This is a genomic window from Syntrophorhabdaceae bacterium, assembly GCA_036504895.1.
Lineage (GTDB): Bacteria > Desulfobacterota > Syntrophorhabdia > Syntrophorhabdales > Syntrophorhabdaceae > PNOM01.
This window is the reverse complement of sequence record DASXUJ010000044.1, coordinates 1-86,950: the sequence shown is the minus strand read 5'-3', so window position 1 is coordinate 86,950 and position 86,950 is coordinate 1. Positions and strand designations below refer to the sequence as shown.

Genomic DNA, 86,950 nt, shown 5'->3' with positions numbered 1-86,950 from the left:
ATCGTATATGGTCGACATATATACCTCCTTTTCCTCGAGATTAAGGGATAAAGGCCGGCTCGCGAACGTACCTCCAACCCTTTGCTTTCTTTAACCTGAGAATACCACAGGCAAAAATAACGGTCAATGGTTTGTGGGCTGAAAGAACTTGACTTCCCGGCCTGTTCCCGATAAAACATGGCAGGAAAAAGAGGGAAGGTGCCATATGAAAAAGATTTGCCTTATCGGCCTCGCGTTTCTGGGGGTTATTCTCTTCGCCGCCCCGGGCCGATGCGACGAGAAGCCGAATTCTACCGTGGGAGAAGTGAAAACCGCCGGTCCCGCCAAGGCCAGGAGAGCCAAGACGGAGGGTCGGAGGGGAGGTACCTTTGTCGGTGCGGTGGTGTGGGCGGACACCGGCACCAAATCGATCACCCTCAAGGGGAGGGGGAAAATCGTTACCTTTGATGCCTCGAATCCCACCTTCAGGGGCTATCGGAGCCTTGGGGACGTGAGGGAGGGGAGCTATTGTGCGGTCTCCTATACGTCTACAGGCTTAAGGATATCACGGGCCACGAGAGGAGAAGCCGCTCTCGAACCAGCTCCTGATATACCCACTGCCATGAAAACGGCAAAAAAGGATTCGAAAAAGCGAATTGCCCGAATTGCGCAGAAGGGCACGGGCTTTTATGACGTAGATGAAAATAAGGACGGTAAAGTAACCGCCGTCGAGATGAGCGTGGTCGTATCGGACCTCACTATGGACCGGTTCAAGAATTACGATAAAAATGGCGACGGCTGCCTCAGCGAGCCCGAATACAGGGCCGCTCTTCGAAATCGTTGATCCGGGGCAGGGTCTCCCGACAATATCAGGCGCGGGCGACTTTCCTCTTCTTGCGGACCTGGGCCGGTTTTTTTAAGGTCTTTTTATAAGGTTTCTCGATCGCATCCGCGTAGGCGAGAACGGCACGGACGTAATTGTCGCAGTGATTGTACGCATAAATTGCCTTCTTCATCTTCTCCGGATGACCGGAGGCCCAGCCATGTCCCGCGAGATATTTCGCAATGCTGGCCATTGCGTCGGTAAATTGGAAGAGATCTACCCTTCCGTCATTATTCCCGTCAGCCCCGAAAGAGAGATAGGAACTGGGGATAAACTGGCAGAGGCCGAAGGCGCCTGCCCATGAGCCTTTAATTGAGAGGGGATCGATCTTCTCCGACCTGCTCAGGACAAGGAGGCTGACCAGCTCCCTGTCCGCCCATTCGGACCTCCTGTTCTCAAACAATGATAAGGTGAGAAGACTGTTGAATACAGGGTAGGTCCCCACGTATCTGCCGAAGTTGGTCTCTACGCGATAGACGGCGATGAGCACCTCCGGTTCCACCTTATATCTGGCGCCGATATCGACGAGCAGAGATTTGTTGCTCTTCAGGACCGCCTTTCCCCGTTCCACCGAGTCCCGCGTCAGGAGCCCGAATTTCTTGTTGAAATAATCGAGTCCTTTCCCTTTCTTCTCAAGAATCTCCGGGTAGAGCGTAACCCGGGGGTCTGAAAAGAGAGGCGCCAGATCATCGGAACTAAAGCCTTTTTCTTTAAGGGATTGGCAGAGGGACCCCTTCCTGCTGCATATATCTTCCTCTGTATAGCAATAGGATGAGGACGACGCGCACAAAAGGATGGCAATGAATAAGAGAAAACCGGGCAGGGCTTTTTTCATTAAAGATATCGCTCCTTTGCTCATCGGGTCACCTGGCCGCCCGGGCAAGCTTTGTGGCAAAGATGCTTATGAGCCCGCCCATCATAAAATAGCCGGTGAACACTTCCAGTCCTGTGAGAAAAAGGGCCACAGGCGTGCGGGGTATGATATCCCCGAAGCCGAGGGTAGAAAAGGTTACCACGCTGAAATACATCATTGAGCCCAACTCGAAACGGAGCGTGGCAAGATGAAAATCATGAGGTCCGAGGATGAGGTAGGCGAGGCCGAAGAGAAAGATGATCATGCACGACCAGAACCCCCACCTGACGAAGGATCTCCCGCAATCGGCGAAAAGCCACCAGATTGCGCAGATTATCCTGCCTTTTCGTGTTTCCATCAGCTCTTCAAGAAAGTCCTGACCCTTCATGAAACTCGCGAACTTTTGGCTTCCGTAGCAGGCCACATGTGCCCCTTTGCACCGCATGGTGGTATCCAGAAGGATACTGTCCCGGTTTTTCCAGATCTTTCGGGGGCTGAATCGCGCCTTCTTCAGGACCTTCCAAAAAACGGCGTCGTCGAACTTGACGGCGGAGACATTGGCCCTCTCGAGGTTCACCGCCGTCAGGTTTGCCCCGTGAAGGTTTGCGTTCGTGAAATCGGCGCCGGTGCAGTCGGAAAAGGCAAGAAAGGCTTTTTCAAGATGGGCGTGAGAACAATTCGCTTTCCGGAGATTCGCGTCTTCGAGGGATGCGCCTTTCAAGTGGGCGCCCCTGATGTCGGCCCCCCGGAGACTCGCAAAGGGAAGGACCGCGTTCTCCATGCGTGCAAAGGCCATATGACATTTATAGAGATTTGCATTCGTAAGATCGGCATGATCGAGATTGGCGTGTGATAGGTTCGCATCTCTGAGAACTGCGGAGGAGAGATTTGCTCTTTCAAGGCGTGCTCCTGAGAAATTCGCTTTTGCGAGATTTGCGCGGGAGAAGTCGATTCCCCTGAGATCCCTCTTTTCCAGACCAGCCCCGTTCAGATCGATGGCTTCGTCCCTGTGGGTTTCTCGCCATCCGTTCCATTCTTTGACGCCCAGGTTCAGTAGGGCCAGGTGTTCTTCTCTCGCCACGCCCCCTCCTTGCTCCGTTGCATACCCTCTAAATATCTAGCCTCACTCGCGAAGGAAAAGCAATAACAAAAGTGGCCGACCAAGATCAATAGCGCCTCCCCATAATGGCGGTCCGCGGCCCACATTGTATATATTGAATATATTGATTTTTTGTGGTTCTTCTATTACAATGCTAAAAATAGAAGAATAAGGAGATGCCATGGAGATACGCACGACTGAAACAAATAACGCGATCATCCTTTCAGTACAGGGGAGGATGGATGCAGTCACCTCTCCCCAGTTCGACAAGGCCTTTTCGGAATTGGTGGCAAAGGGCAACCGTTCTTTTCTTCTCGACATGGACAGTCTCGAGTACATAAGCAGCGCGGGCTTGAGGAGTATTCTGGCCGCCGCCAAGCAGATAAAGGAAAAACAGGGGACCATACTCTTCGCCGCCTTGCATGGGCCCGTGGAAGAGGTGTTTAAGATATCGGGCTTTTACTCCATTTTTCAGGTTTTTGCGTCAAAGGAGGATGCCCTTGCCCATCTGTGATGGCATGCGGTTTCCGTTCACCGCCTCTCTTCCGGCAACGGCAGGCTAAGAATCCCTGATGAATGCATTATCTCATGCGGTGGTCGCCGCGAAACTGGAGAATCTCGAAGCCCTCATTTCCCACGTGGCCGAAAGCGCCCGGGATGCCGGATTTGACTCAAAACGCATCTCCGAACTGCAGATTGCCGCCGAAGAGGCCCTCGTGAATGTAATGAGCTATGCCTATGAATCTGAAGGGGGGGACGTGGATGTGGCGTGCGGCCCCACTGAACACGATCGATTCATGATCGAGATATCGGACAAAGGTGCTCCTTTCGACCCCCTTTCCGCAGTCGAGCCCGATACGTCGGCTGATGTGACGGAACGAAAAATCGGGGGGTTGGGCATCCTGCTCATCAGGAAGCTGATGGACGAGGTGCGCTACCGGCATGAAGACGGAAAAAACATTCTCACTCTTCTGATACGAAAGGGAAGGAACCCGGGGGATTAACCCGAGCCGCAGTAATTCTTTTTGACATGACAAGAAAAAGGGGATAATTGATGAGAACCGACCAAGAGAGATCGATCCTGGCAGTGCCGAACGACCTCGGGTATTTGCCCGCCATTCAGGCATACGCCGGTGAGATCGCAAAAAAACTGGGTTTCAGCCCTTCCGACACGGCTAAGATCATCCTTGCCCTGGAGGAAGCAGTGGTCAACGTGGTGGAGCATGCCTTCGAGGCAGGTGAAAAGGAATCTTACGAAGTCATTTTCGAGCCCGTAACCGCGGGGGTGAGGATCATCATAAAGGACAAGGGCATGCCCTTCGATCCCAGCATGGTGCCTGAATATGCAACCCCTGTCGACGTCGATCAGGTCCCCACGGGTCTCGGCTCCCACCTCATGAAGACAAGCGTCGATGAATTCGAGTTCCATAACCTCGGCCGTGAGGGTAAGGAAATCCACCTCATTAAGTTTCTGCCCTTCAAGAGCGTGGTCGATCTCCACGAGGCTTCCCAGCTCACGCGGTATGAACCCGAAAAAGAAAAGGTCGAAGAGAAGAAAGCCTATGAGCTGAGATCGATGCTTCTCTCCGAATCGCTCGAGGTCTCGAGACTCTTTTACCGGGCCTACGGGTACTCCTACGGAATCGAATCGATCTACTACCCCGACAGGTTTACCAGGCTTCACGAAGACGGCACCATCGCATCGGTGGTCACCGTTGCGGATGGAGAAGTGGTGGGACACGTTGCCCTCGTGAAGGAACACAGGGAGAGCATTATCGCCGAGGCGGCCATGGCCGTGGTGAGGCCTGATTTCCGCGGACAGGGATGCCAGAACGGCATGCTCAGCGCCCTGGTGGACAAAGCCCACGAGATCGGATTGGCGGCCATTTTCAGCAAGGCGGTGACGAACCACCCCTACGCCCAGAAAGCAGGGCAGAAGGCAGGGTTCAAAAGGTGTGCCCTTGTCCTCGGCCTTATTCCGGCGGACAGGTCATTCAAGGGTATCCACGCAGCCCTCTCCCAGAGGGAAACAGTCATTTACGGTTTTATGCCTCTCAAGAACCCCCAGGGTATCACGATTTATCCGCCCCCCCAGCACGCGGAATTTATCGAATACCTTTATCACAATCTCGGTCTCGACCGGACCATGGGTACAAGCCCCGCACCGGAAGCGGTGAATGCCGGCGCAGGAGACGGCACATCAAAAATAACCACCACGGTGGTCTCTACCTATAACAGGGCAATTATCACGATCGAGAGATATGGCGAGCATATCGCGGATGAAGTGAAGGTCATTCTGAAAGACCTCTGTCTCAAGAAGATAGACCAGATTACTTTCTATCTCCCCCTCGAAAATCCGGCCACCCCTTCGATGTGCGGCGAATTCGAGAAACTTGGCTTCTTTTTCGGCGGGGTCCTCCCCTTCTATGACCTTGGGGATGCCCTTATTCTTCAGTATCTCAATAATGTCTCCATAGACTACAGCAGGATTCAAGTCGCCTCCGAGGCCGCCGAAAAGATCGTGGCCTACATAAAAGCACGTGATCCTAATCAAAATGCCTGAATCTTAGGCTTTATCTTTTGCTGTCTTACGAGTAAAGAGCACATGAGGGCGATGGCGCAGACGAGCCCGCCCAGAATGTAAGCGTTTTGAAACCCCCCGAGGAGAAGGTCCGGGGGGACTTTACTCATCTCCATACCCGCTGCTTTCGGCGGCAGGGAAAGAGAAAAGACCGTTTCGAAAAGGGCAACCCCGAATACCATTCCAAGGTTCATGACCGTATTGAATACACCCGAGGCGCTGCCCTGCTTTCCCTCCAGGGCGAACATCATAACTTGCTTATTATTGGGCGAGAAAAAGAGGACATAGGAAAAGCCGAGCCATATGAGGAAGACGAAGGCCGGCACCAGACCGTGAAAGGGAAGGGTAAAGGCGAAGGTGAAGGCGCACAGAGATGCGGAAAGCATGGCGATGGTGCAAAGAATCCGGGGTGCGACCCTGTCCGCGAGCTTTCCCGCCGGAGAAGAGCAGAAGACATAAATGAGTGAATAGGTGAGGATCACAAGCCCCGTCTCCTTGGTATTCAACCCTTTCACGAACTCCAGGTAAAAGGGGAGAAGGAAGGCATTACCGGTGATCAGAATATAGGCCATAAAGGTGGCGACGATCGTAAGGGTGAAACGCATATTGGTGAAAAAATGCAGGTCGAGCAAGGGGTCCTTGCATGTTTTCTCCCTTTTTATAAAGAGGACGAAAAGAATGGCGGCCACAAGGAACGTAAGACCTACCTGGGGCGACGTCCATCCGAGCTTCCTGCCTACATTCAGCGCATAGAGCAAGGCAAGGAGGCCGAGAAAACTGAGGACCGCGCCGGGAATGTCGAAGCTCTTTCCCCCGGCCGCGCTGCCGGCTTCAGCCGGGTCCTCTTTTGGGATCATCTTCAGGGCCACGATTATGGCGAGAATGCCAACGGGCACATTGATATAGAATATCCAATGCCATGAGAGATAGGCGGTGATGATGCCGCCCAGGGGCGCGCCCGTGGCGACTCCGAGGGCCGAGCTTGTGGACGTGATGCCGAAGGCCCATCCCGTGATGTTCTGAGGAAGAAATTTCGAGATGATCGCATATCCGGAAGCGAGGAGCATTGCGCTTCCGATGGCCTGAACGCAGCGGAAGGCCACCAGTACATGAATGTTTTGGGAAAAACCGCAGAGCATGGAGCCGAAGACGAACAGGGAATAGCCCGCGATGAAAATCCTCTTGAGCCCGATCTTGTCGGCGAGCCGTCCGAAAAGGAGAAGGGTGCTCGTAATGATAAGCAGGTAGACCACTACGACCCTCGAGACATCGCCTGTTCCGATGTGGAAATTTTCCGCGATGGTGGGCAGCGAGATATTGACGATGTAATTATTGAGCCGCGACATGAATGAGCAGAAGGCAACGCTGATAACTATCCAGAGCTGGGTTGATCTGTCTGTGACGAACCGGTTTTCCATACGTTTTGCGCCTATAGGTTGTAGACTATCGGGGCCTCTTTTTCAACTGGTTTTTTTCTTATCCTTTATATTAGAGGTCCCATCTGGTATGATTTTTTTCATGATACGCCTCGGAATCGATCTCGGAGGGACGAAAATAGAGATCGTCGCACTCGGTCAGAAGGGAGAGGAAATTCTTCGAAGGCGTGTGCCTACTCCCACGGGAGATTACGGGGCCATCCTGAGGGTTATCGGAGGTCTCGTGCGTGACGCGGAAGAAGAGCTTGGTGAGACGGGGACCGTGGGAATAGGCACTCCCGGGTCTCTCTCCGGAAAAACGGGTCTTCTCAGGAACTCGAACTCCCAGTGCCTTAACGACCGCCCTCTCCTCGACGATCTTATCCGTCTCCTGAAGCGCCCCATCCGGATGAGCAACGATGCAAACTGTTTCGCCCTTTCCGAGGTGGCCCACGGAGCGGGTCAGGGCGCTCATGTGGTCTTCGGTGTCATTGTGGGCACCGGCACGGGAGCGGGCATAGTAGTCGGGGGCAGGGTCCTGGAAGGTTGTAACGCCATAGCGGGGGAGTGGGGTCATAATCCGCTGCCCTGGCCCGGGGCCGATGAGATCCCCGGTCAGCAATGCTATTGCGGGAAGAGGGGATGCATCGAGACGTACCTTTCCGGGCCCGGTATGGCGCGGGATCATTTTCCGGCCACCGGGAAACGAATGGAACCTGCCCTGATTGTAAAGGAAGCCGAAAAAGGGGACGGCCAATGCGAAGCAACCCTCGCGCGGTATGAGGACAGAATGGCCCGGTCTCTTGCCCAAGTAATAAACCTCCTCGACCCGGACACCATTGTTCTCGGGGGAGGGATGTCGAAGATCGCGAGGCTCTATAAGAACGTCCCTCTCCTCTGGGGCAAATACATATTTTCAGATGCGGTACAGACCCGGCTTCTGCCTCCAAAGTACGGGGATTCGAGCGGCGTTCGGGGGGCCGCCCTCCTCTGGGACGTCGACGCGTCTGAACAATGAGGAACCCGGGTCGCGGGGAAAGGCATCGCCAGACATCTGGTCTTTCAATTCATTGACACCCTACAATCAAAATGTTAGATTTGCCGAGGCCGGAAAAAGGGACATTTACTCTCGGTTCTTACCCTGACGAAGATGGTCGAGGAGGGCTTCTCATGAAAATGAAACTGTGGATTTATACGTGTATCGTGGTCAGTCTGATTTTCGTCTCCGGTTGCCAGAAAGGGGGAGACGACACGATAAAGGTCGGACTCATCGCGGAGCTTACCGGCGATATCCCCGCGGTCGGGGCATCCTGTAAGAACGCGGCGGAGATGGCCGTGAAAGAGATAAACGAGTCGGGCGGCATCGATGTGGGGGGAAAGAAATACAAGGTACAGCTTTTCGTGGAAGATAGCGCAAGCAAGCCTGACCAGGCGGCTTCGGCGGCCCAGAAGCTGATAACCCAACAGAACGTCCTTGCCATAATCGGACCCAATTCGACGAGCAACGCCCTGCCTGCCTCGGAAATCGCGGAGAGCTCGAAGGTCGTGCTCATCTCGCCGTGGTCCACAAATCCCAAGACCACCCTCGACGCAAAAGGGGGCGCCCCGAAGCAGTTTGTCTTCCGGGCCTGCTTCATCGATCCTTTTCAGGGCGGCGTGGTGGCGAAGTTCGCGCGAGAGAGCCTGAAGGCCAAAAAGGCGGCGGTCCTCTACGATGTTGCCTCCGATTACAATAAGGGTATTGCAGAGTTCTTCAAGAAGACCTTCGAGGAAAAGGGAGGCCAGGTGACGGCCTTCGAGACCTATACAACCAACGACAAGGACTTTTCCGCCCAGCTCACGAAAATAAAGAGCACCGGGCCCGATATCATCTTTCTCCCCAATTACTACAACGAGGTGCCCCTCCAGGTGCAGCAGGCCCACAGGCTTGGGATCAAGAGTATCTTTATTGGCAGCGATTCCTGGGGCAGCCAGGACTTGACGAAGCTTTGCGGCAAAGATTGCGACGGGTACTATTTCAGCACCCATTATTCGGCTGAGTCCGCGTCGCCCGCAGCGAAAAAATTTATTCAGGCCTATACGTCCGGATACGGCAATACGCCGGATGACGTGGCAGCCCTCACGTACGATTCCTTCGGGCTCTTCCGGCAGGCCCTTTCAGGATTGGCCAAACCCGATCGACAGTCACTCCGTGACGGTTTGACAAAGATCGCCGAATATAAAGGTGTCACGGGTGACATGCGCTTCCAGCCCGGTTCCGGAGACCCAGTCAAAGGGGCGGTGATCATGCAGATCAAGGATGGAAAATTTGCCTGGTTTACCGATGCCAAGCCATGATGGTGGGCGTGGGGGAGCATGAGACTACCCGGTTGCTCCGTGCCCCATCCCGGCTGATATGACCTACCTGCTCCAGCAGACCCTGAACGCCCTGCAGCTCGGCAGCATCTATGCCCTTATCGCCCTGGGCTACACCATGGTCTACGGTATACTGACCATGATCAACTTTGCCCACGGTGATTTCTTCATGGTGGGCGCTTTTGTCTGTTTTGTGGTGGTCACCTTTCTCGACCTGCCCTTTCTCCCGGCGCTGCTGCTCTCCATGGCTGGCGTCACGGTCCTGGGGGTTATGGTGGAGCGCGTGGCCTACAAGCCTCTGCGCCAGGCGCCAAGGGTCTCCGCCATTATCACCGCCCTCGGGGTAGGCATCTTCCTCGAGAATTTCACACTCGCCCTCAATCCCTATCCGAAGCATATCCCCCCGCTCATCGCCAATACGAGCTGGACCTTCGGAGGCATCACCATCTCGTCGCTCCAGTGCACCATCATCATCCTCTCCATCGTCCTCATGGTGCTTCTCGATTTCCTCGTACAGCGCACCAAGGTGGGCATGGCCATGCGCGCCATCTCGTGGGACAAGGCCGTGGTGCCCCTTATGGGGGTGCCGGTAAATTTCGTAATCTCCATTACCTTTGCCGTGGGCAGCGGGCTCGGAGGGGCAGCGGGCATGATGTACGGCATGGCCTATCCGGTGATCGACCCTTACATGGGCATCATGGTGGGATGGAAGGCCTTCATCTCGGCCGTGGTGGGTGGGATCGGCAATGTTCGGGGCGCCATGATAGGCGGCTATATCCTCGGCGTCCTCGAGATCATGGTGGCCGCTTTTCTTCCCTCCACCTACCGGGATTTTGTCGCTTTTTCCCTGCTCATAGTGCTGCTCATATTCAGGCCCTACGGGATTTTCGGGAAACCCCGGCCCCAGAAGGTATAGGGTCATGACTTTTCGCGGTTCAGGAGGTATATCCGGCATAATCCCGGCATGGGCGAGGACACACGCCCATTTGCCCCTTATTCTCCTGGCAGCAGGCTTCTGCCTCTCCTTTGCCATACCTCATTTCAATATTCTCGATCCCTATGTGCAGCTCATCCTCATGTATATGGGTGTCAATATTATCCTTACCCTGAGCCTCAATCTCGTGAACGGGTATATGGGTGAATTTTCCGTGGGACACGCGGGTTTTATGTGCACGGGGGCCTATATCTCCTCCATCCTCACGGTCAGGGTCTTCTCCGCGGGAAGCGGGCCGTGGACCTTTCCGGCGGCGATCATCGCGGGAGGGGCCGCTGCCGCCGTTCTGGGACTCATAGTCGCCATCCCTTCCTTCAGGACCAGGGGCGATTATCTTGCCATCGTCACCCTTGCCTTCAATATGATCGTGAAGTCGGCGCTGGAGAATATCAATGCCGTGGGAGGGGCCCGCGGATTTCTCGGGATGGAGAAGCTTACCGTGCTTCCCTGGGTCTTCTGCTGGACCGTTCTCAGCGTCTGGGTGATGCGGAATTTCATCTATTCAAACTTCGGAAGAGGGGTTCTCTCCATACGGGAAGACGAGGTGGCGAGCGAACTGATGAGCGTAAATACGCGGCAGGTGAAGCTCCTTGCCTTTGTAGTCTCTTCCTTCTTTGCGGGCATAGGGGGAGGTCTCTTCGCCCATCTCCTTCAGTTCATCAATCCCCGTATGTTCGATATTATCAAGTCGACCGAGATGCTGATCATGGTCTATCTGGGCGGCATCGGGTCAATTGCAGGCTCGATCCTCGGCGCGGTTGTCTATACCTTTCTCATTGAAGCGCTACGGCCCCTGGGCATCTGGCGCATGGTGATAATGCCGCTCCTCCTCGTCCTCCTCATGCTCTTCAGGCCGAGGGGCATCATGGGATTGAAGGAATTTTCGTGGTTCGTCCCGAAGGCAGACCGTATGATCGCGAAATCGAAGATCCCGGAAGGGAGGAAGTCCGGGAAATGACCATCCTCAAGGCAAGCCACCTCACCCATTATTTCGGGGGCCTCTGCGCGGTATCCGATTTCAACCTCGACCTCGAGCCCCATGAGCTGCTTGGAATTATAGGCCCCAACGGGGCGGGCAAAACGACCCTCTTCAATATTATCACCGGTGTCTACAGGCCCTCTCAGGGCAGTATGCTTTTTGGGGGAGAGGAGATCGCGGGCTTGGCCCCCCATCGCATTACCGCCATGGGCATCGCCCGGACCTTTCAGAATATCCGTCTCTTCAACGATCTTTCGGTACTCGAAAACATCACCATTGCCCAATACGGAACAACCCTCTACAACCCCTTTGAAGCCCTCTTTCACATGGGCAGATACCGGAAAGAAGAGGCGCGGATTCGCGGCCGTGCCCACGAACTACTCACCCTCTTCAAGCTCGACGGTCTTTCGGAGGAGCGGGCGAGAAATCTGCCCTATGGACTCCAGCGGCGCCTCGAGATCGTACGGGCCCTTGCCGCGGGACCGAAACTCCTTCTCCTCGATGAACCGGCGGCAGGCATGAACCCAAATGAAGTAGACGCACTTCTGGAGTTTATCCAGTGGATACGCAAGGAATTCTCCCTGACGATCATTCTCATCGAGCATCAGATGCGGTTGGTCATGTCCGTCTGCGAAAGGCTCAAAGTACTCGATTTCGGCACGACCATCGCCGAGGGGCTGCCGGCGGAGATCCAGGACAACCCGAGGGTCCTCACCGCTTACCTCGGTGAAAAGGTGCCGGTATGACCCAAAAGGTCCTCGAAGTGGTCAATCTCACCGTAGCTTACGATTCCATCAATGCAGTGAACGGCATCTCCTTCGAAGTGAACCAGGGCGAGATCGTCACCCTCATCGGGGCGAACGGGGCGGGAAAGACATCGACCCTCAAGGCCCTCTCCGGTCTCCTTCCGTGTGGCGGCGACATCCGGTACAACGGCCATAGTCTGAGGAAAGTGCCGCCCCACAAGATTGTGGAAATGGGTATTGCCCACGTGCCGGAGGGAAGGGGTATATTCGGAAATCTTACTGTGGTGGAGAACCTGAAACTCGCCACCTGGCAACGGAAGGACAAAGAGGAGGTAAAAAAGGATTTCAATCACGTCCTCGAGCTTTTCCCGATCCTGGGTAAGAGGAAAAACCAGCCCGGAGGAACTCTTTCCGGAGGTGAGCAACAGATGCTGGCCCTCGGCCGCGCCCTTATGAGCAGGGGCAGTCTTATGCTCCTGGACGAGCCGTCCATGGGCCTTGCCCCGGTCCTCGTGTTGGAGGTTTTCCGCATGCTCTCCCACATCAACAAAGAGGGCACTACCCTTCTTCTCGTGGAGCAAAACGCGAACATGGCCCTCCAGCTCGCCTCCCGGGCATATGTGCTGGAGACAGGCCGCATCACTCTGAGCGGAACGGGACGGGAGCTGATTGAAAATCCCCGGGTGAAAGAGGCTTATCTCGGGGCATAGAGGAGAGTGCGGCGGACCATCACCTGAAGTAGTGATAGATCAGGTCCAGACGGCCGCGCTTAATGAGGGCGAGTCCCGAATACTTCATGATCTCCCTGATTTTCTGCCTGTAATCGTCCCGGTAGCACTGGGTTTCACATTTCTTGCACATCGGCTTCGGGTCATGAGGGCATCTGAGCCTCATGGCAAGTCCGTATCTCATAAGCGTATTGCACTCGGGACAGAGAAGCACCGGTCTTTTGCCGGGCCTTTCCGTCATGATCCCTTTAAAAACGAAAGGAAATTTATCGGCATCGTGATGGGCGCGGCAGTAGAGGGCGACAAATTTCAGGAGTACTGCTATGTCGGCTTCTTCTCTGTCAGATATCTTCTTCATCCCTTTTCTCTCTACGATTATATCACAGGAGACGGGTAAAATCCTTGACATGAATCAAATCGTTGCCTTGCCTACCATTCTTCCCCTGCAGGATGTATAATATACGGGCATCCCGGAAAGGGACGAAGACGCCGCGATAAAGGTGAACTCTGCCATTCATGAAGATTATTGTGGATATAGATAATACACTCTGGGACTTTGCCCCGGTCCTCTATGACTACCTCAAAGAGACGGGTCCCGGGATCCCGCCCATCGAGAAGTGGGGCGCATGGAAATTCTGGGAAGGGGAGATGAGCTCGAGGACTTTCTATACAATTTTGAGAAGGTTGCATATGGACCAGGAAAAATTCGAGCCTTACGCGGACGCCTCCTGGTTTCTCAATTCCCTGAGGGAGAGGGGGTTCCATATTCTTATTGCCAGCCACAGGGAGAAGGATACCTATGAGCCCACCGCGCGCTGGCTCAGAAAATTTAATCTCTATTTCGACGAGCTCCATGTGCTGAGCGATAAGGCGAAACTCTTCGAGGGCGTTTTCGGAATCGTCGACGACAGTCCGATTACCCTTGCGAAAGCGGCCCGGGCAGGGATCGTCGCCACGGGTCTTCTTTTTCCATGGAACGAGGGCCTGGGATACGACCTCTTCCGAAGCCTCAGGGAAATACTTGAGTACATAGATTTAATGAGCAGCCGGAATTATAGGGAGCCATCCCGGGGTTCCGTTGACGTACAGGCGCCTTCGCGGTTCATTAATACGGTAGATCATAAAGAGGTTTCATCAAAGGATGGTGAGTAATGGTTGATTTGAAGAGCACGTTAAACAGTCCCATTGACGAAAGCCCCCGCCCCTTATACACGCGGAAGCAGATCGGCCACGGGATGACTCTTATCGTGGCTGCGGGACTGGCCTGCATAATTTACCTCATGAGCCAGAGAGGGGTTAAGAGTATATTCGTCTTCTATACGGTGGTGCTCGCCTGTCTCGCCCTCCTGTTTTCGAGCATGACCGTCACCGTGGCAGGGGGCGTATTGACCGTCAAGTTCGGGATGGGCCTGATCCGGAAGAGATTTATCCTCTCCGACATCGCATCGTGCAGGGTAGTGACAAACCCCTGGTACTATGGCTGGGGCATCCGCCGCATTCCGGGGGGCTGGTTTTTCGGCGTGGCAGGCAAATCTGCCCTGGAGCTGACCATGAGATCGGGAAAGCGGTTCAGGATCGGTAGCCCCGATCCTGAAGAATTGAAGAATGCCATCGAAGACGCAGATAAGGGATAAGAAGTCGGGCCTGCCGCACCTTTTCGATCTCACCATGGGGGGTCGGTGATGGTGGAAGGGTTTTGGCAATAGGAGGCGGCGCGACAGGCCCGGGTTAGGCATGATTACGGGTAATCGAATCCATCGCCTTTCCCTGGAGGTCACCTTATTGATTCGTGCTGATCCTCCACATTCTTCGCTATGACAAGGAGCGTAATGCCCCTTGTCATAGCGAAACGGCTTAGGGATGGGTCTTGATATAATCGAGACAGAATTTCATGGTCTCGTCGCCGGGAAGACCTTTCGCCTTCATGGCCTTTACATACTTCTCCTGAATGGGTTTCATCTTGGCGGCAGTTTTTGCCTCTTCTTCCTTCGAAGCCTTGATGAATTTCACGCCCTTCTGGATGGCGTATTCCTTTGCTTCTTTATCGAGCTGGTTCCAGAGCTTGCCCTGTTTCTCGATCCACTCTTCGTTAACTTTCTCGATGGTCGCCTGGTCTTCCCTGGACAGGGAGTTCCACTTGTTCTTGTTCATGACGACGTACATGGAGGTCATATAGGAGACGGCATAGTTCTCGAGGCTTGTCTTTACCACCTCTCCGAATCTCCACCCTTTAAGTGCCTCGATGGGCAGCAGGATGCCTTCGCAGAGGCCCTTCTGTAAGGCGTCATAGGTCTCCGTGATAGGCATCGTCACCGGGGCGCCTCCTACGGCGCTCACGATGTCGGCGTTCTCCGCATTTGCCTTGATTCTCAATCCCTTGATATCGTCAATCGAGTTGATGACTTTCTTGGTATGGAAGATGCCGGGGGCTGCGCCATGAAGGTACATGACCTTCACGTCGTCGAATTCCTTTGGTTTGAACTTCTGGTAGTACGCGTTTGCAAGCTTGGTCGCCTGGTAGCCGCTCGTATAGCCCAGGGGCTGCTGGAGCACTTCACTTAAGGGGAGCCTGCCCGGGGCATAAGCGAGAAGGGCCTGGCCCACATCGGCAATCCCTTTTACCGTGCTGTCGTAGGTTTGCATGGGGGGCGTAAGGGTGCCTCCTGCGAAATAGGTGAATTTAACCCTTCCGTTGGTCCTCTTCTCTATTTCCTTGCACCACTCGTCCGAAAGTTTGCTGATGGGATGGACAGGGGGAAAGAAGTTCGAGTACCGGAGTTTGACGACCTTTTCCTGTGCGTGAGCAGGGTATGAACCGAAGAGAAGCACTGCCATAATCATGCCTGAACAGAGCCACATGGTGCCAAAACGCTTCTTCATGGTGACCTCCATAATATAGTGTAGTGTCCTTATGCGGCCTTAAGGCCGCGGATGCGCGCAGTGCAATGGCGAGCCCCTCTTGCGGTATTTATGTCGCCCTTATACCTGCAATATACTCCTTCTTCAATTCCCTTTTCAAGATTTTGCCTGCGGGACTCTTAGGGAAATCCCTGCGAAACAGGTACTCCTTGGGCACCTTGAAAGGGGCCAGCCGTGTCTTTAGAAAGGACTTGATGTCGTCCGGGGCGGTCTCGTTTCCCGGTCGGGGTATGATGAAGGCAATAACCCGTTCTCCCCACTCTTTATCGGGAACTCCTATGACCGCACATTCCTGAACTTCGGGTCTCGCATAAAGGACCTCTTCCACTTCCCGGGGATAGACGTTCTCACCTCCGGTAATAATCAACTCCTTGAGGCGGTCCACGATATAGAGATAGCCCCCGTCATCGAAGCGGCCTATATCGCCGGTACGCAGCCATCCTCCTTCATGGAACGCGGCGGCGGTTCCTTCCGGATTATCGAGGTACCCCTTCATCACTACGGGTCCGCGGACGCAGATCTCGCCGTCTTCTCCGGCAGAAAGTTGGACGCCCGAAATATCCCTGACCGTGATCTCCACTCCGTGGACCGGATGCCCCACCGAGCCGACTACGTGCCTTTCGGGATAATAGTGATTGTAGGTGATGGGCATGGCCTCCGTCTGACCGTACGCCTCCGATATGGTAATCCCCGTCATCTCCTTCCAGCGTTTCACGATCTCCATCGCAATGGACGCGCCCGCCGAAAAACAATAACGCACTTTACCGAGCCTGGAAATTAGATTATCGATGGTCAGAAGCCTGGCGTAGACGGTGGGTACGGAATAGAACTTGGTCACCCTCCCCCTCTCCGTCAATTCAAGAATGCGGTCGAGGTCGAAAGAGGGCAACATTTCAAGACAACCGGCACTATATATGGTCGAATTCATCACGTGGATCTGTCCGAAGACATGATTAAAAGGCATGAAACAGAGTGCTTCGTCCTTTTCAGTGGAGCGCTCGAAAGATGCAATCGCCATGCTCGAATAGTCGATGCCCTCGTGGGTAAGCATGACGCCTTTAGGGGTACCCGTGGTGCCCCCCGTATAGAGAATGGCCGCGACCTCCTGCCTGTCCCGGTCAAGGGCCGTGAAATCTCCCCTGCCCATTTCACAAAGAGCGTGAAAATCGATATCTCCCCCGGGGCACACTATCCCTCCGATCGCGCCCGAATCCTTGAGAGGAGCCAGAACGGGGAGTCTCGCTCCCGTGGCGAGAACATAGCGCGGCTTCGCGTGGCTGACGAGGAGTCTCATTTCGTCATCACTCAGGAGCGCTGAAAGGGTGACGGCCACCGCACCGACCTTAAGGACGCCGAAATAGAAGGCGATCCACTCGGCGGAGTTGGGGGCACACAACCCCACATGATCTCCAGGTTTAACCCCGAGATTGATCAATCCCGTGGCGACCCGGTTAGCCATCCCGTTCAATTGTGTGTACTCGAGGGTGAGATCTGCCTCGCGGACGGCGGGTCTATGAGGAAAAAAATAGGCTGATGCTTCAAGGTTACGGGCAAGATTCATGGGTAGCCTCCCGAAAAGTTATGAACAGGACCGGAATCGAAAGATCCTATCGTCCACATTGGTCTAATATTAGACAGGCTAGATATTAGATGTCAAGGACTTTTTGGGTTGGCAAAGTATTGCAAAAAAGTCTCATATATACTAATTTAAAGAAAAAAGGGTAAACGACGATGCCTACGTTCAAGCCGATCAGACAACATCGAGTGTCCGCACGGGTAGCCGAGCAACTGAAAAAATCGATCATCGTGGCGGAACTAAAACCGGGAGACAAACTGCCTTCCGAGCGGGAGCTTGCGGAAGAGTTTCAGGTGAGCCGTGTGGCGATCCATGAGGCCTTGCGATCTCTCGAAGGATCGGGCTTTATCGTTACCCGACAGGGACCTGCAGGCGGCTCTTTTGTTACCGATCTTTCTTTCGAGCGGTCGGTGAATGCATTTCAGGACCTGTTCGTAGCGGAAAAAATATCGATAGAAGAAGTCCACCACGTGCGAAGTGTGGTCGAGGCGGAAATTGCCCGCCTTGCCGCCTCGCGGGTCACAGATGAGTACGCGAGGAGACTGAGGGACTCCCTGTCCGGGGAGGAGCTTACCGTAGAAAGCCTTGCAACCGATATAACCAGGAAAATGGCAGTCCATTTCATACTTGCCGAGATGTGCGGGAACCGCTTTCTCGAGGCCCTGGAAAGGACATTGATGGGTCTCATACGCATCGCGGTGGAGACGATGGACAGAGAGACGGGAGGGGATTTCGATCTTCTCAAGCTCCATCCGGAAGCGATGCACCGTCCGATTATAGATGCCGTGATTGCGGGAGACGGTGAGGCTGCGGCCGTCGCGGCAAAAGAGCATGCCTTCAAATATGGCGAGAACCTGAGGCAGGCGGAGAAGGCATTCAGGGAACGGCGTACGGGACAGGCTGAGCGCACGACCGCTACCGGGAAGCATTAGCCCGCGCCTTATCATTAGGGGTATGTGAGGCTCACGTCCACGGGGACATAAGAGACCCGTGCCGGTAATTTCCGATTGCCCCTTCCAAGCCGGTCATTGCGGCGCTTATCGTAAACTATTATTATAATAAATTCATTAGCAGGAGCGGCGGTTCCAATTTGGTGGACGGGACGGAATTGGGATATACTAAGGGTGCGTGACGCACACTAGCCGTTTGAGGAGAAAATGAATCATAATAAAGATTATTACGAAATCTTGGACATTGAAGAAAAGGCATCTGCCGAAAAAATTAAAGAAGCGTACAGAAAACTCGCCTTTCAATACCATCCCGATAAAAACCCCGATGATATCGGGTCAGTGGAGAGGATGAAGGAGATAAATGAAGCGTACGCGGTCCTCTCCGAACCGGAGAAGAGACAGGTCTACGACCGGGTGAGGAACGAGTACGGCTCCTCGTCCGCCCATGATCATTTCAGGCAATCTTATTCGGAGCAGGATATTTTCAGAGGCTCCGATATCGATCAGATTTTTGAAGAGATGGCAAAATCCTTTGGGTTCAGAGGCTTCGATGAAATATTTCGAAGCACCTATGGCCAGGGCTACAGGACCTTTGAATTCTGCAGACCCGGTATGTTTGGAAAATTTATAATCTTCGGTCCCGGCGGGAGCAGGGATGATGGGGCGTCCATCGGGCGCGGTGACCGGGGCGGAGGCGTTATCGGAAAAACAGCCGCCTATCTTCTCGGACGAGTGTTCGGCTCAGGTACGGAGACGGGAAAGGATGTCCATGATACCATTGCCCTCGGCGCTCTGGAGGCCCTTCACGGGGGAAAATTCAAGTATTCCGGCTCCCGACGGGGAAGGGAAGTCATCATTACGGTCCCTCCCGGGATAAGGGAAGGGCAGAGCATCCGGCTCCGGGGCCTCGGAGACCCGGGGAAACATGGAGGCCCTTCAGGAGACCTCTATCTGAAGGTGGAGATTAAAAAGCCTCTTCTCCAAAGGGTCAGGGAGTTTTTGAAAGTCTGATCACCAGCCGACCTTCCATATCCGAATAGGATAAAACGGAGATGGTCCGGAAATCGGTCGTTTTCTTCTTGACGCAGTGCAGTGGCCCATAAGGGAATCGCTGCCGGTTTCATAGGGTCTGAGAGAAAAGTCTTGACATCCCCCGAGCCTGTTGTCTAATATTAGGCCATATTAATTGTGTACGCGCAGCAATGAACGCGCAAATTCTTTATCGGGAGAATGCCACGATGAATCTTGCAACCAATCTGGAAAGATCGGCCTATTTTTTTCCTCGCCGGTCGGCAATACGCGAGGGCGGGCTGAATATGACCTATGCCCAACTGAACGAACGAGCGAGCAGGATCGGCAGTGCCCTTGTCGCGCTGGGTGTCAGAAAAGGAGAGCACGTGGGGATGTGCGCTCCTAACTCCGCCGATTGGATCGCCTTCTACTTCGGCGTGCTCAAAGCGGGGGCCGTGGCCGTGACCCTCGCACCTCTTTTGACCAGAGACGAGCTGGTCCTTCTCGCGGGACATGCGAAGCCGCGATTCTTCTTTACTACGGAAAACAGGCTCCAGGACCTGAAGCCGCTCATCGCTTCGGGCGTGGTGAAGACCACGATCTATCCGGGCGGTGAAATCGACATGGACCGGCTCCTCGCGATGGGTTCGGCAACATTCAAACCGGTCGACAGGGGCCGCAAAGATGTGGCGGCCATCCTTTACACGGGCGGCACCACGGGCAGCCCGAAAGGGGTAATGAGGTCCCACGAGAATATAGGGTTCTCTGCCCACAGCATCGCCTATCTCGAACGGTCCATTCAGACGGACCTGTCCATCTGTTTTATGCCTTTTAACCATGTATTCGGTCAGATGCATATCATGAATTCGACCATCTATAGCGCGGGGTGCCTCGAGATGCTCCCCTCCTTCGACCTCGACAGGATCCTGGAGTTGACCGAAAGTGGTGTGGTCACGAAATTTCTTTCCGTGCCCACGGTTTTCATTCGCCTTTTGAGTGTCCCGGACCTGAAGAAGAAGCTGGGAAAAGTGCGCTATTGCTTTTCCGGCGGCGCGTCTTTATCGCTCGAGACGGTGAAGCAGTGGAAGGAAAAAACGGGGATGACCATTCAGGAATCTTATGGACAGACTGAATGTATGCCCATCACCTTTAATCATTTCTATCCCGAGAAGCATGTGGTGGGCTCCGTGGGCGAGCCGGTCTTCGGTATGGAAGTGCAGATCAGGGACATCTCTACCGGAAAAGAGCTGCCTCAGGGCCGGGACGGCGAGATTTGCGTGAGGGGGCCCGCGGTGATGAGGGGATACCTCAACAATCCCGAGGGCACGAAGGCTGCGTTTTGGGGCCGCGATTGGCTCCGCACCGGGGATATCGGACATTTCGACGAGGCAGGCTTCGTCTATTTAGTGGACCGCCTGAAAGATATGATCATCACGGGCGGTGAGAACGTCTACTCCCGCGAAGTGGAGGATGCCCTTTACGCCATTCCCGAGATCCAGGAATGCGGGGTCATAGGCGTTCCCGATAAGGAGTGGGGAGAGCGCGTGGTGGCGTACATCACCCTTCGGCCGGGCAAAGAGATCAGCGCCGATGCATTGCGCGCCTCTCTCAAGGCGCGCCTCACCTCATTCAAGGTGCCGAAAGAATATATCGTGATCGACGATTTCCCGAAGCTCGGCGTGGGTAAAGTGCTGAAACGGGAGCTAAGGAGAATGTACACGGAAGGGGAGACAAAGGTAAGCTCGAAAATTCCTTGAAAATATCCTTTATTTGATTGAAAATTCCCCGTGGCCTGTGGATAATTAGGTGACGGGGAATTTTTTTGCGTCCATGGGAGGAGGATTATGAGACCCAGTGTGTATATGTCGAGCATAGTTCCGGCTGCGGCAAGGGAGATCCTGGAAGAGTCCTGCGACCTCGAATTCTATAAAGGAGACGGTCCTTCCACGGCGGATGAGATTCTCTCCCGCATCAACGATAAGGATGGCCTCCTCTGTCTCGTTTCGGACAGGGTCGGCAGGGAGATTATGGACGCGGGAAAGAGGCTTAAGGTGATCAGCACCGCGAGCGTGGGTTTCGAGCATATCGACGTGGCGGAGGCAACGAAAAGGGGCATTTATGTGGGGTACGCACCGGGCGTACTCACGGATGCTACTGCCGATCTCGCCTTTGCCCTGCTGCTCGCGTCGGCGCGGAGGATAGCGGAGGCGGACAGGTACGTGCGGGCCGGGGAGTGGAAGATTGCCTGGTCTCCTACTGCGTTCCTCGGTGCTTCGGTATGGGGCGTGACATTGGGACTCATAGGGTTCGGCAGGATTGGACAGGCGGTCGCCCGAAGGGCCCGCGGATTTGATATGAAGGTCCTCTATAATGATGAAGCCAGATTGCCGCCGGAGGAGGAAAGGGAGAGGGGCGTCGAATTCAGGCCCCTGGAAGAGCTTCTCGGCGAGTCCGATATTGTCTCCCTTCATGTGCCTTCGACGAGGGAGACCTTTCATCTCATGGATGAAACCCGGCTGAGCCTGATGAAAAAGGGCGCGATACTCATAAACACGGCGAGGGGACCCGTGGTCGATGAGGCGGCCCTCTTTTCTGCACTCAAGGCGGGGATTATCGGCGCCGCCGGCCTCGACGTATTCGAGAAAGAACCTATCGCCATGGATAACCCCCTTCTCGCGCTTGACAATGTAACCGTCGTACCCCACATCGGGAGCGCCACATCCGAGAGCCGGCGGCGAATGGCGGAGCTGGGGGCATTGAATATCCTTCAGGTGCTCAAGGGGGAGACTCCGGAGGCCTGGCTCAATCCGGAGGTGGTAAAGGTCAGGCCCCTTAATGAAGTGAAAATGATTTGATAGATTTATAGGTAGAGGTCTCGCTCCCCCTTTTCCAGCCGCCTGAGCCTCTCTTCGGTTTCTCTCTTGACCGCCGGATCGGGTATTGCGCTAAGCTGTTCCTCTATGGTCTTCTCTCCGATCCTTCTCAGCTCTTCCGTTCCGTAATCGATAAGGTATTCCTTAAAGGTCAGGATGGCGTTGGGTTGACACACATTCTGAATTTCGCCGCTCTTTGCGAGAGGCATAAACCGGTCCCCCGTGCGTCCCTTGCGGTAGCAGGCAGTACAAAAGCTCGGGATATACCCTGAGTTGCATATGCTTGCGAGCACCTGCTCCGGGGTCCGATGGTCTTCGACCTCGAATTGGCCGGGCGCCTTCTTTTCTATATCTTCGTGATAACCCCCCACGCCTGTGCACGAGCCCGCACTGATCTGTGAGATGCCGAGAGAAATCGCCTCGTCGCGCAAGGCAGGCCCTTCCCTGGTGGAAAGAAGCATTCCTGTGTAGGGGACCGCAAGCCGTATGACGGCGATAAGCCTCCTGAAATCATCATCCTTTACGAGATAAGGAAAGCTCCTGATATCGATGCCCGTAGCCGGGCGCAGGCGCGGCACCGAAATCGTGTGACATCCGACGCCGAAGCGCTCTTCCAGGTGGAGGGAGTGCAGAAGGAGGCCCAGGACCTCGAATTTGAAATCGTAGAGCCCGAAGAGGGCGCCCAGGCCCACGTCGTCTATGCCTGCTTCCATGGCACGGTCCATGGCGGTGGTATGCCAGTCATAATCTCGCTTGGGACCGGACGGATGCATCTCCTTATATGTCCCCCTGTGGTAGGTTTCCTGGAAGAGCACATAAGTGCCTATGCCCACCTCTTTGAGCTTACGGTATTCCTCTACCGTCGTGGCCGCGACGTTCACGTTTACGCGGCGGATGCTTCCCATTCTCTCTTTCACTTTATAGATCGTGCGGATTGCCTCCACCACGTACTCAATCGGACAATGCATCGGGTCCTCTCCCACCTCCAGGGCGAGCCGTTTATGGCCCATGGCTTCGAGAACCACGACCTCCTGCTCGATCTCCTCCATGGTGAGCTTGCGGTGCTCTATCTTGTTGTCCCTGCGATAGCCGCAGTAAAGGCAGTTATTGACGCAATAGCTGCTTATGTAGAGGGGCGCGAAAAGGACGACGCGCTTTCCGTAAATTCTCTCTTTCACTGCTTTTGCCGTACTGAAAAGGAGATGGACAAGCTCCGGCTCCGTGACCTGGAGGAGGATTGCCGTTTCATAGGGGGTAAGGCCCTTCGATTCCCCGGCTTTGGCGATGATCTCCCGGACTTTCCCCGGATCCGCACCCTGCGCCTCTTTCAGGAGACGCCGGATCTCCTCTTCCTGTATGAAATCGGCGGTCGACACTCCGGAAGCTTTCATGATATCCTCCTTTTTACTCACCGAATACTTCGCGGGCTTCCGGAAAGGGCATGAGTGCCCGCTTGAGTATTCCATGGACGTAGGCTATGAGCACACCGTAATTTACCACGGGAACACCGGATTCTTCACTTACCATGAGACGGTGGAGCATCTCTTTCCTGTTGATCATGCAGGCGCCGCAGTGGACGATCAGTTTATACTCCCCGATGTTTTCCGGAAGCTCGAGGCCGTTGACCCAATGGAATTCCAGGGCCCCGCCCACAATTTGCCTGAGCCACCGCGGTATCTTCACCGTCCCGATATCATCCTCCATGCGATGGTGGGTACACGCCTCCGCAATAAGCACTTTGTCTCCCGGGATGAGGTCTTCAATCGCCTTCGCCCCCTCGGCAAGTGCTTTCAGATCGCCCTTATACCGGGCAAAGAGGATGGAAAAAGAGGTCATCATCACGTCTTTCGGAGTATCTGCCGCCACCTTCAGAAAGGCCTGGGAGTCAGTGATCACGAGACGGGGTTTCTCTTTCAGGTTACCGAGGGCCGACTTCAGCTCCCGTTCCTTCACTACCACCGTGATTGCATCATTATCGAGAATATCCCGAATCGTCTGGACCTGGGGCAGGATAAGCCGGCCCTTGGGCGCTGCGAGATCGATGGGCACCACGAGGACTACCGTGTCGCCCGGAGCGATCAGATCTCCCAGAATTGTGGGTGAGACCCAATCCTTGGGAGCGGAGCGTATCATGGTCATCTTCAGCTCGTGAATCCCCTCTTTGGTGGCGGCGCTCACCGGCACCATGGGAAGATTGAAACGTTCCCTGAGTTCCTTCAGCGGGAGGTCCGGGTAGAGATCTTTCTTATTTACGGCAACGATTACCGGGACATGGCTCTCATGTGCCTTGGCGATAACCTCCTCTTCGAAGGCGCCTGCACCGTTGCCGGGATCGACGACGAGGATGAGCAGGTCCGTCTTGGCCAGCACGGAAAGGGCCTTCTGAATGCGTAAGGCCCCGAGGTCGCCCACGTCGTCTATGCCCGCCGTATCGATCAGGACTACGGGGCCGATAGGCAGGATCTCCATCGATTTATAGACGGGATCGGTGGTAGTCCCCGGTACATCGGAGACAATCGCGATGTTCTGGTTTGTGAGCGCGTTGATAAGGCTCGACTTCCCCACATTCCGCCTGCCGAAGATGGCGATATGGAGCCTGCTCCCGCGGGGAGTCTCATTGAGGGTCGTATCGTTCATCTCCATCCTTTTGTCACGGGATTTTTCATTCAGTCTCTCTTTTTACTTCCGTCTTCTTTATTGCGCCCGAGCTTTCTCTCGCCCGCTATTCCGGGACGAGTGAGTTCAGGAGTCGAGAAGATGGCATCTATCTCCTCTTCCTTAAAGAGGCCGCGTTCGAGGGCGATCTCCTTTACCGTCTTTCTCTCGGCCACCGCCCTGCCTGCGATCCGGCCTGCTTCATCGTAACCGATATAGGGTACCAATGCCGTCGCCAGGCAGGCGCTCTCCTCGAGCCATCTCCGGCAGTTTTCTTCGTTCGCGGTGATGCCTTCAATGCAGCGGGTACGGAGGATCACCGCACTGTTGATAAGGAGCCTGAGGGAAGAAAGGAGGTTGTAAGTGATAAGAGGCAGACAAGCGTTTAACTCAAGTTGTCCTGATGCCGCTGCCATGGTAATGCCCTGGTCGAAGCAGATAACCTGATAGGCCGCCTGGATCACCATTTCCGGAATCACGGGGTTGATCTTACCGGGCATAATCGAAGAGCCCGCCTGGAGACGAGGTAGACGGATCTCGGCGATACCGCCGAAAGGGCCGGAGGAGAGGAGCTTCAGGTCTCCCGCCACCTTTGCGAAATTGGCGGCCGCGGCCTTGAGAAGTCCCGAGACTTCGACAAAGACATCCGCATTCTGGGTGACGTCCACCATATTCTCCGCCCTGGCGATCCCAAGGCCCGTGATCTCCTGCAATTCTTCCGTGGCCGCATAGATAAAGTCCCGACGGGCATTAAGCCCGGTTCCGATCGCGGTCCCGCCCAGGTTTACCTGCCGGAGCCGCTCCTCCACCTTGAATAACCTCCACCGGTCCCGGGCAAAGGCCTCGGCAAAGGCCCCGAACTCCTGCCCCAGGGTGATGGGAACCGCATCCTGCATCTCCGTCCTGCCGAGCTTGAGGATATGGGCGAAGGCCGCCTCCTTCTCCTGAAGCGCGCCCTGGAGACGGGCGATCGCTTGGGCTAAGTCGAGCACCATGCCTATTGCCGCCACTTTGAGGGCCGTGGGATAGACGTCGTTGGTAGACTGGGAGAGATTTACGTGATTGAAGGGGTCGACGAGGCCGTAGTCGCCTTTTTTGCCGCCGAGAATCTCAATCGCACGATTTGCGAGCACTTCATTCATATTCATGTTGGTGGAAGTACCCGCGCCCCCTTGGAGCGCATCGGTGATGAACTGGTTGGATAACGACCCTTCGAGTATCTCCCGGCCCGCGCCCTCGATCGCATTCCCGATTTCCGGCGAAAAAAGACCGACCCGAACGTTCGCCCGGGCGCACGCCATTTTCACCTGCGCCATGGCACGTACCATCTCCGGCGGTACCCTGAGCCCGGAGATGGTGAAATTGGATGACGCACGAAGGGTATGAATCCCGTAATAGGCATCCGCCGGGACTTCCAAAGATCCCAAAAAATCATTCTCGGTCCTTGATTCCATCATTAGAGTTTATACTCCTCATCCCGTATTTTCAAGGCAGAAGGCCGTGCCGGAGGGCCCGGGGAAAAAGCAGGCATAGAGGTTATGGATAACCTGCAATTCTGTAATTGGTTATCGCAGCAAAATTATAAAAGGGAATAATCTAATAAATTCCTGAATTTATTACTGCTGTATACGGTTCGTTAGCGTAAACATTATTAACACCTTTATAGATCATTGATTTTAAATGATCTACATAAAACATCGTATACTTCCTTATCAGTACGCAAATCGCATAAAAACAGAGATTAAGCCGTAACTTATCGAAATAACAGTGAGTTAAGCTATGGCACAATCATTGCTATAGTAATGGGCATGACAGAGAGATTGAAAGAATTAAAATAAATAAAAGAGAAGGAGAAAAAGCCATGGAAAAGAAGATATTAGTTATCGACGATGAAGCCTCTTTAAGGAGAAGCGTCAGCATGGGTCTCATGCAGAAAGGGTATGACACCGAACCCTGCGAAAACGGCATGAAGGCTCTCCAGACACTCGAGACCTTCAAGAAGAATCAGATCCCTTTTGAATGCGCCATCGTGGATGTAAGGCTTCCCGACATCGACGGGCTCAAACTCCTGAAGGTCATGAAATTTAATTACCCCGAACTCCCCGTCATCGTCATCACCGGTTACGGCAGTGAAGGGACCCGCGATGAGGTAAAATATCAGAAGGCAGACGGCTATCTGGAGAAACCTTTTGACGTGGAAGACCTCACCCGGCTTCTGGAGGAAATATCTCCCGCGCGCAAGAAAGCTGCGGCCCCGGAAGAGGCCGTCCAGAAAGAGACTGCGCCCGCCGAGTCTGTTACCGACTATGTGCTCGTAACGCTCGACGCCTCGGCGAACCTGATGGATGCTTACCGGAGCCTCTATTTCAAGGAAAACGTCCTCTATTGCGATGCCATAAGGGGAGACTACGACCTTATTCTCCTGCTCCAGGCTGAATCACATGAAAAAATAGGGGAGATCGTGGAGAAAGAGATCAAGAAGATTGCCGGTGTCTCCGACGCGAGCCTGCTCACCGTCAAGGTCCCCGTGTTCGGCGAGAACGTCGTCTCCATAATGGGTTCCGTGGATCGGGCCCTCGGGAAAGACAAGGAGGAGGGTGCGGTCTATGCGGACCAGACTGCCAGAGTGCGCGCCTCGTCCTACGTCCTTTTCGAGATAGAAAAAGAGAAGCTCGAGACTATCTATCCTGTGCTCCATTTCGACGACCAGGTGGTCTACTGCGATTATACGGAAGGGAAGTACGACATCGTGGCCTTGATGAAAGGCACCAGCTTTATAGAGATCGAGAACACCATCCGCACCAAGTTCAAACCCCTTGACGGCGTGCTCAGGATCAAGGAATGGCCTATCATCACGCTCTTTGAAGTATAAGGAAAAAGATCAGCCGCGCTGCACCGACCCCGGGCAGGAAGAAGCAAGCCGGCCCGGGGTCGGCTCCATAGATCCCGCTTTCGATTTACTCAGGCGATTCCCCTGCTGACCTATCCTCGGCGCGGGGATCGGCAGCTTCCCTTCCTATTTTGCGATTACCATTGTGGCAAGGCAATTCCTATAGAAAACAATAAATAATATTAAGAGGTAAAAGGCAACTATTATCGGGCTTAAGCCTCGCCTGCATTGAAGTCCCCTGTTTCCACTCCGGCTTACGCGACGTGGCAGAAAAAAACCGATAAATACTGCCTTCTCTTTCTCTGTTACGCTTCCGCAATTTTTTATTTTTCACCTTGACACGATAAAAAACTATCGATATACTTTTATCGATAAGAAGATATCAATAAATAAATATCCATAGATTCAGGAGGAGGCACCAATGGCGGATATAGAAGGAAAAGAGGGGGACGTGATAAAAGCGATACCTGAGCCGACCCTGCGCAGGCTCCCTATTTATTACCAATATCTCAAGAGGATGCACGACGAAAGAAGGGCCGATTATATCTCCTGTACCCAGATAGGGAACGACCTCAATATTCTGCCCATACAGGTGAGAAAAGACCTGCAGGTCGCTGATGCGGTGGGAAAGCCTAAGCTGGGATACAGTGTTACCGAATTGATCGGGACTATAGAAGATTTTTTGGGATGGAACAATACGACTGATGCGTACCTCGTGGGGGTGGGGAATCTCGGTTCCGCCCTTCTCGGCTATCCCGGTTTCAGGGACTATGGTCTCAATATCATTGCGGCCTTTGACACCGATCCCGCGAAGATAGGCTCCGAGATCGGGGGAAAGAAGGTATTCGACGTGGTGAAACTGCCTGGCATGATCAGGCGGATGAGCATAAAGATCGGCATTCTCACCGTACCGGCAGCTTTTGCCCAGGAGCAGGCCGATGTGATGGTGAAGGCAGGAATTCACGCAATCTGGAATTTTTCTCCCGTAAAAGTCAGCGTACCGCCGGATGTCATTGTCCAGCATGAGAACCTGGCGTCCTCACTGGGCGTGCTGTCGAAGAAACTGGCGCTCGCAATAAAAGAGAAAGTGTGAGGGGTTATTAATGGAGACACTTCGAAAATTTGAAAGAGTACTTGAAATCGTCGATCAGAACGGGAGGAGCTCCGCCCGTCTCATCCCCATACTGCAGGCCGTCCAGGCGGAATACCGTTATCTGCCCGAAGAGGTCCTCACTTTCGTGGCGACTTCTTTGGGGATCTCGCCCGCGAGAGTCTATGGGGTTGCCACATTCTATTCCCTGTTTACACTCAAACCTAAGGGAAAATATCTGATCAGGGTCTGTGACGGCACGGCGTGTCATGTGAAGAGGTCGATGGACCTCCATGATGCCCTAAGCAAGAAGCTCAGTCTTACGGAGGGCGAGGATACGACCCCGGATATGCTCTTTACCCTTGAGACCGTCAATTGTCTTGGCGCCTGCGGTCTTGCACCGGCAATGGTGGTCAATGAGGAAGTCTATGGCCAGCTTACCCCCGAGCGGGCAACGGAGATCGTAAGCGACATCATCCTGAAGGAGGCGCAGAGTGGATCTGACTACCATGGTGCTTAACAAGATAAAAACCGAGTATTGCTCCCGTGAGGCTGCCGTATCCCATAGAATAATAGTCTGCGCAGGTACGGGGTGTCTGGTAAACGGCTCCCTCAGGGTCTATGAGGAATTTGCGAACCGTATCGAGGCACAGGGTCTTCATGCGATAGTGGAGCTGAAGGCGGAAGAGGACGGGGTGTTCGTATCGAAGAGCGGATGCCAGGGGTTCTGTCAGATAGGGCCCCTTGTGACCATACTCCCGGAAGGCATCCTTTACAAGAAGGTCAAGCCGGGGGATGTGAAAGAGATTATAGAAGGGACGATCAAAAAGGGGCAGTTGGTCCACCGTCTGCTCTATATGGAGCCTGCCACCAAGAAAGTATGTGAAGGCATGGACGACATGGCCTTCTATAAACACCAGAAAAGGTTCGTCCTCAAGAACTGCGGCGTCATCGATCCGGAGGATATCAACGAATATATTGCCGCGGGAGGCTATTTTGCCGCCGCAAAAGCATGCGCGGATATGACCGCCGAAGAAATATGCGACATGATGGTCGATGCCGGACTCCGGGGAAGGGGAGGGGGCGGTTTTCCCACGGGAAGGAAATGGCACGCAGCCCGCGTTGAGAAAAGCGATAAGAAATATGTGATCTGTAATGGTGACGAGGGAGACCCCGGCGCCTTTATGGACATGGGCATTATGGAAGGCAATCCCCACAGTGTGATCGAAGGGATGATCATCGCATCCAGGGCAATCGAGGCCGATGAAGGATATGTGTACGTGCGCGCCGAATATCCCCTCGCAGTGAAAAGGGTGCGAAAAGCCATCGCCGATGCCTATAAGCTTGGCGCCTTGGGAAAACACGTGCTCGGCTCGGCACACACCTTCAATCTTCAGGTCATGGAAGGGGCGGGGGCATTCGTGTGCGGCGAGGAAACGGCATTGATCGCGTCTATCGAGGGGAAAAGGGGTATGCCCCTACCCAAGCCACCCTTCCCTTCTCAAAGCGGCCTCTGGAAGAAGCCCACCGTCATAAATAATGTGGAAACCTTGTCTACCGTACCCCTTGTAGTCTCGGAAGGGGTGGAGACCTTCAGGAATTTAGGGACCACCGATTCCCCCGGCACCAAGACCTTTGCCGTGACAGGTCATGTGGTCAATACCGGCCTTATCGAAATGCCCCTGGGTTCCACGCTTCGGCAGATCGTCTATAACGTAGCCGGAGGCATTACCACGGATGAAGGCCTTGCCGCGACCGACGGTTTCAAGGCGGTCCAGATAGGCGGACCTTCCGGAGGATGTCTTACCGAGGAGCACCTGGACCTGCCTATAGATTTCTATTCCGTAAGGAAAGTGGGAGCCATGGTGGGGTCCGGCGGTCTCGTGGTAATGAACAGGCACACCTGCATGGTGAGTGTAGCCCGGTTCTTTATGCAGTTCACCCAGAGTGAATCCTGCGGCAAGTGCGTGCTCTGCCGGGAAGGGACGAAACAGATGCTCGCCCTCCTCGATGAGATCATGGAGGGGAAAGCCACGGAGGAGACCCTCGTCATCCTTGAAGACCTTGCGCTGGCAGTGCAAAAAGGGTCCTTATGCGGCCTCGGAAAAACGGCGCCTAACCCGGTCCTCTCCACCCTGCGCCAGTTCCGTGGTGAATATCTCGCCCATGTAAAAGAGAGGCGCTGCCCCGCCGGGAAGTGCAAAAGCCTTGTGAGGCTCCAAATAAACCCCGAAATCTGTAACGGCTGCACCCTGTGTGCGAGGAAGTGCCCCGCCGGCGCCATATCGGGTGAGAAATGGAAACCCCACCGGATAGATCCCGCGACCTGCACCAAGTGCAGGCTCTGCCTGCAAAGCTGCAAGCATCACGCGATTATAGAGGAGATGCCATGAACGATAACTTCGTCACTATAGATAAAAAGGAAATACCCATCGGTGTCGAGCAGAACCTCCTTGAGCTGATACGAAAGGCAGGTATCGACCTCCCCACCTTCTGCTATCATTCCGAGTTAAGCGTATACGGCGCGTGCCGCCTCTGCATGGTCCATGTGGACGGCTCGGGGCTCGTGCCCGCCTGTTCCACTCCTCCTGCCCCCGGTATGAAAGTGAGCACCAATACAGATGAGACGAGGAAGATGAGGCGGATCATCGTGGAGCTGTTGCTCGCAAACCATAGCCAGCACTGCCCCACCTGTCAGAAAAGCGCGACATGCCAGCTTCAGGCCCTTGCCAGGCGGCTCGGCATCACAAAAATAAGGTTCAAGAGCCAGGACAGGGGCCTCCCCGTGGACAGCTCCTCGCCTTCCCTCGTCCGGGACCCCAATAAATGCGTGCTCTGCGGCGACTGCGTCCGGGTCTGCGAAGAGGTCCAATCCGTGGGGGCCATCGATTTCTCCTTCAGGGGATCAAAGACTCTCGTGATTCCGTCCTTCGGCAAAGAGCTCGACAAGGTGGAGTGCGTCAATTGCGGCCAATGCGCCCGGATATGCCCTACAGGGGCCCTTACCGCCAAATCGGAAGTGGAAGAGGTCTGGAAGGCCCTCCACGATCCTGAAAAGATAGTGGTCGCCCAGGTAGCCCCCGCGGTGCGGGTTGCGATCGGCGAAATGTTCGGCCTCGAGCCGGGGGTGACCGCTACAGGCCAGATCGCGGCTGCCCTCCGCGCCATCGGCTTCGACCGTGTCTTCGATACCTGCTTTACGGCAGACCTTACGGTGATAGAAGAGAGCAACGAGTTCATTAAACGCGTTGAAACAGGGGAGAATATGCCGATATTCACTTCCTGCTGCCCCGCATGGGTGAAATTCGTGGAACAGTACTACCCGGAGTTCGTGAGCCATCTCTCCACATGCCGCTCGCCCCAGCAGATGTTCGGCTCCCTCGCCAAAGAGGTGCTTCCCCACTACCTTGGGAAGAAAAAGGAGGACCTCGTGGTGGTCTCCATCATGCCGTGCACTGCGAAAAAATTCGAGGCCAAACGGTCCGAGTTTACCCACGCGGGCACCCCCGATGTAGACCATGTGCTCACGACCCAGGAACTGGGCTGCATGATAGAGGAGGCGGGTCTGCACTTCAAGGACCTTGGCCCTGAATCATTCCATCTCCCCTTTGGCTTCAAGACCGGTGCAGGCGTAATCTTCGGAAATTCCGGCGGCGTATCGGAAGCGGTATTGAGGTACGTGACCGAGCGATTGACGGGCGAAAAGCGCGACACCTACGAGTTTGCGAGCGTGAGGGGGGAAGCCGGTATCCGCGAGGCCGCCCTCAAAGTGAACGGGAAGGAATTCAGCCTCGCGGTAGTGAGCGGGCTCAAAAACGCCCGGAAAGTACTTGAAGACATCAAGGCGGGGACGGTAAAATACGATCTTGTGGAAGTAATGGCGTGCCCGGGCGGGTGCGTGGGCGGCGCGGGACAGCCCGTATCCCAAAATGCGGGCGTCCGGCAGAAGAGAACGAAAGGCATCTATGAAAACGACCGCATGCTGGAACTCCACAAATCGCAGGAAAACCCCTACGTGATGGATATTTACGGCAATCTTCTCGGTGAAGTGGGCGGTCATACGGCACACAAGTTGCTCCATACAGGCTACAAGAATAGAAAAAGGATCTCTGACGAACATATGGCGCTCTCAGGGGTCCATGCGGACCAGGGACTCGATGTGAACGTCTGCTTCGGCACGGGCTGTTTTCTCAAGGGATCTCAAAGGCTTCTCCAGGAGATCATGGAATATATCAGGGTCAATAGTCTTGACAGTTCGGTGAAGGTGAGCGCATCCTTTTGTTTCGAGCGCTGTGACAAGGGGCCCACCGTCCGGATCGGCGATACGATTATTGAAGGCTGTACCATTGACAAGGCTGCCAGGGCTATCGAAGAGAACACGCGCCGGCAGCCGGGTGAGGCGTTCACTGAAGAAGAGACGGGAATACACCAGGGGAAGGTTTGATAAAAAAGTGCAATGTGGGGCGGCGTATCACCTGTCTCCCCACAAAAGGGGATAAAAATGTCGGATAAAGGGATTCAGCAGATAGTATTTACCCTTACCGCCAGGTGCAGGGACTGTTACCGCTGCCTCAGGAGCTGCCCTGTAAAAGCCATACGGATGGAAAAAGGGCAGGCTTACGTGGACGGAACGAGATGCATCGCGTGCGGCACGTGCATCAAGGAATGTCCGCAGCAGGCAAAGGCGTTTCGTTATGACATAGATGTGGCCCAGAGGTTTATCGAGGCCGGCCAATTTGTGGTCGCGAGCATCGCCCCTTCTTTTGCGGCCGTCTTTAACGGCTGGCAGAGGAGCCGGCTCCCCTCCGCGTTACGGGCTCTCGGTTTTCGCTACGTGGGTCAGACTTCCCAGGGGGCCTACCAGATATCGGTTCATGCAAAGCATATTGCGGAAGAGGGGAGTAATAAGACATACATCGGCACCGCCTGCCCGGCACTCGTAAACTATATCGAAAAATATCAGCCCGAGCTAACGGGGAGCCTCCTTCCCCTCGTTTCGCCCATGGTGGCCCATGCCCGCATGCTGAAGGAGAAACTGGGGCCGGAGGTCAAGGTGGTCTTTATCGGGCCCTGCGTGGCGAAGAAGTCGGAGCTTTTTCGTCCCGAGGCCGCGGGAGTGGTCGACTGCGTCCTCACCTTCCGGGAGATTGCGACCTGGATGGAGCAGAAGAATATCGATCTCTCCACGTGCGAAGAGAGCAACTTCGATGAAAGACCCGTCCGGTCCGCCCAGCTCTACCCCCTGCCGGGGGGCATGATAAAAACAGCGGGACTCGTCGATGACGGGCTCAATATGAAGCTCTTGAGGGTGGACGGCATAGGCGGTACGAGGGAGCTTTTGAAAGCTGTCCCCGAAGGCACGCCCTACGCGATCATAGAGCCCCTCTTTTGCAACCAGGGATGCATTAACGGCCCGGGCATCGATACGGAAAAGAACATTTTCGAGCGCAGAAAAGATATCATCGATTATGACCAGGAGATAGAAAACGTAAGCGCAACGCCGGACGAGGTGAGGGAGACCGCCTTTTTCGCCGCCTCCTTCCATGACCGGGCAGTCGCCGCCTCTCAGGTGGCTGAAGAGAAGATCCAGCAGGTGCTCGAACGGACAGGGAAATCGGACCCCCAGCAGCAACTCAACTGCGGGGCCTGCGGTTATGACAGCTGCCGGGAGAAGGCCGTTGCCGTGGTGCTCGGCATGGCTGAACCTGAAATGTGTATCCCTTACATGAGAAGGCTTGCGGAGAGGAGGACCGATCAGATCGTGACCACCACACCCAACGGCGTTCTCATGCTCGACGAAGACCTGAATATCCTGAGCATGAACCCTGCATTCAAAAAATTCTTTCTCTGCACCGATGCGGTACTGGGCCGGCACGTCTCGTACCTCATGGACCCGGCGCCATATGAAAAGCTTATATCCGGAGTGGTCGATTCTCTCGACATCGACGTCACCCACCGCCACTATAATCTCCATTGCAGGGAGCGCCTCTACATCCTCAAGGAGGAAAAGCAGATCGTGGGAATTTTCATTAATATCACAACCCAGCAGGAGCACGAGAAGAAGCTTAACGATATGCGCTCCCAGACCATCGAGCAGGCAAACGAGCTCCTGGAGCACCAGATAAGAATGGCCCAGAATATGGCACAGTTCATCGGGGAGAGCACGGCCCGCGGTGAAGAGCTGGTCAGAAAACTATTGGCATTGAGTGAAGGGGATGAGAGCAAGTCTCAGTGAACCGCGAAAATATATTGAAGTAATCAATGCCCAGAGCGCCAAAAAGGCAGGACGGATATGTGGCGATTACATCGTCATCGACCGGACGCCTGAAGCCACTACTGTGGTCGTGGCCGATGGAATAGGCACGGGGATCAAGGCCAGGGTGGCCGCGGTTATGTGCGCGTCACGCCTCATGGAGCTTATCCGTCTCGGCTTCACCCTGAGGGAGGCGTGCGGAAAGATCGTGGACACTATGCACGAGGCGAGGACCAAGGATATCCCATTCTCTGCCTTTAGCGTCTGCCGCATCCTGAACAGCGGCCATGCAACAATAATGTCCTATGAAATTCCGGCGCCGATTCTCATCAACAATTATCTCGCCGCCTATCAGCCGAAGCAGCGCTTCTTCTCCATGGGGCTTGAGATGATCGCTGAAGTAAACTGCATGCTCGATTATGGCGACGGCATCGTAATGATGAGCGACGGAGTGAGCCAGGCAGGGCTCGGGTTCCAGTACCGCATGGGATGGGGGACCCAAGGTGCATGCGATTTTATTAACGGATGCCTGGTCCGGAAAGTCGATCTGAAAGGTGTGGCCGCAGAGGTGCTCGGAAAGGTGAAGGAGATATCGGGCACCACTTACGGCGACGATACCACGTGCGTGCTTCTCGTCTGCCGGGAAGCTCACTCTCTTAACGTCCTCACGGGTCCGCCGGCCAATAAGGCGAAAGATAAGGAAGCGGTAAAGGAGTTCATGGAGATGAAAGGCACGAAGATCGTCTGCGGCTCGACCACCGCCGAAGTAGTGGGCCGAATCCTTAAGACACCGGTGAACGTACGAGAGGTGTCGAATGCCTTTCACAAGCCCCCTTCTTATGAGATCACGGGTATAGATTATGCGACTGAGGGGGCGGTCACCCTGAACCAGCTCTATAATATACTGGACGAAAAGGCGGACAGGCTCGATCGCGATTCGTCCGTCTCCACCCTCTACAGACTTTTCCATTCTGCCGATACGATCAATTTCATCATGGGAACGGCTACCAATCCGGGCCATGAGAATATAGTTTTCAGACAGATGGGCATGTTCCCGCGGGAGGTCATAATTCAGCTGCTCGCGGAAAAACTACGTAAAATGGGCAAGCTCGTCAATGTGGAATACGTGTAGGCGGAATTTTCCGGTCACATCTCACGTCCCCCTCTCTAATTCTTAGCCGGCGCCAAAGACCTCAACCTCAACCTCAACCTTGCAAAGCCGCGAGGGAGGTGACAAATTTCCCCCTCCCTAGGCAAGAGTAGCTTCACGACATCGTGGCATGGAAAGACTCAAAAGGGGAAATATGTCCGCAGAGCGGCATGAACTACTTTATCTTGAGACCGACTCTCCCTGGTGCTGTCGCGGGAGATGATTGCGCGAGACATAGAGTAAGGGCCGGGAAAGGTTTGGTGATAATTGAAACAACAAAAACGGGGAATCCGGTTTCCCGAATTCCCCGTGTCGATCTTTCCTGTATGATTTAGTTGACGCCCCTGGCCTTGTACTTCGTGTGGAGCAGATGGTGTGATTTCTCGCCCAAGGGCTCTTTCAGATAATCTTCGTATACCCGCTTCACTGACGGGTTCTCGTGCGATTTCCTTCTGGGAAGGGATTTATCCTCGGCATAGAGGGCATCGGCCCGTGCCTTTCTTATCCGGCTGTTCACGGGGATAGGCTGACCGCCGCCGCCTACGCAGCCACCGGGGCACGCCATCACTTCTATAAAATGGTAATCTGCCTCTCCCGCCTTCAGCTTCTCCATGAGTTTACGCGCATTGCCGAGGCCGTGGGCGACCGCTACTTTCACGTCTCCTACGCCTTCTATGGGCACGGTAGCCTCTTTTATGCCCGTAAGTCCCCGTACGGCAATGAAATCGAGGTTTTCCAGGGCTTTTCCCGTCAGTATCTCATAGGCGGTACGAAGGGCGGCTTCCATGACGCCGCCTGTGGCGCCGAAAATCGTGCCCGCGCCCGTGTACTCACCCATAGGTGAATCATATTCGCCGTCTTCCAGCTCGTTAAACTCTATACCTGCCTGCTTTATCATTCTCGCAAGCTCACGGGTGGTGAGGACATAATCCACATCCTTATACCCGCTGTCCGTCATCTCCGGCCGGTCGCATTCGAATTTCTTTGCCGTGCAAGGCATTACGGAGACAACCACGATATCCTTCGGGTTGAGTCCTTCCTTTTCGGCAAAATAAGTCTTTGCGAGAGCCCCGAGCATCTGCTGGGGGGATTTACAGGTGGAAAGGTGGGGCAGGAGATCGGGATAAAAATGCTCGATAAATTTAATCCATCCGGGGCTGCAGCTCGTAATGAGCGGCAGGGTCCCGCCTTCCTTTACGCGTTTGATAAGCTCCGTGCCTTCCTCGAGAATAGTCAGGTCGGCGGTGAAGTTGGTATCGAAGATACGGTCGAAACCGAGTTTACGTACCGCGGCGAGCATCTTGCCCGTGACCAGGGTTCCGGGCTCATACCCGAATTCCTCTCCCAGGGCGGCGCGTACTGCCGGGGCGTCCTGGACCACGACGAACTTCGTCGGATCCGAGAGAGCTTCCCACACGGCGTCGATACTCGATTTTTCGGTGATTGCGCCCACGGGGCATACGAGCGAACACTGGCCGCAATTCGTACATGCCACGTCGCTGATGCTTTCGTCAAAGGCGGGCGCGATTTTCGATTCAAATCCTCTGCCCTGGGCGAAAAGGGCGGTGACGGTCTGCACGTTCTGGCAGACAGAGACGCACCTGCGGCAGAGGATGCATTTGCTCTGGTCTCTTACTAATGAAGCCCCCTTGTTGTCCATGCCCCCTTCGCTTTTGGCTCCCGTAAACCTGACTTCCCTGATTCCCAACTCTTCAGTCAGTTTTTGAAGCTCGCAGTTCAGGTTGCGTGCGCAGGTAAGGCAATCCATGGGGTGGTTGGAGAGGAGCATCTCCACGGAAAACTTCCTGGCCTTTCGTACCCTTTCGGTGCTGGTGTGCACCGTAATACCCTCGGTTGCCGGAAAGACGCATGCGGCCTGGAGCGCCCGATTACCCTCCACTTCCACGAGGCATACCCGGCATGCGCCGATGGCCTGCACCTCGTCAAGATAACAAAGCGTCGGGATGTGGATCTTGGCCTTTCTGGCAGCCTGGAGAACGGTAGTCCCCTGCTCGACCTCTATCTTTTGCCCGTCTATGGTTAAGTTTATCATACCTCATCACGCTCCTTGATCTAATTTGTGGATTGCTCGTCCTGCCTGAGGTAGCAATGGAGGCACCTCTTGGCCTCCTCGACCGCTGCCTTGGACGGATAGGGGAGCACTACTTCCTTAAAGTTTTTATACCTTTCGGAGAGAGGTATAGACGGAGATTCGGCCCTCCCCCTCTCTTTCTGGTATTCTTCTTCATTATAGGAGACCACGAGTTTGACGAGTCTCTCGCGGAAGGTATCGCTCAGCATTCCGTCGCCTCCCAGATATTTGTCGATTGCCAGGGCTGCCCTCTTTCCGTCTCCTATGGCTTCCACCACAGTGGCCGGGCCCCTTACCGCGTCTCCGGCGGCAAATATGCCTTGCCGAGCTGTGGCCAGGGTCTTGAGGTCATCCACTGCAATAGTGCCGCTGGGGCTCACGCCCACGCCGTCCCCATTGAGATAGGAGAGGTCGGGGACCTGTCCGATGGCGGCGATGACTGTATCTACATCGAGGGTGAACTCTGAACCGGGTATGGTCTCGGGTCTGCGCCTTCCGCTCTTGTCGAAGGCGCCGAGCGACATGCGCACGCACTCGATCTGCACAAGCTTTCCGTTTTCGGCGATGAGTCTTTTCGGTGCAACGAGGGTATGGATTTTCACGCCCTCATGCTCGGCTTCCACAATTTCTTCCTCATAGGCGGGCATGTCTTCCTTCTCCCTGCGATAGAGGATTACCACATTTTTTGCCCCGAGTCGAAGAGCCGACCGGGCCGCGTCGATGGCAACGTTACCGCCGCCTACCACCGCCACCTGGCCTTCCACTTTCACCGCCTTTTTGAGGTTCAGATTGCGCAGGAAGGTCGCGCCGTCAACTACTCCGTCGCTGTCGTCTCCCGGGATGCCCAGGGTCTGGCCCTTGTGGGCGCCGGTCGCCATGAGTACTGCGCCGTATCCGTCGGAGAAGAGTTTCTCGACTGTAATATCTTTGCCTATGGCAGTGTTATATTTGATTTCCACACCGAGATCGGTAATTGATTTTACCTCGGCGTTCAGGGTTTCTTTGGGTAAGCGGTATTCGGGGATGCCCACGGCGAGCATGCCTCCCGGTACGGGCAGCGATTCGAATACCGTCACCTTATACCCCTTGGCAGCAAGATAATAGGCAGCGGTGAGTCCCGCAGGACCTGCGCCGATAATGGCAATCCTGGCATCCTTGGCATCCGCTACCTTGGGACGGTAAGGGGTGAAGGAATTCATGTCGAAATCAGCGGCAAAACGTTTGAGGGCGCAGATCGCAACGGGTTCGTCGACCTGCTGTCTGCGGCACTTGGTCTCGCACGGATGGACGCAGACGCGTCCGCACACCGCGGGGAAAGGATTCCCCTCTTTTATTACGGCGACGGCATCTTCGAATCTCCCTTCGCTGATGAGGGTGACATAACCCCATGCGTTCTGGCCTGCGGGGCAGGCATTCTGGCAGGGGGCATCGAAGAGGGAGGAACAGACCCCCGCACGGCAATGCTTATCTTTTATATGCTCCTCATACTCGTTCCTGAAAAACCTGAGGGTCGAGAGTACCGGGTTCGGGGCGGTCTGGCCGAGGCCGCAAAGGGCCGCATCCTTTATCCGTTCGGAAAGCTCGATAAGGCTGTCGATGTCGCCTTCACGGCCCTGTCCCCGGACGATCCGGTTGAGGATCTCGAGCATTCTCTTAGTCCCGATACGGCAGGGAGGGCATTTTCCGCAGGACTCGTCCTGGATGAAATCGACGAAGAAGCGGGCGAAATCGACCATGCAGGTGTCTTCATCGGCCACGATCAAACCGCCGGAGCCGACAATGGCGCCTAATTCCTGCACCGACTCGTAATCTATGGGGACATTGAGGTGCTGGGTGGGGATACAACCGCCTGACGGCCCGCCGAGCTGGGCAGCCTTGAATTTCTTACCGCCCTTTATGCCGCCTCCGATATCGAAGACCAGCTCGCCCAGGGAAGTGCCCATGGGTACTTCAACGAGACCGGTATTATTTACATTGCCTGCGAGAGCGAAGACCTTGGTGCCCTTGCTCTTCTCCGTTCCGAAGGCTGCATACCAGTCCGCGCCTTTATTGATAATGGCGGCGATATTGGCATAGGTTTCTACATTATTGAGGAGGGTCGGCGCATTGAAAAGGCCGCGCACTGCCGGGAAAGGAGGTCTCGGCCTCGGCTCGCCTCTCTTTCCCTCGATGGAGAACATAAGGGCCGTTTCCTCGCCGCAGACGAAAGCCCCTGCGCCGATACGGATATCGAGGTTGAAGTCGAATCCTGTCTCGAAAATATTCTTGCCGAGGAACTTGTACTCCTTTGCCTGGTTGATTGCCCACGTGAGCCGCTCGATGGCAAGGGGATATTCCGCCCTCACGTATACATACCCCTGATGGGCGCCGATGGTGTACCCTGCGATGATCATGGCTTCGATCACGCTATGGGGGTCGCCTTCGAGAACGCTCCGGTCCATGAATGCGCCGGGGTCTCCCTCATCCGCGTTACAGACCACATATTTCACGTCGCCTATGGCCTTTTGGGCAAATTTCCATTTCATGCCGGTGGGGAATCCCCCGCCGCCGCGGCCGCGAAGACCCGACCGGATAATCTCGTCCACCACCTGGTCCTGTGTCATGGAGGTGAGTACTTTCCCCAGGGCCTGATACCCATCACGGGCGATATATTCATCTATATTCAATGGGTTGATCATGCCGCAGTTTCTGAGCACGATCTTCTCCTGGTTCTTGAAGAAGGTAATGCCTTTTAAATCCGGAATCGTCTTTGCGGTGAGGGGCTCCTTGTAAAGAAGGCGCTCTACGATCCGTCCCTTGAGGAGATGTTCGGTTACCACTTCTTCCGCGTCGGAAGGCTTCAGCTTCTGATAGAAGATCCCTTCGGGATAGACCAGGGCGAGAGGGCCGAGATCGCAGGAGCCTACGCAGCCGGTCTCAATAACCTTAACCTCTTCCTGAAGACCGTGTTCTATAATCTTAATAACGAATGCATCTCTTATTTCCCGGCAGCCTGAAGATACACAGGCGGCTCCGGCACATACTAATACATGAGCACGCACTAGCTCCATGTCAGACCCCTCCTTACTTGTATTGGTCAAGAATTTCCATTATTTTCGTCGTTTTCACCCGACCGTACACATCGTTATCGACCAGCATGGCAGGAGCGAGGCCGCATGCCCCGATACAACGGACCACATCTACCGAATACCTTCTATCTTCCGTGGTCGAGCCCACGTCGACTTTCAGCTCTTTCTCGACTTTCCCGAGGGTCTGCTGGCCGCCCCTGACGTAGCATGCGGTGCCGAGGCAGACTTTCACGCTGTGGCGTCCCTTGGGTACGGTAGAGAAGAAGGAATAGAAGGTAATTACCCCGTACACTTCGTTCATGGAGACCCCGAGGCCTTCCGCAACCTTCTGCTGCACTTTCCTCGGAAGATAGCCGAAGAGGTTCTGCGCCTTATGAAGGGCCATAATCAGCTCTTCCGGCTTTCCGCGGTGTTCTTCGATGATCAGATCTAATCTTGGGTAAAGCTCTTCTTCGCTCAATTGAGCGCATGTGCATTCATGGTTGTCATCGGCCATGCTGTTCCTCCTTATAATGCCGTTTTACCTTCATCCAGGGACCGGGTTCCCCCGGGGCTCGGGATAAATCTTTCATATGTTTTAACGATGGCGCCTTTCACCTTCTATTCCGAGATCACCTTTCCGTCGACCTTGCTTCTCTTGATGTAGTGCGTATGGAGGAGGTGATGGGCCTTTCCGGTATAGGGCTGACCCAGATATTTTTCGTAAATAGCCTTTATTGAGGGGTTCTCATGAGATCTGCGGAGAGGCAAAGATTTGTCCTCTGCATAGAGGGTCTGGCCCCTGCGTGCCCTTCTTGCCATGTCACTGCCCCACGGCTGTCCTCCGCCGCCCACGCAGCCTCCCGGACACGCCATGACTTCGACAATCTGATATTCACTCTTTCCTGTAGCCGCGATCTGCTCCGATATCTTGTCGAGGAGCTTCCTCGCGTTTCCGAGACCGTGGGCAACGGCGGTCTTTATCTTGAGGCCATCCACGTCCACTTCGAGCTCCTTGACGCCCTTCATGCCTCTTAAAGCGGTAATGTCAGGGTTTTCGAGCTCCCGGCCGGTGATGAGGAAGAAGGCGCTTCGCAAGGCTGCCTCCATGACGCCGCCCGTGGCGCCGAAGATGGTGCCCGCGCCCGTGTATTCGCCGAGGGGGTCGTCCGCCAGCTCATCGGGCATCTCCTTGAGGTCGATACCCGCTTCTTTCATCATCCTGGCGATCTCTCTCGTGGTCAGGACGTAATCCACGTCCTGATATCCGCTCGTCCTCATCTCGGGACGCTCGCATTCGAATTTCTTGGCGGTACAGGGCATGATGGAGATGGAGACGATCTTTTCCGCGGGTATGCCCTTAAGCTCCGCATAATAGGTTTTCGCCAGGGTGCCGAACATCTGCTGGGGCGACTTGGCCGACGATGCATTCTTTACCAGATCGGGGTAAAAGGTTTCCAGGAATTTAACCCATCCCGGAGAACAGGAGGTGATGACCGGCAGGTCCCTGTTTTTCGTAATCCTGTCCACGATCTCCGTGCCTTCTTCCATAATGGTGAGGTCGGCGGTGAAATTCGTGTCAAAGACAGCATCGAACTTGAGGCGCCTGAGGGCCGCGTGCATCTTACCGGAGACGAGGGTCCCCGGCTCCATACCGAACTCTTCTCCGAGCATGGCCCGTACTGCAGGTGCTTCCTGGACCACTACGTGCTTATCGGGATCGTTTAGCGCCTCCCATACTTTATCCACATGACTTTTTTCGTACAGGGCGCCCACCGGACAATAGACGGTGCACTGGCCGCAGTTGACGCAGACGCTGTTTCCCATGCCCTGATTAAAGGCGTCGGTGATCTGGGTATCGAAGCCCCTCTGGTCGAGGGACAGAGCATTTACCGTCTGAATCTCGGAGCATACCTGAATACACCTGCCGCAGAGGATGCACTTGTTGGGGTCTCTCACGATAGAGGCGCTTGTCGTATCGATAGGCCTTGTCTGTTCCAGCCGCGGGTAAGTGAGGGTGTTTATGCCCACGAGCTTGGCCACATACTGCAACTCGCATGCCTGGTTCTTTACACAGGTCAGGCAGTCCATATCGTGATTGGAGAGGATAAGCTCCACGATCTCCTTTCTGGCGCTGCGCACTTTAGCCGTATTGGTGTGGACCTTCCAGCCCCGCTCGAGACGGGTCATGCACGCCCTTTTCATGGCGGGGAAACCCTCGATTTCCACCACGCAAAGCCCGCATGAGCCCTCCGGGGTAAGATCGGGATTATAGCAGAGGGTGGGAATTCTGAAACCCGCCTTCCTCGCTGCTTCGAGGACGGTGGTTCCTTCCTCTACCTCAACTTCTATCTTATTTATGGTTGCATTAATCATCATGGATCTTTATTGCCTCCTCATGGCATTATTGGACCTGGGCGACTATCTCGTCCCGGAAATATTTAAGCGCGCTCGATACGGGGAGGTAAAGGGACTGTCCGAGGGGACAGAAGGAAGTGTCCTTCATGACCTCCGAGATCCGAAGGAGCCCGTCAACGTCGGTCTTGTCGCCCACGGATGAGGCCACACGGTCGATAAGCTCCACGAGCCGGGCGGTGCCAAGCCTGCACGGCACGCAATGGCCGCACGATTCGTGCTTGAAAAAGTGAAGGACGCTCTTCAGCATATCCACTATATCCGTATCCTCGTCCATAACCAGAATGGCGCCCGAGCCGAGGGCTGCCGAATACTCCCTCAGGTTCACGAAATCCATCTTTACATCGAGCATGTCGGGTCCGAGGAATGCGCCTGCGGCGCCGCCCACGAGAGCTCCTTTGAACCTTTTCCCACCCCTGATGCCTCCGCCGTAGTCGAATATGATATCCCGAAGGGTGGTACCCATCTCGACTTCGATGAGACCGGGGGTGACCACATGGCCCAGTATGGTATAGACTTTCGTACCCGAGCATTTCTCGGTGCCGTATTTCTTGAAATTCTCCGCTCCGCCCGAAATAATCTCCGGTATGTTCGACAGGGTCTCCACGTTATTGACTACTGTGGGCTTGCCCCAAAGGCCTGAAGTGATGGGGTAGGGGGGCTTATTTCTTGGATGGCCTCTCTTGCCTTCCAGAGATTCGATGAGGGCCGTCTCCTCGCCACATACATACGCGCCGGCGCCTTTCATTACCGCAATGTCGAAGCTGAAATTCGAATCGAATATATTGTTTCCGAGAATTCCCAGTTTACGCGCATCGGCGATAGCCTTTTCAAGCCTCTCGATGGAAAGGGTATACTCGCCCCGGATATAGACGAAACCTTTTGTGGCGCCTACCGCGTATCCCGCAATGATCATGCTCTCCACGAGCTTGTGGGGGTCGCCTTCCAGAATGAGACGGTCTTTGAACGTTCCCGGCTCGCCTTCATCGGCATTGCAGACCACATATTTTTCGGGGTTCTCAACCTTCGAAGCGAATTCCCACTTGAGTCCCGTGGGGAATGCCGCGCCGCCCCTTCCGGCAAGACCCGCGTGTTTCACCTCGGCCACCACTTCATCGGGCTTCATCGAGGTTAAGGCTTTTGCCGCCGCCTCGTAAGTGCCGGCTGCAATCGCCTCTTCAATGCTTTCCGGATTGATGAAACCGCAGTTTTTAAGGACGATGCGGGGCTGTTCCCGAAGTAACCCCGTGACCTCCTTGCGGATCACGGTGCGTTTGGGTGCGTGAGCGAGTACGAGACGGGCTACCTGCCTCCCTTTGAGCAGATGCTGCTCCACGAGCTCGGGCACATCGGACGGGGTGACGTTCGCATAGTAAATGCCTTCCGGATATACGACCAGTACCACGCCCTGGTCCTCTATTCCCACGCTTCCCGTCTCGAGTACTGCAATCTCCTGGGAAAGGCCCTGGCTCGCGATCTCTTTTATGAGCGCCTCTTCCACTCCCCGGGCGCCCGCGATGACGGTATTGGCATCTATACTTATAAGGACATGATTTCTTACCGTGTTCATAGGCTCCCTCTCCTCTCCTCCAGAATGGTGTCAACCTTTTCAGGAGTAAGTTTCCCGATTGTCTCGCTGTTCATCATCAAGGCCGGCGCCACCCCGCATACTCCGAGGCAGCTCGTAAGCTCGAGAGTGAAAAGGCCGTCGGGGGTAGTCTGCCCTACTTCAACCTTCAGTTTTTCTTTCAGATAGTCGAGCAGGGACCCTGAGCCCATGAGATGGCATGGGGGTGATTCGCAAAGTCGAATGATGTAGCGACCGCGGGGTTTCAGGCTGAACATGGTATAGAAGGTCGCAACACCGTGGACGAAGCTATAAGGCAGGTTCAGATAATCGGCGCATACCTTTATATCTTCCTGTGCCACATAGTGCTGCTCGTTATTGTCCTGAAGGTCGTGCAGGATATAGAGGATATTGTCCGGCCGGGGTTCAAACTTTTTTAGTATGGCGTCTCGATACAAGTCTCACCCTCCTTTACTTTGCTTCGATCACGTAGTCGATAACGGGCCTGTTGCCCACAAGGTGCTCTTCGACGATCCTGACGGCCTTTTTCTTGTCGATATTCCCGTAGACGATCACGGGCTTTCCCTCTTCGAAAACCTCGATCATGGGCTCCTGTGATGCGAGTCCCTTTTCACCGGTTTGGGTGACGACTACGTCGAGCAGGTTTCTCGCGCCGATCTCCTCAACGAATGTCTTGAGCACTTCCCGCGCCCCTGCGGCGATGCCGCTCGTACCCATACCCACCACTACTTTGATCCTCGTCTTCTTCTGCCGTAACTCGATATCCTTCTCCGCCTTTTCTCTGATCTTTCGAAGCTCTTCTAAATTCATAGTGCCTCCCCTGTGCCTGTGTGGCTAGTTTATAAGAATCGAGACTAATTTATAAATAAATCGTTGTTTTTCGTCAATAAATATTGTTAAAAATTTCACAAATCCCTTAATTTAAAATATGTTCTTTACGAACATTATTCCCACTTGTATACAAAAATAACTCTCTCAATCACGTGTCGAATGTACTAAATTCTATATAAAAAACAATTTTTCGTCAAGAAATTCCAAAAGGAAATTCATCACCTCCGGGTGATTGATGGGTACGCCGCCTATCATCTCTTTTACCTCGGTTGTATACAGGCCGAAGGCCTTGTCGTCTACCCTCACGTCAAAAGTGAAATCCACGTCCGGATTTCCTACGACCAGAACCAGGATCGTATCCTTGAGATTTCCCAAAGGAGGAAGATCAGGATGGTCCAGTTGAAAGGAGACGCGGATATCGACCCCCTGTCCGGGAGTGCTCGTGAGACTGAACCGTCCTCCGCATGTCTCGGCAGTGCCTTTCAACAGGGGAATTCCGAGACCTACCTTTTTCCCCTTTTTAGTGGAAAAGAAAGGGTCTGTTACCCTTCTCACCATCTCTTCGTCCATACCCTTACCGTCATCCCTGAAGGTTACGGACAGGATATTGGCGCCATGGTCCACGTCAATGGAGACGATTATATGCCGCGCCCCCGCGGTAAGGGCATTGGCTGCTATATCCATTATGTGGGCACACAGTTCCTCCATCATCTTATGTAACGGGTTCTCCCTCTACTCCATCGCAGCTTTGAAAACTTCTCCGGCCACGCATTTAAGATTGTGATGAAGCACTCTCTATAGCAACCTTCGTGCCACAAACCGGAAATTTTGTAGAGTGGCGTGTTTCCTGTGCTCGCTGCGGCGCAACCTTTCCGTCAGGACGCTTAATCTCAATCTGTAGTGTGTAACTATTATACAACTTTGTGCCGAAATGTTCCACTCTCTGTCTTTTGGGATTCATGGAATGACCATAACACGAACTTGTCACTCTATGCGCCCACCGGCGGTTTTGCCCGTCAGGCCTTTGAGCGCCTCCACCAGTCCTTCGAAACAAGGCTCGGGCATCTCGAGAGAGGTCCTTCTCCGGCCGATATCCGCCGGATAATGGGCATCGGAAAAGGTAACGAAGGGCAGCCCTTTTCTTGTGATAAAAGGGAGCACCCGGGGGATATTGTCGATATCATGTATCTCCAGGGCGTCAAAATCCAGGTTTTCCGGTATATATCCCAGTTGGCTTATGATGCTGAAGGTCGGATTGTCTATATGGGATGGGATCACGATACCCCCGTGGGACTTGATGAGCCGGACCGCATCGTCGAGGGATAATTCAACGGAATTGAGGAGGAGGCGGTTTTCAAAGCGGATGATGTTGTCGTTCTCGTCGACCACTACCTGATCGCCGAAATAATCGGGATTATTCTCCACCTGCGGCAACGATCGGTAGACCTCTTCATGGAAGGCACACGCTATTTCATTGGCCCCGAAGATGGCGAGCAAATGAATCTCCTCGCTCGTCTGCAGCTCCATTCCCGGGAGAACCAGGAGGTCGTTTCTCCTGCCGATCTCTTCAGTGCACCGGGCATTCTCCACCATATTGTGATCGGTTATGGCGATAATGTCCAGTCCGGCCCGGCGCGCCCTGCCGACGATCTCCCTGGGCGACATCTCCAGGCTTGCGCAGGGAGAGAGGGCCGTGTGGATGTGGAGGTCGCAGGAATAACTGTTCAACCATTTCCGCCTTTTTGGAGAACATTATAGAGGATCCCGCTGATTTCGAAGGCAGAGCGATGGTCTCTCAAGATGGCGATGCCCTCGGTCCTTGCCTTTTGAATGACCCCTTCTTCCACCGGGAGGTTGCGGGGGACCACGATGGCGCATATCTCCTTTAGCTGGGCTACCCCGAGGATGTTTATATGTCTTTGCACGGTAATCCAGACTGAATTCCTGCCTGCGTGCGCGATCACGTCGGAGAGCAGGTCCGAAGTGTAGCCGGACTCCACAGGCCTCTCCAGATTCACGTCCCCCGTCAGGTTCTCGAGATTCAACACGCTGACAAGCTCACGAACAGTCATAGTCTCCTCCTCTTTAGGTGTCGGTACTGCCATTGTAAGAATGGATGGGATTCCTGACGAAAATTCTTCATTGCCGGTGCTATCTTTTGATGTAATGCACCTGTCTCGCCTTTCCTGCTCTCCCGCGGTCGCGCGACCGCCGTTATTGGCCTGATTCTTTGTCGTTCGAATTTTTTGACATGGCAGGCGGCAGCTTTCTTGCGAGATCGAGAATCTCCTCAGCCAGGGTTTTTACCCTCTCTCTAAGTTTTATGATGCAGTCCGTGTCAAAGGCGACATCCCGTACGATGTCCTCGGCCAGGGCCCGGCAGCTCGGAGAGCCGCAGGCGCCGCAGTCAAGCCCGGGGAGCTCCTTGGTGATCGCATCCAGACGCTCCATCTTTATAAGTGCCCGGGATACGTCTTCGTCGAGGACCATGATCGGCCTGGGCGAAATAGGCTCCACAAGCTCGAAAGAACGGTCTTCATAGGCGCTGCGCAGCCGCTCCTCCGGGTAATATGGCGAATCCTGAATATATTTCTTTACGAGGTTTCTGAGCCTGATCCTGCCTACGAAGACATTCTGGATATTGAGAGGACCGCCCACGCATCCGCCGATACAGGATTGAAGCTCTATGAAATCCACGTCCCGCAACTCTCCGCGCTCAATCTCTTCGAGAAGGCTTATGACATTGTGGATGCCGCTTACGGCAAGGCTCGTGCCGAAATCGATGGCCTTCGATTCACCGGTGACGTACCCCCAGGACATGCCTATATTCCTCGCCCTTCGCCGGGACGGCTGGTCGCGCAAGGTTCTGTCCTTAGTGATATGCTTGAGAATGTCCTTATAAATCAGGGATACTCCGATGACGCCGTCGACAGAGGAAGGCCTGTTCGTCATGGGGCGCCTCACCTCGGTTACCTTTGCCGGACAGGGTGAAATGAAGAATGCCCCGACATCTTCCCGCGGAAGACCCGTCTTCTTCACCGCTTCGTCCTTTGCAAGGCGGGCGGCGGCCTCCATGGGGGTCATTATCGGCAGCACCCGGTCGAGAAGCTCGGGAAACTTGATCTGCATGAGCCTTAAAACCGCGGGACACGCGGAGGAAAAGAGGGGTCTTTTCAAGGTCTTGTTCTGGAGATATTTATGGACCACATAAGTGACCGCCTCGGCCGCGAGAGCCACTTCGAAGACATCGTCGAAACCCACGTGGACGAAAGCCTCGAGAATCTCCTCTGCTTTGGTATCTTCGCTGAATTGTCCGAAAAAGGAAGGGGCGGGCAGGGCGATCTTATATTTGTACGGGCTCAATTTCTCGAGTGTGTCGGTTACTGCGATTTTCGCATGATTGGGACAAGCCCGGAGGCATTCCCCGCAATCGATGCAGCGTTCCTGCATGATTTTGGCTTTCCCTTCATGGACGCGGATAGCCTCGACCGGGCAGCGCTTTATGCAGTTCGTGCATCCCATGCACTTCTCGTAATCGAGGGTAACCGAATGGAAATAATCAGACATGAAGGGCTCCTGTTTCCAGCTTTTTGCCGTCCTTCTGGTTTAGGTAGAGGGTCGCCTTCAGGGTGGTCCCGGTGCCCGCCCGTGTCTCGATATTCAAAGTGTCGGAACAGTGTTTGATGTTGGGTAGGCCCATGCCTGCCCCGAAACCCATCTCCCGTACTTCATCGGGCGCGGTCGAGTATCCTTCCTGCATTGCAAGATCGAGGTCGGGGATTCCACCGCCTTCGTCCTCGGCGATGACCGTTACATAGCCCGGGACGATGACCACCTGGATCTCCCCATGATTCGCATGGATCACGATATTCATCGCTGCTTCATATACTATAATGGCAACGTTTTTGACTACGTCCTGGTTGAGCCCCAACTGTTGAAGGGCTTTTTTTGTCTTGGACGCAGCCTCGCCGGCCATGATGAAGTCTTCATCGTTCACCTTGAAGCGCAGGGTAAGATGAGGTTTCGTTACTGGATTCTCGGCCGGTTCACTCACTCTGTGAAACCTCTCTTGCACCCTTCGATGCCGTTGCAGTATAAAAGGCCGGAACACTTATAGAGCAGGTAAGGAGTCGAAAGCAAAGGTATATTTGCCCGGTTCACATTTACGATTATATCCTCGGACGGCTTCTTGCCTCCCACAAAGACCACCCCGATCGCATCCATCACTTCAGCGGTATGTATCACGTGGGGGTTTGTAAGAGAGGTGATGAGAAGCGTCTGGGACCCCGCGAAAGCGAGCATCTCACTGATAAGGTCACACGCGAAGGCAGTGGTAACCTCCCGATCCAAGGATTGTTCTCCGCACAGCACATCAGCGCCAAGAATCTCCTGAACTTCCTTTAAAGTCATAGCCTCGGTTCGTCTCCCTCGAATTTTCCGTTCTTTTTCTGTCCTGTCATATTTACAGGCCATACTATGGTCTTTCATATACACTACACGCAAGGGAGCAACAACGCCGTTACACCTCTTACGGCCCGATCTATTCACTACATGCCTGATGCGGCAGAAGGACATGCCTGTCCTTTAGAATACACTACCCCCTGCCTGCTGTCCAGAGGGCGCGCAGCATATCCAGGATTGGCTCTCCACGCACCTAACCCTGCATATTAAATATATTTGCCCATAATATAATCGTTCAGATATTCTATCTCGATCCTTTGTTCTTTGATGATTGCCTTGACCACATCGCCGATAGATACGAGACCGGTCAGATTTCCCTTATCAATTACCGGAAGGTGTCGCATCCGTTTTTCCGTCATGAGAGATATGCACTCGTCGACACCTGTCTCAGGGGTCACCACGTAGAGCTCTTTCGTCATGATGTCCTTTGATTCCGTCTCCTTGGACGATCTCCCTTCAAGGATTACTTTTCTCGCGTAATCACGCTCGGAGACGATGCCGATCAGTTTTCCCGCCTGATCGACCACGGTCACGGCGCCTATTCCCTTGTCCTGCATCAGTTGAAGTGCCCTGTAGACTAGCGTATCGGGAGAAACGGACCACACGTCGCTTCCCTTTCGTTGGAGAATCTGCGCCACGGTAGTTTTCATATGTTTTCACCTCCGGAAGATTTTGAGCTCCAGGCCCCCGGAGCCTCACAGAATCAAGCCCCTCTTGACCTTTCGGCTATTTCTTTTGTTAAATTATAGCATAACTTGAAGTGTTTCTGGATACAAGTACTATTTAAGGGCCGCAGTTGTAGGGGCTCACGTCGCCCCTCCGCGGGCAAAGCCCGTGGAGCCTCCCCTCTCGCTCGCTTTGCGAGCTAATCGCGCACCGAGACCAGCAGGGTATGTGTGGCAGAGGCACGCGTGATCGATATTGGGGCTGCTTGCCTGCTTCTTACTTCCTTCCGGGGTTCACGTCGCCCCTCTCGCTCGCTTTGCGAGCTAATCGCGCACGAAGACCGGTACGTTATGCGCTGTGGGGGTGACGCGCGTTTGATATTGGGGCTTGCCTACTTTTCACTTCCTTCCGGGCTTGCGTTGTCCGCTATCAATGGGGTTCACGTCGCCCCCTCCACGAGCGAAGCCCACCAATCCTCAGTTTCCTGAGCCAATGTCGGGCGCTATTGGCTTTAGCCAAATTTACTTTGTCCGACCATTTAGGTATACTATCTCTCCATATATATACTGAAAAGGAGTCATATGACGAGACTGGAAACATTACTCGATCCCGGATGCGATTTGACGCGGGACGACCTTGTATACCTTTTAAGCCTTAGCGGAAAGGATGATGTGGAGCGTCTTTTTCGGCGGGCTTATGAGGTTAAGCTGGAATATGTGGGGAATAAGGTTTTTTTTCGCGGAATTATTGAATTCAGCAACATCTGCGGGAAGGACTGCTTTTACTGCGGGATACGGAAAAGCAACAAGAATGTGGACCGCTACCAGATGAGTGAAGAGGAGATCCTCGAGGGAGCCCGCTTCGCTTTCGAGAGCAATTACGCCTCCGTGGTGCTCCAGTCGGGGGAGAGAAAGGACCGTGCCTTCACCTCCTTTGTGGAACGCATCTTAAAGGGCATAAAGGAAATGAGCGGAGGTAAGCTGGGGATCACCCTCTCCCTTGGCGAACAGAGCGAAGAGACCTACAGGCGGTGGTTTGAGGCGGGCGCTCATCGCTACCTCCTCAGGATCGAAACCTCGAATGAGGAGCTTTACGGGAGGCTTCATCCGCGGGACCATAGCTTCCGCGCCAGGCTTGAATGTCTGGAGATCCTTAAGAAATTGGGTTATCAGGTGGGTACGGGCGTAATGATCGGTCTTCCCGGCCAGACTATGGAAGACCTTGCGCAGGATATCCTCTTTTTCGAAAAGATGGATGTGGCCATGGTGGGCATGGGGCCCTACCTGGTCCATAAGGATACACCCCTCTCATCTGAAGTGGAGGATTTCGACGCCATAAAGGAGCGACAGCTCGATCTCGCCCTGAAGATGATTGCGGTGACCAGGCTTTACCTTAAGGATGTGAATATCGCCTCCACCACGGCCCTCCAGGCGCTCACCCCGACGGGAAGGGAAATGGGGCTCAAGGCGGGGGCCAACATCATCATGCCCAATATTACCATCACCAGGTATCGCTCGTCGTACCAGCTCTACGATGATAAGCCTTGTCTCGATGAGAACGCATCCTTTTGCCGGGCCTGCCTGGAGCAGAGGATCGAGACGGTGGGTGAGACTATTGGGTACGGTGAATGGGGGGACTCACCCCACTTCAGGAAGAAAGGAGCGGCCAAGAGCCCATAGGGATACCGGAGCTTCCGGTCCCTTAGATAAAAACTGAATCAATATAAGTACATATAAGCTATACCTGAGAAACTACAGGAACAGTGTCCTTCCACGAGCCATACTCCTCTCACCTCACAAAACCTCGAAGGGAGAGGACTCGTCATCCCGTTGCAATAAATCCTCCGAATGATTATAGGATGGAAAGCAGATAGAACCCGCGCTCCGTCGGGAGTGCGGAAAGGGGGATATTATGGCTATCAGCGAGTCGGACCTTTTCAGAGGTGTGAGTCAGCGGTTTATTACCAAGATCGCCCACGGCGCGGAAGAGCAGACTTTCAGGAAAAATACCGTAATCTTCAAGGCAGGGGAGAGAGCGGACCACTTCTATGTCCTTATGTCCGGTGACGTTCACATCGAGATCGGGGAAACGGAGAAGGCGACCCTCGCGGTCAGCCGGCCGGGCGAGGTCTTCGGCTGGTCCGCTCTCGTAGAGCCCTACAAGTTCACTGCCGTGGCAAAAAGCATCCACGAGACTAAGGTGATGAAGATCTCCCGGGATTCCATCGAGGCTGCCATTAAGGAGCACCCTGAAGAAGGCCTCGCCGTTCTCAGGAATCTGACGGGGATCATAGCCGGCAGATTGCGGTTCGCGTACAGGCAGCTCGTGCCCGAGGCCTGAGAAGTTCGGGTATCAAAGATCGATTCGCGCTGCTTCTCGTGCCCGCCTTTCTCCTTATCGGTTACAGTACTTTCTGCCATGCCTTCCAGGGCATGTTAAACGCCGAGGCTACCGCTTCGTGGGTCAGGACGCCCCGGACGCAGTTGATTCCCAGGGCAACGGCCCTGTCTTCCTCGGCCGCCCTTTTAATGCCCTTTGACGCAATAACCCTGATATAGGGTAGGGTGGTATTGGTGAGGGCATAGGTGGAGGTCCTCGGCACCCCTGCCGGGATATTGGGCACTCCATAGTGAATCACGTCGAAAAGCCGGTACACGGGGTCGGCATGGGTCGTGGGTCTGGTCGTCTCGACCGATCCTCCCTGATCCACCGATACGTCTATTATGACCGAGCCGGACTTCATCCGGTTCACCATCTTTTCCGTGACGATGACAGGCGCCTTGGCGCCCGGGAGCAGAACGGCCCCGATTACCACGTCCGCATAACTGACCGCCCTCTGCACGGTAAAAGGATTCGAATGGACGGTGATTACATTGCCATGGAGTATGTCGTCTATGTACTTGAGTCGGTCGTGGCTTACGTCGAGGATGGTCACGTGGGCACCCAATCCGACCGCAATCTTGGCCGCATTGAGACCCACTACCCCGCATCCGAGGATCACCACATCCGCGGGGGGGACGCCGGGGACTCCACTTAGGAGCACTCCTCTTCCGCCGTAATCGGTTTCGAGAAAACGCATGGCCACCTGAACGGACATCCGTCCTGCCACCTCGCTCATGGGCACGAGCAACGGGAGCCGGCCCTGAAGGTCTTCTACTGTCTCGTAGGCTATACCGATGACACTTTTTTCCAAAAGGGCATTAGTGAGACTTTGAGACGAGGCGAGGTGAAGGTAAGTGAAAAGTATCTGACCTTCTCTGAAGAACCGCCATTCCGTCTCCAGGGGTTCCTTTACCTTCACGATCATTTCCGCTCTTCTGAATACCTCTTCCTGCGATGTGATCTCGGCGCCTTCGCGGGCATATTCCGGGTCCGTAAGTCCGCTCCCTTCTCCGGCCCTTGTCTCCACGAGTACCGTATGGCCGTCCATCACGAGGGTGTGGGCGCCTGCGGGAGTGAGAGAGACCCTGTTCTCCCCTTCCTTTATCTCCTTAGGTATTCCGATAATCATCGGCTTTCCCCTGAGTTCTTCATGAAGAACCTCCATTTACAGAAAATTTCCTTCGGGTGCGGGTCCGGCGGGGCAAAAAGGCACTCCACCTCTATCATGGGATCGATGGCGTGGGCAAAGCTCTCGAATTCTCCCTTGTGCATATGCTTACAGACGAATTCTCCCTGGCCCCGGGCGAGTCGCGCCTCCTGGGTGGGACAATGGGGGACCGTAATGAGCACTTCCCCCTCCTTTTCTTCAATTTCATATCCCACGAGGATGGTCCAGGGGAAAAGCCGCAGGGCTTCGGTAAACCCTTTGAGCCCCTTCTCTGTCACGGAAAACCGCTCCTTCAGGTCATTCGCCGCCATCCCCGGCACTCTCGACCAGACCTTCTCATTGATGCCCTCGGCGATATCCTGACCGTACTGCTCGGCCACGTAAATGAACCAGAAGGCGTCGATCACCCGGTAATGCCACAGAAGAAACTCAATATAACTACGCAGTTCTCCTGCGTCCATATTTCCGAAAGCCTTCAGGTCCATGTCATTCCCGCTTCCTTTGTGCATAATCCGCTATATTGTATCATGGGAAAACCGTGTGTCAATGAACACTTGACGCACCCGCAGACGAGTACATGCGGGTGCGGCGGGCCCCACCCATTCCCGGGGCGATCCTACGTTAGTGCAGTAGGCCATTGCCATGGCGGATGAGACCGGAATCCTTAGTCTCTTCTCCAGCGCACCCTCACGTATTTTTCCCCGTCGCTGTATTGAAGCTCGAGAGTCCCTTTGTAGGCGCTGTTGACTGCATCGCCGATCCTGCGGGCGAGGTGCTCATACGTGGTGGTCACCTCTATCTTGCCCTGCAAATCGCTGATCTTTATGATCCTATCCAGAGGACGCCTGGTTTTCTGGGCATTTTCCGCATTCCTTATAATATTCAAGATTTCCTGTTTATGACCCTCGAGAAAGAGACCTTCGAGTGTAATTATTCCGCCTTCAAAGCTGTCCGCTATCCTTCTGCACGCGGGACAGACCATCTTCGTCGCATCCGGCGGCGCGGTCGAGACCCAATCGAAGACTCCGTTGTGGAACATGACGCCGCATTTTTCACATACCGAGGGATCGGGAAGCTTGCTCTTCAAAAAGTACGGATCATGGTGGTACTCCTGGATTAACCTATCTTTTCTTTCCATAGATTTACCTCCGGGGATTGGTACGTTTTGACGGATTTATGCATAAGAACTTAAAGATTATAAGCATGACAATAGGAAAAAGCAGGAGAGGGGACCGAAATCGACAGGAATGCGAAGAAGTGTGAAGCCCGGATAGGGGTCTACTTATTCGTCTTCTTCGCGCAGCACCCGTGTTTTTATTTCCCTGAAGGAGACGGCAAGATCTTTGCCTTCGTAGACTATCTTGTAAAGCTCGTTTGTAATGGGCATTTCTATATCCCATTTTCCGGCGAGGGCATGGGCGGCTTTTATCGTATAATATCCTTCGACCACGGTTTTCTGAGTGCTGATTATATGGTCGGCCTTCTTGCCTGCTGCCAGCTCCATGCCGAAGGCACGGTTCCGGCTCAGGTTGCCGTAAGCGGTAAGAATCAGGTCGCCCATGCCGGAAAGACCCATAAAAGTGGTCTCTTTTGCGCCCAGGGCCTTGCCCAGCCGCTTTATCTCCGCCAGCGCCCGGGTAATGAAGGCGGCCTTGGTGTTCGTGCCGAGGTTTAAGCCGTCGATGATGCCCGCCCCGATGGCCATCACGTTTTTCATGGCCCCTCCCAGCTCCACACCGGTGACGTCGCGGGACGTATAGACCCTGAAATTATCGTCGTGGATCCTTTTCTGGAGGTAATGGGACAGGACGTCATTTCTTGAGGAAATTACTACCGAGGTGAAGGCGCCGTCCGCGACTTCTCGCGCAAACGAAGGGCCTGAGAGCACGGCCGCGCTGAATTCTCCCCCCACGGCTTCTTCCACTACCTTGCTTATGGGCATGAGGGTTTCCGTCTCGAACCCCTTGGTGAGGATCAGCACGTGCTTCTCCTTCATCAATCCTGTTATAGGCGCCAGCACGCTTCGTACCGCATAAGAAGGTGCGGCAACCACGATATCGGGGACAGATCGGGCAAGAGTCGGGAGGTCGTCGGTGAAATCTATGCCCCGGGGGAGCGTGAAGGAGGGGAGGTAAAGGCTGTTCTCCCGCGTGATCCGAAGGGTCTCGCAGAGATCTTTTTCATATGCCCAAAGGAGGACGGTGAGTCCCTTCCTTGCAAGGTGCATTGCCACCGCGGTGCCCCATGCCCCCGCGCCTATAATACCGACGTCATATCGAGCCGCATTCATGGCGGATTCCTTTCGCTATTGAACAGGTGAATCCGGATCTTCTATTCGGCCGCAGGTGTCTCGGGTGCTTCGGGTCCCGCAGGCTCTACGGGCCCTTCGGGGCCGTCTTCGGTTCCTTCATCCCTGGGCTGCACTCCCTCTTCCCCGACGATAGCGACCGAGCTGATGGTCTTATCTCCCGCGAGGTCCATCAGTTTTACGCCGAGGCCGCCCCTTTTCTGAACGGGCATATCTTTCGCATTAAACCTGATGGTCCTTCCCGTATCGGTGACGAGGATTATCTCGCTCGTTTCGGTGACCTTCTTGAGGCCTACCACGTCGCCGTTCTTGGAGCCGCACCGCACGTTGATGATACCGGTGCCGCCTCTGGTCTGAAGACGGTATTCCTGGCAGGGTGAAACCTTTCCATAGCCTTTTTCCGTGACGGTGAAGACGTTGCAGCCCTGATCGACGATCTCCGCCGAGATAACCTCGTCGTTCTTTCTGAGCCTGATGCCCCTGTTCCCGTAAGCTACGCGTCCCATGGGTCTTATATCGTGCTCGCGGAACCGGACGGATTTTCCCTTCTTGGTGGCAACCATTATCTCATCGTTGCCATTCGTCTGAAGGATCGTCATGAGGCTGTCTTCCTCGGGAAGGCTGATTACTCTGAGCCCCGAAGACCTCATGTGGCTCAAGGCGCTCAGGCTTATCTTCTTGACCTGCCCCCTCTTCGTGACGAGCATGAGGTAACGGTCCTCCGCGAATTCCCTCATATGGGCGATAGCGGTAATCCTCTCGTTCTTCTCGGCATTGATGAGGTTTATCACCGGTTTACCTTTGGAGGTCAGCGCTGCCTCCGGTATGGCATGGACCTTGATGCTGTAGGCTTTGCCGGCATCGGTGAAAAAGATGATGAAGGAATGAGTGGAGGCCGTGTAAATCTGGTCGACGAAATCTTCGTCCCGCACCACGATGCCTATCTTTCCCTTGCCGCCGCGCAGCTGGGCCCGGTACTGGTCAAGGGGGGTCCGCTTGATGTAGCCCTTGTGGGTGATGGTGACCACCACCTCTTCGTCCTTGATCATATCTTCAAGGGTGATCTCCGGTACGAGATCGACGATCTCCGTCTTTCTCTCGTCGCCGTAACGGTCCTTGATCTCCATCAGCTCTTTCTTTACGAGATCGAAAAGAAGCCGCTCATCCTGGAGTATCTCCCTCAGCCTTGCGATCTCTCTCGAGGTATTTTCAAAATCTTCAAGTATCTTGGACTGTTCCATGTTTGTCAGACGCTGGAGTCGCATCTCGAGGATGCTCGTCGACTGCTTTTCAGACAGGCCGAAACGGTCGATGAGGGCGGCCCTGGCCTCGGCCGCGTTCCTCGACTGTTTGATGAGGGCGATCACCTCGTCGATATGCTCGAGGGCGATCTTGAGTCCTTCCAGGATATGGAGCCTGTCGAGGGCCTTGTTAAGCTCGAAAATGGACCTCTTGGTTACCACTTCCTTTCTGAAGAGCACGAATTCGCTGATCAGCTCCTTGAGGGCAAGAATTTTAGGCTCATTATTGACGATGGTGAGGAATATGATGCCGAAGGTGGTCTGAAGCTGGCTGTGTTTGTAGAGCTGATTTAAAATGGGGATTCCCATTTCGCCCCTCTTCAGCTCGATGACGACCCGGATGCCTTCCCTGTTCGATTCGTCTTTAAGGTTGGAGATGCCTTCGATCCTCTTCGTATTCACGAGCTCGACGATTGTCTCGATCAGGCGCGCCTTGTTGACCTGGTAAGGGATCTCGGTTACTACGATCATCTCCCGTCCATCTTTTTTCTTCTCGATCCCGGCCCTGGCGCGCAGCGTGATGTGTCCCCTGCCGGTGGAATAAGCTTCGCGAATGCCCTGCCTGCCGTAGATAATTCCTTCCGTCGGAAAATCGGGCCCCGAAATATGGGTCAGAAGCTCGTCAAGGGTGATCTCCGGATTATCGATGAAGGCGATTACGCCGTTTATGACCTCGCTCAGGTTGTGGGGCGGAATGTTGGTTGCCATGCCGACCGCGATACCGGAGGAGCCGTTGATAAGGAGGTTGGGGGTCCTCGCAGGCATAACGAGGGGTTCCACAAGGGATTCGTCATAATTGGGCCTGAAGGCGACCGTCTCTTTCTCGATGTCCTTGAGTATCTCTTCGGCAATCCTCGAGAGGCGCACTTCCGTGTACCTCATGGCTGCCGGGGAGTCGCCGTCGATGGAGCCGAAGTTTCCCTGGCCGTCGATGAGGGGATATCTCAGGGAAAAGTCCTGGACCATACGGGTAATGGCATCGTATACCGCCTGGTCTCCATGGGGGTGGAATTTGCCTATTACGTCTCCCACTACCCTGGCGGATTTCTTATACGGTTTATCATGCATATTGTTCAGCTCATACATGGCATAGAGGATCCTCCGGTGGACCGGCTTCAGTCCGTCCCGCACGTCCGGCAGGGCCCTCCCGATGATTATGCTCATCGCATAATCCATGTAAGATCTTTTCATCTCTTCTTCTATGGGTACCGTAACAACCGAGGTGTGCATCCACGTCCTCCCGTAATCTTTTTTACTCAGAATTGTCTCGCCACACGCGCATATTTAAACAGATTGCACGGGCCCGTCTCCTGGCGGCGCCGGTCACATTAAATAGCGGAGGCTATCGGTCGAACCAGGGTTAATCGGATGGGTAAGGAGCGATCCCTCCGGGTTGATTGATTTTCCCCTTCGCGTTATTCCCTGAATGCTGATAACCGGATTGTGCTACCCCTTTATTTTAGCACAATTAATAAGCTGTTGACAATCGCGAAGGCATGGGGGTAAATAAATACCATGAAATTTATCCTTTTCCTATTCCTTGCATGCATGGTTCTGATGGGCTCTTTTTCCTGTAATAAAGAGGCGAAAGGCCTTAAAGAGGAGATGAAGATCCTCCGGGAAGAAAATAGTTTTTTGAAGGCCGAAAATATCGTCCTCAAAAAAGAGCTTGACGAGGTATACAAGAAGCTGGAGGAGAGGCAGAAAGCCGTGGAGAGCGTCCGGCCGAAGGCGGAGACCGTCGAACGCGAGAAATCCAAAGGGGCTGCCAGGGGCGAACCGGGGGTAAAAGAGGGCGAAAAGAAGAAATCCCGATGAGAAACATCCGTCTCCTCGTTTCTTACGACGGGACCGCATATCACGGATGGCAGGTGCAGCCCAATGCCATCAGCGTCCAGGAAATACTCCAGAAAGCAATCGATAAGGTGGTAAACGAGCCGGCAAAGATCTACGGCGGCGCCAGGACTGACGCGGGAGTCCACGCCCTGGGGCAGGTGGTGAATTTCAGCTCGGAAAGCGGCATCGACCTCGTTGCACTCCCGAGGGCGATAAACAGCCTCATTCCCCGCGACATAAGGGTAACGGACGCGCAGGAGGTCCCCCCGGAATTCCATTCCCGATATTCCGCAAAGACAAAGGTCTATATCTATACTATCCTGAACAGGCGGATCGATTCACCCTTTTACGGACGATACTCGTGGCATCTCCCCAGTCTCCTGCGGACCGACCTCATGGCCGACACCATCCGGATCGTCGAGGGGAGCCATGATTTCTCGTCCTTCAAAAAAAAGGATGAATCGTACAGGAGCACCGTGCGGGAAGTGGTCAGGGCAGCAGTGCGAAAGAGGGGAGACTGTATCCATATATCTCTGGAAGGCACCGGGTTTCTCCGTTATATGGTCAGGAATATCGTGGGGACTTTAGTCCTGGTCGGCTCGGGCAAATTGAGCCGGCCGGATTTTCAGGAGATACTCGATGCCCGCGACAGGGAGAGGGCTGGTCCGACTGCACCCGCAAAAGGGCTCCTCCTTAAAAAGATAAAGTACTAAGACATCCTGTTGCCGGCGTGATATCGCGGGGAGCGCCCCACCTTCGGCGTATGACTTTGGAATGTGGTATAATGACGGACTAAAATATGATTTCCGTGGCGATGGACGTGGTTCAAGAGACCGGAAAATCGTTTTCACGGGAACGACAGGAAACTTATGAAAAGCTTTTTGCGCGCGACTGTGAGATTCATCGGAGATATCCCCTATTTTATGGATTATATCTCCGGAAGGACCCTGGTGAGGGATATGGACGGCGGTCCTGAGAAAGCGGCCCGTATCAAGGCGAGAGCGGAGATGGTCGCCGTGGCCGAAGAACGCCTGAAAAAAGTGGAAGAGACGGGGGAGCCCCGGCCGCAGGAATTTGCCCGGGCAATGGGCGATCTTGCGGGGCTCTATGAAGAGGAAGGAAGATATTCCGAAGCGGGAGAGCTTTACAAGAGGATTCTCTCCCTTCGCGAACGTGAGGGCAGCGATCTCCCTATCGATCCGGTCCCACTTCTCGACAACATAGGTGAGGCGTGCATCGAGCAGGGCAGATATGAAGAAGGGGAATCATACTTCTTAAAAGCACGGGAAATGCGGGAAAAGGCCGGGGGTCGGGATATAGACGGGAAAATCAGATCTCTCGAGAACCTCGGGAAGGCATGGACGTTTCTCGGCAGACATGCAGAGGCGGAACAGGTCCTCAAAGAGGCCCTGGAGCTTGCAAAGCAGACGCCCGGCACTGAAGATGCCCTGGTGGCCGTGGTAAAGAAGGGGCTGGCAGGGCTCTATCTTTCCCAGGGATGGCATGAGGTGGCGATCAGGCTTTATAAGGACGTCCTGAATATGAGGAAAGGGGTGTTCGGCTCGGTCCACATTCTGACCGCTGAATCCCGATATGACCTCGGCAGGGCTCATGCCGCCAAAGGAGCATATGACAGGGCCGAGCCTTTTCTCGAGCGTGCCCTTGAAATCCAGCAGAAGGTTCTGAGTCCGGGCCATCCTTTTGTAGAGAGGACCGTGGACGAGCTGGGCGGCGTCTATTATTACCTGGGAAAATATGAGGAGGCGAGACGCCTCTTCGAGCGTTCTCTCGCCTTAAAGGAGAAGAAGCTGGGCCCGGAGCATGCCGGCATGGCCCTGGCCCTGGGAAATGTGGCACACGCCTGCTATTACGGCGGCAAACCCGCCAAGGCGGAACCTCTGTACGAGAGGGCGCTGTCCATCGCGGAGAAGGCTTTCCCTCCGGATCACCCCGAGATTGCCCTGAGGGCGGGAGGGCTCGCCGCCGCCTATTATACCCAGGGGAAAAATGCAGAGGCGGAGAAGCTCTGTAAGAGGGCTCAAGTCATATTGGAGTCCGCGCCCGAGCCCGATAAAGCCAACCTCACGAGCCTCTATATTCTTATGACGAAGATTTATAAACGTATGGGGAGAAAAGAGGAGGCGAGACGGTACGGAGAGCAGGCAAAAGAATTCCAGCGAAAGCTGGAAGTGGAGGCATTGCTCGGAACTCAGCCACGGGCCTGAGATCCAGGCGGCTCCGAACAGCCGGCAAAAAGTGTTTTTAGTGGGATTGAGGCTTACGATCCAGAATCTGTCGCACCCTCGCAAGAAGTTCCACGGGCGGTAAGGGCTTTGAGAGAAAATCGACGGTTTCGTCGGCAATCCCTTTATCGAGCACCACGTCCCCCGTATACCCGCTCGTGAAAAGCGCCTTAATCCCGGGCTTCAGCTCCCTTATTTTTTCATACACCGCCTGCCCGTTCTTTCGCGGCATGACCACGTCGAGGATCAGGAGCTCGATCGCATCCCTGTGCTCCAAAAACTTCAGAACGGCGTCATCCCCGTCCACCGCATCGATGACCGAATAGCCTGCCCTCGAGAGCACATCTTTTATAAGCATCCTGAGGTCATTGTTGTCTTCAGCGATCAGAATGGTTTCGGTCCCACGGGCAAGCGGTGCCTCATGCCGGACCGGTTCTTCCGGGAGCAACCTTGCCGAGCGGAAATATATGCGGAAGACGGTCCCATGATCCGGCTCGCTGTCAACCGCAATATGCCCGTCGTGTTGCTTCACTATGCCATACACGGTGGAAAGGCCGAGGCCCGTGCCTTTCCCGGCCTCCTTGGTCGTAAAGAAGGGCTCGAAAATCTTCTCTCTTGTTGCTTCATCCATGCCCACACCCGTGTCAGTCACCGAGAGGAGTACGTAGCCGCAATTCTGGTCCACGCCGGGAACCCCCGGAACCTCCGCTCCGGCCTTAACCTCCGCGGTTTTGATGACGAGCATGCCCCCATTGGGCATGGCGTCACGGGCATTGGTTGCGAGATTCAGCAAAACCTGATCGATCTGGGTGAGGTCGGCCATAATGGTCAACTCCTCGTTGACGGGCTCTATTCTCAGCTCTATGTCTTCGGTGAGCAGTCTGGGCAGGATCTTCTCCATCTCCTGAATGATTGTCTTCACCCTCAGGGCTTTAAGCTCGATTGCCTGTTTCCGGCTGAAGGCGAGCAGGCTCTGGGTAAGGTTGGCGGCCTTCTGGGAAGAGGCGAGTATCTGATCGATATAGATCTTCTTATGATCGTTTTTCTCGATGTCCATTCCCAGAAGGCTTGCGTAGCCGATGATGGCGGTGAGGATGTTATTGAAATCGTGAGCCACGCCTCCCGCGAGCGTCCCGATGGCCTCCATCTTCTGCGACTGGCGGAGCTGATTTTCGAGCTGGTTTTTCTCATCTTCAGCTTTCTTCCGGGCCGTAATATTTATGGCCGTGCCCTCCCATAGAAATCCGCTGTCATGGTTTTGCAGGGCCCTCATGTTTATCGCAATCCACGCGCTGGTCCCATCCTTTCTGTAAATCTGTGATTCGAAGCCTTCTACCACGCCCTGCCCCGTTATTGCGCTTTTCAGCTTTTTATAGTGTTGCGGGTCTACGAACTGCCTTTCCTCCATCTCCGGAAAGGCCTTCACCATCTCCTCCTGCGAGTCGTATCCGAACATTCCGGCAAAGGTGCGGTTTATGTCAAGGTATCGGCCCTGTTCGTCCGTCCGGAATATGCCCATTACCGCGTTTTCGAATATGTGACGATATTTTGCTTCACTTGTCTTCAGAGATGCCTCCGCCTTCTCCAGCTCTTCTATGGCGGCCAGGAGGGTGCGGTTCGTGCTTTCCAGGTCTATCATCTTCTTTTCCAGTTTGCGGAAAAGGGTATCGCTATACCCTTTGAAGAACGTCTGTTCTTCCTGCGGTCCCTCCTGATCGGGCGGGATAGGGGATGGGCGCCGCGCGAGCGCCAGGGTATCGTCGATGATCCCGAGGAGAACCTCGGGCTCCTGGGGCTTTACCACAAACCGGTCCGCCCCCAGGCTCAGGGCGAATTCCTCGTCCTTCGACTCCGTATAGGTGGCGGTGTAGAAGACAAAAGGGATCCTCTTGAGTCTTTCGTTCGATTTCCATTCACGGCACAAGGAGAAGCCGTCCATGACGGGCATAAGGATATCGGTTATTATGAGATCCGGAGAAGATTCGAGGGCCGCGTCGAGCGCCTCCGACCCATTACGAGCGGTTGCAACGTCATAGTGGTTCCCCTTCAGCAGGATTTCGAGGTAATACAGGTTTTCTGCGTTGTCGTCCGCTACCAGGATTCTGGGCATAGGCAGGTATCCCCCCTTAAAATAGTCACGTCAGATGTTCAATGATCTGAAGCATAAAAGTATCCGGATTGATGGGTTTTTCTATGTATCCGGTGCAGCCGGCCTCGAGGGCCTTCTCCCGGTCCCCTGCCATGGCATAGGATGTCACCGCGATTATGGGAACATTCGCGAGAAGAGGGTTTTCCCTCAACGATCCGGCCACCATGTATCCGTCCATAAGAGGCAGTTGTATATCGAGGAGTATGAGTTCCGGCTTTATCGACGCGGCCAGGGCAATCCCCTCCCTCCCATCCCGGGCCTGAAAGACCTCATACCCGTGTGTTTCGAGGATAAAGGTCGTGAGGTAAAGGTTTTGCTCGTTATCTTCGATTACGAGAATCCTATTGCTCATTTTTCGCTCCTTTCCGAAGGCAGACTAAAGGTGAAGGTGCTTCCTTTGCCTACGGTGCTGTCTACCGTCAGGCTGCCGTTCAATAAGCTCACGAGACGGACGCAAATGGAAAGCCCGAGGCCCGTTCCCTCGTATTTGCGCGTCAGCCCTGTGTCGATCTGAAGAAAGGGCTTGAATATGTTCTCCCTGTCCTCTTCTTTGACGCCTATTCCGGTATCTTCAACGCTTATGCTCACCCCGTCGGGATTCCTCCGGCAGCTTACCGCCACATGTCCCGTTTCCGTGAATTTCACCGCATTATTCAGGAGATTGAGGAGGATCTGCTCTACCCGGCGCCTGTCGCTTATGATGACGCCCGCATCCGGGGAAACCGAGACTCTGAGCTCGATACCCTTCTTTTCCGCAAGGGGGCGAACGCTTCCGGCCACCTTTTCGATAGATCCCGTGAGGTCGAAGGGCTCCATCGCAACCTGGAGCTGGCCCGCCTCGATTTTCGAGATATCGAGTACATCATTGATGAGGGAGAGGAGATGGTTCGCGCTCGACCGGACCATTCCCAGTTGTTTTCTCTGCTCTTCGTTGAGAGGTCCCACGAGGCCCTGAAGGAGAATGCCGGTAAACCCTATGATAGAATTGAGGGGGGTGCGCAGCTCGTGTGACATGGTGGCGAGAAAGGCAGACTTCAGGCGATCTGCCTTCTCCGCGCGCTCTTTGGCGATCTCGAGCTCATCGAGAGTCTGCCTCAGCTCCCTCTCGGTAAGCACAAGCTGCGTGATGTCCACTCCGATGGAGAGGGTTTCCGCCACGGCGCCCTTTTCGTCAAAAATGGGCTTGTTCGTCCAGGCGACCCAGACCCGCTCGCCTGATTTTGTGATATTTTCATTTACATTACGGACGTATTCCTCAGGTCTTGCCGCAATCTCCCGGGCGAGGGCCGAGAGGTCCCGGCCCGTCGACTCCACGACGGGAACAATGGTGTCCACGAGGGACCGGCCGATTACCTCCTCAAGGGTGAAACCGAAGAAGTCTCGGGCGAACTTGTTGAAAAAGGTAATTGTGCCGTCCGGCAGCATCCTCAGGATTACGCTGTTTGCGCTCTCCACGAGATCGCGGTACCGGGCTTCGCTCCGGATGAGCCTTTCTTCGGTGTGAAGCCGCTCCCCGATCTCCTTCTTCAGCCGCCCGTTTGCCGCCTCGAGCTCCGCCGTGCGCTCCTTCACCACCTTTTCGAGATTTTCCTGATGTTCACGCAAGGCGGTTTCAATACGCTTATGGTCGTTTATGTCTCGAAAGGACGCAATCGATCCGTAAGGGACCCCTTCTTCTCCCACGAGCATGGAGGCTGCGCCCGAAATGTAACGCCCGAGCACCGGATTATACCGTTCTGCATAAAGGGTTCGCCCTTTTCTCGAAACCATCTCGTAGCCCTGCGGCAGGGGGTCCTCCTCGCCGCCGGCGAAATCGATAAGAATCGGCCGCGCCTCGCCCACGAGAGGCAGCGAGTAGCAGTAGTCTCCCTTGCCGAGCATATCCTCCTTGGAGACTCCACTCAGCTCTTCCATGGCTCGGTTCCAGACGATGACCCGACCTTCGAGGTCGATGGCCATGGTCGGGTCGGGCAGGAACTCCACCGTGTCGTAAAGCTGACGGCGTGCCGCAACGAGCTTCTCATTCGTCCTTTTTCGCTCCATGACGAGAGAGGAGATTAGAAGAGTAGTGATCGATGTTATTGCGATGTAGGACTGGAAAAACAGGAGGGTGTCGCTGAAGGGAAAGCCGGGAAAGGGTGTGGGAGCCCTCACGATGAAAACAAGGGAAGTGATCATCACCACCGCCACCGCCACCGCCGCCTCGAACTGTCCGAAGCGAAATGCCGTAAGGATAAGGAATGGGATGATCAGATACATAAGGGGATAGCCCGTGAGAAATACCACCGCCTCCACTATCAGCAAAAGGAGAGCCAGGGCGACGACCTCTATGGCCCGGAGCCCGCTCCACCGGGTAGAACGGTGCATTTTCCATGTGAGAATGATGGGAGCAAAAACCATGATGCCCACCAGGTCTCCCAGCCACCACGTAAGAAGCATGGGACGGTACAGGGACCAGGAGCCGAGGGCGACGCAATAGGCCGTGCCCCCGATGAGGGCGGCCGCCGCGGTGCTGAGAAAACCGGCGAATACTACAAAGGCCATGGTATTTTTCGCATTTTCAAAGGGCCTTTCCCCGTCTCCGAACCGGTTGATGAGGGCGGCCCCTATCAAGGTCTCCAGGGTGTTGCCTGCTGCGGTAATGAGAGAGAGGAGCATGGCTGAAGGCAGCGAGAGGCCTGAAGAAAAGAGGTTGGACAGGTTTGCGGCAAAGGCCCCGAGAAAGATGCCGGGCCAGATGCGGCCGCCTAGGACAAGGTACGACCCCAGGGCCATTCCTGCGGCAGGCCATACGACACTGGCGTTGGTATGGGCGAAGGCAAGAGTTAAGCCGAGGCTCGCCGCAAGGTAATAGACGACTGCGACGATTAAAATTCGGACAAAGACTGCTTTATCCGCGGCTGCGGCCGGGCCGCTCGCATTCCCGCATACACTCTGATTATGCCTATTCTTATTCATGGGCAGTAGGGATCATAAGAATCCCTTGTCCCATTCTATCACCAAAGTCGAACTCTTCAAACAGAATTCTCTCACTCTCTTCCAACCGATCCAATTGAAATCGAAGGTCAAAAGAAAGCGGCCTTCCCGCCCGGCGGCATTCAAAGAAAAGAGCCGGGAAATCCCTTCAGCGCAGCATGGCAGAAATATGGTATAATACCAGGACGCGAAGGCAGAGGCATTGCCTCCTTCGCGCAAATGAAAATGCACATTTCAGGAGTTTAAGCCAGAGTGACCCAATATACGATAATCGCAACTTCCACATTCGGACTCGAGTCGGTGGTCGCCCAGGAGCTCAAGTCCCTGGGATACGAGGACCTCACGGTCGAGAACGGAAAAATATCTTTCGAAGGGGACGAGGGGGATATCGCCCGCTGCAATATTCAGCTCAGGACCGCGGACAGGGTACTGATCAAGATGGCTGAATTCAGGGCAATCGATTTTGAAGAGCTTTTTCAGGGGACGCGCAATGTCGCATGGGAAGAGATGATCCCTCATGCCGGGAAAATGCATATAGTCGGCAAATCGGTAAAATCGCAGCTTTTCAGCGTCAAGGACTGCCAGTCGATCGTAAAGAAGGCAGTAGTCGAGGCTATGAAGAGGAAACACCGGACCGACTGGTTCGAGGAGTCCGGCCCTGCCTATAAGATAGAGATCGCCATGCTTAAAGACGCGGCGACCCTTACTGTCGATACGTCGGGTCCCGGCCTTCACAGAAGGGGCTACAGGGAACGAGCGGGTGAGGCTCCGCTCAGGGAGACCCTCGCGGCAGCCCTTGTGATGCTGAGCCGCTGGAGACCTGAGCGGATTCTCGTCGATCCCTTTTGCGGCTCGGGCACCATTGCCATAGAGGCCGCTCTCATCGGCAGAAATATTGCTCCCGGATTAAAACGGTCTTTTGTTTCGGAAGAATGGCCTTCCATGCCTCCGGAGGTGTGGACAAGGGCGCGCGAAGAGGCCGCGAGCCGGATCAGGGATGGAAGCTTCAGGATCCTCGCTTCCGATAATGATCCCGAAGTATTGAAGACGGCACGGGAAAACGCGTTCCGTGCGGGAGTGGCCGATTCTATCGCCTTCCAGAAGCTTCCTGCGGAAGAGTTCAGGTCAAGGAAGAAATACGGATGCATAGTCTGCAATCCCCCCTATGGGGAGAGGCTAGGCGACCAGCGGGAAGTGGAGAGGCTTTATAAGGCTATGGGCAAGGTGTTCTCGGAGCTGGAGGGCTGGTCCGTCTTTGTCCTCTCCGCCCATCCGGAGTTCCAGCGTTTTTTCGGCCGTCGTGCCGACAAGAACAGGAAGATATTCAACGGCGACATACGGTGCTATTACTACCAGTACCTCGGACCTTTGCCGAAACTAAGAATTCAGGAGCATGTTACTCCGGGGATCGGGGAAAACCCCGAAGGGATACGCCCTCAGGAGTTCCCCCTCTAAATCTCTCTTTCTGCGGTTCAGCCCCCCGCTCTCGCGAGTTTCATTGACTCCACATGGGCGAGCCTTAGAGGCTCGGGCATTTTGCCTTTGGGGGTCCATTTAAGGTACTCCACCATCATTCTCTCTATAGTTATTCCGAAGCCCTGGGAAAGGAAAATAGGTTTCTTCGCGGTTTCGCTATTCACCCCGACCCCCGTGATCTTACCTTCCTGGGTTATATAGGTGAAGCTCGGGTCCCGGGAAAGAATCCTGTCATACCGACCTTTTATCAGTCGGCGGGCGATTCCCACGGTGGGGATGCGGTGGGTGAAGCCGATCACCGTGGCGAGACCGTAATTGTAGGGGTGGCAAATGCCGTGGCCGTTCAGGAAGAGAAGGTCCATGGGTTCGCCGTATACCAGGCGGGATACAATGGGCCCTTCCTTGAGGAAAAAGAGGGAGCTTACGTAAGCCCCTCTGGAGATTCCGCTGTCGGTCTTTATATCCGTTAATACTCCATTCTTATAGAGCGTAAGTGCCGAAAAGTACCGGTCATCCCTGTATGCCACATCGACAGCCCCCACAATTGAGATATCTCTGTTCTCATATGCCTTTTCCACCATTTTCCATAGGGTGTAAATAGGGTATATACCGAGTTCTCCGTCCATGTTTTACCGATAGAGATTATATTAATACAGCCGGCTCTCTTTGTATAATGGTTTTTGTGACGGGAAGGCTGCGGACGATGACATAAGCCCTCGCCCGCAATGCCTTATTTCCAATTATCCGTCTGGGGCTGCGGGATCTGATAGGACATGAGGTTCTGGATATATTTATCGAAACCGTCTGCACAGCCCCCTTCGAGCTTCGCGATCTCGGGGCGTATCTGCCTCATGGTGGATTCGTTGAGCACCACATCGATAGGGTAATTCATATAAGAAGTCCGCCGGAGGAGAGAATATGCCTGCCTCTGCTCTTTTGTGAGGGCGAGAAACCTGTCGAGCTCCCCGAGCATATAGTCCTTCTTCTCATCGAGGTACCCGTCCACCTGCATGAGGAGGTTCGGACTGTAGTCCCCGCAGGAGAAGTAGCTGTGCATCTCGTCGAGAGTGGCCACGAGAAGTCGTATCTCTTCCACCATCTCGTCGTCGCTCATGGGGACGAAGGTCCCATTCTCGACCAGCCGGTTCATGGGAGACATGGGATGAAGGGCGAAGGTGCGCACCCTGATGAAATCGGGCCTCACCTTGTTCAGGAGCTTTGCCGTCTCGATTGCGTGCTCTTTGCTCAGGGTCCGTCCTCCGACGCCGGGCATGATATATTCGGATAAAGATATGCCGGCCTCAACGACCTTCATGCCTCCCTCCACAATATCCTCGGGAGTAATGCCTTTTTTGATCATCTTGAGCACTGTGGCGGAGCCGCTCTCCAGTCCCGCATGGATTCTCGACAGGCCCGCTTCCCGCAGCTGTTTCAGCTCTTCCACCGTTTTTTTCCGAAGGGTGGGGGCGCGGGCGTATGTGGTTATCCGCGTGATGCCGGGAAATTTCTCTTTCAGATAATGGAGTATCTCCAGCACTTCCGTCGTAGGAAGGAGAAGACTGTCGCCGTCCTGAAGGAAAGCGGACTGAATATATGAGGCGTTACCGTATTGCCCAGCCATGGCGTCAATATCTTTTTTTACCTCTTCCACGGTCCTCTTTGAAAATTTCGTCCCTTTGTAGGCGGGACAAAAAAGGCACTGGTTCCATGGGCAGTTCCTCGTCACCCGGACCAGGAGGCTATTGGCCTCGCTAGGGGGCCTGATCACACCTTGTTCGTACATGTCTGTTCTCCTATATCTTTAGCTTTCTTAAAGAATATAATGATTTATGAGCATTTATTCAAGTATAACCTGATGCGGTCCGGCAAAGTTGGGGCCCTGAATGCTCACATCTGGCCGGGATTGGTGGGAGGTCGGCCCGGAAAATTACTTTGACCTCGCCCTTCCTTATAGTAGAATGGGAGAAGAAGAATGGAGGTTACCATGACGGGAAGTCGTAAAAAACGGTCGGTCAAATCGGGTTTGCCCCCCGGAAGCCTGGTACATATAGGCGAGGAGAAGGAGGGGGCCGTCACGATCAGACTCCTTTCCTTCGATGAGAAGGATGTCCGCGAACAGGACTGTACCTCGGTACAGGAATGCCGGTCCACCGAAGGGCAAGGGCGCGTCTCATGGCTTAGCGTGGGAGGCGTCCACAGTGCGGAGGTGATCGAAGGCATCGGCGACCTGTACCGCCTTCATCCACTTCTGCTCGAAGATATAATGAACACGGATCAGAGGCCGAAGCTCGAGGATTATGGCGACTATATTTTTATCGTGGTCAAGAAACTCTCCCTTAACGGTCCGAGTAATATGGTGCGGGCGGAACAGGTGAGCATCGTGCTCGGGTCCGATTATATCATCACCTTCGAGGAAGGGGCGCAGGAACTCTTCGCCGCCGTTCGGGAGGGCATCAGGACCGGCAAAGGGCGAATAAGGCGCATGGGAGCGGACTACCTGCTCTATGCCCTTATCGACACGATCGTTGACAATTATTTTGCCGTGACGGAACAGCTTGGAGAGAAGGTCGAAGTTGTGGAGGATGAGGTCGTCACCCGGGCGGGCGCATCTACGGTGAGGGATATCCATAATCTCAAGAGGGAGATGATATTTCTGCGGAGGTCCGTCTGGCCTTTGCGGGAGGTGGTGGGCAGCCTCGAACGGGGGGAAACCCGCCTTGTCTCGGACCAAATCTCGGTCTATCTGAGGGACGTCTACGATCACGTGATACAGGTCATGGACACGGTGGAGACTTACCGGGATATGATATCCGGGATGCTCGACATCTATCTCTCGAGCGTGAGCAACAGGCTGAACGAGGTAATGAAGGTCCTGACCATTATTGCCACCCTATTCATGCCCCTCACCTTTATCGCGGGTGTATACGGGATGAATTTCCAGCATATGCCGGAGCTCAAGTCTCCGTGGGGTTATCCCGCGGTCCTCATACTCATGGCGGCGGTCACGGCTTTTATGCTCCTCTATTTCAAAAGAAAAAAATGGTTTTGAAAATTATACCTTGATGAGCTGATACGCCTTTTTACCCAGGCCCATCTTTTCGCCGTGATCGATCTGAACACGCCAGTCGATCCGGGGGTAGAGGGCCCGCCATTTATCCTCCCCCGCCCCGCATGCGGCTTTGATGGCCGTATTGGGCATGGAGGCCTCCAAATTTATCAGGTCCGCCGACGCCGCGTCGATGGCGACAGGGTCGCTCGAGGCGAGAATGCCTATATCCCGTACTATGGCGGCATCATTATGTCCATAGCAGTCGCAGGCCGGGCTCACCTGGAGGAGAAAATTGAGAAAGAGCGATTTCTTCTCTTTTCCCTTGAGCGCACCCATGGCATATTCGACCATTTTTTTCTGAAATATATCGGGAGATTCGTTCCACTGTATCTCGATCGCGTGGTGGGGACAGACGATGATACATTCTCCGCACCCTATGCAGGCCTCGCCGCTGATCCATGCCTTTTTCGAATCGATGGAGATTGCCTGGGCGGGGCAGTAGTGGAGACAGAACCCGCAGCCCTTGCATGCGCTTTTGCCGATTACCGGCGCCACCGTACTGTGCTGGACGAGTTTCCCTTCCCTCGCGGCGCACCCCATCCCCACGTTCTTCAGGGCGCCGCCCATCCCCGATATCTCATGGGCCTTGACGTGAGTGACCACGACGATGCTGTCCGAATCGACGATGTCGGCGGCTATGCTCACTTCCTTGAGCGCCTCCCCCTCAATCGTCACCTTCGTGCTGTTTTTGCCCTTGAGGCCGTCGGCGATGATGAGAGGCGCGCCCACGCATGAATAGTCGAATCCATTCCGAATGGCCGTATCAAGGTGGCCTACGGAATCGCTTCTCGATCCGGTATAGAGGGTGTTCGTATCGGTGAGAAAAGGTCTTCCCCCCGCTTTCCTTATCCGGTCCGCCACAATACGAATGTATACGGGTCTCAGGAAGGCGGTATTGCCGAATTCTCCGAAATGAAGCTTTATTGCCGTTAAGTCCCTTTCTCTTACCTTTGTATCGATTTTCGTCCGATCCAATAATGACTCGATTTTATCGTAAATGTTTCTCTTCAATGATGTCCTTAAATCTGTGAAATATACCTTCGACATGGCGCCTCCTTTTTGCTTTGATTTGCAGCAAAATTATGTTAAGAATAAACGGGTTTGTCAACAGAAAGGAGGTTAGCGTCATGTTAAATCTTTCGGAAAAGCACCTGATGATTCAGAAGATCGCTGAGAAACTGGCAAAGGAAAAGGTTGCCCCAAGGGCAAAAGAAATAGATGCTACAGGCGCGTTTCCATGGGACCTCGTTGACATTTATAAGAAGCATGGTTTTCTCTATCTCATGCTGCCCGAGAAGTTCGGTGGTCTGGACGGAGATATCACCTCCCTTTGCCTTGTTATTGAAGAGCTTGCGAAGGTTTCCGGGACCGGTTCGCTCATCCCCCTTGCCCACAATGTGGGAATCATGCCTTTTATGGTCGCTGCCAATGACAAGCAAAAAGAATATATCTACGGTAAAATCGCCGAGCCCGACAAGATGAACCTTGTGGCCTTCGCCCTTACCGAGGCCGATGCGGGCTCCGACGCGTCTCACATGAGGACGAATGTGACGAAGGACGGCGACCATTTCTATCTGAACGGAAAGAAGTCAATGATTACAAATGGCGCGAGCGCGCAGTTCATCACGGTCTTCGCCACCATGGACCCCAAGCTCAGGACGAACGGGATTACGGCTTTTTTCGTAGAGAAAGATTATCCCGGCGTAATAATAGGGAAAAATGAAGAGAAGATGGGAATGGTCGGTTCGGACCTCTCCGAAGTGGTCTTCGAGAACGTGAGGCTCACAAAAGATAACATGCTCGGTGAAGTGGGGCAGGGCTGGGATATCGCCATGTCTACCCTCAATCTCTCGAGACCCGCGGTGGGTGCTCAGGCAGTGGGCATCGCCCAGGGCGCCCTCGATTTTTCAGTCGAATATGCATGGAAGCGCGTCCAGTTCGGTCAGAAACTCGCCGATTTCGAAGGCATCCAGTTCATGGTAGCCGATATGGCGACCCAGGTGGAGGCGGCGCGTGCCCTGGTGTACGATGCGGCCCACCTCCTCGACACCAGAGTCTTCGAGCGCGACAAGATGAGCGCCATCGGCGTGGATAAGCTTTCAGCCATGGCGAAACTCTATTCCGCCGACACGGCCATGAAAGTGACCACCGACGCGGTCCAGATACTCGGAGGCTATGGCTACACCAAGGAATATCCCGTAGAACGGATGATGCGCGACGCCAAAGCAACCCAGATCTATGAAGGCACGAACCAGATCCAGAGAATAGTGGTAGCGAGGGACATATTCCGGAAATTCATGGGCTAATAAAGGCAGTCTCTAGTCGCTAGTCTCTAGTCGTTAGTAAAAAAATAAATACTAAATGAGCTAAAATGGCTGTCGGTGTATAATAAACCCGGCAGCCATTCTTTATTATAGGTGTAATTATTGGTTGACTAGAGACTAGAGACTAGAGACTAGAGACTAGAGACTAGAGACTAGAGACTAGAGACTAGAGACTAGAGACTTCTCCAGCCTTTCCCTGAAAGGTTCCGGTATCCTCCGGGGTTTTCCGGTTCTGTCTACGCAGACCATTTTTGTTTCGCCTTTGGTGGTGATCCGTTCTTCCTTCATTATCTCGTGGCTAAGGATAAAATAGGAATTCTTTATTTCTTTGACGGTTGAGGTCACCTGGATCATGTCTGCATATCCGAGCTTTTCCCTGAGATCGAGAAAGGCGGTCTTTACCATTACATAGACATCGACCTTTTCCCATTCCGGCAGCGAGATTCCTATGGACAGGAGGTGCTCGAACCACGACTTCTCGAAAAACCGGAGATAATTCCCGTAATAGACCACTCCGCCCGCGTCGGTGTCCTGATAATAGATTTTGGTGGAATACATTTCTGTTTCATACCATCCCGGCACGGCCAGGTCAATAAAAAGCCGCTCAGACTTTCGGAGATGGGGCCTGAAGAGACCCGGCCGGAAGAATTTTATAGCCGAAAGGGCCTTGATATTTTCCCCCTCCTGCCTTATTTTAGATGTGCATCACGTGGGATACCTTAAAGAGAGAGTCCGGAGCGAGTCTATTCCGTTTCGGCGAATGGTGTCCAGCCTCACCGTCAATTCCGGAAAAGAGGAGGGAGGATGAAGGGTATAGAGATAAAGCCACAAATTTATTGGGTCGGCGCAGTCGATTGGGGGGTACGTGACTTTCACGGTTATATCACTCCCAACGGTACCACCTACAACAACTATTTTATACAGGATGAGTATCCCACCCTCGTAGACTGTGTGAAAGAGGATTTCACGCAGGAGACGGTGGAGAAGATCAAAAGCATCTCGAAGGTCTCGGGAATAGTAAATCTCGTCATTAACCACATCGAACCGGACCATGCGGGCGGCGTGGCGGCGCTCATGAGCCTTATCCCCAAGGCGGTTATCTATATCACCGAGCGGGGGAAGAAGGGGCTGGACAGGCATTTCGACACGTCGGGGTGGAACTTCAAGGTGGTGAAGAGCGGAGATACCCTCAATACCGGCAGGTACACTCTCCTCTTCCTGGAGACCCCAATGCTTCACTGGCCGGACTCGATGGTGACCTACGTGAAAGAGGCCAAACTCCTGATCTCCCAGGACGCCTTCGGCCAGCACCTTGCCTCATCTGCCCGTTTCGATGACGAATTTGTCGAGTGTGCCTCCATGTTCGAGCTGGAAGAGGCGGTGAAGGACTACTATGCAAATATCCTTATGCCTTTCGGCCAGCTCATAAAATCGAAAATAGCCGAGATCGTGAAAGCCGGCATCGAGATCGATATGATCGCCCCGGACCATGGGGTGATCTGGAGAAAAGATCCGGGAAAAGTCGTGCAGATGTATCTCGATATGGCGAACGGCAAGACAGACCTCAAGGTGGCCCTCATTTACGACACCATGTGGCATTCCACCGAAAGAATGACGGTTCCCATGATGCAGGGAATAAGGGACGAAGGCGTGGATTGCAAGGTCATAAAGCTGCGCGCCACGCCCATGAGCTCTGCGATCAAGGAAGTATGGAAATCAAGAGGTTTTTTGGTGGGGACTCCCACCATGAATAATGTCATGTTTCCGTCAGTCGCGGAATTTATGTACCACCTCGCGGGTTTGCGACCGAAAAACAGGATCGCCGGCGCCTTCGGAAGTTTCGGCTGGGGAGGCGGCGCGGTCAAGGAGGCGTACGAGGGATTTAAACGTATGGGCCTTGAAGTGAGCGAGCCCGGACTTCAGGTACTCTACAGGCCTTCCGCGGATGACGATACCGCCTGTTATGAATATGGAAGAGAATTTGCGAGAAAAGTGAAAGAATACCACAAGAAATTCTAGTATAAGAGGAGGCATGGATATGTGGACATGTACGATTTGCGGCTATCAGTATGACGAGGCGAAAGAGGGCAAGAAGTTCGAAGATCTTCCGGAGGACTGGACCTGTCCGGTCTGCAATGCGCCGAAGGATGCATTCGAGAAAACGAGTTAATTAATTTTAATCGAAGGCAGCGGGAATACTAAAACAGGGGAGGTCAAGATGTCAAAAACCGAGAATGACCTGAAAGAAGCGTTTGCGGGAGAGTCTCAGGCGAACAGAAAGTACCTTGCTTTTGCGAAAAAGGCTGAGCTTGAAGGATATAAGCAGGTGGCAAAACTCTTCAGGGCCGCCGCGGAAGCGGAGACGGTCCATGCCCATAACCACCTGAGGGAGTTGAAAGGAGTGCAGGCCACCAAAGATAACCTGGTCGAGGCGATCACCGGAGAATCATACGAATTTCAGAAGATGTACCCCGTCATGATCGAAGACGCGAAGGCGGAGGGAAACAAAGGCGCGGAGCGGAGCTTTACCATCGCCAATGAAGTGGAGAAGATCCATGCCGGTCTTTACCAAAAAGCCCTTGACAACCTGGGAAATAACGAGGAATACGATTACCATATCTGCAAAGTATGCGGATACACCCACGAAGGAGAGCCGCCGGACGTATGCCCTGTCTGCGGCGCCGGTAAGGTGGCGTTTTATAAAGTAGACTGAGGCGGACTGTCATGATCGGAAGCGGGGCGAGGCCCCGTTGAACATCACCGCCTTTCACGGGAGTCCCCGAAAAGGGGGCAATTCGGACCTGCTCCTGACCGCAACCTTGAAAGCCATAGATCCCGAGGCCCACAGGGTGAAGCTCTTCAGGCTGGGAGAGATGGATCTCAGGCCCTGCAGGAACTGCGGGGGCTGCGAGGCAACGGGCGTCTGTGTGGCGAAAGACAGTATGACGGAGATTTATCAGAGCATAAGGGAGGCGGATAGGGTAATCCTCGCCTCCCCTATCTTCTTTTTCGGGCTTCCGGCCCAGGCAAAGATCATGATCGACAGGTGCCAGGCCTTCTGGTGCGAGAAGTATCTCCTCAAGAAACCCATTCCTCCGGGCATTTACGGGAGAAAAGGCCTCCTTCTCCTCGTGGGGGGCATGAAGAAGGAGGCGGGCGCCCAATGCGGCAATACCACTGCAACGGCGTTTTTCAGATCCATAAACGTGCAGGAGCACGAATTCATGAGTTTCCTGGGTGTGGACGCGAAAGGCGCGATTCTCGATCATCCCACGGCAATGGTCGATGCCCTCAACGCGGGCAAGAAGCTCCTTCTATCGCAGTAAAGGGTCCTTCCCGCGGGTAACGTCAACACTTTTGTGTCAGTGAGAAAATGGGATACACTTCCTCCGTCTTGTTCTCGTACATGAAAATGGCATAAAGGATCCTGTCCATGCTCGTTTTATCACTGAATACCCCCATGGGCCTGGTCCTTCTACGTACCTCCTTAAACCTTCTCTCAATGTGGTTGGTTGTTCGTACCATCTTTCGAAAGGAAGGATCGGAGAATTGAAAACAGGTAAAGAGGTCGTCGATGTCGGTATAGAGGCACCGTACCGCAGAAGGATACTTCTCTTCCCACCTCTTCTTCCATCTCCCTGCCCATTGTCGTGCTTCAAGGATATGAGAGGCATTATAGATCTTCCGTAATCCTTCCTTTGCCTTATCCTGGTCTTTCTTTTTCACCTTATCCAGAATGTTGCGTACTTTGTGGGCCCAGCACCGCTGGACAGGAAGAGAGGGATAATGGTCGCTGAGTACGGAGAGGAGCCCCTTGCCTCCGTCCACGGAAACGACCTTGACCCCTTCCCCGGTGAGCCCCCTTTTGAAAAGATTCCGGAGGAAGCGGTCCCACTCAGAGCCGCTCTCGGAGGCGGCGAGGTGAAAGTCTATAACCTCCTTTTTTCCGTCATAACGTATGCCCAAGACCACAAGGACCGGCCTTTTTGCGGCCCCCATGCCCGTTTTCCTGGTGAGCACCACTCCGTCGAAGATGAGGGCTTTATAGGCATTGGAGAGCCTTCTCTTATGGAACGAGGCAACCTCCGTATCAAGGGTCTTTGCCACCCTGCTTACCGTAGCGGGGCTTACCTTCTTTCCTAAGATCGTCATGAGGGCTGCCCCTACCTTCCTGGTGGAGAGGCCGAGAAGAAAGCAGGAGAGGATGAGGCGGTCTACCTCTTTGCTTCTTCGTGCATAGGCTTCAATGACCGAAATGGGATTATAGGTCCTTGTCCGGGGGACTAAGACCAGTATATCCCCGAGCTCGGTCAGCACATGTCGGTGATAATTGCCGTTTCTTCTATCCGAGATTCCCTCCGGAAGACGGCCCAGGTAATCAGAAATGGATTCCTTCATCCGGTCCCGCAAGAAGACCCCTATGGCATTCCGTCCGATCTCACGGCATTCATCCGACCACCGGTCCTTATCCATTTCCTTTACCAATCTCATCGCCTGTGATAGATTCTTCACTACCAGTTGCTGTTTCATGGGGTATCTTCTCCTTGTCTACGTACTTGGCCGTGCAATGACAACGAAAGGTACCCCATTTTCTTTGGTGACACAAGAGATGATACATTACCCTCCCGCGCGATCATTTGACACCTGCCGGTCAGGCATAGTAAGACTTATCAATTGCAGTACAATCTCTTGCATGAATTAAGGGTTAATCCGATTTGATGGAAGGCGCAGGAAGAAATGGATGAGGGACCTTTACCTATCACCGAGCTTCAGGAGGGGGAAGAGGGGATAGTCTATCACCTGTCCGGCGGGAAAAGTCTCATGAGCAGGTTCGCCGGAATGGGCATAATGCCCGGCACCCGGATAAAAGTGCTTCGGAATAGCGGCAGGCTTGTGATCGTCTTCGCGTCGGATACCCGGATTGCCCTTGGTCATAATCAGGCTGCTTCCATAGAGGTAATCAGGGCGCATTTCCCGGAAGCACGGAAAAAGGAGAAAGAAGAAAGGGAGACCTTTCTTATCGCCCTCGCGGGACAGCCTAACGTAGGAAAATCGACGGTGTTCAATGTGCTTACCGGCCTCTCCCAGCACGTGGGAAACTGGCCGGGGAAAACAGTGGAGAGGAAGGAAGGGGTCTACCTCACGGACCGTAGCGAGATCAGGATCGTGGACCTGCCCGGGACCTATAGCCTGAGCGCATTTTCCGAAGAGGAGAGAGTAGCCCGTGATTTTATCATCCAGGAGCATCCGGACGCGATTATACTCCTTGTAAATGCCTCTGCCCTCGAGCGAAGCCTCTATCTTCTTTCCGAATTGCTCCTTCTCGGCCCTCCGGTAATCGTGGGAGTCAACATGACCGACGTTGCCGAAGGCCAGGGTATCCATATCGACGTGGATGCGCTACGCAGGGCCCTCGGAATACCGGTAGTCTATCTCGTCGCCACCAAGAACAGAGGCATAAAAGAGCTTATCTCGGATGCGGTAAGGCTGGCAAAACGGGAGCTTCCCTACAGTCCCGCCATGCCCGAAGTATCGGAAGATCACCGGCAGATTTATCATCGTCTCGCGGAGCTGATGGACGACCATATCTCGCCGCCCCTTACAAGCGGCTGGATCGCGATAAAGCTCATGGAGGGGGATCCCGAGATCGCCCGGCTTATGGAGGAGCTTGTCCCGGTGGAAGTGTGGGATGAGGTAATGTCCCTTCTCATCATGCACGAGGATGCACTCCGTGCGGTAGTGGGCGGGAGATATGACTGGATCGAGGACGTCACGCGGGCGACCATATCACGGTTCAAGAGAGGCCAGGTGCTGATCACGGACCGTATCGACCACCTCCTTACCCGTCCGGTGATCGGCATCCCGGTCCTTCTCGCCATACTGGGCATTATATTCGCCCTCACCTTTGAGGTCGGTTTCCCTGCCCAGAAGGGGCTTGAGTCCCTCATGAGCGGCCTCGGAAAATGGATTGACGGCTCTCTCTCTTTCGCTCCCGGCTGGGTGAGGGGGCTCGTGGTGAACGGGGTCATCGGGGGCGTCGGATCTATTCTGACATTTATCCCCCTCCTTATCATATTTTTTACTGCCATGGCCTTTTTGGAAGACGTGGGCTATATGGCCCGGGCGGCCTTCGTCATGGACCGGTTCATGCATATCATAGGGCTTCATGGAAAGAGCTTTCTTCCCATGTGCCTCGGGTTCGGATGCAATGTCCCTTCCGTGCTGGGGGCGCGCATTGTGGAATCTCGCCGTGCCCGTCTTCTCACCATATTTCTTACCCCCTTTGTGCCCTGCACCGGACGCCTCGCGGCTATGACCTTTATAGCGGCCGCCATTTTCGGAGAGAAGGCGCTGGCCGTCTCCTGGTCTCTTGTTGCCCTCAATATTTTCGCCCTCGGCATCGCGGGTATCATCATCAGCAGGCTCTTTCTTCGGGGCGAGCCCGTGCCTTTCATCATGGAGCTGCCCCTCTACCACAGGCCTGACCTCAAGGTGGTGAGCCTGGTGGTATGGAGCAGGACCGCGGCCTTCGTGCGGAAGGCCGGCACGGTGATACTGATTTTTTCCGTGGTCATATGGTTTCTCTCGAATTTCCCCGGTGGAACGATCGACACGAGCATCATTGCCTGGATCGGGCGTAAGGTGCAGTTCATTGGCGCCCCCATGGGTCTCGACTGGAGGATGATGGTAGCCCTGCTTTCGAGCGTGGTGGCAAAGGAAAATTCCATTGCGAGCCTCGGCATACTTTACAATGTGGGAGATCAGGGGTTGAGGACGGTCCTGCCTATGGTGGTCAACCAGTCTTCCGCCCTCGCATTTCTCGTAGTGCTCATGATCTTCGTGCCCTGCGTTCCCACCATTACGGTCATGAGACAGGAGATGGAAAGCTGGAGATGGTTTTCTTTCTCCATGCTCTTCATGTTGTGCCTCTCCCTGGCGTGCGGCATCGCGGCTTTTCACATAGCCCCTGTCCTCGGGCTGTAGTAAAACCCCGGTCATCCCTCTCCATCCCCGGGCTTTCGGCCCGGTTTCGCGGCTATTATTGTTGACACGGGAACGTCCGTGATATAAATTGAACACGTATTCACATGAACAAACGTTCATCAGAAAATTCGAAGAAAAAGATCCTCGAAGCCGCGTTCGATGTTTTTTCGCAGCATGGCTATCAGGGCACGAGCATGAGAACTATTGCGGCCAAAGCCGGCATCAGCGTGGGGGGACTTTACCTCTATTTCGAAAACAAGGAAGCCCTCTATTCGACTCTGATGGATAAGGTGCTCGAAGACCTCTCGGGGGAGCTCGAGGAGACGGTCGGCAAGATTGAGGACCCGGTCGCGGCCTTCAGCACTTTCGTACGCCTCAGGCTTACTTACGCGAAAAGGAACAGGGAGCTGATCATCACCAATACAAGAGAGCCCAGGCTTGCACTCGGAACGGATCTGCGGAAGCGTTTCTTTGAGAGGCAGAGGAGACTCATCGGTACACTCATCGACAGGGGCGTCAGTTCCGGCCATTTTACCGCCTGCGACAGGGATGAGACCGCGAAAGTCATCATGGGCGTACTGAGGGGATTTGTGTTTTCTCTCGTCGTGGATACGGAGAATCTTTTCTCTCCCGAGGAGTGCAGCCGCCTCATCCTGAACGGGCTTATGGTCCGGTCCGGGGACCCCTGCGGGACTTATCCCGGCGGATAAGCCCATGAGTCTTTTTCTGCTCGTCTTCTTCATTCTTTATGGAGCGATGCATGCCTACCTCCTGGTGAAGGTGCGGGCGATCTTCGGTCTTACCCTTCCCCTGCTTATCCCCTTTGCAGTCTTCATGCTCCTTATGATCGCCGGACCCGTCATCACCCGCGTCCTGGAAAGGGCGGGGATGGAAGGGCCTGCCTTTCTTGCCGCCTGGGTGACCTATCTCTGGATGGGTTTTCTCTTCCTTTTCCTCTCGGCATCCTTAGTAATCGAAATTGTCAGGTTTTTCCTCTACCTCGCCGGTTTGGCCGCCGGATGGGACAAGTCGCTCACTACGGGGATAGAGAAGACGGGGTTTTGGCTGGCCCTTCTCGCGGCCCTTCTTGTAGCCGGATACGGTTTTCTTGAAGCGGGACACGTGAGGATCGAGCACCTGGTAATACGGACCGATAAGATTCCGAAGGAAAAAGGCGAGCTCCGGATCGTGCAGATCTCCGATCTTCATCTGGGGCTCACGACGTGTGAGACTTGGCTCGACAAAATGTTCGCTGAAGTGAAAAGGCTCAATCCCCATATCCTTGTGTGCACGGGCGACCTTCTCGACGGCCGGGCGGAGTCCCTTCGGAGGTCCGCTTCAATGTTCAGGGAAATCGCACCTCCCTACGGAAAATTTGCCATTACCGGCAATCATGAATATTACGGGGGCCTGCCGAATTTCTCGCGCTTCGCCGACGATGCCGGGTTCCGCGTGTTGCGGGGGGAAGGTATCTCCATCGAGGGGGCCATCAACGTGGCAGGCGTCGATGACATTGCGGCAATCCCTTATCATCTCTATAAGGGGGTCGAAGAAAAAAGCCTGCTCTCAGGACTCGAAAAGGGCAGGTTCAACCTTCTCCTGAAACACAGGCCCATTGTCGACCCCACAGCCGTGGGGTTATTCGACCTGCAGCTCTCGGGCCATACCCACAAGGGTCAGATCTTTCCGTTTAACTATGTGGTGAAACGGTTTTTCCCGTATTTGACGGGCTGGTTCGATCTGGGGAAGGATTCGAGGCTCTATGTGAGCCGGGGGACAGGCAGTTGGGGACCGCCGATCCGGTTTCTTTCGCCTCCGGAGATTACGCTGATCGTGCTCGAGCCGGTTGCCCGGGCCGGGCAAATGACGGGTCAGGCCAGCCGGCACCCGGCGCAAAGCCCGTAGATATGCATGGTATGTCCCGTCACCAGGAAATTGTGGGCCAGGGCCAGAGCTTCCTGCAGCTCCTCTATCCGGGGGTCGAAGACTTCGATGGTCTTTCCGCAGCGCTGGCATGTGAGATGGTCATGATGGGCGTGGTCCACGTTATGCTCATACCTCGTCACTCCATCGCCGAACCGCACTTCCCGTGCAATGCCCGATTCCGCGAAAATTCTTAAATTCCGGTATACCGTGGCCTGCCCGATGGTCTTGTCCCGTTTCTTTACCGCCGCGGTCAGCTCTTCGGCGCTTTGATGGCCTTCGGTGTGGAGGAACTCGTGGAGTATGGTCTCCCTCTGAGCGGTCATGCGGAGTCCGTGCCGGGCAAGATAGTCTGCAAAAATAGCCTTTTCTTTCCTCATAATGGTAATGATTAACGATACCATCAGGATGTTTCACTGTCAAGAATAGCCGCGGCAGGGTATGGGCAAGGGAGGGCGGGGGCCGTGGAGTACATGGTTCTGGCCGCGGTAAAGCCTGGTCTCGGGACGTGTTGGATGAGGCTCATGGGAAAAGATCAGGGACCGGCTGGGGCGAAACCGTGTACGTGGTTGCGCTCCAGCCTGCAGGGTATGCCGATGAAGCCCCTGAAGCCCGTAAAAAGAAGTGACGTGAAAGATATCTTTATGGGCTGATCGCGGGATCAATTCCGGAAAGGGAAAATCTCCTCAAAATAGTTTATCGCTCACCATACGGAGTCCCATACCCACGAAGGTGGGTATCTGCTCGCTCCCGAAGATTCCGCCCCCCATGGTCAAATCCACCTGTACGCTGTCGCTCACGATATGGCGGAAGCCTGCCTGGTAGGCGCCCCCGGTCTTGCCCGCATAGGGGTCGTTATAGAAGACCTCCAGCACTCCGTGGAGCCCTCCTATCAAACGAATCTGGGTGCCCAGACCCCATGTGGCCACGGCCGCCGGATTGGTGGTGGAGATGCCGAGGTTGGCGTGGATGAGGACCTTGTCGTCGTCGAAGAGTGATTCCGTGGCCGCGAGAAAGACGAACTCGCTCCACTTCTCCTGCTTGAAATCGCCCTTGCCCCAAGGAGGGGAGGCGCCCACGGCGATCGCCATGCCGGGGTATCTGTTCTTCTTCGCCTCCCAGAAGAGATATTTAAACTGCATGAGAGGCCCCGCGACCCCATAGCTCCTGTTCGAATCCTTTTCGAGATTGAAGCCATTGGTGAATCCTATGGTGATCTCCGAATTTTTGGTGGACCCGAAGGCGAGGAGGTTCAGGTTCGAAAATTCGTCCTTGTCGTAACGCACGGACGTCTCGATCTGGGCCATGTGCTCTCCCACCACCCGGGCGTCATCCGTTACAAAAGGCCGCACCGCAAGGGCAGGGCGAGGCAGGACTGCAAGACCGGCACAAAAAACCATCATTAGAAAATAGAATCTTCCCATCTCTTCACCTCCCGGCGGCCTGGGCGGGCCGTCGTGAATCTTGCTCACGACTCATCTGAATGTAAAGGGGCACCGGCTGCGTTGGACTCATTCGACCTTCATCGACATTGCGGATCATAGCGCCTCCTTTGCGACGGCCCGGACCCTGCCGGCTTCCGCTAAGACAAGGCGGCTCAGGCATTCGCGGAGGCTGCAGATTCCGCATGAATGCAGCATTATGACGGGAATACGGGCGGACCGCGCCGCAAGGACCGCTTCGTTCTTGATCCGGTGCGAGGTCTTTCCCGTAAAAACCACAAGTGCATCGACCTGCCCGATGCGATCGGCCAGTCCCGCCTTCGATCTGGTGAATACCTTAAGCTCTACGCCGTGTCTCTCCGCCTCATCTTTGTAGCTCCTGTCGAGTCTGTCCATTCCTCCCACCAATGCTACGCACATAATGCCTCCTTTATGAGATTCAAATTTTCTCGATGCCTCGCGCCGGCCCTCTTCTCGGTCTATGTGAAAGTCGCAGCGGCGATAACGATAAGAATAACCATTATCATAACAATGTAAGAATATTGTTGCTCTCACCGTTTCGGGACCTCTTTCCCGCAAGAGCAGGAGCCGCATCCGGCGCAATGTCCCTTCTTTTTCCACAGGCTGCGATAGAGTATATATGCGGCGCCAGCCGCAATAAGAGCCGCCAATAATATGTCCGTAAATCCCATCTTTATCCTCCTATACCGAGCAGGCTTCCGCCCTGGTAGATTATTACCGAGACAACCCATGCGAGGACCATCTGGTAGGCAAAGGCAACACCGAACCACTTCCACGTGCCGAACTCGTGGCGCATCGCCACCGCCACCACCACGCACGGCATATAAAGAAGAACGAAAGCAATGAAAGAGTAAGCGCTCAAAGGGGTGAACGTCTTTTGAAGCACGGGCTGAAGGCCCTTGTTTTCCTCCTTTTCCTCAGTCGACATGGCGACGGTCCCGAAGGTGGAGAAGATGTTGCCGAATGCCTCCTTCACCGCTTTACCGAAAGAGACGGCGATTTGTGTGATCTCCTCTTCGAAGGTCGCCGATTTCTTTTCCTCCTCACTCGCCTTCACCGCGTATATCTCCCCCATGGCGCCCACCACGATCTCCTTGGCGATAATTCCCGAAAGCAGGGCCGATCCGGCTTCCCAGGTGCCGAAGCCCGCGGGGTGAAGGGCATATGAGATGACCCTTCCCGCCTTGCCGAGATAGGAGTCTTTCTTGTGCTCCACTCCCCAGGGCAGGTTCAGGAGAAACCACATGATGATCGAGACGGCGAGTATGTAGGTCCCGGCTTTGATGAGGAAATGCTTCCCCTTTTCCCATGTATGGATCGTGAGACTCGTCAAAGACGGCATTCGGTAGGGGGGGAGCTCCATGATGAACATGGGAGCTTCGTGAATGAAGAGGGTGTGCTTGAAGATAACCCCCATAAGCACGGCCAGGGCGATTCCCATCACATAGAGGGACCAGAGGACCGTGCCGCCATGGCCGGGGAAGAAAGCCCCGATAAAAATCACATAGACCGGGAGCCGGGCGCCGCACGAGATGAGAGGGATGAGAAGAGCGGTAAGGGCCTTGTCCCGGGGATTCTCGAGGGTGCGGGTAGCGTAGATGCCCGGCACGTTGCAGCCGAACCCGAGGAGCATGGGTATGAACGATTTTCCATGGAGGCCCACCGCGTGCATGGCCCGGTCCATCACAAAAGCGGCCCTCGCCATATAACCGCTCCCCTCGAGGAGGGTAATGAGGAACATCATGGCAAATATGACGGGCACGAAGACGATGACCGAGCCTACTCCCGCGATGATGCCGTCCGTGAGGAGCGCGGTCATCCACTGACGTGCCCCCGCGAGGGCCATGAGGGCCTCCGCCCAGCTCTTGAAGGGCCCGGAGATGAGGAAGCTCATCCAGTCGGCAAAAGGCTTGGAGATGTCGAAGGTGAGCTTGAACATGAGCCACATGGCCACGAGAAAGACGGGGATGCCGAAGAACCTGTGGAGGACTACCCTGTCGATCTTTTCCGTCAGCTCGATCTTCTCTCCTTCCGTTTTCGCCAGGATCTCCCTGGTGAGGCCGGCGGCCCGGGCATACCGCGCGTCGGCCAGAAGGGATTCGATATCGGAGTCGTGGGCGGACCCGAGATGGCCGAGGGCCTTTTCCACGGGCAGCCCTTTCTCGTAAGGAGCGATTTCTCCCCACACCAACTCATCCGCCTCCATTAATTTAAGAGAGAGCCATCTCA

The 86,950-nt window shown here is 54.5% G+C and carries 78 protein-coding genes and 1 pseudogene; 39 read left to right on the top strand and 40 right to left on the bottom strand.

What is annotated here, in order from left to right:
- Window positions 1-205 precede the first annotated feature (205 nt).
- A complete protein-coding gene (locus tag VGJ94_05645) occupies window positions 206-823 on the top strand; it encodes a hypothetical protein (protein ID HEY3276084.1) in 618 nt (205 codons plus the stop codon).
- Between the two features lie 25 nt (window positions 824-848).
- Here the strand turns inward: VGJ94_05645 and VGJ94_05640 are convergent, their stop codons facing one another.
- Together VGJ94_05640 and VGJ94_05635 are read right to left on the bottom strand one after the other, a co-directional pair.
- Window positions 849-1,697 (bottom strand): lytic murein transglycosylase, encoded by an 849-nt coding sequence (locus VGJ94_05640; GenBank protein HEY3276083.1) that lies wholly within the window; start codon window positions 1,695-1,697, stop codon window positions 849-851.
- A gap of 28 nt (window positions 1,698-1,725) precedes the next feature.
- Window positions 1,726-2,796 carry a pentapeptide repeat-containing protein gene (locus VGJ94_05635; GenBank protein HEY3276082.1) on the bottom strand — a complete coding sequence of 357 codons (1,071 nt, stop codon included), beginning with the start codon at window positions 2,794-2,796 and terminating at the stop codon, window positions 1,726-1,728.
- 199 nt (window positions 2,797-2,995) lie between these two features.
- On the opposite strand from VGJ94_05635, the gene VGJ94_05630 reads away from it, so the two are divergent.
- From VGJ94_05630 to VGJ94_05620, 3 genes are read left to right on the top strand one after another with little or no spacing between them, the layout of a single operon-like run.
- Entirely contained in the window at window positions 2,996-3,328 is a 333-nt protein-coding gene (locus VGJ94_05630; GenBank protein ID HEY3276081.1) for an STAS domain-containing protein, read from the top strand.
- A gap of 58 nt (window positions 3,329-3,386) precedes the next feature.
- The gene (locus VGJ94_05625; protein ID HEY3276080.1) at window positions 3,387-3,818 is read left to right on the top strand and encodes an ATP-binding protein; all 432 of its coding nucleotides are present in this window, start codon (window positions 3,387-3,389) and stop codon (window positions 3,816-3,818) included.
- Window positions 3,819-3,868: 50 nt separating this feature from the next.
- On the top strand, window positions 3,869-5,377 hold the full coding sequence (locus VGJ94_05620; GenBank protein ID HEY3276079.1) for a GNAT family N-acetyltransferase: 1,509 nt from the start codon (window positions 3,869-3,871) through the stop codon (window positions 5,375-5,377).
- On the opposite strand, the gene VGJ94_05615 is transcribed toward VGJ94_05620, so the two are convergent.
- On the bottom strand, window positions 5,365-6,813 hold the full coding sequence (locus VGJ94_05615; protein HEY3276078.1) for an MFS transporter: 1,449 nt from the start codon (window positions 6,811-6,813) through the stop codon (window positions 5,365-5,367). The two genes, VGJ94_05620 and VGJ94_05615, sit on opposite strands and share 13 nt — an antisense overlap.
- A gap of 100 nt (window positions 6,814-6,913) precedes the next feature.
- Between VGJ94_05615 and VGJ94_05610 the strand changes: the two genes are divergently transcribed.
- From VGJ94_05610 to VGJ94_05585, 6 genes are all read left to right on the top strand, one after another.
- Complete coding sequence (locus tag VGJ94_05610) at window positions 6,914-7,828, top strand: ROK family protein (protein ID HEY3276077.1); 915 nt, start codon at window positions 6,914-6,916, stop codon at window positions 7,826-7,828.
- Between the two features lie 152 nt (window positions 7,829-7,980).
- Window positions 7,981-9,147 (top strand): ABC transporter substrate-binding protein, encoded by a 1,167-nt coding sequence (locus tag VGJ94_05605; GenBank protein HEY3276076.1) that lies wholly within the window; start codon window positions 7,981-7,983, stop codon window positions 9,145-9,147.
- Window positions 9,148-9,205: 58 nt separating this feature from the next.
- The gene (locus VGJ94_05600; GenBank protein ID HEY3276075.1) at window positions 9,206-10,081 is read left to right on the top strand and encodes a branched-chain amino acid ABC transporter permease; all 876 of its coding nucleotides are present in this window, start codon (window positions 9,206-9,208) and stop codon (window positions 10,079-10,081) included.
- Window positions 10,082-10,085: 4 nt separating this feature from the next.
- A complete protein-coding gene (locus VGJ94_05595; protein HEY3276074.1) occupies window positions 10,086-11,117 on the top strand; it encodes a branched-chain amino acid ABC transporter permease in 1,032 nt (343 codons plus the stop codon).
- Window positions 11,114-11,884 carry an ABC transporter ATP-binding protein gene (locus tag VGJ94_05590; GenBank protein HEY3276073.1) on the top strand — a complete coding sequence of 257 codons (771 nt, stop codon included), beginning with the start codon at window positions 11,114-11,116 and terminating at the stop codon, window positions 11,882-11,884. Before VGJ94_05595 ends, VGJ94_05590 begins: the two co-directional genes overlap by 4 nt.
- Complete coding sequence (locus VGJ94_05585) at window positions 11,881-12,594, top strand: ABC transporter ATP-binding protein (GenBank protein HEY3276072.1); 714 nt, start codon at window positions 11,881-11,883, stop codon at window positions 12,592-12,594. The genes VGJ94_05590 and VGJ94_05585 overlap by 4 nt, the downstream gene beginning before the upstream one ends.
- 19 nt (window positions 12,595-12,613) lie before the next feature.
- Here the strand turns inward: VGJ94_05585 and VGJ94_05580 are convergent, their stop codons facing one another.
- Window positions 12,614-12,970, bottom strand: coding sequence for a nitrous oxide-stimulated promoter family protein (locus VGJ94_05580; protein ID HEY3276071.1), 357 nt, complete (start codon window positions 12,968-12,970; stop codon window positions 12,614-12,616).
- A 158-nt stretch (window positions 12,971-13,128) separates the two neighbouring features.
- Here VGJ94_05580 and VGJ94_05575 point away from each other — a divergent pair, with 158 nt between their 5' ends.
- Window positions 13,129-13,764, top strand: coding sequence for a hypothetical protein (locus VGJ94_05575; GenBank protein ID HEY3276070.1), 636 nt, complete (start codon window positions 13,129-13,131; stop codon window positions 13,762-13,764).
- Window positions 13,764-14,246, top strand: coding sequence for a hypothetical protein (locus VGJ94_05570; protein HEY3276069.1), 483 nt, complete (start codon window positions 13,764-13,766; stop codon window positions 14,244-14,246). The genes VGJ94_05575 and VGJ94_05570 overlap by 1 nt, the downstream gene beginning before the upstream one ends.
- Window positions 14,247-14,466: 220 nt before the next feature.
- Here VGJ94_05570 and VGJ94_05565 read toward each other — a convergent pair whose 3' ends face one another.
- The gene (locus VGJ94_05565) at window positions 14,467-15,492 is read right to left on the bottom strand and encodes a TRAP transporter substrate-binding protein (GenBank protein ID HEY3276068.1); all 1,026 of its coding nucleotides are present in this window, start codon (window positions 15,490-15,492) and stop codon (window positions 14,467-14,469) included.
- 88 nt (window positions 15,493-15,580) lie between these two features.
- Window positions 15,581-17,092, bottom strand: coding sequence for an AMP-binding protein (locus tag VGJ94_05560; protein HEY3276067.1), 1,512 nt, complete (start codon window positions 17,090-17,092; stop codon window positions 15,581-15,583).
- 170 nt (window positions 17,093-17,262) lie between these two features.
- On the opposite strand from VGJ94_05560, the gene VGJ94_05555 reads away from it, so the two are divergent.
- The 4 genes from VGJ94_05555 (at window position 17,263) to VGJ94_05540 (ending at window position 21,923) form a co-directional block, all read left to right on the top strand.
- The gene (locus VGJ94_05555) at window positions 17,263-18,039 is read left to right on the top strand and encodes a GntR family transcriptional regulator (GenBank protein HEY3276066.1); all 777 of its coding nucleotides are present in this window, start codon (window positions 17,263-17,265) and stop codon (window positions 18,037-18,039) included.
- 225 nt (window positions 18,040-18,264) lie between these two features.
- The gene (locus VGJ94_05550) at window positions 18,265-19,068 is read left to right on the top strand and encodes a DnaJ domain-containing protein (protein HEY3276065.1); all 804 of its coding nucleotides are present in this window, start codon (window positions 18,265-18,267) and stop codon (window positions 19,066-19,068) included.
- A gap of 227 nt (window positions 19,069-19,295) precedes the next feature.
- A complete protein-coding gene (locus tag VGJ94_05545) occupies window positions 19,296-20,825 on the top strand; it encodes a class I adenylate-forming enzyme family protein (protein HEY3276064.1) in 1,530 nt (509 codons plus the stop codon).
- Window positions 20,826-20,912: 87 nt separating this feature from the next.
- Window positions 20,913-21,923 carry a D-glycerate dehydrogenase gene (locus VGJ94_05540; GenBank protein HEY3276063.1) on the top strand — a complete coding sequence of 337 codons (1,011 nt, stop codon included), beginning with the start codon at window positions 20,913-20,915 and terminating at the stop codon, window positions 21,921-21,923.
- Between the two features lie 5 nt (window positions 21,924-21,928).
- Here VGJ94_05540 and hydG read toward each other — a convergent pair whose 3' ends face one another.
- The 3 genes from hydG to VGJ94_05525 are packed head-to-tail and all read right to left on the bottom strand — an operon-like array spanning window position 21,929 to window position 26,053.
- Window positions 21,929-23,332, bottom strand: coding sequence for a [FeFe] hydrogenase H-cluster radical SAM maturase HydG (gene hydG / locus VGJ94_05535; protein HEY3276062.1), 1,404 nt, complete (start codon window positions 23,330-23,332; stop codon window positions 21,929-21,931).
- Window positions 23,333-23,345: 13 nt separating this feature from the next.
- Window positions 23,346-24,578, bottom strand: a complete 1,233-nt coding sequence (hydF, locus tag VGJ94_05530; protein HEY3276061.1) for a [FeFe] hydrogenase H-cluster maturation GTPase HydF — start codon at window positions 24,576-24,578, stop codon at window positions 23,346-23,348.
- Window positions 24,579-24,607: 29 nt separating this feature from the next.
- On the bottom strand, window positions 24,608-26,053 hold the full coding sequence (locus tag VGJ94_05525) for an aspartate ammonia-lyase (protein ID HEY3276060.1): 1,446 nt from the start codon (window positions 26,051-26,053) through the stop codon (window positions 24,608-24,610).
- 404 nt (window positions 26,054-26,457) lie between these two features.
- On the opposite strand from VGJ94_05525, the gene VGJ94_05520 reads away from it, so the two are divergent.
- From VGJ94_05520 to VGJ94_05490, 7 genes are all read left to right on the top strand, one after another.
- The gene (locus tag VGJ94_05520; protein HEY3276059.1) at window positions 26,458-27,468 is read left to right on the top strand and encodes a response regulator; all 1,011 of its coding nucleotides are present in this window, start codon (window positions 26,458-26,460) and stop codon (window positions 27,466-27,468) included.
- A 439-nt stretch (window positions 27,469-27,907) separates the two neighbouring features.
- The gene (locus VGJ94_05515) at window positions 27,908-28,579 is read left to right on the top strand and encodes a redox-sensing transcriptional repressor Rex (GenBank protein HEY3276058.1); all 672 of its coding nucleotides are present in this window, start codon (window positions 27,908-27,910) and stop codon (window positions 28,577-28,579) included.
- A gap of 10 nt (window positions 28,580-28,589) precedes the next feature.
- Complete coding sequence (nuoE, locus tag VGJ94_05510; protein HEY3276057.1) at window positions 28,590-29,096, top strand: NADH-quinone oxidoreductase subunit NuoE; 507 nt, start codon at window positions 28,590-28,592, stop codon at window positions 29,094-29,096.
- On the top strand, window positions 29,071-30,969 hold the full coding sequence (locus tag VGJ94_05505; GenBank protein HEY3276056.1) for an NADH-ubiquinone oxidoreductase-F iron-sulfur binding region domain-containing protein: 1,899 nt from the start codon (window positions 29,071-29,073) through the stop codon (window positions 30,967-30,969). The genes nuoE and VGJ94_05505 overlap by 26 nt, the downstream gene beginning before the upstream one ends.
- Window positions 30,966-33,020, top strand: coding sequence for a [FeFe] hydrogenase, group A (locus VGJ94_05500; protein HEY3276055.1), 2,055 nt, complete (start codon window positions 30,966-30,968; stop codon window positions 33,018-33,020). Before VGJ94_05505 ends, VGJ94_05500 begins: the two co-directional genes overlap by 4 nt.
- Window positions 33,021-33,077: 57 nt before the next feature.
- The gene (locus VGJ94_05495; GenBank protein HEY3276054.1) at window positions 33,078-34,811 is read left to right on the top strand and encodes a [Fe-Fe] hydrogenase large subunit C-terminal domain-containing protein; all 1,734 of its coding nucleotides are present in this window, start codon (window positions 33,078-33,080) and stop codon (window positions 34,809-34,811) included.
- Entirely contained in the window at window positions 34,792-35,961 is a 1,170-nt protein-coding gene (locus tag VGJ94_05490; GenBank protein ID HEY3276053.1) for a SpoIIE family protein phosphatase, read from the top strand. Before VGJ94_05495 ends, VGJ94_05490 begins: the two co-directional genes overlap by 20 nt.
- 349 nt (window positions 35,962-36,310) lie before the next feature.
- Here VGJ94_05490 and VGJ94_05485 read toward each other — a convergent pair whose 3' ends face one another.
- The 14 genes and pseudogenes from VGJ94_05485 to VGJ94_05420 all read right to left on the bottom strand — a co-directional run bounded on the left by VGJ94_05485 (window position 36,311) and on the right by VGJ94_05420 (window position 51,063).
- Window positions 36,311-38,032 carry an NADH-dependent [FeFe] hydrogenase, group A6 gene (locus VGJ94_05485; protein ID HEY3276052.1) on the bottom strand — a complete coding sequence of 574 codons (1,722 nt, stop codon included), beginning with the start codon at window positions 38,030-38,032 and terminating at the stop codon, window positions 36,311-36,313.
- Between the two features lie 20 nt (window positions 38,033-38,052).
- Window positions 38,053-41,121: an NADH-quinone oxidoreductase subunit NuoF gene (gene nuoF, locus VGJ94_05480; protein ID HEY3276051.1), complete on the bottom strand. Its 3,069-nt coding sequence runs from the start codon at window positions 41,119-41,121 to the stop codon at window positions 38,053-38,055.
- Between the two features lie 13 nt (window positions 41,122-41,134).
- Window positions 41,135-41,635 (bottom strand): NAD(P)H-dependent oxidoreductase subunit E, encoded by a 501-nt coding sequence (locus tag VGJ94_05475; protein HEY3276050.1) that lies wholly within the window; start codon window positions 41,633-41,635, stop codon window positions 41,135-41,137.
- A 104-nt stretch (window positions 41,636-41,739) separates the two neighbouring features.
- Window positions 41,740-43,497 (bottom strand): NADH-dependent [FeFe] hydrogenase, group A6, encoded by a 1,758-nt coding sequence (locus VGJ94_05470; GenBank protein ID HEY3276049.1) that lies wholly within the window; start codon window positions 43,495-43,497, stop codon window positions 41,740-41,742.
- A gap of 25 nt (window positions 43,498-43,522) precedes the next feature.
- The gene (nuoF, locus tag VGJ94_05465; GenBank protein ID HEY3276048.1) at window positions 43,523-45,103 is read right to left on the bottom strand and encodes an NADH-quinone oxidoreductase subunit NuoF; all 1,581 of its coding nucleotides are present in this window, start codon (window positions 45,101-45,103) and stop codon (window positions 43,523-43,525) included.
- Complete coding sequence (locus VGJ94_05460) at window positions 45,100-45,558, bottom strand: NAD(P)H-dependent oxidoreductase subunit E (GenBank protein ID HEY3276047.1); 459 nt, start codon at window positions 45,556-45,558, stop codon at window positions 45,100-45,102. The genes nuoF (VGJ94_05465) and VGJ94_05460 overlap by 4 nt, the downstream gene beginning before the upstream one ends.
- 13 nt (window positions 45,559-45,571) lie before the next feature.
- Window positions 45,572-45,931 carry a (2Fe-2S) ferredoxin domain-containing protein gene (locus tag VGJ94_05455; GenBank protein ID HEY3276046.1) on the bottom strand — a complete coding sequence of 120 codons (360 nt, stop codon included), beginning with the start codon at window positions 45,929-45,931 and terminating at the stop codon, window positions 45,572-45,574.
- 192 nt (window positions 45,932-46,123) lie between these two features.
- Window positions 46,124-46,666 (bottom strand): annotated as a pseudogene (locus tag VGJ94_05450) (sensor histidine kinase).
- A gap of 270 nt (window positions 46,667-46,936) precedes the next feature.
- Window positions 46,937-47,680, bottom strand: coding sequence for a PHP-associated domain-containing protein (locus VGJ94_05445; protein HEY3276045.1), 744 nt, complete (start codon window positions 47,678-47,680; stop codon window positions 46,937-46,939).
- Window positions 47,677-48,024, bottom strand: a complete 348-nt coding sequence (locus VGJ94_05440) for a hypothetical protein (protein HEY3276044.1) — start codon at window positions 48,022-48,024, stop codon at window positions 47,677-47,679. Before VGJ94_05440 ends, VGJ94_05445 begins: the two co-directional genes overlap by 4 nt.
- Window positions 48,025-48,166: 142 nt before the next feature.
- On the bottom strand, window positions 48,167-49,519 hold the full coding sequence (locus VGJ94_05435; GenBank protein ID HEY3276043.1) for a [Fe-Fe] hydrogenase large subunit C-terminal domain-containing protein: 1,353 nt from the start codon (window positions 49,517-49,519) through the stop codon (window positions 48,167-48,169).
- Window positions 49,512-50,006 (bottom strand): ATP-binding protein, encoded by a 495-nt coding sequence (locus VGJ94_05430; GenBank protein HEY3276042.1) that lies wholly within the window; start codon window positions 50,004-50,006, stop codon window positions 49,512-49,514. Before VGJ94_05430 ends, VGJ94_05435 begins: the two co-directional genes overlap by 8 nt.
- On the bottom strand, window positions 50,003-50,362 hold the full coding sequence (locus VGJ94_05425; protein ID HEY3276041.1) for a DRTGG domain-containing protein: 360 nt from the start codon (window positions 50,360-50,362) through the stop codon (window positions 50,003-50,005). Before VGJ94_05425 ends, VGJ94_05430 begins: the two co-directional genes overlap by 4 nt.
- A 257-nt stretch (window positions 50,363-50,619) precedes the next feature.
- On the bottom strand, window positions 50,620-51,063 hold the full coding sequence (locus tag VGJ94_05420; protein ID HEY3276040.1) for a CBS domain-containing protein: 444 nt from the start codon (window positions 51,061-51,063) through the stop codon (window positions 50,620-50,622).
- A gap of 597 nt (window positions 51,064-51,660) precedes the next feature.
- On the opposite strand from VGJ94_05420, the gene hydE reads away from it, so the two are divergent.
- Together hydE and VGJ94_05410 are read left to right on the top strand one after the other, a co-directional pair.
- On the top strand, window positions 51,661-52,758 hold the full coding sequence (gene hydE, locus VGJ94_05415) for a [FeFe] hydrogenase H-cluster radical SAM maturase HydE (GenBank protein HEY3276039.1): 1,098 nt from the start codon (window positions 51,661-51,663) through the stop codon (window positions 52,756-52,758).
- A gap of 232 nt (window positions 52,759-52,990) precedes the next feature.
- The gene (locus tag VGJ94_05410; GenBank protein ID HEY3276038.1) at window positions 52,991-53,419 is read left to right on the top strand and encodes a cyclic nucleotide-binding domain-containing protein; all 429 of its coding nucleotides are present in this window, start codon (window positions 52,991-52,993) and stop codon (window positions 53,417-53,419) included.
- Between the two features lie 61 nt (window positions 53,420-53,480).
- On the opposite strand, the gene ald is transcribed toward VGJ94_05410, so the two are convergent.
- From ald to gyrA, 5 genes are all read right to left on the bottom strand, one after another.
- Window positions 53,481-54,590, bottom strand: a complete 1,110-nt coding sequence (gene ald / locus VGJ94_05405; protein ID HEY3276037.1) for an alanine dehydrogenase — start codon at window positions 54,588-54,590, stop codon at window positions 53,481-53,483.
- Window positions 54,587-55,138: a DUF6125 family protein gene (locus VGJ94_05400; protein HEY3276036.1), complete on the bottom strand. Its 552-nt coding sequence runs from the start codon at window positions 55,136-55,138 to the stop codon at window positions 54,587-54,589. Before VGJ94_05400 ends, ald begins: the two co-directional genes overlap by 4 nt.
- A 155-nt stretch (window positions 55,139-55,293) precedes the next feature.
- Window positions 55,294-55,767, bottom strand: a complete 474-nt coding sequence (locus VGJ94_05395) for a BCAM0308 family protein (GenBank protein HEY3276035.1) — start codon at window positions 55,765-55,767, stop codon at window positions 55,294-55,296.
- Between the two features lie 144 nt (window positions 55,768-55,911).
- The gene (locus VGJ94_05390) at window positions 55,912-56,919 is read right to left on the bottom strand and encodes an NAD(P)H-dependent glycerol-3-phosphate dehydrogenase (GenBank protein HEY3276034.1); all 1,008 of its coding nucleotides are present in this window, start codon (window positions 56,917-56,919) and stop codon (window positions 55,912-55,914) included.
- A gap of 41 nt (window positions 56,920-56,960) precedes the next feature.
- Window positions 56,961-59,468 carry a DNA gyrase subunit A gene (gene gyrA / locus VGJ94_05385; protein HEY3276033.1) on the bottom strand — a complete coding sequence of 836 codons (2,508 nt, stop codon included), beginning with the start codon at window positions 59,466-59,468 and terminating at the stop codon, window positions 56,961-56,963.
- 285 nt (window positions 59,469-59,753) lie between these two features.
- Here gyrA and VGJ94_05380 point away from each other — a divergent pair, with 285 nt between their 5' ends.
- The 3 genes from VGJ94_05380 to VGJ94_05370 all read left to right on the top strand — a co-directional run bounded on the left by VGJ94_05380 (window position 59,754) and on the right by VGJ94_05370 (window position 62,299).
- The gene (locus VGJ94_05380; GenBank protein ID HEY3276032.1) at window positions 59,754-60,056 is read left to right on the top strand and encodes a hypothetical protein; all 303 of its coding nucleotides are present in this window, start codon (window positions 59,754-59,756) and stop codon (window positions 60,054-60,056) included.
- On the top strand, window positions 60,053-60,787 hold the full coding sequence (gene truA, locus VGJ94_05375) for a tRNA pseudouridine(38-40) synthase TruA (GenBank protein HEY3276031.1): 735 nt from the start codon (window positions 60,053-60,055) through the stop codon (window positions 60,785-60,787). The genes VGJ94_05380 and truA overlap by 4 nt, the downstream gene beginning before the upstream one ends.
- 156 nt (window positions 60,788-60,943) lie before the next feature.
- Window positions 60,944-62,299, top strand: a complete 1,356-nt coding sequence (locus tag VGJ94_05370) for a tetratricopeptide repeat protein (protein ID HEY3276030.1) — start codon at window positions 60,944-60,946, stop codon at window positions 62,297-62,299.
- A gap of 37 nt (window positions 62,300-62,336) precedes the next feature.
- On the opposite strand, the gene VGJ94_05365 is transcribed toward VGJ94_05370, so the two are convergent.
- The 3 genes from VGJ94_05365 to VGJ94_05355 are packed head-to-tail and all read right to left on the bottom strand — an operon-like array spanning window position 62,337 to window position 67,424.
- Window positions 62,337-64,427 carry a response regulator gene (locus tag VGJ94_05365; protein ID HEY3276029.1) on the bottom strand — a complete coding sequence of 697 codons (2,091 nt, stop codon included), beginning with the start codon at window positions 64,425-64,427 and terminating at the stop codon, window positions 62,337-62,339.
- A 25-nt stretch (window positions 64,428-64,452) separates the two neighbouring features.
- Window positions 64,453-64,818, bottom strand: a complete 366-nt coding sequence (locus VGJ94_05360; GenBank protein HEY3276028.1) for a response regulator — start codon at window positions 64,816-64,818, stop codon at window positions 64,453-64,455.
- Complete coding sequence (locus VGJ94_05355) at window positions 64,815-67,424, bottom strand: MASE1 domain-containing protein (protein ID HEY3276027.1); 2,610 nt, start codon at window positions 67,422-67,424, stop codon at window positions 64,815-64,817. Before VGJ94_05355 ends, VGJ94_05360 begins: the two co-directional genes overlap by 4 nt.
- Window positions 67,425-67,694: 270 nt before the next feature.
- On the opposite strand from VGJ94_05355, the gene VGJ94_05350 reads away from it, so the two are divergent.
- A complete protein-coding gene (locus VGJ94_05350; GenBank protein ID HEY3276026.1) occupies window positions 67,695-68,897 on the top strand; it encodes a class I SAM-dependent RNA methyltransferase in 1,203 nt (400 codons plus the stop codon).
- Between the two features lie 17 nt (window positions 68,898-68,914).
- Here the strand turns inward: VGJ94_05350 and VGJ94_05345 are convergent, their stop codons facing one another.
- Window positions 68,915-69,544, bottom strand: coding sequence for an endonuclease V (locus tag VGJ94_05345; protein ID HEY3276025.1), 630 nt, complete (start codon window positions 69,542-69,544; stop codon window positions 68,915-68,917).
- Between the two features lie 104 nt (window positions 69,545-69,648).
- Complete coding sequence (locus VGJ94_05340; GenBank protein HEY3276024.1) at window positions 69,649-70,701, bottom strand: radical SAM protein; 1,053 nt, start codon at window positions 70,699-70,701, stop codon at window positions 69,649-69,651.
- Window positions 70,702-70,890: 189 nt separating this feature from the next.
- Between VGJ94_05340 and corA the strand changes: the two genes are divergently transcribed.
- Entirely contained in the window at window positions 70,891-71,967 is a 1,077-nt protein-coding gene (corA, locus tag VGJ94_05335; GenBank protein ID HEY3276023.1) for a magnesium/cobalt transporter CorA, read from the top strand.
- A 3-nt stretch (window positions 71,968-71,970) separates the two neighbouring features.
- On the opposite strand, the gene VGJ94_05330 is transcribed toward corA, so the two are convergent.
- Window positions 71,971-73,074, bottom strand: a complete 1,104-nt coding sequence (locus VGJ94_05330) for a DUF362 domain-containing protein (GenBank protein HEY3276022.1) — start codon at window positions 73,072-73,074, stop codon at window positions 71,971-71,973.
- A gap of 80 nt (window positions 73,075-73,154) precedes the next feature.
- Between VGJ94_05330 and VGJ94_05325 the strand changes: the two genes are divergently transcribed.
- Window positions 73,155-74,333, top strand: coding sequence for an acyl-CoA dehydrogenase family protein (locus VGJ94_05325; protein HEY3276021.1), 1,179 nt, complete (start codon window positions 73,155-73,157; stop codon window positions 74,331-74,333).
- A gap of 177 nt (window positions 74,334-74,510) precedes the next feature.
- On the opposite strand, the gene VGJ94_05320 is transcribed toward VGJ94_05325, so the two are convergent.
- A complete protein-coding gene (locus tag VGJ94_05320; GenBank protein HEY3276020.1) occupies window positions 74,511-74,909 on the bottom strand; it encodes a thioesterase family protein in 399 nt (132 codons plus the stop codon).
- 246 nt (window positions 74,910-75,155) lie between these two features.
- On the opposite strand from VGJ94_05320, the gene VGJ94_05315 reads away from it, so the two are divergent.
- From VGJ94_05315 to VGJ94_05300, 4 genes are read left to right on the top strand one after another with little or no spacing between them, the layout of a single operon-like run.
- Window positions 75,156-76,370, top strand: coding sequence for an FprA family A-type flavoprotein (locus VGJ94_05315; protein HEY3276019.1), 1,215 nt, complete (start codon window positions 75,156-75,158; stop codon window positions 76,368-76,370).
- A gap of 19 nt (window positions 76,371-76,389) precedes the next feature.
- A complete protein-coding gene (locus tag VGJ94_05310; protein ID HEY3276018.1) occupies window positions 76,390-76,521 on the top strand; it encodes a rubredoxin in 132 nt (43 codons plus the stop codon).
- Window positions 76,522-76,569: 48 nt separating this feature from the next.
- The gene (locus VGJ94_05305) at window positions 76,570-77,064 is read left to right on the top strand and encodes a rubrerythrin family protein (protein ID HEY3276017.1); all 495 of its coding nucleotides are present in this window, start codon (window positions 76,570-76,572) and stop codon (window positions 77,062-77,064) included.
- A gap of 37 nt (window positions 77,065-77,101) precedes the next feature.
- Window positions 77,102-77,677, top strand: coding sequence for a flavodoxin family protein (locus VGJ94_05300; protein HEY3276016.1), 576 nt, complete (start codon window positions 77,102-77,104; stop codon window positions 77,675-77,677).
- 22 nt (window positions 77,678-77,699) lie between these two features.
- Here the strand turns inward: VGJ94_05300 and VGJ94_05295 are convergent, their stop codons facing one another.
- Window positions 77,700-78,881, bottom strand: a complete 1,182-nt coding sequence (locus VGJ94_05295) for an IS256 family transposase (protein HEY3276015.1) — start codon at window positions 78,879-78,881, stop codon at window positions 77,700-77,702.
- A gap of 207 nt (window positions 78,882-79,088) precedes the next feature.
- On the opposite strand from VGJ94_05295, the gene feoB (VGJ94_05290) reads away from it, so the two are divergent.
- The 3 genes from feoB (VGJ94_05290) (at window position 79,089) to VGJ94_05280 (ending at window position 83,240) form a co-directional block, all read left to right on the top strand.
- Window positions 79,089-81,335, top strand: coding sequence for a ferrous iron transport protein B (feoB, locus tag VGJ94_05290; GenBank protein HEY3276014.1), 2,247 nt, complete (start codon window positions 79,089-79,091; stop codon window positions 81,333-81,335).
- A 104-nt stretch (window positions 81,336-81,439) separates the two neighbouring features.
- Complete coding sequence (locus tag VGJ94_05285; protein ID HEY3276013.1) at window positions 81,440-82,045, top strand: TetR/AcrR family transcriptional regulator; 606 nt, start codon at window positions 81,440-81,442, stop codon at window positions 82,043-82,045.
- Between the two features lie 4 nt (window positions 82,046-82,049).
- On the top strand, window positions 82,050-83,240 hold the full coding sequence (locus VGJ94_05280; GenBank protein HEY3276012.1) for a metallophosphoesterase: 1,191 nt from the start codon (window positions 82,050-82,052) through the stop codon (window positions 83,238-83,240).
- On the opposite strand, the gene VGJ94_05275 is transcribed toward VGJ94_05280, so the two are convergent.
- Entirely contained in the window at window positions 83,207-83,662 is a 456-nt protein-coding gene (locus VGJ94_05275; protein HEY3276011.1) for a transcriptional repressor, read from the bottom strand. The two genes, VGJ94_05280 and VGJ94_05275, sit on opposite strands and share 34 nt — an antisense overlap.
- Before the next feature lie 60 nt (window positions 83,663-83,722).
- On the opposite strand from VGJ94_05275, the gene VGJ94_05270 reads away from it, so the two are divergent.
- A complete protein-coding gene (locus VGJ94_05270) occupies window positions 83,723-83,911 on the top strand; it encodes a hypothetical protein (GenBank protein HEY3276010.1) in 189 nt (62 codons plus the stop codon).
- Window positions 83,912-83,944: 33 nt separating this feature from the next.
- On the opposite strand, the gene VGJ94_05265 is transcribed toward VGJ94_05270, so the two are convergent.
- From VGJ94_05265 to feoB (VGJ94_05255), 3 genes are all read right to left on the bottom strand, one after another.
- The gene (locus VGJ94_05265) at window positions 83,945-84,682 is read right to left on the bottom strand and encodes a hypothetical protein (GenBank protein ID HEY3276009.1); all 738 of its coding nucleotides are present in this window, start codon (window positions 84,680-84,682) and stop codon (window positions 83,945-83,947) included.
- A 114-nt stretch (window positions 84,683-84,796) separates the two neighbouring features.
- A complete protein-coding gene (locus VGJ94_05260) occupies window positions 84,797-85,120 on the bottom strand; it encodes a DUF2325 domain-containing protein (protein ID HEY3276008.1) in 324 nt (107 codons plus the stop codon).
- 274 nt (window positions 85,121-85,394) lie between these two features.
- A partial coding sequence (gene feoB / locus VGJ94_05255; protein ID HEY3276007.1) for a ferrous iron transport protein B occupies window positions 85,395-86,950 on the bottom strand: 1,556 nt, incomplete at its 5' end.

Coding starts and splice junctions, on each gene's coding strand:
- feoB (HEY3276014.1), top strand. CDS start 79,089: ATGGATGAGGGACCTTTACCTATCACCGAGCTTCAGGAGGGGGAAGAG.
- VGJ94_05605 (HEY3276076.1), top strand. CDS start 7,981: ATGAAAATGAAACTGTGGATTTATACGTGTATCGTGGTCAGTCTGATT.
- VGJ94_05600 (HEY3276075.1), top strand. CDS start 9,206: ATGACCTACCTGCTCCAGCAGACCCTGAACGCCCTGCAGCTCGGCAGC.
- VGJ94_05575 (HEY3276070.1), top strand. CDS start 13,129: ATGAAGATTATTGTGGATATAGATAATACACTCTGGGACTTTGCCCCG.
- VGJ94_05540 (HEY3276063.1), top strand. CDS start 20,913: ATGAGACCCAGTGTGTATATGTCGAGCATAGTTCCGGCTGCGGCAAGG.
- VGJ94_05580 (HEY3276071.1), bottom strand. CDS start 12,970: ATGAAGAAGATATCTGACAGAGAAGAAGCCGACATAGCAGTACTCCTG.
- VGJ94_05380 (HEY3276032.1), top strand. CDS start 59,754: ATGAAATTTATCCTTTTCCTATTCCTTGCATGCATGGTTCTGATGGGC.
- VGJ94_05360 (HEY3276028.1), bottom strand. CDS start 64,818: ATGAGCAATAGGATTCTCGTAATCGAAGATAACGAGCAAAACCTTTAC.
- VGJ94_05310 (HEY3276018.1), top strand. CDS start 76,390: ATGTGGACATGTACGATTTGCGGCTATCAGTATGACGAGGCGAAAGAG.
- VGJ94_05545 (HEY3276064.1), top strand. CDS start 19,296: ATGAATCTTGCAACCAATCTGGAAAGATCGGCCTATTTTTTTCCTCGC.
- VGJ94_05330 (HEY3276022.1), bottom strand. CDS start 73,074: ATGTCGAAGGTATATTTCACAGATTTAAGGACATCATTGAAGAGAAAC.
- nuoF (HEY3276051.1), bottom strand. CDS start 41,121: ATGGAGCTAGTGCGTGCTCATGTATTAGTATGTGCCGGAGCCGCCTGT.
- VGJ94_05630 (HEY3276081.1), top strand. CDS start 2,996: ATGGAGATACGCACGACTGAAACAAATAACGCGATCATCCTTTCAGTA.
- VGJ94_05440 (HEY3276044.1), bottom strand. CDS start 48,024: ATGACTGTTCGTGAGCTTGTCAGCGTGTTGAATCTCGAGAACCTGACG.
- truA (HEY3276031.1), top strand. CDS start 60,053: ATGAGAAACATCCGTCTCCTCGTTTCTTACGACGGGACCGCATATCAC.
- VGJ94_05625 (HEY3276080.1), top strand. CDS start 3,387: ATGAATGCATTATCTCATGCGGTGGTCGCCGCGAAACTGGAGAATCTC.
- gyrA (HEY3276033.1), bottom strand. CDS start 59,468: ATGCACACCTCGGTTGTTACGGTACCCATAGAAGAAGAGATGAAAAGA.
- corA (HEY3276023.1), top strand. CDS start 70,891: ATGGAGGTTACCATGACGGGAAGTCGTAAAAAACGGTCGGTCAAATCG.
- hydG (HEY3276062.1), bottom strand. CDS start 23,332: ATGAAAGCTTCCGGAGTGTCGACCGCCGATTTCATACAGGAAGAGGAG.
- VGJ94_05520 (HEY3276059.1), top strand. CDS start 26,458: ATGGAAAAGAAGATATTAGTTATCGACGATGAAGCCTCTTTAAGGAGA.
- VGJ94_05280 (HEY3276012.1), top strand. CDS start 82,050: ATGAGTCTTTTTCTGCTCGTCTTCTTCATTCTTTATGGAGCGATGCAT.
- VGJ94_05640 (HEY3276083.1), bottom strand. CDS start 1,697: ATGAAAAAAGCCCTGCCCGGTTTTCTCTTATTCATTGCCATCCTTTTG.
- VGJ94_05305 (HEY3276017.1), top strand. CDS start 76,570: ATGTCAAAAACCGAGAATGACCTGAAAGAAGCGTTTGCGGGAGAGTCT.
- VGJ94_05410 (HEY3276038.1), top strand. CDS start 52,991: ATGGCTATCAGCGAGTCGGACCTTTTCAGAGGTGTGAGTCAGCGGTTT.
- VGJ94_05595 (HEY3276074.1), top strand. CDS start 10,086: ATGACTTTTCGCGGTTCAGGAGGTATATCCGGCATAATCCCGGCATGG.
- VGJ94_05615 (HEY3276078.1), bottom strand. CDS start 6,813: ATGGAAAACCGGTTCGTCACAGACAGATCAACCCAGCTCTGGATAGTT.
- VGJ94_05370 (HEY3276030.1), top strand. CDS start 60,944: ATGAAAAGCTTTTTGCGCGCGACTGTGAGATTCATCGGAGATATCCCC.
- VGJ94_05420 (HEY3276040.1), bottom strand. CDS start 51,063: ATGAAAACTACCGTGGCGCAGATTCTCCAACGAAAGGGAAGCGACGTG.
- ald (HEY3276037.1), bottom strand. CDS start 54,590: ATGATTATCGGAATACCTAAGGAGATAAAGGAAGGGGAGAACAGGGTC.
- VGJ94_05565 (HEY3276068.1), bottom strand. CDS start 15,492: ATGAAGAAGCGTTTTGGCACCATGTGGCTCTGTTCAGGCATGATTATG.
- VGJ94_05260 (HEY3276008.1), bottom strand. CDS start 85,120: ATGTGCGTAGCATTGGTGGGAGGAATGGACAGACTCGACAGGAGCTAC.
- VGJ94_05390 (HEY3276034.1), bottom strand. CDS start 56,919: ATGAATGCGGCTCGATATGACGTCGGTATTATAGGCGCGGGGGCATGG.
- VGJ94_05425 (HEY3276041.1), bottom strand. CDS start 50,362: ATGACTTTAAAGGAAGTTCAGGAGATTCTTGGCGCTGATGTGCTGTGC.
- VGJ94_05550 (HEY3276065.1), top strand. CDS start 18,265: ATGAATCATAATAAAGATTATTACGAAATCTTGGACATTGAAGAAAAG.
- nuoE (HEY3276057.1), top strand. CDS start 28,590: ATGGAGACACTTCGAAAATTTGAAAGAGTACTTGAAATCGTCGATCAG.
- VGJ94_05275 (HEY3276011.1), bottom strand. CDS start 83,662: ATGGTATCGTTAATCATTACCATTATGAGGAAAGAAAAGGCTATTTTT.
- VGJ94_05645 (HEY3276084.1), top strand. CDS start 206: ATGAAAAAGATTTGCCTTATCGGCCTCGCGTTTCTGGGGGTTATTCTC.
- VGJ94_05320 (HEY3276020.1), bottom strand. CDS start 74,909: ATGTATTCCACCAAAATCTATTATCAGGACACCGACGCGGGCGGAGTG.
- VGJ94_05355 (HEY3276027.1), bottom strand. CDS start 67,424: ATGAATAAGAATAGGCATAATCAGAGTGTATGCGGGAATGCGAGCGGC.
- VGJ94_05620 (HEY3276079.1), top strand. CDS start 3,869: ATGAGAACCGACCAAGAGAGATCGATCCTGGCAGTGCCGAACGACCTC.
- VGJ94_05610 (HEY3276077.1), top strand. CDS start 6,914: ATGATACGCCTCGGAATCGATCTCGGAGGGACGAAAATAGAGATCGTC.
- VGJ94_05295 (HEY3276015.1), bottom strand. CDS start 78,881: ATGAAACAGCAACTGGTAGTGAAGAATCTATCACAGGCGATGAGATTG.
- VGJ94_05265 (HEY3276009.1), bottom strand. CDS start 84,682: ATGGGAAGATTCTATTTTCTAATGATGGTTTTTTGTGCCGGTCTTGCA.
- VGJ94_05590 (HEY3276073.1), top strand. CDS start 11,114: ATGACCATCCTCAAGGCAAGCCACCTCACCCATTATTTCGGGGGCCTC.
- VGJ94_05345 (HEY3276025.1), bottom strand. CDS start 69,544: ATGGACGGAGAACTCGGTATATACCCTATTTACACCCTATGGAAAATG.
- VGJ94_05435 (HEY3276043.1), bottom strand. CDS start 49,519: ATGTCTGATTATTTCCATTCGGTTACCCTCGATTACGAGAAGTGCATG.
- VGJ94_05475 (HEY3276050.1), bottom strand. CDS start 41,635: ATGGCCGATGACAACCATGAATGCACATGCGCTCAATTGAGCGAAGAA.
- VGJ94_05285 (HEY3276013.1), top strand. CDS start 81,440: ATGAACAAACGTTCATCAGAAAATTCGAAGAAAAAGATCCTCGAAGCC.
- hydE (HEY3276039.1), top strand. CDS start 51,661: ATGACGAGACTGGAAACATTACTCGATCCCGGATGCGATTTGACGCGG.
- VGJ94_05400 (HEY3276036.1), bottom strand. CDS start 55,138: ATGCACAAAGGAAGCGGGAATGACATGGACCTGAAGGCTTTCGGAAAT.
- VGJ94_05325 (HEY3276021.1), top strand. CDS start 73,155: ATGTTAAATCTTTCGGAAAAGCACCTGATGATTCAGAAGATCGCTGAG.
- hydF (HEY3276061.1), bottom strand. CDS start 24,578: ATGAACGATACGACCCTCAATGAGACTCCCCGCGGGAGCAGGCTCCAT.
- VGJ94_05490 (HEY3276053.1), top strand. CDS start 34,792: ATGAGAGCAAGTCTCAGTGAACCGCGAAAATATATTGAAGTAATCAAT.
- VGJ94_05560 (HEY3276067.1), bottom strand. CDS start 17,092: ATGAATCTTGCCCGTAACCTTGAAGCATCAGCCTATTTTTTTCCTCAT.
- VGJ94_05500 (HEY3276055.1), top strand. CDS start 30,966: ATGAACGATAACTTCGTCACTATAGATAAAAAGGAAATACCCATCGGT.
- VGJ94_05470 (HEY3276049.1), bottom strand. CDS start 43,497: ATGATGATTAATGCAACCATAAATAAGATAGAAGTTGAGGTAGAGGAA.
- VGJ94_05455 (HEY3276046.1), bottom strand. CDS start 45,931: ATGAATTTAGAAGAGCTTCGAAAGATCAGAGAAAAGGCGGAGAAGGAT.
- VGJ94_05570 (HEY3276069.1), top strand. CDS start 13,764: ATGGTTGATTTGAAGAGCACGTTAAACAGTCCCATTGACGAAAGCCCC.
- VGJ94_05555 (HEY3276066.1), top strand. CDS start 17,263: ATGCCTACGTTCAAGCCGATCAGACAACATCGAGTGTCCGCACGGGTA.
- VGJ94_05485 (HEY3276052.1), bottom strand. CDS start 38,032: ATGATAAACTTAACCATAGACGGGCAAAAGATAGAGGTCGAGCAGGGG.
- VGJ94_05395 (HEY3276035.1), bottom strand. CDS start 55,767: ATGGAAAGAAAAGATAGGTTAATCCAGGAGTACCACCATGATCCGTAC.
- VGJ94_05515 (HEY3276058.1), top strand. CDS start 27,908: ATGGCGGATATAGAAGGAAAAGAGGGGGACGTGATAAAAGCGATACCT.
- VGJ94_05365 (HEY3276029.1), bottom strand. CDS start 64,427: ATGCCCAGAATCCTGGTAGCGGACGACAACGCAGAAAACCTGTATTAC.
- VGJ94_05340 (HEY3276024.1), bottom strand. CDS start 70,701: ATGTACGAACAAGGTGTGATCAGGCCCCCTAGCGAGGCCAATAGCCTC.
- VGJ94_05315 (HEY3276019.1), top strand. CDS start 75,156: ATGAAGGGTATAGAGATAAAGCCACAAATTTATTGGGTCGGCGCAGTC.
- VGJ94_05585 (HEY3276072.1), top strand. CDS start 11,881: ATGACCCAAAAGGTCCTCGAAGTGGTCAATCTCACCGTAGCTTACGAT.
- VGJ94_05495 (HEY3276054.1), top strand. CDS start 33,078: ATGTCGGATAAAGGGATTCAGCAGATAGTATTTACCCTTACCGCCAGG.
- nuoF (HEY3276048.1), bottom strand. CDS start 45,103: ATGAACACGGTAAGAAATCATGTCCTTATAAGTATAGATGCCAATACC.
- VGJ94_05525 (HEY3276060.1), bottom strand. CDS start 26,053: ATGATGGAATCAAGGACCGAGAATGATTTTTTGGGATCTTTGGAAGTC.